102 protein-coding genes, 4 tRNA genes and 1 riboswitch (2 of these 107 cut by a window edge) are annotated in these 112,670 nt (G+C 62.2%); of the genes, 45 read left to right on the top strand and 61 right to left on the bottom strand.

The window, feature by feature from the left end; genetic code table 11:
* The 5 genes from QTJ18_RS24420 to QTJ18_RS24400 form a co-directional block, all read left to right on the top strand.
* Nucleotides 1–660, top strand: the 3' portion of a protein-coding gene (locus tag QTJ18_RS24420; RefSeq protein ID WP_489667231.1) for a FliM/FliN family flagellar motor switch protein. Its footprint begins 273 nt before the window's first position; only the last 660 of its 933 coding nucleotides appear in the window; its start codon lies off the left edge, out of view; its stop codon occupies nt 658–660.
* Between the two features lie 70 nt (nt 661–730).
* Nucleotides 731–1,285, top strand: coding sequence for a flagellar motor switch protein FliN (fliN, locus tag QTJ18_RS24415; protein ID WP_252753758.1), 555 nt, complete (start codon nt 731–733; stop codon nt 1,283–1,285).
* 27 nt (nt 1,286–1,312) lie between these two features.
* Nucleotides 1,313–2,365 (top strand): flagellar motor switch protein FliG, encoded by a 1,053-nt coding sequence (fliG, locus tag QTJ18_RS24410; RefSeq protein WP_252753757.1) that lies wholly within the window; start codon nt 1,313–1,315, stop codon nt 2,363–2,365.
* A 118-nt stretch (nt 2,366–2,483) separates the two neighbouring features.
* A complete protein-coding gene (gene flhB, locus QTJ18_RS24405; protein ID WP_252753756.1) occupies nt 2,484–3,563 on the top strand; it encodes a flagellar biosynthesis protein FlhB in 1,080 nt (359 codons plus the stop codon).
* Between the two features lie 5 nt (nt 3,564–3,568).
* Nucleotides 3,569–4,006 (top strand): hypothetical protein, encoded by a 438-nt coding sequence (locus QTJ18_RS24400; protein WP_252753755.1) that lies wholly within the window; start codon nt 3,569–3,571, stop codon nt 4,004–4,006.
* A gap of 158 nt (nt 4,007–4,164) precedes the next feature.
* On the opposite strand, the gene visR is transcribed toward QTJ18_RS24400, so the two are convergent.
* From visR to QTJ18_RS24335, 13 genes are all read right to left on the bottom strand, one after another.
* On the bottom strand, nt 4,165–4,917 hold the full coding sequence (gene visR / locus QTJ18_RS24395) for a transcriptional regulator VisR (RefSeq protein ID WP_252753754.1): 753 nt from the start codon (nt 4,915–4,917) through the stop codon (nt 4,165–4,167).
* A 9-nt stretch (nt 4,918–4,926) separates the two neighbouring features.
* A complete protein-coding gene (gene visN, locus QTJ18_RS24390; RefSeq protein ID WP_252753753.1) occupies nt 4,927–5,664 on the bottom strand; it encodes a transcriptional regulator VisN in 738 nt (245 codons plus the stop codon).
* Between the two features lie 350 nt (nt 5,665–6,014).
* Complete coding sequence (gene fliF, locus QTJ18_RS24385) at nt 6,015–7,712, bottom strand: flagellar basal-body MS-ring/collar protein FliF (protein ID WP_252753752.1); 1,698 nt, start codon at nt 7,710–7,712, stop codon at nt 6,015–6,017.
* 244 nt (nt 7,713–7,956) lie between these two features.
* On the bottom strand, nt 7,957–8,346 hold the full coding sequence (cheT, locus tag QTJ18_RS24380) for a chemotaxis protein CheT (protein WP_252753751.1): 390 nt from the start codon (nt 8,344–8,346) through the stop codon (nt 7,957–7,959).
* Nucleotides 8,347–8,358: 12 nt separating this feature from the next.
* Entirely contained in the window at nt 8,359–8,913 is a 555-nt protein-coding gene (gene cheD, locus QTJ18_RS24375) for a chemoreceptor glutamine deamidase CheD (RefSeq protein WP_252753750.1), read from the bottom strand.
* The gene (locus tag QTJ18_RS24370; protein WP_210103594.1) at nt 8,910–9,299 is read right to left on the bottom strand and encodes a response regulator; all 390 of its coding nucleotides are present in this window, start codon (nt 9,297–9,299) and stop codon (nt 8,910–8,912) included. The genes cheD and QTJ18_RS24370 overlap by 4 nt, the downstream gene beginning before the upstream one ends.
* A complete protein-coding gene (cheB, locus tag QTJ18_RS24365; protein ID WP_252753749.1) occupies nt 9,300–10,340 on the bottom strand; it encodes a protein-glutamate O-methylesterase CheB in 1,041 nt (346 codons plus the stop codon). It abuts the gene before it with no gap.
* Entirely contained in the window at nt 10,337–11,248 is a 912-nt protein-coding gene (cheR, locus tag QTJ18_RS24360) for a protein-glutamate O-methyltransferase CheR (RefSeq protein WP_252753748.1), read from the bottom strand. Before cheR ends, cheB begins: the two co-directional genes overlap by 4 nt.
* Nucleotides 11,245–11,712 (bottom strand): chemotaxis protein CheW, encoded by a 468-nt coding sequence (locus tag QTJ18_RS24355; RefSeq protein WP_252753747.1) that lies wholly within the window; start codon nt 11,710–11,712, stop codon nt 11,245–11,247. The genes cheR and QTJ18_RS24355 overlap by 4 nt, the downstream gene beginning before the upstream one ends.
* 41 nt (nt 11,713–11,753) lie before the next feature.
* A complete protein-coding gene (locus tag QTJ18_RS24350) occupies nt 11,754–14,060 on the bottom strand; it encodes a chemotaxis protein CheA (protein ID WP_252753746.1) in 2,307 nt (768 codons plus the stop codon).
* Nucleotides 14,061–14,076: 16 nt separating this feature from the next.
* Nucleotides 14,077–14,442, bottom strand: coding sequence for a response regulator (locus tag QTJ18_RS24345; protein ID WP_165215639.1), 366 nt, complete (start codon nt 14,440–14,442; stop codon nt 14,077–14,079).
* Complete coding sequence (locus tag QTJ18_RS24340; protein WP_252753745.1) at nt 14,439–14,738, bottom strand: STAS domain-containing protein; 300 nt, start codon at nt 14,736–14,738, stop codon at nt 14,439–14,441. Before QTJ18_RS24340 ends, QTJ18_RS24345 begins: the two co-directional genes overlap by 4 nt.
* 86 nt (nt 14,739–14,824) lie before the next feature.
* On the bottom strand, nt 14,825–16,447 hold the full coding sequence (locus QTJ18_RS24335; protein ID WP_252753744.1) for a globin-coupled sensor protein: 1,623 nt from the start codon (nt 16,445–16,447) through the stop codon (nt 14,825–14,827).
* A 943-nt stretch (nt 16,448–17,390) separates the two neighbouring features.
* Between QTJ18_RS24335 and mprF the strand changes: the two genes are divergently transcribed.
* The 6 genes from mprF to QTJ18_RS24305 all read left to right on the top strand — a co-directional run bounded on the left by mprF (nt 17,391) and on the right by QTJ18_RS24305 (nt 24,596).
* Entirely contained in the window at nt 17,391–19,991 is a 2,601-nt protein-coding gene (gene mprF / locus QTJ18_RS24330) for a bifunctional lysylphosphatidylglycerol flippase/synthetase MprF (RefSeq protein ID WP_252753743.1), read from the top strand.
* Nucleotides 19,992–20,110: 119 nt separating this feature from the next.
* Nucleotides 20,111–21,481, top strand: coding sequence for a virulence factor family protein (locus QTJ18_RS24325; RefSeq protein ID WP_289852124.1), 1,371 nt, complete (start codon nt 20,111–20,113; stop codon nt 21,479–21,481).
* A gap of 301 nt (nt 21,482–21,782) precedes the next feature.
* A complete protein-coding gene (locus tag QTJ18_RS24320) occupies nt 21,783–22,415 on the top strand; it encodes a TerC family protein (protein ID WP_252753741.1) in 633 nt (210 codons plus the stop codon).
* Between the two features lie 63 nt (nt 22,416–22,478).
* A complete protein-coding gene (locus QTJ18_RS24315; RefSeq protein ID WP_252753740.1) occupies nt 22,479–23,732 on the top strand; it encodes a TIGR03862 family flavoprotein in 1,254 nt (417 codons plus the stop codon).
* A gap of 254 nt (nt 23,733–23,986) precedes the next feature.
* Nucleotides 23,987–24,280, top strand: coding sequence for a HigA family addiction module antitoxin (locus tag QTJ18_RS24310; protein ID WP_252753946.1), 294 nt, complete (start codon nt 23,987–23,989; stop codon nt 24,278–24,280).
* A 148-nt stretch (nt 24,281–24,428) separates the two neighbouring features.
* Nucleotides 24,429–24,596 (top strand): helix-turn-helix domain-containing protein, encoded by a 168-nt coding sequence (locus QTJ18_RS24305; protein WP_252753739.1) that lies wholly within the window; start codon nt 24,429–24,431, stop codon nt 24,594–24,596.
* Between the two features lie 37 nt (nt 24,597–24,633).
* On the opposite strand, the gene QTJ18_RS24300 is transcribed toward QTJ18_RS24305, so the two are convergent.
* Nucleotides 24,634–24,909: a hypothetical protein gene (locus QTJ18_RS24300; protein ID WP_252753738.1), complete on the bottom strand. Its 276-nt coding sequence runs from the start codon at nt 24,907–24,909 to the stop codon at nt 24,634–24,636.
* 82 nt (nt 24,910–24,991) lie between these two features.
* On the opposite strand from QTJ18_RS24300, the gene QTJ18_RS24295 reads away from it, so the two are divergent.
* Complete coding sequence (locus QTJ18_RS24295) at nt 24,992–25,321, top strand: helix-turn-helix domain-containing protein (protein WP_252753737.1); 330 nt, start codon at nt 24,992–24,994, stop codon at nt 25,319–25,321.
* A gap of 348 nt (nt 25,322–25,669) precedes the next feature.
* Here the strand turns inward: QTJ18_RS24295 and QTJ18_RS24290 are convergent.
* From QTJ18_RS24290 to QTJ18_RS24245, 10 genes are all read right to left on the bottom strand, one after another.
* A tRNA-Phe gene (locus QTJ18_RS24290) sits at nt 25,670–25,745 on the bottom strand.
* Nucleotides 25,746–25,962: 217 nt separating this feature from the next.
* A complete protein-coding gene (yacG, locus tag QTJ18_RS24285) occupies nt 25,963–26,169 on the bottom strand; it encodes a DNA gyrase inhibitor YacG (protein ID WP_252753736.1) in 207 nt (68 codons plus the stop codon).
* 4 nt (nt 26,170–26,173) lie between these two features.
* Nucleotides 26,174–26,794 (bottom strand): Maf-like protein, encoded by a 621-nt coding sequence (locus QTJ18_RS24280; RefSeq protein ID WP_252753735.1) that lies wholly within the window; start codon nt 26,792–26,794, stop codon nt 26,174–26,176.
* Between the two features lie 208 nt (nt 26,795–27,002).
* A complete protein-coding gene (infA, locus tag QTJ18_RS24275) occupies nt 27,003–27,221 on the bottom strand; it encodes a translation initiation factor IF-1 (protein WP_004435948.1) in 219 nt (72 codons plus the stop codon).
* 155 nt (nt 27,222–27,376) lie between these two features.
* Nucleotides 27,377–27,859, bottom strand: a complete 483-nt coding sequence (locus QTJ18_RS24270; protein WP_252753734.1) for an arsenate-mycothiol transferase ArsC — start codon at nt 27,857–27,859, stop codon at nt 27,377–27,379.
* A gap of 2 nt (nt 27,860–27,861) precedes the next feature.
* On the bottom strand, nt 27,862–28,335 hold the full coding sequence (locus QTJ18_RS24265) for a UPF0262 family protein (protein WP_252753733.1): 474 nt from the start codon (nt 28,333–28,335) through the stop codon (nt 27,862–27,864).
* A gap of 4 nt (nt 28,336–28,339) precedes the next feature.
* Entirely contained in the window at nt 28,340–29,638 is a 1,299-nt protein-coding gene (gene hisD / locus QTJ18_RS24260; RefSeq protein ID WP_252753732.1) for a histidinol dehydrogenase, read from the bottom strand.
* 209 nt (nt 29,639–29,847) lie between these two features.
* Nucleotides 29,848–30,279 (bottom strand): DUF2948 family protein, encoded by a 432-nt coding sequence (locus tag QTJ18_RS24255; RefSeq protein WP_252753731.1) that lies wholly within the window; start codon nt 30,277–30,279, stop codon nt 29,848–29,850.
* A gap of 100 nt (nt 30,280–30,379) precedes the next feature.
* Nucleotides 30,380–31,672: a UDP-N-acetylglucosamine 1-carboxyvinyltransferase gene (murA, locus tag QTJ18_RS24250; protein WP_252753730.1), complete on the bottom strand. Its 1,293-nt coding sequence runs from the start codon at nt 31,670–31,672 to the stop codon at nt 30,380–30,382.
* Between the two features lie 170 nt (nt 31,673–31,842).
* Nucleotides 31,843–32,049 (bottom strand): hypothetical protein, encoded by a 207-nt coding sequence (locus QTJ18_RS24245; RefSeq protein ID WP_252753729.1) that lies wholly within the window; start codon nt 32,047–32,049, stop codon nt 31,843–31,845.
* 153 nt (nt 32,050–32,202) lie between these two features.
* Between QTJ18_RS24245 and QTJ18_RS24240 the strand changes: the two genes are divergently transcribed.
* Nucleotides 32,203–32,277 (top strand) — tRNA-Thr (locus tag QTJ18_RS24240).
* A gap of 369 nt (nt 32,278–32,646) precedes the next feature.
* Complete coding sequence (locus tag QTJ18_RS24235; RefSeq protein WP_252753728.1) at nt 32,647–33,477, top strand: inositol monophosphatase family protein; 831 nt, start codon at nt 32,647–32,649, stop codon at nt 33,475–33,477.
* Between the two features lie 138 nt (nt 33,478–33,615).
* Here QTJ18_RS24235 and QTJ18_RS24230 read toward each other — a convergent pair whose 3' ends face one another.
* The 4 genes from QTJ18_RS24230 to QTJ18_RS24215 form a co-directional block, all read right to left on the bottom strand.
* Entirely contained in the window at nt 33,616–34,731 is a 1,116-nt protein-coding gene (locus QTJ18_RS24230; protein WP_252753727.1) for an ABC transporter ATP-binding protein, read from the bottom strand.
* Nucleotides 34,732–34,811: 80 nt separating this feature from the next.
* Complete coding sequence (locus tag QTJ18_RS24225) at nt 34,812–35,639, bottom strand: ABC transporter permease (protein WP_252753726.1); 828 nt, start codon at nt 35,637–35,639, stop codon at nt 34,812–34,814.
* A complete protein-coding gene (locus QTJ18_RS24220; RefSeq protein WP_489667239.1) occupies nt 35,636–36,532 on the bottom strand; it encodes an ABC transporter permease in 897 nt (298 codons plus the stop codon). Before QTJ18_RS24220 ends, QTJ18_RS24225 begins: the two co-directional genes overlap by 4 nt.
* Nucleotides 36,532–37,677 carry an extracellular solute-binding protein gene (locus QTJ18_RS24215; RefSeq protein ID WP_252753724.1) on the bottom strand — a complete coding sequence of 382 codons (1,146 nt, stop codon included), beginning with the start codon at nt 37,675–37,677 and terminating at the stop codon, nt 36,532–36,534. The genes QTJ18_RS24220 and QTJ18_RS24215 overlap by 1 nt, the downstream gene beginning before the upstream one ends.
* Before the next feature lie 435 nt (nt 37,678–38,112).
* On the opposite strand from QTJ18_RS24215, the gene QTJ18_RS24210 reads away from it, so the two are divergent.
* Nucleotides 38,113–38,586 carry a chemotaxis protein CheW gene (locus tag QTJ18_RS24210; RefSeq protein WP_252753723.1) on the top strand — a complete coding sequence of 158 codons (474 nt, stop codon included), beginning with the start codon at nt 38,113–38,115 and terminating at the stop codon, nt 38,584–38,586.
* A 144-nt stretch (nt 38,587–38,730) separates the two neighbouring features.
* Here the strand turns inward: QTJ18_RS24210 and galE are convergent, their stop codons facing one another.
* The 3 genes from galE to mscL form a co-directional block, all read right to left on the bottom strand.
* The gene (gene galE / locus QTJ18_RS24205; RefSeq protein WP_252753722.1) at nt 38,731–39,762 is read right to left on the bottom strand and encodes a UDP-glucose 4-epimerase GalE; all 1,032 of its coding nucleotides are present in this window, start codon (nt 39,760–39,762) and stop codon (nt 38,731–38,733) included.
* A 168-nt stretch (nt 39,763–39,930) separates the two neighbouring features.
* The gene (locus tag QTJ18_RS24200) at nt 39,931–41,097 is read right to left on the bottom strand and encodes a pyridoxal phosphate-dependent aminotransferase (protein ID WP_252753721.1); all 1,167 of its coding nucleotides are present in this window, start codon (nt 41,095–41,097) and stop codon (nt 39,931–39,933) included.
* Between the two features lie 193 nt (nt 41,098–41,290).
* A complete protein-coding gene (gene mscL, locus QTJ18_RS24195) occupies nt 41,291–41,713 on the bottom strand; it encodes a large conductance mechanosensitive channel protein MscL (RefSeq protein ID WP_252753945.1) in 423 nt (140 codons plus the stop codon).
* 208 nt (nt 41,714–41,921) lie between these two features.
* Between mscL and QTJ18_RS24190 the strand changes: the two genes are divergently transcribed.
* Together QTJ18_RS24190 and QTJ18_RS24185 are read left to right on the top strand one after the other, a co-directional pair.
* Nucleotides 41,922–45,425: a PAS domain-containing hybrid sensor histidine kinase/response regulator gene (locus tag QTJ18_RS24190; RefSeq protein ID WP_252753720.1), complete on the top strand. Its 3,504-nt coding sequence runs from the start codon at nt 41,922–41,924 to the stop codon at nt 45,423–45,425.
* Nucleotides 45,426–45,607: 182 nt separating this feature from the next.
* Nucleotides 45,608–46,831 carry an OpgC family protein gene (locus tag QTJ18_RS24185; RefSeq protein ID WP_252753719.1) on the top strand — a complete coding sequence of 408 codons (1,224 nt, stop codon included), beginning with the start codon at nt 45,608–45,610 and terminating at the stop codon, nt 46,829–46,831.
* A 91-nt stretch (nt 46,832–46,922) separates the two neighbouring features.
* Here QTJ18_RS24185 and QTJ18_RS24180 read toward each other — a convergent pair whose 3' ends face one another.
* Complete coding sequence (locus QTJ18_RS24180) at nt 46,923–48,053, bottom strand: sensor histidine kinase (RefSeq protein ID WP_252753718.1); 1,131 nt, start codon at nt 48,051–48,053, stop codon at nt 46,923–46,925.
* A gap of 346 nt (nt 48,054–48,399) precedes the next feature.
* Here QTJ18_RS24180 and QTJ18_RS24175 point away from each other — a divergent pair, with 346 nt between their 5' ends.
* Complete coding sequence (locus tag QTJ18_RS24175; protein WP_252753717.1) at nt 48,400–48,768, top strand: CidA/LrgA family protein; 369 nt, start codon at nt 48,400–48,402, stop codon at nt 48,766–48,768.
* On the top strand, nt 48,768–49,490 hold the full coding sequence (locus QTJ18_RS24170) for an LrgB family protein (protein WP_252753716.1): 723 nt from the start codon (nt 48,768–48,770) through the stop codon (nt 49,488–49,490). Before QTJ18_RS24175 ends, QTJ18_RS24170 begins: the two co-directional genes overlap by 1 nt.
* 101 nt (nt 49,491–49,591) lie before the next feature.
* Here QTJ18_RS24170 and QTJ18_RS24165 read toward each other — a convergent pair whose 3' ends face one another.
* From QTJ18_RS24165 to QTJ18_RS24145, 5 genes are all read right to left on the bottom strand, one after another.
* Nucleotides 49,592–51,808 (bottom strand): 3-hydroxyacyl-CoA dehydrogenase NAD-binding domain-containing protein, encoded by a 2,217-nt coding sequence (locus tag QTJ18_RS24165; protein ID WP_252753715.1) that lies wholly within the window; start codon nt 51,806–51,808, stop codon nt 49,592–49,594.
* 187 nt (nt 51,809–51,995) lie between these two features.
* Nucleotides 51,996–53,204, bottom strand: coding sequence for an acetyl-CoA C-acetyltransferase (locus QTJ18_RS24160; RefSeq protein ID WP_252753714.1), 1,209 nt, complete (start codon nt 53,202–53,204; stop codon nt 51,996–51,998).
* A 50-nt stretch (nt 53,205–53,254) separates the two neighbouring features.
* Nucleotides 53,255–53,584: a type II toxin-antitoxin system PemK/MazF family toxin gene (locus QTJ18_RS24155; protein ID WP_252753713.1), complete on the bottom strand. Its 330-nt coding sequence runs from the start codon at nt 53,582–53,584 to the stop codon at nt 53,255–53,257.
* Nucleotides 53,584–53,844, bottom strand: coding sequence for an AbrB/MazE/SpoVT family DNA-binding domain-containing protein (locus tag QTJ18_RS24150; protein WP_252753712.1), 261 nt, complete (start codon nt 53,842–53,844; stop codon nt 53,584–53,586). The genes QTJ18_RS24155 and QTJ18_RS24150 overlap by 1 nt, the downstream gene beginning before the upstream one ends.
* Nucleotides 53,845–53,898: 54 nt before the next feature.
* Nucleotides 53,899–55,692 (bottom strand): acyl-CoA dehydrogenase C-terminal domain-containing protein, encoded by a 1,794-nt coding sequence (locus QTJ18_RS24145; protein ID WP_252753711.1) that lies wholly within the window; start codon nt 55,690–55,692, stop codon nt 53,899–53,901.
* Nucleotides 55,693–56,086: 394 nt separating this feature from the next.
* Between QTJ18_RS24145 and QTJ18_RS24140 the strand changes: the two genes are divergently transcribed.
* From QTJ18_RS24140 to QTJ18_RS24125, 4 genes are all read left to right on the top strand, one after another.
* The gene (locus QTJ18_RS24140) at nt 56,087–59,791 is read left to right on the top strand and encodes a peptidoglycan-binding protein (protein ID WP_252753710.1); all 3,705 of its coding nucleotides are present in this window, start codon (nt 56,087–56,089) and stop codon (nt 59,789–59,791) included.
* Nucleotides 59,792–60,102: 311 nt separating this feature from the next.
* Entirely contained in the window at nt 60,103–61,032 is a 930-nt protein-coding gene (locus QTJ18_RS24135; protein ID WP_252753709.1) for a sulfite exporter TauE/SafE family protein, read from the top strand.
* A complete protein-coding gene (locus QTJ18_RS24130; protein ID WP_252753708.1) occupies nt 61,029–61,844 on the top strand; it encodes a TIGR02186 family protein in 816 nt (271 codons plus the stop codon). The genes QTJ18_RS24135 and QTJ18_RS24130 overlap by 4 nt, the downstream gene beginning before the upstream one ends.
* Before the next feature lie 337 nt (nt 61,845–62,181).
* Nucleotides 62,182–63,543 carry a histidine-type phosphatase gene (locus tag QTJ18_RS24125; protein WP_252753707.1) on the top strand — a complete coding sequence of 454 codons (1,362 nt, stop codon included), beginning with the start codon at nt 62,182–62,184 and terminating at the stop codon, nt 63,541–63,543.
* Between the two features lie 184 nt (nt 63,544–63,727).
* Here QTJ18_RS24125 and pdeM read toward each other — a convergent pair whose 3' ends face one another.
* The 5 genes from pdeM to QTJ18_RS24100 form a co-directional block, all read right to left on the bottom strand.
* On the bottom strand, nt 63,728–64,453 hold the full coding sequence (gene pdeM, locus QTJ18_RS24120; protein WP_252753944.1) for a ligase-associated DNA damage response endonuclease PdeM: 726 nt from the start codon (nt 64,451–64,453) through the stop codon (nt 63,728–63,730).
* 21 nt (nt 64,454–64,474) lie between these two features.
* A complete protein-coding gene (locus QTJ18_RS24115) occupies nt 64,475–66,991 on the bottom strand; it encodes a ligase-associated DNA damage response DEXH box helicase (RefSeq protein WP_252753943.1) in 2,517 nt (838 codons plus the stop codon).
* An 81-nt stretch (nt 66,992–67,072) separates the two neighbouring features.
* A complete protein-coding gene (locus QTJ18_RS24110; RefSeq protein WP_252753706.1) occupies nt 67,073–67,717 on the bottom strand; it encodes a YitT family protein in 645 nt (214 codons plus the stop codon).
* Nucleotides 67,717–68,352 (bottom strand): YitT family protein, encoded by a 636-nt coding sequence (locus tag QTJ18_RS24105; RefSeq protein WP_252753705.1) that lies wholly within the window; start codon nt 68,350–68,352, stop codon nt 67,717–67,719. The genes QTJ18_RS24110 and QTJ18_RS24105 overlap by 1 nt, the downstream gene beginning before the upstream one ends.
* A gap of 81 nt (nt 68,353–68,433) precedes the next feature.
* Nucleotides 68,434–69,411 carry a methyltransferase gene (locus QTJ18_RS24100; protein WP_252753704.1) on the bottom strand — a complete coding sequence of 326 codons (978 nt, stop codon included), beginning with the start codon at nt 69,409–69,411 and terminating at the stop codon, nt 68,434–68,436.
* Nucleotides 69,412–69,573: 162 nt separating this feature from the next.
* Here QTJ18_RS24100 and QTJ18_RS24095 point away from each other — a divergent pair, with 162 nt between their 5' ends.
* From QTJ18_RS24095 to QTJ18_RS24085, 3 genes are all read left to right on the top strand, one after another.
* Complete coding sequence (locus QTJ18_RS24095; RefSeq protein ID WP_252753703.1) at nt 69,574–69,843, top strand: DUF6460 domain-containing protein; 270 nt, start codon at nt 69,574–69,576, stop codon at nt 69,841–69,843.
* Nucleotides 69,840–70,331, top strand: coding sequence for a CAP domain-containing protein (locus tag QTJ18_RS24090; protein WP_252753702.1), 492 nt, complete (start codon nt 69,840–69,842; stop codon nt 70,329–70,331). The genes QTJ18_RS24095 and QTJ18_RS24090 overlap by 4 nt, the downstream gene beginning before the upstream one ends.
* A gap of 227 nt (nt 70,332–70,558) precedes the next feature.
* Complete coding sequence (locus tag QTJ18_RS24085) at nt 70,559–71,821, top strand: MATE family efflux transporter (RefSeq protein ID WP_252753942.1); 1,263 nt, start codon at nt 70,559–70,561, stop codon at nt 71,819–71,821.
* Between the two features lie 80 nt (nt 71,822–71,901).
* Here the strand turns inward: QTJ18_RS24085 and QTJ18_RS24080 are convergent, their stop codons facing one another.
* The 3 genes from QTJ18_RS24080 to QTJ18_RS24070 form a co-directional block, all read right to left on the bottom strand.
* A complete protein-coding gene (locus QTJ18_RS24080; RefSeq protein ID WP_289852123.1) occupies nt 71,902–72,030 on the bottom strand; it encodes a hypothetical protein in 129 nt (42 codons plus the stop codon).
* A gap of 266 nt (nt 72,031–72,296) precedes the next feature.
* Nucleotides 72,297–73,397 carry a quinone-dependent dihydroorotate dehydrogenase gene (locus tag QTJ18_RS24075; RefSeq protein WP_252753701.1) on the bottom strand — a complete coding sequence of 367 codons (1,101 nt, stop codon included), beginning with the start codon at nt 73,395–73,397 and terminating at the stop codon, nt 72,297–72,299.
* On the bottom strand, nt 73,397–73,741 hold the full coding sequence (locus QTJ18_RS24070; protein ID WP_252753700.1) for a DUF952 domain-containing protein: 345 nt from the start codon (nt 73,739–73,741) through the stop codon (nt 73,397–73,399). Before QTJ18_RS24070 ends, QTJ18_RS24075 begins: the two co-directional genes overlap by 1 nt.
* A gap of 118 nt (nt 73,742–73,859) precedes the next feature.
* On the opposite strand from QTJ18_RS24070, the gene QTJ18_RS24065 reads away from it, so the two are divergent.
* The 3 genes from QTJ18_RS24065 to QTJ18_RS24055 all read left to right on the top strand — a co-directional run bounded on the left by QTJ18_RS24065 (nt 73,860) and on the right by QTJ18_RS24055 (nt 75,929).
* A complete protein-coding gene (locus tag QTJ18_RS24065; protein ID WP_252753699.1) occupies nt 73,860–74,291 on the top strand; it encodes a hypothetical protein in 432 nt (143 codons plus the stop codon).
* Nucleotides 74,292–74,391: 100 nt separating this feature from the next.
* Entirely contained in the window at nt 74,392–75,039 is a 648-nt protein-coding gene (locus QTJ18_RS24060) for a response regulator transcription factor (protein WP_252753698.1), read from the top strand.
* Between the two features lie 209 nt (nt 75,040–75,248).
* Entirely contained in the window at nt 75,249–75,929 is a 681-nt protein-coding gene (locus QTJ18_RS24055) for a helix-turn-helix transcriptional regulator (RefSeq protein WP_252753941.1), read from the top strand.
* Between the two features lie 125 nt (nt 75,930–76,054).
* On the opposite strand, the gene QTJ18_RS24050 is transcribed toward QTJ18_RS24055, so the two are convergent.
* Nucleotides 76,055–76,945 (bottom strand): transporter substrate-binding domain-containing protein, encoded by an 891-nt coding sequence (locus tag QTJ18_RS24050; RefSeq protein ID WP_252753697.1) that lies wholly within the window; start codon nt 76,943–76,945, stop codon nt 76,055–76,057.
* Nucleotides 76,946–77,070: 125 nt separating this feature from the next.
* Between QTJ18_RS24050 and QTJ18_RS24045 the strand changes: the two genes are divergently transcribed.
* Both QTJ18_RS24045 and QTJ18_RS24040 read left to right on the top strand, forming a co-directional pair.
* Nucleotides 77,071–79,191, top strand: coding sequence for a glycosyltransferase family 2 protein (locus tag QTJ18_RS24045; RefSeq protein ID WP_252753696.1), 2,121 nt, complete (start codon nt 77,071–77,073; stop codon nt 79,189–79,191).
* Nucleotides 79,192–79,234: 43 nt separating this feature from the next.
* Nucleotides 79,235–81,223, top strand: coding sequence for a methyl-accepting chemotaxis protein (locus QTJ18_RS24040; protein WP_301557798.1), 1,989 nt, complete (start codon nt 79,235–79,237; stop codon nt 81,221–81,223).
* Nucleotides 81,224–81,454: 231 nt separating this feature from the next.
* Here QTJ18_RS24040 and QTJ18_RS24035 read toward each other — a convergent pair.
* Nucleotides 81,455–81,528: transfer RNA gene (locus QTJ18_RS24035), tRNA-Gly, on the bottom strand.
* Between the two features lie 59 nt (nt 81,529–81,587).
* Nucleotides 81,588–82,682, bottom strand: a complete 1,095-nt coding sequence (locus tag QTJ18_RS24030; protein ID WP_252753326.1) for a 2'-deoxycytidine 5'-triphosphate deaminase — start codon at nt 82,680–82,682, stop codon at nt 81,588–81,590.
* A gap of 73 nt (nt 82,683–82,755) precedes the next feature.
* A riboswitch (SAM riboswitch) is annotated at nt 82,756–82,834 on the top strand.
* Nucleotides 82,835–82,878: 44 nt separating this feature from the next.
* Here QTJ18_RS24030 and QTJ18_RS24025 point away from each other — a divergent pair.
* A complete protein-coding gene (locus QTJ18_RS24025; protein ID WP_252753327.1) occupies nt 82,879–84,063 on the top strand; it encodes an O-succinylhomoserine sulfhydrylase in 1,185 nt (394 codons plus the stop codon).
* A 230-nt stretch (nt 84,064–84,293) separates the two neighbouring features.
* Entirely contained in the window at nt 84,294–84,686 is a 393-nt protein-coding gene (gene apaG, locus QTJ18_RS24020) for a Co2+/Mg2+ efflux protein ApaG (protein ID WP_252753328.1), read from the top strand.
* A 112-nt stretch (nt 84,687–84,798) separates the two neighbouring features.
* On the opposite strand, the gene QTJ18_RS24015 is transcribed toward apaG, so the two are convergent.
* From QTJ18_RS24015 to QTJ18_RS24005, 3 genes are all read right to left on the bottom strand, one after another.
* Entirely contained in the window at nt 84,799–85,788 is a 990-nt protein-coding gene (locus QTJ18_RS24015) for an Hsp33 family molecular chaperone (RefSeq protein WP_252753329.1), read from the bottom strand.
* 279 nt (nt 85,789–86,067) lie between these two features.
* Nucleotides 86,068–86,985: an ornithine carbamoyltransferase gene (gene argF / locus QTJ18_RS24010; RefSeq protein WP_252753330.1), complete on the bottom strand. Its 918-nt coding sequence runs from the start codon at nt 86,983–86,985 to the stop codon at nt 86,068–86,070.
* A gap of 54 nt (nt 86,986–87,039) precedes the next feature.
* Complete coding sequence (locus tag QTJ18_RS24005; RefSeq protein WP_252753331.1) at nt 87,040–88,236, bottom strand: aspartate aminotransferase family protein; 1,197 nt, start codon at nt 88,234–88,236, stop codon at nt 87,040–87,042.
* Nucleotides 88,237–88,665: 429 nt separating this feature from the next.
* On the opposite strand from QTJ18_RS24005, the gene QTJ18_RS24000 reads away from it, so the two are divergent.
* The gene (locus QTJ18_RS24000) at nt 88,666–89,220 is read left to right on the top strand and encodes a GcrA family cell cycle regulator (RefSeq protein WP_252753332.1); all 555 of its coding nucleotides are present in this window, start codon (nt 88,666–88,668) and stop codon (nt 89,218–89,220) included.
* 833 nt (nt 89,221–90,053) lie between these two features.
* Here QTJ18_RS24000 and phoB read toward each other — a convergent pair.
* From phoB to phoR, 7 genes are all read right to left on the bottom strand, one after another.
* Entirely contained in the window at nt 90,054–90,737 is a 684-nt protein-coding gene (phoB, locus tag QTJ18_RS23995) for a phosphate regulon transcriptional regulator PhoB (protein WP_165215781.1), read from the bottom strand.
* Between the two features lie 38 nt (nt 90,738–90,775).
* Nucleotides 90,776–91,489 carry a phosphate signaling complex protein PhoU gene (phoU, locus tag QTJ18_RS23990; protein ID WP_252753333.1) on the bottom strand — a complete coding sequence of 238 codons (714 nt, stop codon included), beginning with the start codon at nt 91,487–91,489 and terminating at the stop codon, nt 90,776–90,778.
* Between the two features lie 54 nt (nt 91,490–91,543).
* A complete protein-coding gene (pstB, locus tag QTJ18_RS23985; protein WP_252753669.1) occupies nt 91,544–92,335 on the bottom strand; it encodes a phosphate ABC transporter ATP-binding protein PstB in 792 nt (263 codons plus the stop codon).
* A 35-nt stretch (nt 92,336–92,370) separates the two neighbouring features.
* Nucleotides 92,371–93,729, bottom strand: coding sequence for a phosphate ABC transporter permease PstA (pstA, locus tag QTJ18_RS23980; protein ID WP_252753334.1), 1,359 nt, complete (start codon nt 93,727–93,729; stop codon nt 92,371–92,373).
* Entirely contained in the window at nt 93,726–95,186 is a 1,461-nt protein-coding gene (gene pstC / locus QTJ18_RS23975; protein ID WP_252753335.1) for a phosphate ABC transporter permease subunit PstC, read from the bottom strand. The genes pstA and pstC overlap by 4 nt, the downstream gene beginning before the upstream one ends.
* Before the next feature lie 73 nt (nt 95,187–95,259).
* Entirely contained in the window at nt 95,260–96,300 is a 1,041-nt protein-coding gene (locus QTJ18_RS23970; RefSeq protein ID WP_252753336.1) for a substrate-binding domain-containing protein, read from the bottom strand.
* A 190-nt stretch (nt 96,301–96,490) separates the two neighbouring features.
* Nucleotides 96,491–97,747, bottom strand: a complete 1,257-nt coding sequence (gene phoR, locus QTJ18_RS23965; protein ID WP_252753337.1) for a phosphate regulon sensor histidine kinase PhoR — start codon at nt 97,745–97,747, stop codon at nt 96,491–96,493.
* Between the two features lie 281 nt (nt 97,748–98,028).
* Here phoR and ppk2 point away from each other — a divergent pair, with 281 nt between their 5' ends.
* Nucleotides 98,029–98,916: a polyphosphate kinase 2 gene (gene ppk2, locus QTJ18_RS23960; RefSeq protein ID WP_252753338.1), complete on the top strand. Its 888-nt coding sequence runs from the start codon at nt 98,029–98,031 to the stop codon at nt 98,914–98,916.
* Between the two features lie 83 nt (nt 98,917–98,999).
* Here the strand turns inward: ppk2 and QTJ18_RS23955 are convergent, their stop codons facing one another.
* Nucleotides 99,000–100,307 carry a hypothetical protein gene (locus QTJ18_RS23955; RefSeq protein WP_252753339.1) on the bottom strand — a complete coding sequence of 436 codons (1,308 nt, stop codon included), beginning with the start codon at nt 100,305–100,307 and terminating at the stop codon, nt 99,000–99,002.
* 262 nt (nt 100,308–100,569) lie between these two features.
* On the opposite strand from QTJ18_RS23955, the gene QTJ18_RS23950 reads away from it, so the two are divergent.
* From QTJ18_RS23950 to nadE, 9 genes are all read left to right on the top strand, one after another.
* Nucleotides 100,570–100,645, top strand: a tRNA-Thr gene (locus tag QTJ18_RS23950).
* Between the two features lie 294 nt (nt 100,646–100,939).
* On the top strand, nt 100,940–102,283 hold the full coding sequence (locus QTJ18_RS23945) for an extracellular solute-binding protein (RefSeq protein WP_252753340.1): 1,344 nt from the start codon (nt 100,940–100,942) through the stop codon (nt 102,281–102,283).
* An 86-nt stretch (nt 102,284–102,369) separates the two neighbouring features.
* Nucleotides 102,370–103,260 (top strand): carbohydrate ABC transporter permease, encoded by an 891-nt coding sequence (locus QTJ18_RS23940; RefSeq protein ID WP_252753341.1) that lies wholly within the window; start codon nt 102,370–102,372, stop codon nt 103,258–103,260.
* 7 nt (nt 103,261–103,267) lie between these two features.
* Nucleotides 103,268–104,155, top strand: a complete 888-nt coding sequence (locus QTJ18_RS23935) for an ABC transporter permease subunit (protein ID WP_252753342.1) — start codon at nt 103,268–103,270, stop codon at nt 104,153–104,155.
* 165 nt (nt 104,156–104,320) lie between these two features.
* Nucleotides 104,321–105,457, top strand: coding sequence for a sn-glycerol-3-phosphate import ATP-binding protein UgpC (locus QTJ18_RS23930; RefSeq protein WP_252753343.1), 1,137 nt, complete (start codon nt 104,321–104,323; stop codon nt 105,455–105,457).
* On the top strand, nt 105,454–106,356 hold the full coding sequence (locus tag QTJ18_RS23925; RefSeq protein WP_252753344.1) for a sugar phosphate isomerase/epimerase family protein: 903 nt from the start codon (nt 105,454–105,456) through the stop codon (nt 106,354–106,356). The genes QTJ18_RS23930 and QTJ18_RS23925 overlap by 4 nt, the downstream gene beginning before the upstream one ends.
* A 343-nt stretch (nt 106,357–106,699) precedes the next feature.
* The gene (locus tag QTJ18_RS23920; protein WP_252753345.1) at nt 106,700–106,954 is read left to right on the top strand and encodes an acyl carrier protein; all 255 of its coding nucleotides are present in this window, start codon (nt 106,700–106,702) and stop codon (nt 106,952–106,954) included.
* Entirely contained in the window at nt 106,951–108,600 is a 1,650-nt protein-coding gene (locus tag QTJ18_RS23915; RefSeq protein WP_354669078.1) for a class I adenylate-forming enzyme family protein, read from the top strand. The genes QTJ18_RS23920 and QTJ18_RS23915 overlap by 4 nt, the downstream gene beginning before the upstream one ends.
* Nucleotides 108,601–108,639: 39 nt before the next feature.
* On the top strand, nt 108,640–109,656 hold the full coding sequence (gene nadE / locus QTJ18_RS23910; protein ID WP_252753346.1) for an NAD(+) synthase: 1,017 nt from the start codon (nt 108,640–108,642) through the stop codon (nt 109,654–109,656).
* 14 nt (nt 109,657–109,670) lie between these two features.
* Here the strand turns inward: nadE and QTJ18_RS23905 are convergent, their stop codons facing one another.
* Complete coding sequence (locus QTJ18_RS23905; protein WP_252753347.1) at nt 109,671–110,798, bottom strand: hypothetical protein; 1,128 nt, start codon at nt 110,796–110,798, stop codon at nt 109,671–109,673.
* Between the two features lie 272 nt (nt 110,799–111,070).
* Entirely contained in the window at nt 111,071–111,463 is a 393-nt protein-coding gene (locus tag QTJ18_RS23900) for a PRC-barrel domain-containing protein (RefSeq protein ID WP_252753348.1), read from the bottom strand.
* 343 nt (nt 111,464–111,806) lie between these two features.
* On the opposite strand from QTJ18_RS23900, the gene QTJ18_RS23895 reads away from it, so the two are divergent.
* Nucleotides 111,807–112,670, top strand: the 5' portion of a protein-coding gene (locus QTJ18_RS23895; RefSeq protein WP_252753349.1) for a long-chain-fatty-acid--CoA ligase. 840 nt of this gene lie beyond the right edge of the window; the window shows 864 of its 1,704 coding nt (coding positions 1–864); it begins with the start codon at nt 111,807–111,809; the stop codon falls past the right edge of the window.

Genomic DNA, 112,670 nt, shown 5'->3' with positions numbered 1-112,670 from the left:
GGTTGCGGCAATGGCTTCGTCATCGGCCTGATGGAGCGCATGCTCGGCGCGGAAGCGGATATGGTGCAGCAGCCGCCGGAGCGTGCCCTTTCCGATATCGAGCTCGACCTGGCCGTGATGGTTTTCGAGCGCGTGGCGAATGTGCTGCGATCGGGTGTGAACGCGCAAGGTGGTTTTGAGCCGCTGCTTGAAAGGCCGCACAATGCCAAGGACCGGGCAAAGCCGGACGATGATGTCCAGCCGGAATTCGGCGCCGCCATCCGCATGGCAATCGAAATCGGCAAGGTGACGTCGGAAATCGCCCTCGTCATTCCGCAGAAGGCCTTGTTGAAGACCAGGGTGGTGACGCCGAAATCGAAGGGCCAGCTGGGCAAGCAGAAGCAGGAATGGGCGCAGCGCATTGCCGAACAGGTTCGGCGCTCGCAAGTGACGCTGGAGGCGCGAATCAGGCTGGAAAGCCTGACCCTCAACGCCGTGTCGCGCCTGATGGCGGGCGATGTCATCGCGTTCGAGGACAAGGCCGATGTGCGCGTTCAGGTCAGCGCCAACAGCAAGGATATGTACAGCTGCGAATTTGGCCGCTCGGGAGAGCGCTATACCGTCCGGGTGAAGGACAATATCAGCAGCGAGGACGAACTGATGCGTCACCTGATGGGGTGACGGATGCCAATTTACAGCCGTGCCGGATCATGGGCAGGCTGACGCAAGTTTCGAAAGGGATAATACGTCCATGGCAACCAACAAGAGCCCACTCGACGAAGACGATATTTTTCCGGCGACTGCCAATGATGGCGAGCTGGACCAGGCTATCGACGATCTGCGGGGCGTCCTGAAGGCTGATTCAGAGGGGACCGCACCGGATTTCGGCGCCGAATTCGGCGCTGGCGCAGAAACGGCCGCATCATTCGGCGGCGAGTTCGGCGGTGAATTCGCCGGATCGCCGATGGGCGAGGATTTCGGCGGCAATGATTTCGGCACGACGGGCTTCGGCGGCTCTTCTGCCGCCATGCAGGAGCCGGGAAGTGCCCTGACGTCCAATCTCGACCTGATCATGGATATTCCGATCACCGTCGAGATCGTGCTGGGAACGAGCAAGATGCAGGTCTCTGGCCTGATGGAACTACAGGAAGGCGCCATCATCGCGCTGGACAAGAGAATTGGCGAACCGGTGGAGATCACCGTCAACGGCCGCCGGATTGCCAAGGGCGAAATCACCGTCCTGGAGAATGACGATACCCGCTTCGGCGTGAAGCTGACGGAAGTTTTGAGCACCAAGAAAATCTGATCCCATGAGGGACAGTGAGGGAAGACCATGATGGACTTTGACGATTTCGGAGGCGCAGTATCGACGAAACCGTTGTCCCAAGCTGAAAAGGCTGCGGCAGTGCTCCTTGCCATGGGCAAGGGGGTTGCGGGCAAGTTGTTGAAGTATTTCACGCAGACGGAACTTCAGACAATCATTGCCTCAGCACAGACTTTGCGGGAAATCCCTCCGGACGAGCTGCTGCAGCTGGTCAACGAATTCGAGGACCTCTTCACCGAGGGCGCTGGCCTGATGGACAATGCCCGCGCCATCGAGAGCATTTTGGAAGAGGGACTGACACCGGAAGAAGTCGACGGCCTTCTCGGCCGCCGCACCGCCTTCCAGGCTTACGAGACCTCCATCTGGGATCGCCTGCAGGATGCCGACCCGATCTTCGTCGGCCAGTTCCTCCAGCGCGAGCATCCTCAGACGATCGCCTATATCCTGTCCATGCTGCCTTCCTCCTTCGGCGCCAAGCTGCTTCTGCAGCTGCCCGACGGCCAGCGCGCCGACATCATGAACCGTACGGTCAACATGAAGGATGTCAGCCCCAAGGCGGCGCAGATCATCGAAAACCGCGTCATCGAACTGATCGAGATGATCGAGGCGGAGCGCAATTCGAACGGCTCCAACAAGGTTGCCGAGTTGATGAACGAGCTGGACAAGCCGCAGGTCGACACCTTGCTGACCTCGCTCGAGACGATCAGCAAGGAATCGGTCAAGAAGGTCCGTCCGAAGATCTTCCTGTTCGAAGACCTGCTGGCCATGCCGCAGCGCAGCCGCGTCATGCTGCTCAACGATATTGCCGGCGACATCCTGACGATGGCGCTGCGCGGCGCCACGCCCGAGATCAAGGAATGTGTTCTCTCCTGCATCAGCCCGCGTCAGCGCCGCATGATCGAAGCGGATCTGGGCGGCGGCAACGGCGTCACCAATCCGCGCGAAATCGCCATTGCCCGCCGTGCGGTGGCGCAGGAAGCGATCCGGCTGTCCAATGCCGGCCAGATACAGCTGAAGGAAGTCTCGACCGAATCAGGAGAAACCTCTACGGAAGCAGCATGAGGATGGACGGCGCGATCGCCGTCCGCCCTTGCAGGAAGCCATGACGGCTTCGTGAGAGCGCTTTGGGCGTGATTGGAGCGGAAACCGCGCCAACGCCCTACGGACCAAGGATGAAGCCTTGTCTGACGAAGATAAAGACAGCAAAACAGAAGCTCCATCCCATAAAAAGCTGCAGGATGCCGCTGAGAAGGGCAATGTGCCCTTTTCCAAGGAGGTCACGCTTTTCGCCTCCTCCCTCGCCTTCTATTTCTTCATGATCTTCTTCATGCCCACGAGCGTCAACCGGCTGGGCGAATCGCTGAAGGACATCATCGAAAAACCGGACCAGTGGAAGCTTGAAAATGCGTCCGACGTGGTCTCGCTTGCAAGCTATATCGGCCATGACGCCGCCATGTTCCTGATGCCGGTCATGCTGCTTTTCGCGCTTTTCGGCCTTGGCTCCTCATTCGCCCAGAACATGCCCTCGCTGGTTCTCGAGCGAATCAGGCCGCAGCTTTCCCGCGTCTCGCCGATCAAGGGTTTCGGCCGTATTTTCAGCCTGCCGGGCCTCGTCGAATTTTCCAAATCGATTTTCAAGATCGCCATTGTCGGCATCACCATGTTCTTCGTCATGCGCAGCGATTTCCTGCATACGCTCGACGCTTTGTTTGCCGATCCGATCATCATCCCGGCCATGCTCTTTTCCTCGCTGAAGAAGATGATGATCGTGATCCTGCTGGCCACGGCCGTGCTTGCCGCAGCGGATTTCTTCTGGACCCGCCATCACTGGTACAGCCAGCTGAAGATGACGAAACAGGAGGTGAAGGACGAAAACAAGCAGGCCATGGGCGATCCGCTGGTCAAATCGCGCCAGCGCTCGGTAATGCGCAGCCGTGCACGCCAGCGCATGATGAACAATGTTCCCCGCGCGACGCTCGTCATCGCCAATCCGACGCATTACGCCGTTGCCCTGCGCTATGTGCGCGAGGAAAGCGAGGCGCCGGTGGTGGTTGCCAAGGGAACCGACCTTGTCGCTTTGAAAATTCGCGAACTGGCGGAAGCCAATCAGATCCCCGTTTTCGAGGATGCTCCCCTGGCCCGCTCCATGTTTGCGCAAGTCTCAGTGGATAGTGTCATTCCACCAGCCTTTTACAAGGCCGTGGCTGAGCTGATTCACCGGGTATACGCCGCGCGTGCACCCAAGAGACGGATACGCTGAAGACTATGAAGAAATGCAATCACTCGTTGGAACGCGAAAAAATTCTCGCAAAAGCGATCAGCCCGCTGGCCACCGAACTCCGGCTTATTGACGCGGTAGACCTGATTTCACTCCTCCGGCTCGAATGCCACAGCAGCATTGCCGATCTGGTGTCCTCCGCGGCAGAGCTGTACTTCCATCCCGGCACGATCAGTTTCGGCAGCGGCGGCGACTACCGGCTGGACTGGAATACGGTGCCGGAGGTCATTCTCGACCTGGAGATCAAGCCGCGCGACATCAAGATCTATGCGCGCCTGACGTTGACCGATACGACGGCCGGGGTCGAGATCGACCATATTTCCTTCCTGTTTCCGTCCGACGATCCGGCGGAGAATACCGCCTTCCTGTCGCGCTCGCTGCATGAGGCGCGCTATATCCGCCGGCCGACCGCGCTCGCCAGCTGATGCCGAAGGACAGGCGCCCGCCAGGGCGCCTCCTTTCGGCCCTTTGTGCCTCTATGGGCAAAACCAATATCTCTGGCGAAAACTGACCGCGGGACACCGATTCGATCGGGGCCAGCCACGTCTCTGACGCATGCGGCGATCGTCCGGATCCGCGATCTTTAATGGATATAGCCGAGCCGGATCGCCTTGGCGATCGCCTGGATGCGGTTGACGGCGTCCAGCTTGATGGTGGCCGAACCGAGATAGGCATTGACGGTGTGTACGGAAAGCCCCAGCCGCTCGGCGATCTCTTCGCTGATCTGGCCATCGCCGGCCAGTTGCAGGCAGGCGATCTCGCGCTCGCTCAGCGCCTCGGAGGGAACGGCACGCCGTTCATCCAGCGCCAGAAGATCCATCATCACGTGGCAGCTGCGCACATGCTGCTCGACGACGAGATCGCTCGCAATATTGATCGGGCCACCGGAAAAGGCGACGAAGCCGTTGCCGACCGCCCCCAGGCGGACCGGAAAGGCAATGCCGGAAAAGGGCAGATCCCTGGTTTCCAGTTTGACCACCATTGGCGGCGCCTCGCCGGCCGTTCCCTTCGCCTCGGCTTCCATGCTGCTCCAGGCCATGGGCAGGACCGACACTTCAATGTGATGCAGAAAGGCGTCGCCATAGGCTTCCAGCAGCGCCCGCCCCTGCTCGGCGCCGACACCGCCCCAATTGTCGAGTTCGCAGACCATCTTGCGCTTGTTGGGAAGCCCGGCGCCGGAAATGCGCAGCACGGCGAAATTGCGGGCGTGCAGCGCCTTTTGCATGGCCACCAGGCGCGGGAAGACATCGGATCGGCTTGAGGCGCGCGCGGTGGACCCCTGGTACACACCAGGACCGGCGCCACCGCCTTCGAACACTCCCTGCCAAGACGTCATTTTACGGTCCTAAACCAAATTGTTGCGGACCGCATAGGCGATCGCTTCCGATCGCGTCTTGGTCGCCGTTTTGCGCATCACGCTGGTGATATAATTGTTGATGGTATTGCGCGAAATTCCCAGGATCACGGCAATTTCATCGCTCGTCTTGCCTTCCGCGATCCAGAACAGACATTCGAGCTCGCGATCCGTCAAATCAAAATCGCGATCGACGCGGCCGGCACGGGTCTCGCCCAGGCTCAATGCGTAGCCCGCCAGCAGACCGATTTCCCGCAGGCGCTCCTGGGACAGGATCAGGCCTTCCAAGAAGAGCAGCATCACCGAGTAACGCGTCCGGCCCGCGCAGAAGGTCAGCGCGCAATATTGCCGGCTGATCTCGTCCTGCACCTCGGCCTCGTCCGGCAGAAGCGCAAATTGCGGGGTGAGAACGGCCAGGCATTTCTCGATCTCGGTGGACTTCGCATAGCCGCGCGCCAGGTTTTCGCTCAATTGTCGAACAAGATCAAAGGGCCAGTCGGAGGCGACGATGGAATTGAGGCCCTGTTCCTGGATCAGATCGTAACGGGCCAGGAGGTAGCGGGAGGCGCCGACATAATCGGTCAGAAGCCGCATCACGGCCTGCATATTGCCTGTCGCGCCGCTGATCGACAGACGGCGCAGAAACAAATCACGTGTCCCGGATTTCGGCCCAGCGCTGTCGATGGAGTGCCTGCCCTCAGGCCTTATGTCTGCGCTTTGCAACTCCATCGAGCTTTTTCTCCCTGTAGGAAGTGGCATCATGCCCCTTTCCCCGGTGTCGTTCCAGCCATGGGTCGCGATCACCGTTTGGCGCTCGCCATGCTGATCGAATCATGGCCATTTTAAGAGGCTGCCCAGGAATTGCCATAACCTGGCTACATTTTCCTCAGCGTGCCCTGTGGAGAGGCGAAGACCATCCGCCTGACGGCCCTCCGACTATATTAGCGTTCACTTATAAGCAACTCTGTCCGGGGGCAATCCTGCCGAATGCAGTCTTGCGGGTCTTGGCGCCCGTCTCACGCCGGACAGCAAAAAGGCCGGGAAGACCCGGCCTTTTTTCATGGAGGAGGATGCGGAACTCAGGCGGCGCGTTCGCCGGCCCATTTGCGCAGGATCTTTGCCGCCCGCTCTTCGGAGATCTCGACCATGCGGGCGAGACGCTTTTCCGGGCCCTCCTTGACGCGCCGGTTGAAGCCGCCATTCGGATCGTCTTCGGCCCCGAAGAGGTCGCTGGCACCGTCGAAGCCGAAATCGGCGCCGAAATCCGCTCCAAACCCTTCCGGCAGGGCTGCTGCGCCACCGGCTGCCGGCGAGAAATCGGGCAGTTCGAGACCGGCCGCTTCGCTTGCGATCTCCGAGGAGCCGCTGCCTGTGCCGGCAACCGTGCGAACCACCGGACGCAGGCCGAACCAGATGACCAGGAAGGCGACGAGGATGAAGGCCGCGGAATTGATGATGCCGCCGAGATTGCGGGTGAGGATTTCGCCGACACCCGGGCCCGAGGCGGCTGCATCATCCAGCAGCTGGTTTTCGAGGAAATCCATCGCCGTGACATTGACCACATCGCCGCGCTCGGCATTGACGCCGGCTGCCGTGGCGACGATCTTCTGCATCTCGGCCAGATAGGCATCGACCTTCTGCTGGTCGGCAGGCTCGCCTACCATTTTCTCGATCCGGGCGCGATTGACCACCACGGCGATCGACAGTTTCTCCACCCGGTAGCTGTTGCGGGTCGTCGCCGTCGTCTTCGAGTTGATCTCGTAATTGGTCTGCTCTTCCTTCTTGTCGCTCTGGTCGGAGGATTCCGGACCGGCACCGCCGGCCTCCGGCGCCGCCTGCGGAACATTCTGCTCCACGGTGGCTGCCGTATCGGACGCACGCTGCTGCGACTTCTGCGCTTCCTTGGTGACCTTCACGGAGCGTTCGACGCGCGATTCGGGATCGAAGACGGTTTCCTGGATCTGCTGCGTGTCCAGGTTCAGGACGGCCGTGGCGCTGGAGCGGAAATTGTCCATGCCGAGGAAAGGAGCGAGCGCTTTGTCGATATTGGATTCGACCTCCTGCTGCACCGTCTGCACGGTGGTGAGCGTCCGGCTGAGCGTGCTGTTGCCGTATTCGTCACCCGAGGCGAGCAGCTGGCCGGTGGAATCGAGAATCGTCACATCGTCCACTTCGAGACCGGGAACGGCCGAGGCAACGAGATGGCGGATGGAGGCGGCGGCCTTGCGGCCGGCATCGCTCTGGGCACGGATCATGACGGATGCCGTCGGCTTCTGCCCCGCACGGCGGAAATTGCCGACATCCGGCATGACGATATGGACGCGGGCGGCGGCAATGCCGCTGATCTGCTGGATGGACCTGGAGATTTCCCCTTCCAGCGCGCGCACACGCGTCACTTCCTGCATGAAGGAGGTGAGACCGAGCGAACCGACGTTGTCGAAGAGTTCATAACCCGCATTGCTGCTGTTGGGCAGGCCGCGCTCGGCCAGCATCAGACGGGCCTGGCTGGTGGTGCCCACGGGAACCTGCAGGCTCTTGCCATCCTGGCCGACTTCGAAAGCCATGCCGGCTTCCGCAAGGGCCGCGCTCACCTGATTGAGATCGGAGGTTTCCAGGCCGACATAGAGCGTCTCATAGGCCGGCTTGTTCACATAAAGCGCTGCGGCAATGACGATCGCCATCGAGACGAGACCGACGCCTGCCAGAGTCAGAAGCTTCGTCTGCCCCAGCGAGCCGAGGTTCTTCATGATTTGATTAAATTGAGCTAACAGATTCATTCTGTTCCTGCACCGTCACTGGAGAGAGGCTCTTTGCCCATCGCCAACTTAGAGTGCGAAGCTTGTGCGAGCGTTTCGCCCGCCGCACCCCGGTGCCGGATTGGAGAAAGCGGTTTGCCTGTCCCGTGACGTGCACCGGATCGCGGCAAGCTTTCGGGATCAGTATCGGGGATTTTTGCCTCGGCGCCGTGGTCTCCCTGCCCGCAGGGCGGCGGAAATCCAAGCGCTGAAATCGGCAGATATGCTAGAACAGATCGCAGTCTCCAGCCGCCTTGCTCAGAGGCTGGGAATGGCCGTGGCGCATGCCCTTGCTCAATGCCTTGTGCATATCGGCCAGCTTGACGAGGTTCAGCGCCGTCGAGACATCCACGGTGCAGGCATCGGGAATGGTGGCGGTGATCGTATCGATGAATTCGGCCAGGCCGCGCGTCTTCTGCACGGCGAGATCAATGCCCTGCAGCACCTTCATGCTGTCCGGCGAGTTCAGAACCGAGGCGCCGCCGAGTTCCAGCAATTGCGGCTCCACCCTTTCGATGAGATAGGCCACATCGTAGAGTTCCGAGACGATGCGCATCAGGACGTCCGGCAGCTTTTCTTCGAGGTAAGCCGCCTGCTGCACGTGAAGTTCGGTCATTGCTTCCTCTACTCAAAAAAATTCGATTGAACTTTCGACCGGCTTTGCCGGACGTGCCGGGCGCTGTTCCATGGCAACCGTCGTCTGCGTTTCAGCACCCGTCAGCGGATAGGTCCGCGCGCGGCCGCTGACCGGCCAGTATTCCAGCTTTCGACCATATTCGCCGCCCGTCGAGGCTCCGACGATCCGGATGCCTTCGTCGCGCAGGAAATTGGTTGCGAAGGTCGCATTCTGCTCACCGACATTGGAGAAGCTTGCAATGGTCTTGGCGCCCCCGAAGATCTTGGCTTCCAGCCGATCGCGCCGGCCGCCACGCTTCAGAATGCCGTTGATGAGAAGTTCCATGAGATGGACGCCGTAGCGAGACATGTCACCGCCAGACATGCCCCCCGGCCCGTTGCCCGGCAAGAGGAAGTGGTTCATTCCACCCACCCCCGCGATGGGATCTCTCAGGCACGCAGCCACGCAGGATCCGAGGATCGTCGTGATGACGGCGTCCGGATCATCCGTAACTTTATATTCGCCTTGGATGATGTTCATCCGCTTGGCTGCGGCCAGTTGATTCATTTAAGCGCTCCGAACACTGCCTCGATGGCAGCCTTCATCTTCTCGATCGTGAACGGTTTGGCGAGAACATTGTTGGCACCAAGCTGGGCCGCCTTCTGCACCAGGGCACGATCGCCCTGGGCCGTCAGGATGATGAAGGCGGCCTTCTTGGTGGTCGGATTGGTGCGAACCGCCTGAAGAAGGCCGAGACCGTCCATCTTGGGCATGTTGAAGTCGGAAATCACCAGATGGTGCGGCTGCTCGGCCATGATCTTCATGCCCTGCTCGCCATCGCCGGCAGCGGTGATCTGCTTGAAGCCGAGCTGTGTCAGAGCGTCGCTGAGAAGCAACCGGCTGGTGACCTGATCGTCGACGATCAGTACTTTGATTTTTTCAGCGAGAGACATTTATTCGGTACCTTCTTTCCGGGCGGCGGTTAATTTCAAAATCTCTTCTCCAATGGCACCAAGCGGCAATTGCTGCTCGACGGCACCAATATCCTGCGCGACCCTCGGCATGCCGTAGACCACGCATGTCTTTTCGTTCTGCCCGATGGTGCGTGCGCCCGCACTCCGCATCCTGAGCAATCCCGAGGCTCCGTCACGACCCATGCCGGTCAGGATGACCCCGACGGCATTGCGGCCGGCCAGCTCCGCGACCGAATCGAACAGGACATCCACCGACGGCCTGTGGCCGTTGACGGGATCACGTTCGACAAGCCGGCAGCATGGCGCAGACGGATTGACCACCTGCAGGTGCCTGTCGCCACCCGGCGCGAGATAGATCTTGCCGATCTCCAGCCTCGCCCCGTCTGTCGCTTCCTGCACCACAGGCGCACAGATACGATTAAGGCGTTCAGCAAAACTTTTCGTAAACGTCGGCGGCATGTGCTGCGTTATGACCGTTGGCGGACAATTGCGCGGGAATTTCTGCAGGACCGCGATCAGCGCCTCGACGCCGCCGGTCGATGATCCGATGGCGACGACCTTGCGGCCGACGCGGTATTCGGCAGCCGGAGCGACGGGGGCGGGCGCCGGCAGGCGCTGGCGCCCGAGGTTGGAACGGGCGGCAGCCTTCACTTTCTCCGCCAGATCGCCGAACGGTCTCGCATCGCCCGGGACCGGCTTGCCGACACAGTCGAAGGCGCCGATTTCGAGCGCCGCGAGCGTTGCATTGGCGCCCTGATGCGTCATCGTGGAGACCATGATCACCGGCATGGGCCGCAGACGCATGATCTTTTCAAGGAATTCGAGCCCGTTCATGTTGGGCATTTCAATGTCGAGCGTAACCACATCCGGATTGAGCTGCTTGATCGCCGCGCGCGCTTCATGCGCATCGCTTGCCTGGCCGATGACGCTGACATCCGGATCGGAATTCAGGACAGCCGTGATCAATCCGCGCATCGTCGGGGAATCGTCTACTACAAGAACGCGTGCCGGCACTGTCATGCTCTCCCTCCTGCGCTTTTGCCAGTATAGCGGTAGGTGGTTATTCCTATGTTATCGAAAACATTTTTCGCGTCTCCCGAAACGCGTTCGGAATGGCCGATGTAGAGATGGCCGCCGACAGGAAAGAGCGAGGCGAACCGTGTCCAGATCTTCATCTGCGTCGGCTCGTCGAAATAGATCACGACGTTGCGGCAGAAGATCACGTCGAAATTGCCCTTGAACGGCCATTGGGCCATCAGGTTCAATTCATTATAGGTGATGAGCTTCTTGACCTTGTCGTCGATCTGGAACTTGCGCCGCCCGCCGGCATCGACTTCGCGAAAATATTGCTTGCGCATGACCGGCGTGACGGTTTCAAGCGCGTTCTCGTCGTAAATGCCGGCCCGCGCCTGGGCGAGGATCTTCGGATCGATATCGGTGGCCAGGATGCGGAAATCGTAATCCACCGCATTGGGCAAGAGCGACAGGACCGTCAGCGCGATGGAATAGGGTTCCTGGCCGTCGGAGCAGGCCGCGGACCAGATGCGCACCCTTCCGCCGGCCTTGGCGCGGGCGATCAGGCCGGGAAGAACCTCATCCCGCAAATGGTCGAAATGGTGGTTTTCCCGGAAGAACCTTGTGAAGTTCGTCGTCAGGTGCGACAGCATCTCCCGCCGCGCGGCCGCGCCTTCCGGCGAAGCCACCAGGGTACAGTAGTCGCGGAAACCGCGCAGGCCCAGATTGCGGATATGTTTCGACAGCCGCGAATAGACGAGCGACGCTTTCGTCTCGTTGAGATAGATGCCGGCATCGGCATAGATCATCGCCGCGATTTCGGAGAGGTCACGGCGGGTCAGCGGATATTCGCCGCTGGCCAGGACTTCATCCGCGGCGTTTCTGCTGCCATCCAGTAGGCCAAGAGGCGTCATGCGGCTTCGCTTTCAGTGTCGGGGAAAAGGGCATCGAGGTCGATGAGGCAGATCATGCGCTTGTCAATCGCAAGGATACCCCTCGCATATTGCTTCTCCAGTTCCGAGGACACCTCGGGCACCGGCTGGATATTGTCGTCGGTCACGGTCAGGATGTCGGACACCGCCTCCACCAGCATGCCCACCATGCGGGTCTTGACCTGCGCCACGATGATGACGTGGCGGGGGGAAGGTTCCGCCCGCCGCATGCCCAGCCTTGCCGCCAGATCGACGATGGGCAGGACGGCGCCGCGCAGGTTGATGACGCCCATCATGTAGGAGGGGGCATGCGGCAGGCCGGTTGCCTTCGTCCATCCGCGGATTTCCCGAACCGACATGATGTTGACGCAAAATTCCTGATCGCCAATGCGGAAGGCAATGAGCTCCCGGCTTCCTTGAGCAAGATTTTTGACGGCGTACGACATTGCTCCTGACCCGTTACTTCACTCTTTCACTGCTGCGATTCTCAGCCGGTTGCCGCAAGCGCCAGATCCGACTTCATGCCGCCTTCCTGGCGCAGCGACTGGCCGCGCGAGGCTGCCACGACGGCATCCACATCGAGGATGAGCGCAACGCGTCCATCGCCGAGAATGGTCGCTGCAGCGATGCCCGGAACATGCGTGTAGTTTGCCTCAAGCGACTTGATGACCACCTGGCGCTGGCCCTGGATTGCATCCACCATCAGCGCCCGCTGGCCGCCGCCTTCCGATTCCACCAGAAGCGCCACGCCCTCTACGGGATTGGCCTGGCTTGCCCGGAAGTTCAGGATCCGGCCGACATCCACGAGCGGGCAGAAGGAGTTGCGGATCGAGATCAGCCGCTGGTTGGCGCCGAAGGAATGGATGTTCGACGCTTCCGGCTGCAGGGTTTCGACGATCGCCGTCAGCGGCACGACGAGCGTCTGTCCGGCCACGGTGACCACCATGCCGTCGAGCACGGCAAGCGTGAGCGGCAGGCTCATGGTGAAGGTCGAGCCCTGGCCCGGACGCGAGCTGATCGATATGCGGCCGCCCAGTGCCTGGATGGAGCGCTTGACGACGTCCATGCCGACGCCGCGACCGGAAATGTCGGAGATCTTGTCTGCGGTCGAGAAGCCCGGCATGAAGATCAGGTTGTCGATTTCCTCGTCCGAAAGATTGGCATCGGCGGGAATGAGATCGTTGTCGATCGCCTTCTGCTTGACCTTTTCGCGATTGATGCCGGCGCCGTCGTCGACGAGTTCGATCACGATGCGGCCGGAGCGATGCTTGGCGGTCAGCCGCACCGTGCCTTCCGGATTCTTGCCGGCGGCCTCACGCTTTTCCGGGCTTTCGATGCCGTGGTCGACGGCATTGCGGATCATGTGCGTCAACGGCTCGGCGAGCTTGTCGATGACCGTCTTGTCGACTTCGGTATTTTCGCCTTCCGTCACCAGGCGGATCGACTTCCCGACCATGTCGGCCACTTCGCGCACGATACGCGACATGCGCTGGAAGACCGGCTTGACCGGCTGCGCGCGGATCGCCATCACCGAATCCTGGATCTCGCGGGTGAGCTGCTGCAGCTCCTCGAGACCCATATTGATGGACGAGGTGCCCGTCGTGTCGTTTTCGATGACGCTCTGGGACAACATCGCCTGGTTGATGACCAGTTCGCCGACGAGATTGATGAGGCGATCGACGCGGTCGAGGTCGACGCGGATCGTCTGGCCGGCGCTGCTATTGGCGGCACTGGCGGCATTGGCCGCTGCCGCGGCCGATTGGCTTTCCTTCTTCTCGACGCGCGCGGCGGCGGCCGTCATGGTGCTGACATTGCTGGCGGTTTCGGCCGCCGCAACGGCTGCGGCCGCAGCCTGGCCGGCGCCGTCATCGTCGCCATGGGCCGCATCGTGGTCACCCTCTTCGGCGCCGTCATCCAGGATGCTCAGGTCGAAGGGGACCGGCACCATTGGCAGCTCTTCCTGCACGCCTTCGGCAAGCTTGACGTCGAGATCGCAATCCCATTCGGCAAATTCGAAGACGCTGCGGATATCCTGCTCGGTCTTGCTGGTCTTGACTTCGATGGTCCAGCCGAAATAGGCGCCTTCCGGATCCATCTTGTCGAAGGCCGGCAGCTGCTGGATGTCGCAATTGATGCTCATATCGCCGATGCGGGACAGATCGCGCAGCAGGAGCGCGGCCTCATTGCCCTTGGCATAAAGCTCGCGGCGGGGCCGGAAGGACACTTCGAACCTGGAGGGCTCGATCGTCGGCTCGTCTTCCTCGAACCCGTCGAATGTGAAGGGGATCGGCTGGAAGCCGCTTTCATCGGTCGGCGGCGGTGCGGCGGCTTCGGGCGCTGCCGGCACCGGCTTGGGCGCAGCCGGCTTGGCTGCGGCCGGCTTCGGCGCCTCGGCCGTCGCCGCGGGAAGCTCACCCCTTGCCAGGGCCTCGAGTTCCTTCACCAGCGAACGGCTGCGCGCGGCATCCACACTGCCGCCATCGCGCGATGCCGTGACCAGATCGGCCAGCACGTCGGCGGACTTCAGCATGACCTTGAGCACGTCCTGCGTCGGCTCCAGCTTGTTGGAGCGGACGCAATCCAGCGTCGTCTCGAAGACATGGGCAAACGAAACCAGGTCATCAAGCCCGAATGCGCCGGCACCGCCCTTGATGGAGTGGACCGCACGGAAAACAGCATTGACCGTTTCCGGGTCGCGGTCGCCGTCATTGAGCTTGAGAAGACCAGATTCCAGTTCGGCGAGCTGCTCCTCGCATTCCTGGAAGAAGATCTCTTTGATTTCGTTCATATCCATCGCAGGAATTCCCGGTTCAGGCGGTTACACGCTCGATCGCGTCGATCAGTTTTGCAGGATCGAAAGGCTTGACGATCCAACCCGTCGCACCGGCCTGGCGCGCGCGGTTCTTCTTTTCTGCATCGCTTTCGGTGGTCAGGACGAGGATCGGAACAGCCCGATAGCGGTCGTTGCGGCGCACGCCTTCAATGAAGCCGAAGCCATCGAGGCGCGGCATGTTGATATCGGTGACGATGACGTCCGGATTGCATTCTTCCAGGACTTCGAGCCCTTCCACGCCATCCTCGGCCTGGATCGTCTCGTAGCCGGCATTGTTCAAGGTCACCAGAAGCATGTTCCGGATCGTCCTTGAATCGTCGACGGTCAAAATCTTCTTCTTCACTGCTGATTCTCCTTAGCGATGAAATGATCCAAATTGATGCCAATGAGCTGCAAGGACTTGTCGAACGCATCCGAGACCTTCTCGATGACGAAGCGCTTCTTGTCCTCTTGCCAGGCCGTGGCCGCAGCCATCAGGACCTGAATGCACTGAACCCCGACGCGCTCGACCCGTGACGCATCGATCGAGACGTCGCTGCCGCGCAGATTGCTCAACTGGCCGTGCAGCACGGATGCCTCATTGAGGTCCAGCACCGAAGCCAAGGTTACGCTTCCTGTCCCTGCAGTCGTGCTTGCCATTCCATCAATCCTCGTTGCTCTTGCGGCTGCCGCGCTGTGCATTGCCGGCGCCCATTCCGATAAAGGTCATATCTTGAAAGCCTTGCTCATGCCGACCGCCCCCAGGCCGCCACCGGCTGCTCGAGAAAGGCAATGTCTTCGTCGCCCGGCAGAAGGTCGAGGCGAACTTTATCCGCAGCCTCGCTCTCCTTGCGCACCGGCCATGAAGGCTGGCCCGCACTTTCCCGCGCCACGCGGAATTCGCGGACCGTGCGCCCGAGCTCCAGGATGACGGTGTGCAGGTCCTCGCTGTCGCCGCCGATATCCCTGGCAATCCTCGCGCCGCCCTTCAGCCTTGCGTCCAGGGTCTGGACGCTGCCGGCGATCCGCGTCAGCGACTGCGCCTGTTCATCGGTGGTGCGGGCGATCTCCGCCACCTTCACATTGATGCCGGCAACCTGCGCCACGATGCCGCCGATCGCGTCCTGCGTGCGGTGGACCATCTTCACGCCCGCATCAACCTGCGATTTCGTTCCGGTGACGAGCTGTTTGATCTCCCGCGCCGCATCGGCGGACCGCTGTGCCAGCGCCCGCACTTCCTGGGCGACCACGGCGAAGCCGCGACCGGATTCGCCCGCGCGGGCCGCCTCGATCCCGGCATTGAGGGCCAGGAGGTTGGTCTGGAAGGCGATCTCGTCGATCACGCCGATGATCTGGCCGATCCGCTCTGCCGAAACCTCGATATCCGCCATGGCGCTGATCGCCTTGCCCACGACATCGCCGCTGTCTTCGGCCGAGCGGCGGGCGCCGGCCACGGCCTCTTCGGTCATTCCGGCCTCGCCGGCACTGCGCTGGACCCTGTCTGCCAGCTCGGCGATCTCGGCCGCCGTCTGCGAGACCTCCTGCGAACAGTCATCCAGTTCCTGGCCGAGCCGGCGGCCGGTCTCGGCCAGCCTGACTGCGAGGCTTTCGGCCGAGACAACCTTGGCCGTCGCCGTCTCCATGGCAAGACGCATGGCGTCCAGGGCCTGGTCGAGCAGGCCGGACAATTCACCATAGACGTCCGGACGGTCCTCACCGACCGCAGCAGTCAGATCCTTTGCCGCCAATCGCGCCGCAAGCGGGCCGAACAGATCGTTGGCTTCGGCCTGGTCCCGCTGCCGCTGGGCGGCGAGCGCCCGATGGTGGCGGTTTCTCAGATCGTTGATCCGCAGCGACACGGCGATTTCGAGATCCACCATCACCAGACGGATGACGGATTGGATCGCATCGGCAATTTCACGGTCGCGCCTGCGGCCGGCGGGCAGCAGCGATTTTGCCGCCAGCTGCTCGACAAGGCCGGACACCAGAGTTTCGAGCATGACCGCATGACCGGCAATATGCCAGCGCGGGTCGAGCCCCATGCGGCTCTCTGCATCGGAGAGCACTTTCACCCGCTCGGCATACAGGGCATCGAAGCGGGCATCGGTCAGAACGCTCCAGTGCGAGGCCTGGAGATCGTGCAGGCGGTCGATCTGCAGGTCGCTCTCGAAATGGCGCATGGCGTCCGGCGAGGATTGCAGCCGCTGGAAGAAATCGCGCAGCCCTTCCTTCAGGCGCTCCTCGAGCGCGGGACGGAAGCGGCGCAGGAGATCGCAGCATTCGGCATCCAGGCCCGCGAAGGCAAGCCGGTCGCGCAGGCTGTTTGCCTGTGCCTTTCGTGCCTGATCCGTCGATGCGTCCTGAGCCAAGGCCCGTCCCCAATGATGCGCCGAACCGGATTGGCTCGGCGTGAAACTTCGTTGCCGCTGCGAATGCTGATGTGCTCCGCCGGCGGTCTTTCTCGATGCGTGTCCGGCAGCGCGAGCCCGACGGATGTCTGTCTCCGTCCGGGCAGGGCAACGGCAACAGTCGGGACTCCAGCCTCGGCCGAGCCGCAACGTCACGAAACGGCTAGCCGGCTTGCGGGTTGAACCCAGCCGTCGACACGGGAATGTCATGGAAGATACCGGAGCAGAACCGGTACGACGCAGCGGCCTCATGCCTGGAAGGGGTCAGTGCGGATCACCCCATCTCGCCGTCCTGGATCATTTGTATGGTTAATTCCTTGCCTGAAGGTTAATGGCAGATCAGAGCCGCGGCTTTTCCCACCGGCTTAAATAGCGAGCGCGACGAAAACTTGGGCGCAAGCTCCGTGCAAGATGAAATGGCTACCAAAAATGGGATCAAGCATGATGTTTCGGAGATAAGGACAATGATTGTTCTGCATGTAACGGCAGCTCTTATTGCTGTCGCCATTCTGCTGACCGTTACGGTCAGCGCCCGATCGGACGACCGGCGGCGGCGCAGCCGATGTGTGGTGCTCTAGGATCGAAACCCAATCACGATGGCGACGTGATGCTGTTCGATTTTGGAACAGGCCGGGCAATTTTGCCGACAAATTGAATGATGCCGGAAAGAAATCCGCGCGTCGCCACACTGCCGCGCGAAGGCGTGGGGGCACCTCGGAAGACTATGCGAGGTTCGTTGAATGCCGAGGCCGGTCCGCAAAAGATAAAGGCAATCGGGGTTGCCCGCCTGGAGACTGCGAGTGCGCCGTATTTTTGACCTGATTTGCGCGAGATGGCTTGCTGCCGTCCTGCTCGAATATCTGTCACTGAAGGCGGTTATACCGAAATTCACCTGAGGTGACCCATGCCCAATGAGACGAGCCAGCCTGCGCCCGCACCGGAGAAGACCTCGTTCTTCGTCGGCTTTGCGCGTTATCGGGTCGCCTTTGCCTCGGCCGCCATGCTTGCCGTGTTCGGCATTATGGCATTTGCGGTCTACAAGCTGACCAACGAAGTCCGCTATGACGATGTGATCGCTGCTCTGGCGGAGACTGATCTGAGCTCGATCGGCCTGGCCATCCTGTTCACGGCGCTCAGCTTCGCCTCGCTCATCTATTACGACCTCAACGCGCTTGACTATATCGGCCGCAAATTGCCGAAGATCCCCGTCGCCATCACCGCCTTCAGCGCCTATGCCATCGGCAACACCGCCGGTTTCGGCGCCTTGAGCGGCGGCGCGATCCGCTTTCGCGCCTATAGCCGGCTTGGCCTGTCGCCCGAAGACGTGGCGCGGGTGATCGCTTTCGTCACCTTCGCCTTCGGCCTCGGGCTTCTGGCGGTGAGCGCGATCGCCTCCTTGATCGCCGCGCCGCGCCTGTCGGTGATCGTCGGGATCGACCCCGCCTGGCTGCGCCTCGGCGCGCTGACCATTCTCCTCCTGCTGGCCGGCCTGCTCTATATCGGGCGCGAAGGCCGCTCGTTCCAATTGCTGGGCATTCGCATCCGCCTGCCCGACACGCTGACCTCGTCGCGGCAGTTCCTGATTACCGCCTTCGACATCGCGGTCTCGGCATCGGTTCTCTACGTGCTGCTGCCGCCGGGCACGATCGGCTGGCTCTCCTTTTTCACGATCTTCTCCGCTGCCATCGGGCTCGGCGTGCTCAGCCATGTGCCGGCCGGACTGGGCGTGTTCGAAGCCGTTATGATCGGCGCACTTGGCGACACCGTCGGGCTCGACCGCTTGCTGGGCAGCCTGGTGCTCTACAGATTGATCTATTACGTTCTGCCATTGACGCTGGCGATCGTTTCGGTGGTCGTCTCGGAAGCACGGGCGCTGGCGCGCCATCCGCTGGCGGGCGATATCGGCACCGTTGCGGCGCGCATCTCGCCGCCTCTGCTATCGGCCTTCGCGCTGCTGCTCGGCACGATGCTGATCTTTTCCAGCGTGACGCCGACGCCCGATACAGACCTCAACCTGCTGGCGCGGATCATTCCGCTTCCCGTCGTGGAGGGCGCGCATTTCCTGTCGAGCCTTCTCGGACTTGCGCTTGTCATTTCCTCGCGCGGGCTGGCGCAGCGGCTGGACGGCGCCTGGTGGGCGGCCCTGGTGGCCGCCGGCCTCGCCTTCCTTTTCTCCTTCCTGCGCGCCATTGCGCTGGTGGAAGCGACGTTTCTCGGCGTCTTCATCGCCGCCCTGCTTCTCAACGGCCAGCGGTTTCGCCGCCCCGCCTCGCTCTTCGGCCAGGTGCTCAGCCTGCCCTGGGTCATGGCGATGCTGGTCATCCTGGCGGGCGCGACCGCGATCCTGCTCTTCGTCTACCGTGACGTGGAATACAGCCGCCAGCTGTGGTGGCAATTCGAATTCATCGGTGAGGCGCCGCGCGGGCTGCGCGCGCTTCTGGGGGTTGCCATCTTTGCCATGGCGGCGGCGATTTTCAGCCTGCTGCGCCCGGCCTTTCACCACCCGCCGCCGGTGACGCAGGACGACATAGATCGCGCCATCGCCATATTGAACGGCTGCGACAATGCCGATGCAAACCTGGTGCGCATGGGCGACAAACGGGTGATGTTCTCCGATAGCGGCAGGACCTTCATCATGTATGGCGTGCAGGGGCGCTCCTGGATCGCGCTCGGTGATCCGATCGGCGACCCATCGGAGACCGGCGAACTGATCTGGCGGTTCGTCGAGCAGGCGCGCGGCGCTGGCGGGCGCTCGGTCCTCTACCAGGTCTCGCCGCAGCTTCTGTCCTTCTGCGCCGATGCCGGGCTGAGGGCCTTCAAGCTTGGCGAGATGGCATTCGTGGACCTGACCGCCTTCGAGCTCAAGGGAAGCCGGCTGGCTGCGCTTAGGCAGGCGCTGAGCAAGGGCGTGCGCGAGGGCATGAGCTTTTCCATTCTCGAGCCGGCGGAGGTCCCGCCAATCCTGCCTGAGCTGAAGGCAGTATCGGATGGCTGGCTGGCGCAGCATGATACACGCGAAAAGGGTTTCTCGCTCGGCGCCTTTGACGATGCTTATATTTCGTCCCTGCCGGTCGCCGTGCTGAGGAAGGACGAGCGGATCGTCGCCTTTACCACGGTGCTGGTGACGGAGATGAAATCGGAAGCCAGTGTCGATCTGATGCGCTTTGCCGCCGATGCGCCGAAGGGCGCCATGGATTTCCTCTTCGTGAGCCTGATGGATCATCTGAAGGCGTCCGGCTATAGCAGCTTCAATCTGGGCATGGCGCCGCTCTCGGGCATGTCGAAGCGGGAAGCCGCACCGGTCTGGGACCGGATCGGCAATACGCTTTTCGAACATGGCGAGCGCTTCTACAATTTCCGGGGTCTGCGCGCGTTCAAGTCTAAATTCCACCCACGTTGGCAGCCACGCTATATGGCGGTTGCGGGAGGAACCGGCGTCGTTCTCGCATTGATGGATGTGACGCTGCTGATCAGCGGCGGCGTGCGAGGCGTGGTAGGCAAATGAGACATTTTCTTCATCGGGCGATCTCTCGGTCGCGCAGCATCGCAGCGACATGCAGGCTCATCCCGGCTTCGCCTGTCCGGACGCTTTTCAGGTCGAAATCGGCCATCTCTCCCATCCGCATGCTGTTGATCGGCCTGCTGGCCCTGCCTCTTCCGGGCGTCGCTCGTCCGGCAGGCGCGCAGGTGAAAGACCTCGCCAGCCAGAGTTTCGATCTCGGCATGATCCCCTCGCCACACATCTACAAGCCGGCCGGAAAGCTCCTGGCCAATATCTTCCTTCTCTCCGACGCGGATGGCTGGACGGATGGCGAGGCGAAGGAGGCGGATGCCCTCTCGGCCAAGGGCGCGCTCGTCATCGGCATAGACCTGCCGACCTACCTTGCCAATCTGGACAAGGATCAGGACGACTGCATCTACATGATTTCCGATATCGAATCCCTTGCCCAGCAGGTGCAGCGCGCGCTTGGCGCCGGCAGTTATCGCTCGCCGGTGATCGCCGGCACCGGCGCCGGCGGCGCCCTCGTGCTCGGCATGATGGCGCAAAGTCCGCCGGCAACGATAGGGGAAGCCATTGCGGTGGACCCGCAGGCGAGCCTTCGTTTTTCCAAGCTTCTCTGCACGCCGGCCGAAAAGACGCCGGCCGAGGGCGGCGCCATGCGCTATGGCCTGACCGACGGCCCCCTGCCCGCCCCGATCAGCGTGTTTTTCACCGGCAATGCCGATGCAGACGGCAGGGCGCATGTGAAGGCGCTGGAGGCCAGCCACGATGAGATCGACCTGACCGATGTCCAGGGCTCTTCACGGGAGGCGCTCATCGCGGCGCTGACGGAAAGCCTTGATGCGGCCGGGTCGAGCGATCAGCCTCTCGACCTGCCGCTGACGATCCTGGACACCAAGCCGACGCTGGATACGCTCGCCATCATCTATTCCGGCGATGGCGGTTGGCGCGATATCGACAGCGAAGTGGGTGCCGTGCTGCAGGCCGACGGCGTTCCCGTGGTTGGCGTCGACGCCTTGCGCTATTTCTGGTCCGAGAAGAGCGCCGACGAGACGGCTGCCGATTTGAACCGGATCATCAAGACCTACAGAAAGCAATGGAATGTCCAGCATGTGATGCTGATCGGCTATTCCTTCGGCGCCGATATCCTGCCCTCGACCTTCAACCGCCTGCCGGAGGCGGTTCGCAAGAAGGTCGTCTTCATGAGCCTTCTCGGCCTGTCGCATTCGGCGGAATTCGAGATTTCCGTGACCGGCTGGCTGGGCGGACAGGGAAGCGGCAATGGCGGCGATCCTGCCGTCGATCTCAAATCCATCGATCCGGCCCTGGTGCAATGTATCTACGGCACGGAAGACGATGAAGAAGCCTGCAGCGATCTGAAGAGCCAGGGCATCGAAATTCTCGGCATAGAGGGCGGCCACCATTTCGACGAGGATTACCAGAAGCTCGCCCAGATCATTCTGACGGCTCTAAAAGCCCGGCTGGCGCGCTAAGGCGGCAGGTCCGGCGCATCCGATCCGGCCTTGTGCCCGGAGATTGAGCGGGAGCGGGACGCGGACCGGCAAATTCCGCTTGCCATGCCGATCCATCCGATTATAGCGACGCTATTGCACCCTCGCGCTGTGGCATGCCACCTGCCGGTTCCGGCCGCTGCATGCCACATGCACAGGAGTGCTCGGGGCTCATGCCGATCACTCCCGGCCCTTCTAAGGTTTGGGGCAGAACGGCAGAGGCGGATGACAGGCATGTCCTTGCCGCAGGCGGTCGGCATGGTTCGCGAAAGGCGTCATATTCATGGAAATCTTTACGGCTGCGGGTCTGGCAGCCTTCTTTCAGGTGATCGCGATCGATCTGGTCCTTGCCGGCGATAATGCGATCGTCATCGGTCTGGCGGCAGCGGGCCTGCCGGCGGCACAGCGCCAGAAGGCAATTCTGGTCGGCATCATTGCCGCCACCGTGCTTAGAATAGGCTTTGCGACCATCACCGCCTATCTCCTCGGCATTGTCGGACTGCAACTCATCGGCGGCCTGCTTCTCGGCTGGGTCTGCTGGAAGATGTGGACCGAATTGCGCGCCGCCGGGCATGAGGCCGACGCAGCGCTGAGCGAAGCCGAGCGGGAAATGACGAAGGTCGACAAGACCTTTTTCCAGGCCGCGATGCAGATCGTCATTGCCGATGTCTCGATGTCGCTCGACAATGTGCTGGCGGTTGCCGGCGCTGCCCAGGAGCATACCAGCGTGCTCATCGTCGGGCTCGTCGTCTCCATCGCGCTGATGGGGCTTGCGGCCAATCTGGTTGCCCGCCTGCTGCACCGCCACCGGTGGATCGCCTATGTGGGCCTGGCGGTGATCGTCTATGTCACCTTCAACATGCTGTATCATGGCGGCATGGAAGTCTGGCCCTATGTCCAGCAATGGCTGGCCTGAAGCGCCAAGCTGGGCGATAGCCGGCCTATGGAGGTTTGCCGCGGCGGCCAGGGAGAAAGGCGAATGAAGCGCAGCGTGCTGATCCTTGGCGGCGGGCCGGCCGGGCTCATGGCGGCCGAATGCCTCTCTGCCGCAGGGCTTCGCGTCACCGTCTGCGAGGCAATGCCGACCTTTGCCCGGAAATTCCTGCTGGCGGGAAAATCCGGTCTCAACCTGACGCATTCGGAAGGCTTCGATCAGTTCCGGACCCGGTTTGGCAGGGCGAATGCGCCCCTCGCGCAGGCGCTCGAAGGCTTTCCACCCGATGCGGTGCGGCGCTGGGCGGCCGATCTCGGCAGCTCCACATTCGTCGGCTCCTCCGGCCGCGTCTTTCCCCATGCCATGAAGGCCTCGCCGCTCCTGCGCGCCTGGCTGCGGCGGCTGTCGGACCAGGGTGTGACGCTCCTCACCCGGCATCGCTTCCTCGGATTTGCGGCGCAGGGTGGTGTGCGCATCGGCGAGCCGGAGGGCCAGCCGGAGGGCGAGCGGGTGATGCGCGCCGATGCGGTGCTCTTCGCCTTTGGCGGCGCCAGCTGGCCGCGGCTCGGTTCCGATGCCGCCTGGGTTGCCTCCTTCCGCGCCCGCGGCATCGAGATTGACGACTTCCGGCCGGCCAATTGCGGTTTCGACTGTGCGTGGAGCGATGTGTTTCGCACCCGCTTTGCCGGGGCGCCGGTAAAATCCGTCATCGCGACCTCCCCAGCCGGCAGCCGGCAGGGCGAATTCGTCATCAGCCGGCATGGTATCGAAGGCAGCCTCGTCTACGCCCATGCCAGCGCCCTGCGCGATCGGCTGGAGCAGGAGGGACGGGCGGAGCTGCTGCTCGATCTTGCGCCGGGGCGCGGGGAAGCGGCTCTGGCCGAGCGGATCGCCAGGCTCGCCCCCGGCACCAGCCTTGCCAACCGGCTGCGCAAGGCCGCTAACCTGGACGGCGTGAAGGCCGCCCTGCTGCGCGAATGTTGCGATCCGCAAGCGCTTGGCGACGCGAAGGCCCTGGCCCATGCGATCAAGAACCTGCCGATACCGCTGGTGCGGCCACGCCCGATCGCCGAGGCCATATCGTCAGCCGGCGGCGTGCGGTTCGCGGCGCTCAACGAGCACTTCATGCTGAAAGCCCTTCCCGGCTTCTTTTGCGCCGGGGAGATGATCGATTGGGAAGCGCCGACCGGCGGCTATCTTTTGACCGCCTGCTTTGCCACCGGCAAGGCCGCGGCCGACGGGATTCTTGCTTATCTCGACGGCGAAGAGGCCGCGGGAGATGCGCCCGCTTTCGCCTGATCTTTCCGACACCCGGCAGCCTTGGCAGGCTGTTCAGCTCGCAGGCGAGGCGCAGCGCACCAGATGGCGTCGTGCCGCCGATGAGGACCAGAAAGACTGAGCGAGGAATTTAAGACGAACGAGATCCGGCACATCGCCCAGCCCGTCCATCTCACCGTTCTATAACGCGTTGCGTCATACAACGGAACGCGTTATATTGGCGCATGATCCAAGGTTTTGCCGATCCTGAAACGGAAATCATCTTGTCGATTACCATGACTGCTCTTTTGCCAAACCCCCATCCCGGCGAAATTCTCCTGGAGGATTTCCTGAAGCCGATGGGCGTCAGCCAGAACGCGCTTGCGCGCGCCGTTCATGTGCCGCCACGCCGCATCAATGAAATCGTGCTTGGCAAGCGCTCCATGACCGCAGACACCGATCTGCGCCTCGCACGCTACTTCGGCATGTCGGAAGGCTTCTTCCTGGGCCTGCAGGCGGATTATGACCTGATGCAGCGCCGCCGCCAGATTGAGGGCGACCTGTCAAGCATTGAGCCTAGGGCCGCCTGAACACCTCGTATCGGCGACGCGCTCGAAACCACGGCAGATGTGACCCTCCCAGTCCGCACCAGGAGAGCGAGCAAACAGAAAAAAGCCCCTCCGCCCGGAATACCAGCGTCTCGTCGAACTCCTTGTGGAGACACGCCGCGCGGCTGAAATGACCCAGCAGCAGGTGGCCGACAGGCTTGGCAAGACGCAATCCTATGTGGCCAAGGTTGAAGGGGCGGAACGGCGGATAGACGTGCTGGAGTTTGCGGCGCTGGTGAAGGCCATGGGAAAAGATCCCACGGCGCTGCTCGACAGGTTCCTGTCCGAAATCGGATGATCACCAGAGCGCGGGGGTTTCCCGGCAAGAGGCCCAGTCACCAGCGGTCTCGCCGGGCAAGTGCGGCGCGCACCCGCCGCCATTTGCCCTGCTCGAAGCTCTGCGCATAGCGCCAGGCGCGATCCTCTTCCATGGCGGCAAACTGCTCAGCTTGCTCTCCATAGCGTTCGATCAGGTCATCGGCCAGCTTTTCAATCTCGGCGGGCGGGATGAACAGCGGCCGGATTCGCCTTTGCCATTCGCTGGAAAGAACCACGCCTCCGGCAAACACAGCAATGGCGATGTAAGGGAGATACACTGAAGGGATCGACATAGCCTGACACCACGAAACGAAGGCTTATAAGACGCCATATTGTACATGGACCCGTGGTTCGTGTCAGGAACAATCTGTTCCTATGGAATCATTCGCATTGAACCTCAAGCGACGCGCGCAGCAACTTGGTCTCTCAAATGCCGAGGTGGCACGGCGCGCCGGCCTGACGGAACGCCGCTACGGAAATTATATCACCGGGCGCCGGGAGCCCGATCTGTCAACCCTGGTGAAGATCGCTGCCGTTCTGCAATCAACGCCCGGTGAGCTCTTATCAGCGCCTGTGTCCGAGACGGCGGACAACAGAGTGGCCCTGCTCGATCGCCTCGCCGCCGCTGCCGATATCATGACTGACGGCGACCTGGAGGCAGCCGTCGCACAGGCTGAAGCGGTCATAAACCTGCGCCGAAGGTGAAACCTGCTGAGAGATTTTCTGAAGCCGATAGCCGTTAGTGGGAACGCGCAGGCAGGCTCCGTCTATGCCCAGCCAGACCCCTAAGGCCGTTCTCAAGACACATGCTCTGACCGCTGGCGGAATCCCGCTCACACATCAGTTCGGCACATCGGGAGGCTTCTGTCTCAGCCTGCAGACGGATGACGACCTGATGGATCGGCGCCGCCAGATCGCAGGCGGTCCATTGCCGACCAAGCCTGGGCCACCTAAGAGGCACGGCAAAGATCCGGTTGGCGCGGCTGGACAGGTTGCTGACCGGTCTTCACAAGACAAAGAAGTGCAGAATTTTGCTGAAATCTCTGAAAAAAATGGTGCCCGGAGGCGGATTTGAACCACCGACACGCGGATTTTCAATCCGCTGCTCTACCAACTGAGCTATCCGGGCATCCTGGCTCTGAGAGGAGCCTTGGACCCTCTTTCGAGGATCACCGGGGCTTCAATCCCCGGGAGCGAGCGGGGTTATAACATCTTGCTCGGCCATGGCAAGCGCCTTTCGGCACTTTTTTGACAGTCCGGTGAAATACCCCCTCAACCCCTAGAAATCATTGACGAAAAAGGCGCAAGTCCGGCATTGGCACCGGGCTTTTCCAAGCGCTTAAGGGCTAGTCTTCGCTCCACTCGGCCTTGGCTTCATCATCGGCAACGGGAATGGCATAGCTGCCGTTCAGCCAGCGCGACAGATCGAGCGTGCGGCAGCGATCGGAGCAGAAGGGATAATGGTCGCGCTGTGATGCCTTGCCGCATTCGGGGCATGGCCGGCTCTTGCGAAGCGGCTCCACCTTGGCGCCGGGTGCGATTGGAAGTGCCATCGGATCAACCCTCCGACCAGTGCATTGCGACGTCGAACCCCTCTCCGTTCAAGAGCAGGGCGGTTTCATAAAGCGGCAGGCCGACCACATTGCTGTAGGAGCCCGTCAGCTTCTGCACGAAGCTGCCGGCAATGCCCTGAATGGCATAGGCGCCAGCCTTGCCGCGCCATTGATCGCAGCCGAGATAGGCTTCGATCTCACGCGCGGACAAGCGCTTGAAGCGCACTTTCGTCTCCACCACTTTCTGGCGGAACTGGCCGCCCGGCGTGATAAGGCAGACACCGGTATAGACCCAGTGGCCGCGCCCGGACAAAAGGTGCAGCGCGGCGGAAGCCTCTTCCATGAACTCCGTCTTGGGGAGGATGCGCCGGCCCACCGCCACGACCGTATCGGCCGAGAGAATATAGCTGTTGCGCCAGGCGAGATCGCCATTGATGACCGAGAGCGCGGCCTCGGCCTTTTCCGTCGACAGACGGCGGGCGAGCGAACGCGGATGCTCCGATCTCTTCGGTGTCTCGTCAATGTCCATCGGCATCAGCCGTGCTGGCTTGATCCCAATCTGATTCAGAAGATCAAGGCGCCGCGGCGAGCCGGAGGCCAGGATGAGCTGTTGATCCCGGGACATGAATTTTCCTGAAAAGAGCGCCGGCCAGGCGAGTGAACGAATTTGACATTTGATGCCCGTCTCCTGCGACCTTGAGGATCAAATGTCAAATTCGACGAGTCCACTCGAATCATAAACTGCTCGGGGTCCCGGAGATTTCGACATTTGCTCTTACGGGTGCTGCAAACGGGAGCACATGTCAAAATCAGACCACTCGCGCCGAACTGCCTTACTTGAAGCGATAGGTAATGCGACCCTTGGTCAGGTCGTAGGGGGTCATTTCGACGAGAACCTTGTCACCTGCCAGAACGCGGATGCGGTTCTTGCGCATGCGTCCCGCCGTATGAGCAATGATTTCATGTTCGTTTTCGAGCTTGACTCGGAACGTCGCATTGGGCAGCAATTCGGTTACGACGCCCGGGAATTCAAGGACTTCTTCTTTCGCCATCTAGAGCATGTCTTTCTGTGGTTGATCGATCGGTGTGGCCAGACTGTGGCCTGAACCCTGCAAAATTGCGCGGAAACTACACGTTTGCCGCACGTTTGTGAACCTTCCTTCATACCGATTCTTTTGCCCGGCCCGGCACCGCATTTTCGCCCCGCTCAAACGGTCTGCGGCCCCTGAAGACGGGCCCGGCCGAAGCGGTCTTCAATGCGGCGCCAGAGCTCATCGCGCACGCCGCGATAGGCATCCAGAACCTGTTCCCGCGTGCCCGTCTCGACGGTCGGATCAAAGGTCGGCCAGTAGACCACCTCCACGGCATGGGAGCGGGTCAGTTCCAGCGCCTGGTGATGGGCTTCCGGCGAGAGCGTCACGATGAGATCGAAATAATCATCTTCCAGTTCCTCCAGCGTGCGGGGCTGGTGCTTCTTCGGCGCAGAGAGGCCGATTTCCTGAAGCACAACCTCGACAAAGGGGTCCGGATCACCGGCGCGGACGCCAGCGGACTGGATATATATATCGGGCGGCAGCAGCCGTTTTGCAATAAGCTCGGCCATGGGCGAGCGAATGGAATTCATGCCGCACATGAACAATATGGCGCCGGGCCTTTCATTCCTGCCTCCGGGGACCGGCCCTTCGCTCATGCTCAGCCCCGCCAGTACAGCACGCAGACCAGTGTAAAAAGCCGGCGCGCCGTATCGAAATCCAGCGCGATCTTGCCCTTCAGCCGCTCCTGCAGCGTCTCCGACCCGTCATTGTGAATGCCGCGACGGCCCATGTCGATCGCCTCGATCTGCGAGGGCGTGGAGGAACGGATCGCCTCGTAATAGCTTTCGCAGATCATGAAATAGTCTTTGATGATGCGGCGAAACGGCGTCAGCGAGAGGATATGGGTGGCGACCGGCTGATCCTGATCGGTGGTGATCGAAAAGACCAGCTTCTGCTCCACCAGAGACAGGGTCAGTCTGTAGGGCCCGCCGTCATGGCCGGAGGGCTCGAACCGGTTTTCCTCGATGAGGTCGAAGATGGCGACGGCCCGCTCATGTTCGACATCCGGCGTGGAACGGCCGATGCTGTCATCCAGCACCACGTCGCACAGCCGGAAGTCGCCTTTGGCCATTGGCTCATCGCCCCTTGTTGAGACGGATCGAGACCGAGCGGGCATGGGCATCCAGCCCTTCCGAACGGGCAAGCGTCACGGCGGCGGGGCCGAGTGCGTTCAATTGATCCGGACCAAGCCGCAGAATGGACGTGCGCTTGACGAAATCCAGGACCGACAGGCCGGAGGAAAAGCGTGCCGAACGCGCCGTCGGCAGAACATGGTTGGAGCCGCCGACATAATCGCCGATGACCTCCGGCGTATGGCGCCCGATGAAGATCGCCCCGGCATTGCGAATGCCGGAAAGCAGCGCATCCGGATCGGCAATGGCGAGCTCCAGATGTTCCGCGGCGATGCGATTGGCCAGCGGCACGGCGTTGGAAAGCGTCTCCACCAGGATGATTGCGCCGAAATCGCGCCAGCTGGCTGCCGCCGTTTCGCTGCGCGACAGGGTCTTCAACTGGCGCTCCACCGCCGCCTCGACCGCTTCGGCAAAGGAGCGGTCGGTCGTGATCAGGATGGATTGCGCGCCGGCATCGTGCTCGGCCTGTGCCAGGAGATCGGCCGCCAGCCAATCGGGATCATTCTGCGCATCGGCAATGACCAGCACTTCCGACGGGCCGGCGATCATGTCGATGCCGACCGTACCGAAGACCTGGCGCTTGGCCGCCGCCACATAGGCATTGCCGGGGCCGACGATCTTGTAGACGGGATCGATGCTTGGCGTGCCATAGGCCAGGGCCGCCACCGCCTGCGCTCCGCCGATCCTGTAGATTTCGCCGACGCCCGCTAGCCTGGCGGCGACGAGCACGGCCGGATTGATGGCGCCGCCCGAAGCCGGGCAGACCATGACGACGCGCTCCACGCCCGCAACACGGGCCGGTACGGCATTCATCAGGACCGAACTCGGATAGCTCGCCGTGCCGCCGGGCACATAGAGTCCCACCGCCTCGATCGCCGTCCAGCGCGATCCAAGGCCGACGCCGATCTGGTCCTCGTAGAAGTCATCCTTCGGCATCTGCCGGGCGTGATGGCGCTCGATGCGCTCGGCAGCGAGCGTCAAGGCCGCGATCACCTCGGGCTCGACCGCATCAAAGGCCGCATCGATCTCGGCCTCCGTAACCCTCACGCCCGTTTCTGACAGATCCACCTTGTCGAATCGCAGGGAATAATCGCGCAAGGCGGCATCGCCGCGCTCGCGCACATCGGCAATGATGGATCGCACGACCGCATTGACGTCCTCGGAGACTTCGCGTTTCGTCGTGAGAAAAGCTGCAAAACGATCCTCGAAATCCGCCGATGCCTGTTCAAGCCAGATTGCCACTGAACCCCGTTTCCCTCACTTAGAAGCCGCGTCTTCCGCCCGAAAGGCCGGATGCGCGCGCTTGAACCCCTTCGGTGAGCCATGACCGCCCGACCTGATCATGCCGGTTCGGGATCATGCTCCACACTCACATTCCGGCCACTTGCCAAACCCACATCCGCAAGCAAGCTGCCGGACCGCCATTCGCAAGCCGGCCCCTGGCGCAGCGGTCAATCGTGCTTGGGCCGGAAATCGGTTTCCCAGGCCCCGCCGGTATCGGCCAATTGCGCCTCTATGCATTCAACGTCCAGACTGATTGCCGCTCCGCCTGCCAGCACCAGCTCGACCTGGCCTTCCGGCCCCTCCCCCCTCGGCTGAAAGCGAATGGCCAGGAGGGAATAGACCTCATCGGCACGGCGTCGATCAAGCCCGAGCGTGCGGACCGCCGCAACCCGCTTGAAGGCGAGGACCGCGCGTCTGCGCTCATAGCCCTTGCTGCCGCGATCCGCCTTTTCCCAGACGAACCGGTTGACCACCAGGGAGAACTGCCCCCGCTTCGGCACCCAATCCATATCCCCCGGCTTGAAGACACTGTCCTGCATATGAGCGGACAGGATCTGCAGGTCCTCCGCATCCAGCGCCAACAGCTTCAAATCCGTCATCTGAACCACCTCGTGCTGTCGGCTGCAGCCCTGCTGCAGCCGTCTTTCGCGTCAATCCAAGCAGATAGGATGGGAGAGGCCCGGACGCAACAGGCGATGCTCAGTCGCTGACGCGCTGGACATTGGCGCCACAGCGGTTCAGCTTCTCTTCCAGACGCTCGAAGCCGCGATCCAGGTGATAGACGCGGTTGACGATGGTCTCGCCTTCGGCGGCGAGGCCGGCAATCACCAGCGATACGGAAGCGCGAAGGTCGGTTGCCATGACCGGCGCGCCCTTCAGCCGCGGCACGCCTTCGACCCGTGCCATCTGGCCGGACAGCGAGATGCGCGCGCCAAGGCGTGCCAGTTCCTGCACATGCATGAAGCGGTTCTCGAAAATGGTTTCCGTAATATGGGAAACGCCCCCGGCGCGCGTCATCAGCGCCATGAATTGCGCCTGAAGATCCGTGGGGAAACCGGGAAAGGGTTCGGTCACCACGTCGACGGGCTGGATTCCGTTGCGGTTGCGCACGATGCGAAGGCCGCTTTCGGTCTCCGTGATCTCGGCCCCTGCCTGCCGGAGCGTATCCAGGGCATTGTCCAGAAGCGCGGCATCCGTGCCCTGCAGCGTCACATCGCCACCGGTCATCGCGACGGCCATGGCATAGGTGCCGGTTTCGATGCGATCCGGCAGAACCCGGTGCCGGGCACCCGACAGCGAGGTGACGCCTTCTACGGTGATCACTCTGGTGCCGGCGCCGGAGATCCGCGCACCCATGGCATTCAGGCAATTGGCGAGATCGACCACTTCCGGCTCGCGGGCGGCGTTGTCGATCACCGTCGTTCCCTTGGCCAGCGTTGCCGCCATCATCATCACATGGGTGGCGCCCACCGAGACCTTGGGAAAACTGTAGTGGCTGCCGACGAGGCCGCCCTGCGGCGCCGTGGCGTTCACATAGCCGCCATCGATTTCGATATTGGCGCCAAGCGCTGCCAATCCCTCCAGGAAGAGATCGACCGGCCGGGTTCCAATGGCGCAGCCGCCCGGCAGGGAGACCCGCGCCCGCCCTTCCCGCGCCAGTAGCGGTCCGATCACCCAGAAGCTCGCCCGCATTTTCGAGACGAGTTCGTAAGGGGCGGTGGTGTCGGCAATGGTGCGGCAGGTGAAGTGGATGGTGCGCGAATAGCCATCCTCCTGGCGTTCGCGACGGCCATTGACGGCGATATCCACGCCATGATTGCCGAGAATGCGCATCAGGCCTTCGACATCGGCAAGATGCGGCACATTCTCCAGCGTCAGCGTGTCGCTGGTCAAGAGCGATGCAATCATCAACGGCAGCGCGGCATTCTTGGCGCCGGAGATGGGGATGATGCCGCGCAGCTCGTTACCGCCGGTAATCTTGATGCGATCCATTGCATGACCACGGGCGTTTTCACCCGCCTTTCCTTGTTCAAGCACGAAAGACGGCGTCTTTAGACGATATCCCCGGCCACTTCAATTCAATGCCCGGCGCCTTGCGCGAGCCGGACAGGACAATAAATGCGCCTTTTCGGCTCACGTCGGCGACATGGCGACCGGAAAGATCACGCCGGTGATTCGTCCGCCTTGGCGGCAGGCAGGCCGGAGGTGGGATCCTCCTCGCCTGCGCGGCGGGCCCGCGACTGCTGCTTGCGCCGCATCAGGTTCTCGCGCAGCTTCTGCGCTGCGCGCGCCCGGCGCTGCTGCGCTGCGGCCTCCTGACGCGCCTTGCGCTCAGCCTTTTGCGTGCTCGATTCGTTTGATTCACTCATGTTTTTGTCATAGCCGAAATAGGAGGAAAGCCAAAGAGGCGACGGCAAATCACCATTTCAGCGCAGAACTTCAAATTTGCGGCTTGCGCTCCCGGATAAGCTATGGCAGAAGCCCGCTCACCGCAGCGCGAACAACAAACCAGTCGCGCCAATGCTGCCGTAGCTCAGTGGTAGAGCACTCCCTTGGTAAGGGAGAGGTCGGTGGTTCAATCCCACTCGGCAGCACCATTTCTTCAGAGAAAAAGAGCATCAGGCCAGACGGCTCCGCCCCTTAGGCGACGGCCGAACGAGAATGTGCAAGGCTTTTCGGCTTACGCTGGCCGCTTCCAATCTCACCCTGTACGAGACGAAGATCTTGCGTCCGGCCCCGCGCATCTCCGCCTCAACCGCAGCCTGGATCTACAGCATGGACCCGCAACATGGAGCCACAGCATGGACCCACAGCATGGACCCTCAGGGCGGATCCATGACGTCGATCGTCCGCACGGGTCTGCGGACCGTCACAAGTCTGTCGCACAAATCGGGCAGTGCTGCGGGCCTGTCCTCCCTGACATGTCGTCGATCCGAACAGACATCCTGCCGCAAAGACCTGTGCCCATGCTTTCCCCCGATTCCGCGCTGCGCCTGCCTTCGATTGCCTCCGACCGTCTGATCCTGCTTGCCCGGGCCGCGGTGGATGGCGGGGCTCTGGCCAAGTCCGCCCTCAGGCGCCGCTATGGTGGCGAGCTGGTGGCCAAAGGCCCGCGCGATTTCGTGACGGCGGTCGATGTGGCGGTGGAGGAGCTGATCGTGGCACGATTGCGATCGGATTTTCCAGACCACGCCATCAGCGGCGAGGAGGCCGTCGGCAATCTGGAAGCGGCTGAGGACGCACCCTGCATTCACATCGATCCGATTGACGGCACGACGAATTACGCCTGGGGCATCCCGCATTTCGGCCTGACCATCGCAATTTCGGAGGGCGGCAAGATCACCTGCGGGGTCGTGTTCGACGTCATGCAGGACGAGCTGTTCGTCGCCGAACGCGGAAAGGGCGCCTTTCTCAACGGCGAGAGACTTCTTTGCCGCCCGCTCTCGACGGTGGAGGAAGCGCTGATCGGCGCTGGCCTGCCCATTCCGGGCCAGGTCCGGAGCGTGACGGAAGACCGGTATTTCCACGCCCTCCGGCGCCTGATGGCACAGACAGCCGGCGTGCGGCGATTGGGATCAGCCGCCTTGTCGCTGGCCTATGTCGCGGCCGGCCGGCTGGACGGCTTTTTCGAAGACGGCTTGTCCCTGCACGATTACGGCGCCTCCTGCCTGGTGATCGAGGAAGCGGGCGGAATGGTGACGGGCTTCGGCGGCGGGCCGATCAGCCGGAATGGCGATGTCCTGGCCTCCAATGGCGGCATGCATGCCTGGCTGCTGGAGGGCTTGGCTGGCCCCTGATCAGGTCTGCGTGACCCTCAGGATACGGCGCGCCGCCTTAAGCAGACCTGCATTGGCCGGCCAACGCTTCGTCCGCTTAGCTTACTGTTTGACGCAGGTTCCGGTCGCAAAACCGTGGGACACTTTTCCGGAACCTGCTCAGGCTGGCACCGGCTTCAGGGTTTCTGAACCCGCTTTGCCGCCCGCACCGGTGGTGTCGGCCTTGGTCGCTTCTTCCATGCTGCTTCTGATCAGAAGGGCATTGTTCCGGTAAAGAGCGAAATCGGATGCGACAAGACTGACGTGATCGCCCCTCTGCCAGCGGCTGTCCGGCGCGGTCATCGTCTTGATGCGTGTTTGGTCGGAAAGTTCGACATCGACCATGATATGACTGCCGAAATCGGTCACTCGGGTCACAGTCGCCGCGTCAGGCGACAGCGATCGTGCCAGCCGAAGCGCTTCCGGGCGCAGGGCAAGCACAGCCGGTCCATCCTGCACCGCGACTGGCAGCGGGAAATCCGAATGGTGGAAGCGCCCGGCTTCGACATTGGCGGCGAGGAAATTCATCTGCCCGATGAAGCCTGCGACGAATTGCGTGCGCGGATGGCGGTACAGGAGATCCGGCGCATCGACCTGCTCGCAGCGCCCGTCGCGCAGCACGACGATGCGATCGGCCATGGCAAGCGCTTCATCCTGGCCATGCGTCACGAAGAGGGTGGTGATGCGAAGCCTCTGCTGGATATCGCGCACCTCCTCCCGCAGGCGCTCGCGAAGATGCTGGTCGAGGCTGGCGAAGGGCTCGTCGAGCAGCAGGATTTTGGGCTCCAGCACCAGCGACCGGGCGAGCGCCACGCGCTGCTGCTGCCCGCCGGACAATTGGAAGGTCTGCCGATGGCCATAGCCGCCAAGGCCGACAAGCTCCAGGGCGTGATCGACCTTGCGTCTGATCTCGCTGCGCGGCAGGCCGCGCAGTTTCAGCCCGAAGGCGATATTGTTGAAGACGTTCATGTGGCTCCACAAAGCATGGCTCTGGAATACCATGCCGGTCGGTCGCCGCTCCGGCGGCAGGCGCGTGACCTCCTGCCCGTCAATGCGCACCGTGCCGGATGTCGGCTGTTCGAAGCCGCCGATCATCCGCAGAATGGTCGATTTGCCCGAGCCGGAAGGTCCCAGCAGGCAGACCAGTTCGCCATCCGCCACGTCGAGGGAAAAATCATCGACCGCCGGCGTGCCGGCGAAGGATTTGCGGAGATTATCGACCTTCAGTCTGGCCATTGTCATACCTCTTTTGGAGCCTCTTTCGGGCCTCTCTCAGGACCCCTTTCGGAGCCCCCATTTCAGGGCTGTGCGCCGGATCAGGCGCCGAAGCCCTTGGCAAACGATCCCGTTCCGATGACCCGGCGGGCGAAGACCAGGGCGATGACGGACGGTATCCAGAGGATCACGGACAAAACCGCACCATATTGGATGACGATCTGGTTGTTGATGAAGCTGATCATCAGCACCGGCATGGTACGGATCTGCGGTGCGCCGATCAGCCAGGCACCTTCCGTCTCATAGAATGTCGAGACGAATGTCAGCAGAACGGCGGCGAAAATGGTCGGCCCTGCCTGCGGCAAGGTGATCGACCAGAAGACCCGCAAGGGCCCCGCCCCGACATCGCGGGCCGCCTCTTCCATGCGCCGGTCGACGGCCTGGAAGGCAGCGACCGGGATCCAGATCATCAGCATCAGCGTACCGACCAGCTGGATCAAGACAACGCCCCAGAAGGTGGCGATCAAGTTCAACTGCAGGAAGATCGCGGCAATCGCCACCAGCAGGCCGAACTTCGGGAAGGCATGCGAGGCGAGGAAGGAGAGGAAGAACAGGTCCCGGCCGGGAAAGCGCATGCGCGCAAAGGCATAGGCCGCGGGCAGGCAGATGAGGGCGGACAAGGCGGTGACTGTGGCCGACAGCCTGAGGCTGATGAACAGCGCATCCCAGACATCGGCGCGCGAGAGCGTCTGGTTCCAGAAGCGCAGGCCGAATTTCTGCGGCACCACCGCGGGATAGCGCCAGACCTCGGTGAAGGCCCAGGTGAAGACGACGAGAAGCGGCACTGCAATCACAATCGCCAGGAGGAGGACGAAGGCGAGGCCGGTCCAGTCGAAGCGGCCGGATGTGGAGGAGAAGGTCCGGATCATCGGCTCTGGCTCTTTTGATTGCGCGCGATCGACCAGACGTAGAAAAGGCCGAAGAACAGGCAGAAGACGAAGGAGATGACGGCCTGGGTCTTGGCGTTCAGCGGATCATAGAGATCGGTGAAGGTGCGCAGCATGAAAGGCCCCATCATTTCCGGCGAGGCCGGCCCCAGCACGTAAGGCAGCGTGAAGGCGGAAAATATGCCAAGCACGGTGAAGGAGATGGTGACGAGGATGGAGTTTCCCATGCGCGGCAGGATGATGTGCCAGAAGACCCGCAGCGGCCCGGCGCCGATATCGCGCGCCGCCTCGATCGACGCCGTGCTTATGCCCGATAATCCCGCCGTCAGCATCAGGACGGTGAGCGGAAGATTATCCCAGACAAGGCCGATCACGGGACCCCAGGGGGTCAGATAAGGAGAGGGCAGCTTGGGCAGGCCCAGAGCGTTGAGGAGGATATCGACCGTGCCATTCGGCCCGATTGTCCGGATCAGCGCATAGGACAGGATGACCGAGGGCACGAACATCGGGAAAATGGCAAGGCTCTGCACCAGATCGGCGAAGCGGCTGGTGGAAAAACGCAGATAGAGCGCGATCGGCAGGCCGACGAGCAGCAAGAGGATGGCGCAGATGCCGGTGGTCCAGAGCGTCAGCGCCAGATTGGCGCGGCTATACGGATCGGCAAAGAAGAACCGGTAGGTCGCGGTGCTGAAGGCCAGGCCATCCGGCCCTGCCACGAAGAGGGTCGAGACGATGGCCGACAGGATCGGATAGAGGATCAGCCAGCCCACCAGGAAAACCGGAATGGCAACGAGGAGAAGGCCTCTCAGCCTTCTCCCGGTCGCTGCATCGGATCCGCCGGCCGCGGCGGACAGGATTGCCGTCTCTGCCATGATCAGCCGCGTGCGAGGCCGGTCGCCACATTGCGGTACCAGCCGTCATTGATCGCGGCATTCCAGTCGCCGCCCGGGAAGGTCGGGATGGAGGTCGGCACCACATCCTTGTATGTCTCGCGCAGCTCGGCGGGAATATGGTCCCAGCTCACGCCCGGAAAGCCACCGATTTCGGTGATGACGGCCGATTGCATCTCGCTCGACAGCAGGAAATCGGCAAGCTTCAGGGCCGCGACCTTGTTGGCGCCGTTGGAGAACACGGTCAGTCGCGAGAAGCCGCCGCAAAGCGCCAGGTCCGTCAGCTGGACGAGACCCGTCGTGTCCGGCAGAACCCCCTGCGCCATGGCCTGCAGCACCTGGTCCGACCAGACCGGCACCATGGTCACCACGCCCTGCGAGAGCAGCTGGATCGATTGCGTATTGCCGGATGTGTAGGCGCCCTTTTCGTAGAGGTTGGGCGCCAGGTCCTTCAGCGCCGCCCAGGCCGGCATCAGCGTCTTTTCGGCATAATCGGCGGAAAAGTTGGAAAGGGTGAATTTCGACGGATCGCGACCATTCACCTCGTGGATCGCGCGGCGGACAAAGTTGCCGCCGGAGCCGCCCTTGTCCGGCCGGTTGTAGATGAACTGGCCGGGATTGTTCTGGATCCAGGCCACCAGCTGCACCCAGCTCTTCGGGGCGTCCTTCGGATCCAGCTTGGTCTTGTCATAGGCGAGAAGGACCTGCGAACCGCGATAGGGCAATTGCTGCGGCATGTCGACCGCGGCACGATTGACCTTGCCGTAACTCGGCACATTCTCCGCCGAGAAGGCGACCCAAAGGCCGGCCTCGACGCCGCCTGCCGGCAGTCTTGCGTCGAAACTCTCGAACATGTCGGCCTGCGGATCTGTCTTGCCCTTCAGCGCGGCCAAAGCACGGTCGGCAATCGCGCGAAGCCCGCTATCGTCTCCGGCATCGATCAGCTTCACCGTCAGGTCCGGATGGGCCGTCTTGAAGGCCGGGATGATGGTGTTGTTCCAGAAGTCGATGATATTGTTGTCCGAGCCGCTATAGACCTGGATCGTCTTGTCATCGGCAAAGGCGAAGGAAGGAAGGGCGCTGACGGCGGCAACGGCAGAGCCTACCGCCAAAAATTCGCGTCTGTTCATGGGTCTGTCTCCGGCTGTGGGACGTCCGGCCGCTCCGGGGCCGGCAATAACGGCTGCACCCTAGGCAGGCTGAATGACAGTCGGATGATCGTTCGATGACAGTTCCTTGTAATTTGCACAGCTGTGCGAAGTTTTTTGCCACCGGTATTGCCGGTCCTGGCGGCGCGGCTGAAGCGCCCTGAATGTGACCGGACAAGGGTTGCGTTCCGACAGCTGGCCCTCGCGGAATAAGAGTTCGTTAATCGTCCGAGACTATATTTCAGAAGTCGTCTGCCACTCCCAAAGCGGCATGTCGCCTGATCGGTCCGAGCTGCCCCGCAAGGGGTTTGGCAGGGCTTTGACGGCAGCAATCGGCGGCAAGGCGGAATGCGCGACAGGCGGCGCCGCAATATTGTTCAAGCATGGGCCATCATGGCGTGCGAGGAGGTTTCGACAATGAATGCGGTGCAGATGAGCGGTGACGAGGTTCTGGAAATTATCGCCTTTCGGCTGCACGCCCAGGAATTTTGCGTGCGCACCACCTCGATCCGCGAAATTCGCGGCTGGGCTCCGGTTACGCCGCTGCCGCATGCGCCCTATGATGTGATCGGCGTCATGAACCTGCGCGGGACCGTGATCCCGATCGTCGACCTTGCGGTGAAGCTCGGCATGCAGAGCACGGAAGTCAACGAGCGCTCCGCCATCGTCGTCGCCGACATCAATGGCATGACGGTCGGGCTGCTGGTGGATCGGGTATCCGATATCATGACCATCCCGTCCAGCCGGCTTCAGCCGGTTCCCGCCGCGGCCGGTTCGAGCTCGGCCTTCTCGGATGGGCTGATCGCCCATGACAGCGGCATGATCTGCTTCCTCAACCTGGAACGCATGTTCGGCGCAGGCAGTGCAGACGATTGGGGCATGGTCGCCTAGGGTTCAAACCTCGACTTCGATCTGTCGCGGCAAAGGCCGGCAGAATTCACGACAAGGCGTTGCCCGGACGCCTTGGTCGCTGGAGAGACCGATCCATTTTGACGATCTCCCTGAGACTCCTTTCGCAGCGTGCAATCCCTGCGATCAGAAATTTGCCGCCAGCTTGCGATGAATGGCACGCAGGTCGCCATGCTGGCGAACGCTGAGCGAGCGCTCCCAGGCCAGTGCCGTCGCGGCGATATGATCGAGATCGTCATGCTTCGGCGACCAGCCGAGAAGCCGTCGCGCCAAGGTGGAATCGGCAATGACGGCCGCCGGATCGCCCGGACGGCGCGGACCATATTGGATCCCGAACTCCCGCCCTTCGATCCGCTTCACCGATTGCAGAACCTGCAGCACCGAATAGCCGCGCCCATAGCCACAATTGGCGACCAGAGCCTCGCCGCCGCGGCGCAGGTAGGACAAGGCCTTCAGATGCGCCTCCACCAGATCGCTGACATGAATATAGTCGCGAATTCCGGTACCATCCGGCGTCGGATAATCGGTGCCGTAGACGTCGACCGACTGCCGCCTGCCAAGGGCAGCCTCGCAGGCGATCTTGATCAGATGCGTGGCGCCTTCGGTGGAAAGGCCGGTACGCCCGCGCGGATCGGCCCCGGCAACGTTGAAATAGCGCAGGGCCACATAACGGAACTTGTGAGCCCTGGCGGCATCGCGCAGCATCAGTTCCGACATCAGCTTCGACTGGCCATAGGGGTTCTTGGGCACTGTCGGCGCGTTTTCGCGAACCGGTGCATCATCGGGCTGTTCGCCATAAACCGCAGCCGTCGATGAAAAGACGAAATTCTCCACGCCCGCCTTGATGGCGGCATCGGCGAGGAGCGCGGTCTTCGCCGTGTTGTTCTCGTAATAGTCCAGCGGAGCGGCAACCGATTGCGGAACGACGATCGAGCCGGCAAAATGCAGCACGGCATCGATCTGGTTCTCTAAGAAGATCTTCTCCAGCAGCGTCCGGTCGCCGACATCCCCCAGATAGAAGCGCGCGGCATCCGGGACTGCCCAGCGAAAGCCGGTCGACAAGCGGTCGATGACCACCACATCCTCGCCGGCATCCAGCAGGGCCCACACCATGTGGCTGCCGATATAGCCCGCACCTCCGGTTACGAGAACCGCCATGTTCATGCTCCCTGCCATCTTTGTCCGGCAGAAGCAAAACATGGATCTCCTTCACCAGTGCTTACCGCGAAGCCTCAGGCGAAGATCTTGTTTTCCTTAAAGAAAACGATCCCATAACAGAATATCTCGGATTTTACCGACTTGCGTGCGACAGCCTCGTTTCGCAGGTCACAACCTGCTGATGTAATCGCAAAGGCGCTCCGCTGCCTGGCGCACCTGGGCGGGATCGCGCAGGAAGCAGGCTCTCAGGAAGGGAGAGCCGCCGGGTCCGAAGGCCGTTCCGGGCGCCAGGCCGACCTGCGCCTTTTCGACGATATCAAAGGCCGCCTGGCGCGGATCATCGACACCGTCGATCTTCAAGAAGGCGTAGATCGCACCCTCCGGCTTCAGCGTCTGAACCCGGTTGGTGGCCATCAGCGCATCGCAAAGGATGTCACGGGAGGTGCGGGCGCGCTCGATATTGGAGCGGACGAAATCGTCGCCCTGATCGAGTGCGGCGATTGCGCCCCGCTGCATGAAAGGCGCAAGCCCCGAGCTGGAATACTGGATGAGGTTTTCCAGCACCTGACCGATCTGCGCGGGCGCCACAATCCAGCCGACGCGCCAGCCGGTCATGGACCAGTTCTTGGAAAAGGAATTGGCGAAGATGATCCGGTCATCCGCGTCCTTGATGTCGAGGAAGGACGGCGCCCGAACGCCTTCGTAGAAGTAAAGCGCATAGATCTCGTCGGCGATGATCCAGATCCCGTGTTTGCGGGCAAGCGCAAGAATGGCTTCCAGATCGCTCCGCGTCGCAGTCCAGCCGCTAGGATTGGAGGGCGTGTTGATGAACATGGCCCTGGTCGCAGGGGTGATCGCCGCTTCCAGCCGGCCCACATCGAGCGTCCAGCGGCCATCGGCGAAATCGACCGGCACAGGGACGGCCTTGGCGCCGGACACGCCGATGGCGGCCACGATATTCGGCCAGCTGGGCGTGAGATGGATGACCTCGTCGCCCGGCGAGGCAAGAGCCTGGACGCTCAAGGTGATGGCATGCATGCCGGAACTGGTGGCGAAGAAATGATCGCGCGGCAGGGACACGTCGAAATGCCGCTCATAATAGCGGCCCAGCGCATCGCGCAGTTCCGGCAGGCCGCGCTGCCAGGTGTAGAAGGTTTCGCCCGCATCCAGGGCCTGCTTCGTCGCATCGCTGATGAAGGCGGGCGTCGGCAGATCACCCTCGCCGACCCAGAGTGGAATAAGGCCGGGGCGGCCCCGCGCGTAATTGACCAGTTCGACAATGCCGCTTTGCGGGGCGGCGAGCGCGCGGGCGCTGAGACTTTCCATCAGGGTCATGCCAGGTTCTCCATCTGCCGCTTCCATAGCGCATCCCGCAGACGAAATCTCATGAGATTCGGTGCATGGCCTATCGCAATTGGTGATGGATCGGCCAGGCAAAGCCGGGGGATGATCCGGCAAGGCCTGCCGACATTGGCACTGACATTGGCATTGGCACCGGCGCTGGCACTGGCAAGCGGGCAGCCGGCTCTTAGCGGCTCTTCAGGAGATCGCGGATTTCCGTCAGGAGCTGCACATCGGCGGGCGGCGGCGAAGGCTGGGCGGCAGGCGGCTTCTTCTCTTCCTGGAGCCGGATCCGGTTGACCAGCTTGACCATCATGAAGATGATCCAGGCGAGGATCATGAAATTGAGGACGACGGTGATGAAATTGCCATAGGCGAAGACCGCCCCCTGCTCACGCGCGGCGCCAAGACTGGTGGCGGTGACCTTGTCGTTGAGGGCAATGAAATAATTCGAGAAATCGATCCCGCCAATGATCACGCCCACGACCGGCATGACGATGTCGTTGACCAGCGAGTTGACAATACCGGTGAAGGCCCCGCCGATAATGATACCGACGGCAAGATCCACCACGTTGCCCTTTGCAATGAAAGAGCGAAACTCAGCAATCATAGACATGGGGACCCCTTCTGACGAACACGAGATGTTGATGAGGCGAATATAGCTCCGTAGCCGGGCTTGGAAAGACCCATCTCGCCGCCGGCGCCCGCTTCGTCATCCGCATCCTATTCAACTTATTTCCGAGACCGGCTTCGATTTCCAAGCCTTTCGATTTCGCCTATGATCGGCGCTGATGAGCGTAGCTGGCACGGGAGGGTCTATGCTGCCTGGCTGGATCATACTGCTTGCCGCCTGCGCCTATATCTTGCTGCTGTTTGCGGTGGCGAGCTATGGCGACCGCAGGAGCAAACGGTTCGGCGTGCCCAAAGGCGGACGGCCCATCGTCTATGCCCTGTCGCTGGCAGTCTACTGCACATCCTGGACCTATTTCGGGGGCGTGGGCCTCGCCTCGGAGCGGGGGCTGGAATATCTCGGCATCTATATCGGGCCGATCCTGGCCTTCACGATCGGCCTGCCGCTGATCCGCCGGATCATCCAACTGGCCAAGGCGGAAAAGCTCACCTCTCCGGCGGATTTCATCGGCGCCCGCTACGGCAAGAATTCCGCCGTCGCACTGCTCGTCGCGGTCATTTCGCTGGTCGGCGCCATTCCCTATATCGCGCTGCAGCTGAAGGCGGTCGCCAGTTCGGTCGCGGCCATGGTCGATCCGGCCGATTACGGCATCGGCAGCGGCAATCTCTATTTCCTCGATCTGGCCTTCATCGTGACGGTGATGATGGCCTGTTTCGCCATCATCTTCGGCACCCGCCATACCGACGCCACGGAGCACCAGGACGGACTGATTCTCGCGGTGGCCATGGAATCCATGGTGAAGCTGGTTGCCTTTCTCTCTGCAGGCTTAGCCGTTGTTTTCCTAATGTTCGACGGTCCCTTCGATCTCTGGGAAAAGGCTTCCAACAGTCTTCTGGTAACCTCGGCGCTCAACTACCAGACGCCGATTGCCCGCTGGCTGCTGCTGATCGGCCTGTCGGGCTTTGCCATCATCATGCTGCCGCGGCAATTCCACGTCACGGTGGTGGAAAACCGGACCGAGCAGGAATTGAAGACGGCCGGCATTCTCCTGCCGATCTACCTGATCGTGATCAATCTCTTCGTGCTGCCCGTCGCCGTGGCCGGCCTGATCACCTATGGCGGATCCGGCAATGCGGATCTCTACGTCCTGCAGCTGCCGCTCAGCCACGAAAGGCCCATCCTCTCGCTCTTCACCTTCATCGGCGGCTTTTCCGCCGCCACGGCCATGGTGATCGTCGCCTCCGTGGCGCTGTCGATCATGGTGTCGAACGATATCGTCATGCCGATCTTCCTGCGCCGGAAGCTTCTGACCTCCGGCGGCCAGCGCTCGGACTTCGCCAAGCATCTCCTGCGGATCCGCCGGATCGCGATCTTTGCCGTGCTGATGCTCGGCTATGCCTATTACCGCAGCGCCGACAGCGAATCTGGCCTGGCCTCCATCGGGCTTTTGTCCTTCGCCGCCGTCGCCCAGATCGCGCCGCCGCTGTTTGGCGGGCTCTTCTGGCGCCGGGCCAATGCGCGAGGCGCCCTTGCCGGCATGTCCCTCGGCTTCTTCGCCTGGGCCTACCTCCTCTTCCTGCCAAGCCTCGGAGGCACCGACAATTCCGCCCTTGCGGCGACGGTTCTCGACTTCCTGTTTCCCGGAACCGAGATCTTTTCCGGCCCCGAAGCCGATGGACTTGTCAATGCCGTCCTGCTCAGCCTGATCATCAACAGCGCCGCTTTCGTGATCGGGTCTTTGTCGCGCAATCCGCGTCCGCTCGAACGCATCCAGGCCGGCATCTTCGTCAAGCGCCACCTGCGCTCGCAATTTGCCACGCGCGGCTGGAAGACGCGGGTGAGTGTCGGTGACATGAAGGCGACCATTGCGCGTTATCTCGGCGAGGAGCGCATGCGCCGATCCTTTGCCAATTACGAGCGCAATGCCGGGCGGCGGCTCGTCGATCACGAATCCGCCGACATGGCGCTGATCCACTTCTCCGAGCAATTGCTGGGAAGCGCCATCGGCTCCTCCTCCGCCCGGCTGGTGCTCTCGCTGATCCTGCAAAAGGCGGAAGATGCGAGTTCCGACACGGCCTGGCTGCTGGACCAGGCAAGCGAAGCCCTGCAATACAACCAGGACATTCTGCAAACCGCGCTCTCTCAGATGGACCAGGGTGTTGCGGTCTTCGACAGTTCCGACCGGCTGGCCATCTGGAACCGGCGTCTGCGAAACCTGCTCGATCTGCCCGAGCAGGTCGGCCAGGTGGGCTATCCGCTGAGCGACATCGTCGGCATCCTGACCGATCGCGGCGATCTGGCGGAAGCCGATGGCGAGGCCGTCATCGCCCGCATCAAGACGATGGACAGTCCCTTCTCGCTTGTCCTGCGCGGCGGCGAGCGCATCATCGAAGTGCGGTCTAACACCATGCCCGATGACGGATTCGTCTCCACCTTCACCGATATGACCGAGCGGGTCGCTGCAGCGCGTGCGCTGGAGCAGGCCAATGAGACGCTGGAACAGCGGGTGGAGGAACGGACCGCCGAACTGACGCGGGTCAACCGCGAACTGGCCCTTGCCCGCGCCGCAGCCGATGAAGCCAATCTTGGAAAGACGCGCTTCTTCGCCGCCGCCGGACACGATATCCTCCAGCCGCTCAATGCCGCCCGGCTTTACTCCTCCTCCCTGGTGGAGCGGATGGGCGAAACGGAAAACCGGCAACTGGTGCGCAATATCGATTCGGCGCTGGAATCGGTGGAGAGCATTCTGGGCGCGGTGCTGGATATCTCCCGTCTCGATACCGGCGCGATGAAACCGCGGCTCGTTTCGGTTCCGCTCGGCGAACTGCTGCAGCGGATCGAAACCGATTTCGCACCGATCGCGCGGGAGAAGAACCTGAAGTTCAAGGTGATCCCCACATCGCTTTCGGTGAAGACCGATCCCAATCTGCTGCGCCGTCTGGTGCAGAACCTCGTCTCCAATGCCATCAAATACACGATCAGCGGCAAGGTGCTGGTCGGTGCCCGGCGGCGCGGCGGCGAAGTGGTGATCGATGTGGTGGATTCAGGTATCGGCATCCCCTCCTCCAAGTTCAAGACGGTGTTCAAGGAGTTCGCCCGGCTGGATGAGGGCGCCCGCACGGCCTCCGGCCTCGGGCTTGGCCTGTCCATCGTCGACCGGATTTCCCGCGTGCTGTCGCATCCGGTGGAACTGGCCTCCACGCCTGGGCGCGGAACGATTTTTCGGGTGCGCATGCCGCGCGACATCAAGGCGCCGCGCCTTGCGGTGAAGGATGCCGCCCCCTTGGCAAGCCACACGCCACTGGCCGGCCTGCGCGTCCTGTGTATCGACAATGAGAAGCAGATCCTCGACGGTATGAGCCTGCTGCTGACCGGGTGGGGTTGTCTCGTCGAGACCAGCGAATCCCTCGCCGCGCTCGACAGCCTGCTCGAGCGGGAGGGATGTGCTCCCGAAATTGTGATTGCTGATTATCATCTCGATGACGGCAGCGGGATCGATGCCGTTCTGCGCGTCCGAGCCCGGTGCGGCGGCGCCATGTCCGCCCTGCTGATCACCGCCGATCGCAGCGCGGATGTGCGCATGGAAGCCGAAAAATACGGGCTGGGCATCCAGCACAAGCCCGTTAAGCCTGCTGCCTTGCGGGCCTATCTCACGCAAATGGTCAATGCGCGGCGCGCCGCGGCCGAGTGAGATTTTTTCCTGTTCAGCCAGGATTCATCCCCTTTCGCTGATACATGATCAGCATCTATAGCGATGTGCCCTGCGGGAACCGCCCTGCTTAAGCCGCGTTGAGACGCAATACAACCTGCCCGAGGTGGCAAAACGGACGGAGCGGCGTGAGGCCATCGGTCCGAGCGATGGAGACGTGACCGATGAAACGCTATGATCTGATTGATGGGATGCGGGGCTATTTCCTCGTCTTCATGCTCATCAACCATTTGATCTTTGCAGGCGGTTACTGGCTTGTTCAGATCAATCACAACCAGCTGGCCTTCGTGGAAGACGCGCAGGGCTTCGTGTTTCTGTCCGGCTTGCTGATCGGCATGGTCTATGTCCGCAAGATGGCCAAGAACGGCTACGAGGTCGGCAGAAATGCCATCTATTCCCGCGCCTTCGAACTGTACCGCTATGCCATGGGAATCGTCCTCTGCGTCCTGGCAGCGCAGATGATCCTGCCGGGCGCCTATCATCTCTGGTACAACTGGCTGGGTTACACGACCTTCGACGACCCGCTGCGCCTGGCCGCGATCGCGACCTTTGTCTTCCAGCCGACATTTATGGACATCCTGCCGCAATACATCATCTACATGCTGTTTGCGCCGTTCCTGGTGAAACTGGTGATCGACGGCAAATGGGCGCATGTCATGGCCGGTTCGCTGATCCTCTGGATGGCGGGCCAGCTTGGCCTGCAGAAGCTGGTGACCGATCCGATCCACCAGTTCTTCATGGGCTCCGACGAACAGGGCGTCCGTGTCTCGTTCAACCTTCTCGGCTGGCAGATCGTGTTCTATTCGGGCCTCGTCCTGGGTGCGCTGACATCGCTCAACCGCATCGAATGGGGCCGGATCTTTTCGCCGCAGAACACCTTCATCCCGACCATCAGCGCGCTGATCTGCGCCTTCTTCCTGCCGCTGCGGATCATGACGGCGCATGGCCTGATGCCGGGCGACGTGATCGGCAAATTCGCGACCATGGAAATCCGCGCTGATTTCGGTCCCGTCTATCTGATCAATTTTGTCGCGGCTGCCACGCTGATCACCTGGCTGGTCATTGCCGGACCGCAGCACAAGGCGCTGTGGGTTCGCCGCATCGGCCAGGGCATCATCTGGGTTCTCTCGCTGAAATTCCTGCAGCTGCTCGGCCGGCATTCGCTCTATGTCTATGTCTGGCACGTCGGCATCGTCTATGCCGTCTATTACCTGGACGGCCGCACGCCGGAATTGTCGGAACTGACCAAGACCGCCATCGCCGTTACCTGCGTTGCGCTTCTGGCTGTTCCCGCCCTCTGGAGAGAACGGGACAAGTGGTTCGGCACGGCCACCGTTGCGCCGCGCCGCCCGCAGACGGTCAAGGTTGCCACGCTCAACAAGCGCTGAACCGCAGCCGAAGACGGCAAATCAAACGACGTGCGGCGCCTTACGGCGCCGCTTCTCGTTTTGGCATGTGTGGCTTGATCGGGTTTTGTCCCTAGCCTGCAATCACCAGTTCCGGGCGCATCTGGAAACGTACCACCAGTCCGTCTTGCGCATAATCCAGTGTCGTCGGTCCGCCGAAGCTCGATCCCATGCGGGTGATGAGCTCCGTTCCGAATCCCTGCCGGCTGGGTGCCGCAACGCTCGGCCCGTCCCGCTCATGCCAGACGAGTTCGATCATCGGCTCGTCTAGATCATCATCCGGCGCCAATTCGCGCGCCTGCTGCCGCCACGACACATGGATGCGGCCGCCCTCTCCGGACAGGGCGCCGTATTTCAGCGCATTGGTCCCGAGTTCATGGCAGATCAGGCTCAGCGACATGATGGTGGAGCCATTGAGGTTCAGGTCGGGACCTTCGACGAGCATCCGCTCGCCCTCCGCCAGACCGAGCGGAGCCAGCGCCGTCAGTAGCGTCTCGCGCATCCCCGCGCTTCCCCCGTGCAGGGAGCCTCTCAGCAGATTGATGGAATGCGCCATGGCCTGGATCCGCTGGCGCAATCGGGTACCCAGTTCCTTGGGCGTTTCTGCGTGCCGCTGGGACAGTGCAATCAGCCCGCTGGTCGTGGCCAGAAGGTTCTTCATCCGGTGATCGACCTCTTCGGAAACAAGCTGCTGCATCTGGAGATGTCGCGTCAGGTCCCGCCTTGCGCGCACCTGCTCCGAATAGGCCAGAAGCAGCAATTGCAGAAGGCCGAGATCGATCGCCACGACAAGGAAGAAGAAGCCGAGCGCGGTGACGGACTGCAGAGTGAGGGCGAAACTGCCGATCGGCGCGATGAACCAATACCAGGCCACCAGCGCGGAAATGACGCTGTTGAGCAGCGCCGGATAAATGCCGAAGCAGAAGCCGGTCAAGATCACCGCCGGGAAGAAGGTCAGATAGGGAAAGCCGGTCGGCAGATAGGAATCGATGGCGAAGCGCAGCCAGATCGCAACCAGTTCGATTGTCAGCGATGCCCCATAGGCGAAAATTGTCTCGCGCCGGGTCGGCGCCTGCCAGGTCGAACGAAAGGCCGGCAGCCGCGACAGGCGCGCGACCGTCAGTTCACGGGCGGCGAAACGGGGATCGGTTTCAGACCCGCTGGCCGCGCCTGCGACCGGTGACGCTGACTCCTCGCCGCTCATCGCGAATCCTTTCTTCGTCGTCATCATTTTCGTTGTTTAGCGGAGAATGAATTCGGATGCAGCAGATCATGGCTCCCGGAAAGCCTCGCTTTGTACGATGGCGTCCCAACCGTGACCAAGGAGCCACCATCGGGCGCGAGTTCTGATATGGATTCGTATTTTTGCGGCAGCGGACGAACGGCAAACGCGCATCCGCTTTGGTGATGCTGCGCCGACTGCCTTTTGGGCGTGTGCGATCAGCATTCTGTCGCGCTTGAGATTGCGGCGCGTCACCAAGTATGATCGCGTCCCGTCGCTTCGCCAGGCCTCGATATCCCGCCTGGGCTTTCTCCTTGGAGTTGATCACATGCTGCGTGGCCTTGCCGCCCTCCTTCTCTTCCAGCTGATCGGGGAATGTCTCGTATTCCTCGTCAAGCTGCCCGTTCCCGGTCCCGTCATCGGTCTCATTCTGCTGTTTGTCTTCCTGCGCGCCATGCAGAGCTGGAAAGGCACGTCCTTCCCGCAGATTGAAACGGCCTCCGGAGCGCTGCTTTCCAATCTTGGCCTGCTGTTCGTGCCCGCCGGCGTCGGCGTAGTGTCCCTGTGGGGCGTCGTCCGCACCGAAGCGGGCCCCATTGCAGCTGTCCTCGTCCTGTCGGCGATCGTGACGCTGGTCGCGACGGTGTGGACCTTCATCGCCGCGCGGCGGCTGCTGGCCCGGCATTGGGGAGCCTGATGCGCAGCCCTGTCGACCTCTGGGTCTATCTTTCCACCTCGCCATTGATCTGGCTGACGCTGACGATCTCCACCTGGATCCTTGCGGTGGAACTGTCCCTGCGCCTGAAGCGCCACCCGCTCGCCAATCCGGTCTTGAGCTCGATCGTCCTGCTGACCCTGATGATGACGGTCTTCGATATCCCCTACGAGCAGTTCTTCGAAGGCGCGCAATTCGTCCACTTCCTGCTGGGGCCGGCCACGGTGGCCATAGCGGTTCCGCTTTATCAGCAGTGGCAGGAGGTCAGGAAAGTCGTGGTGCCGATCGCCCTGGCTCTTCTGGTCGGATCCCTGGTGGCGGTTCTTTCGGTGATCCTGCTCGGCTGGCTGTTCGGCCTGTCACGCGAGGTGATGATCTCGTTCCTGCCGAAATCGGCCACAGCCGGCGTGGCCATGGCGGTCTCCTCATCGCTGGGCGGCAATCCGTCGCTGACGGCGGTGCTGGTCATCCTCACCGGCATTACCGGCGCCTTGATCGTGACCCCCATGATGAACCGCATGGGCATTCGCGATTTTGCCGCACGAGGTTTCGCCGCCGGCCTGACCTCGCATGGCATCGGCACGGCCCGCGCCTATGACGTCGATCCGACCGCCGGTCTCTTTGCTGGAATAGCCATGGCCCTGAACGCGATCGCCACCTCGATCATCGTGCCGATCGCGGCACGCCTGCTGCTGGGGGTCTGACAATGCACCCGAAGGCGCCACGGGTCACCCCTGCGACTCCCCCCGCAGGATGATCGAGACCGCTCGCTCGTGAGCGATCCCGCAACGTGCCTAGCCTATGGTCAGGCGGCCTTCTGCTCCGCGCCATACGGATCGAACCGCGTGTAGAAGGTATCGCCTTTGGCCGCCATATCGAGAAGCAGGGGTGTCGGCTTGAAGTGCTCGCCATATCGGCCGGCAAGGTTTTCGCAAAGCTCCACGAAGGTCTTCACGCCCATGCCGTCGATATAGGAGAGGGTTCCGCCGGTATAGGGGGCAAAGCCGAAACCGAGGATCGAGCCGACATCGGCCTCACGCGGATCGGTGACGATGCCCTCCTCCATGGTGCGGGCGGCTTCCAGCGCAATGGTGACGAGAAGGCGCTGCTTCAGCACGTTCACATCCACGTCGGATGCCGGCGTCTGGGGGTAGAGGTCCTTCAGGCCCGGCCACAGGAACTTCTTTGCCGGCTTGGCGGGATACTCATAGAAGCCCTTGCCGTTCTTGCGGCCACGCCGATCGAGATCGTTCACCAGCTTATCGACAAGCGCCATATGCTCCGGCTTGACCGATGCCTCGCCCAGATCGGCGATCGACGCTTTCATGATCTTCTGGCTGAGATCGACGGCGACTTCGTCGTTCAGCGAGAGCGGGCCGACCGGCATGCCGGCCATCTTGGCGGCATTTTCGATCATGATGGCCGGGACGCCCTCGATCAGCATGTCATAGGCTTCGTTGATATAGCGGAAGACGCAGCGGTTGACATAGAAGCCGCGCGTATCGTTGACGACGATCGGCGTCTTCTTGATCTGGGCGACGTAATCCAGCGCGACCGCCAGTGCCTCGTCACCGGTTTCCTCGCCGAGGATCACCTCCGTCAGCATCATCTTCTCAACCGGCGAGAAGAAATGCACGCCGATGAACTGTTTTGGACGCCTGGAGTTCTTCGCGAGGCCGGTGATCGGCAAGGTCGAGGTATTGGAGGCGAAGATAGCCGTTTCCGGCAGCACGGCCTCGACCTTTTCGATCACGTCCTTCTTGACCTGGCGATCCTCGAAAACGGCCTCGACCACGAGGGCGACATCCGACAAGGTCGAATAATCCGCTGTCGGCGTGATGAGCGCGAGCAGCTTCTCGCCTTCTTCCTTGGTCATGCGGCCCTTGCCGACACTGTCGGCCACCAGCTTTTCGGAAACCGCCTTGCCCTTGGCTGCGGCTTCCTCGTCGCGATCGATCAGCGAGACGGCAATTCCGGCCGCGGCCGTGACATAGGCGATCGACGCGCCCATGAAGCCGGCGCCGACCACGCCGATCTTGGAGAGCTTCTTCTTCTCGACGCCGGCCGGACGGCGCGCACCCTTGCCCAGTTCCTGCATGGAAATGAACAGCGAGCGGATCATCGAGAAGGCTTCGGTGGAGCGCAACACCTGGGTGAAATAGCGCTGCTCGATCTTGAGGCCGGTATCGAACGGCACCTGCAGGCCTTCATAGACGCATTTCAGGATGGCGAGGGCGCCCGGATAATTGCCGGCCGTTTCGCGGCGCAAGATGGCGGGGGCTGCCGGCCAGAGCTGTGCGGCGGCAGGCGTCCAGATGCCGCCACCCGGCACCTTGAATCCCTTTTCGTCCCAGGGCGCGACCGGCTTCAGCCCGTCCTTGATCATCTGCCTGGCGGCCGGGATCAGCTGGTCGGGGTCCACGACCTGATGCACGAGGTTCATGGCCTTGGCGCGGGCTGGCGCCAGCGACTGGCCGGTCGTCATCATCTGCAGGGCGTCCTGCGTATTGGCAAGGCGGGCCACACGCTGCGTGCCGCCGGCGCCGGGGAAGATGCCGACCTTGACTTCCGGCAAAGCGAGCTTGACCGATTTGGCATTGGAGACGACGCGGCCATGGCAGGCCAGCGACAGTTCCAGCGCGCCTCCCATGCACACGCCATTGATGGCGGCCACCCACGGCTTGCCGCAGGTCTCGATCTTGCGCCACAGCCAGGTCATGCGGCCGGCGACATCAAACAGCTTCTGCATGGCCGTATCGGGATTGTTTGCCTGTTCCTGATGCAGAAGAGAGAACATGCCGCGGATCATCGTCAGGTCTGCGCCGCCGGAGAACGAGCTCTTGCCGGAGGTGAAGACCACGCCCTTGACCGCCTCGTCCGCCACGGTCTGGTTCAGGATGGCTTCGATCTCGTCCATCACCTCGACGGTGAAGACGTTCATGCTCTTGTCCGGCATGTCCCAGGTCACAAGGGCAATGCCGTCTGCGTCGGTTTCGACGGTGAAATTCTTATAGGCGCTCATATTGGGATTCCTCTTCCCTGAAAATCGCTTTGGCGTTGTTTGCCCCTCATCCGCCTGCCGGCACCTTCTCCCCGCAGGCGGGGAGAAGAAGTATGCCGCGACGCTTTTGGTCCCCCTCGCCCCGTTTACGGGGAGAGGGTGCGCCGAGCGAAGCGGAGGCGGGGTGAGGGGCAGTCATTGAAGAGCCTCAAACCCGCTCGATCACCGTTGCCGTGCCCATGCCGGCGCCGATGCAGAGCGTGACAAGCGCGGTGTTGAGATCGCGCCGCTCCAGCTCGTCCAGAACCGTGCCGAGGATCATGGCGCCGGTGGCGCCCAGCGGATGACCCATGGCAATGGCACCGCCATTGACGTTGATCTTGTCGTGCTCGATCTCGAAGGCCTGGCAGTAGCGCAGCACCACGGCGGCGAAGGCTTCGTTGAGCTCAAAGAGGTCGATGTCCTTCAGCGACATGCCGGTCTTCTTCAGGAGCTTTTCCGTCACATCCACCGGGCCGGTGAGCATCAGGGCCGGATCGGACCCGATATTGGTGAAGGCGCGAATGCGCGCGCGCGGCTTCAGACCCATGGTCTCGCCACCGGCTTTCGACCCAACCAGGACGGCGGCGGCTCCATCGACGATACCGGAGGAATTGCCGGCATGATGGACATAGGTGATACGCTCGACTTCCGGATGCGCCTGAATCCCAACCGCTTCGAAACCGCCCATTTCGCCCGGCATCTGGAACGAGGGGTTGAGCGAGGCCAGCGACTGCATGTTCGTCTCGGGCCGCATATGTTCGTCGCGGTCGAGAATGGTCAGGCCGTTCTGATCCTTCACCGGAATGACGGACTTGCTGAAATAGCCGTTCGCCCAGGCATGCGCCGCCCGCTTCTGGCTTTCCACGGCATAGGCATCCACATCATCGCGGCTGAAGCCGTATTTCGTGGCGATCAGATCGGCCGAAACCCCCTGCGGCATGAAATAGCCGGGGAAGTTGACGGAGGGATCCATGTACCAGGCACCGCCGGACATGCCCATGCCGACGCGAGACATGCTTTCGACACCGCCGGCGATCACGATCTCGTCGGAACCGGCCGCCACCTTGCCGGCGGCGAAATTGACGGCATCGAGCCCCGAGGCGCAGAAGCGCGAGATCTGCATGCCGGGCGCTCTGGTCGAATAACCGGCCTCGAAAGCAGCAGCCTTGGGGATGACGGCACCGGCATCCATGACGGGATCGACGCAGCCCATGATGATGTCGTCGATGGTGGACGTGTCGAGACCGTTGCGGTCCCGGATGGCTTCCAGCGTCTTGGCGGCCAGGCGCACAGACGGCACCTCGTGCAGGGAACCATCCTTCTTGCCGCGACCGCGCGGCGTGCGCACGTGGTCGTAGATATAGACTTCGGTCATGTGTCTCATCTCCCTATCAGCGCCTGCGCGCCCTTAAATTCTTACCGCAGCTAATCCAATAAGGCCGCGACGCGGCCCAGCACTTCCGCCACGATGAAATCGGGCGCCCTTTCGATGAAGCGGCCTTCCCGAGCCTTCAGATCAATCGTCCTGATCTGGTGGCAGAGGATCACGCCCGTCGCCTTGGTTCCCGCACCCGACAGCGAAACCGTGAAGCCTCTCGCTCTTGCAAACTCGCCGCCTGAGGTGATCGGGGCAATCAACTGGACACCCAGTTGATTGAAGCCTCGTTGCGATACGATCATGACGTAGCGCGCCTTGGCCTGCTCACGCCCCCTGGTCGGCTCCAGATCTGCAAACCAGATGTCTCCTCGCTCCATCAGTCGATAATCTCACGGCCGACCGAGGGCGCGTTCATCCATTCGAGTTCGTCTTCAGACCATGGCGCTTCAAGGTCGCATTGAGCCAGAAGCTCCTCCAACGTGTATTTGGTCCGCGTCTGCGGCACAGCAACAACTCTTCCACCCTCCGCCAACACCTCCACCTTTGTGTTGGCAGCAATCCCCAGCTCTTCCAGTACCGCCTTCGGGATCGCCATCATCACCGAGCCGCCGACCGTGCGCAAAGTGGAAAATGCCATTTTTGCCTCCGTAAAAAGTTATACCACCATATAACTTTTTCCGTCGTGTGACAATCAAAACGCCTCCGCCACCAATTCCATCAGCGTGTCGCTGCCCGCCTCGATGCGGGTCTTGCGCAACGCCGTTTCCGGCATGATCTTCTCCATGTAGAAGCGCGCCGTGACGAGCTTGGCAGCCAGGAATTCGGAGCGGTCGTCGCCGGCCTCGATCAGGTCCTGCGCCGATTTCGCCATTTTGGCCCACATATAGCCCAGCATGACCAGACCGAAGAGATGCATGTAATCGGTCGAGCCGGCACCGGCATTGTCGGGCTTGGCCATGGCATTCTGCATGAACCACATGGTGGAGGCCTGGAGGTCGTTCAAGCCCTTCTTCAGCGCCTTGGTATAGGGCGCCATCTTCTCGTCGCCGCGGTTCTCCTCGCAGAAATCGCCGATTTCCTTGAAGGCCGCCATGACTGCCCGGCCGCCATTCAAGGCGAGCTTGCGCCCGACAAGGTCGAGGGCCTGGATCCCGTTCGCGCCCTCATAGATCATGGCGATGCGCGCATCGCGCACATACTGGCTCATGCCCCATTCTTCGATATAGCCGTGACCGCCATAGACCTGCTGGGCCATGACCGCGTGGTCGAAGCCCTTATCGGTCAGCACGCCCTTGAGGATGGGCGTTGCAAGACCGAGAAGGTCATCGGCCGCCTGGCGTTCCGCTTCGTCATTGGACCGATGGGCGATGTCGGACTTCAAGGCCGTCCACAGCATGAAGGCGCGGCCGGCTTCGTTGAAGGCCCGGATCGTCATCAGCGTGCGGCGGATATCCGGATGCACGATGATCGGATCGGCAGCCTTGTCCGGCGCCTTGGGCCCGGAGAGCGAGCGGCCCTGGATCCGGTCCTTGGCATAGGCGACCGCATTCTGATAGGCGATCTCGGAAATGGCCAGGCCCTGCAGCCCCACACCGAGCCGCGCCTCGTTCATCATGACGAACATGGCGTTCAGGCCCTTGTTCTCCGCGCCGATGAGATAGCCGGTCGCTTCGTCGTAATTCATGACGCAGGTGGCATTGCCGTGAATGCCCATCTTATGCTCGATGGCGCCGCAGACGACCTTGTTGCGCTCGCCGGTCGAGCCATCCGCATTGACCATGAATTTCGGCACGATGAACAGCGAAATCCCCTTGGTCCCGGCAGGCGCGCCCTCGATGCGGGCGAGCACCAGATGGACGATATTGTCCGTCATGTCGTGTTCGCCGGCAGAGATGAAGATCTTCTGCCCGGAAATCTTGTAGCTGCCATCGCCGTTCGGCACGGCCTTGGTGCGCAAAAGACCGAGATCGGTGCCGCAATGCGGCTCGGTCAGGTTCATGGTGCCGGACCATTTGCCCTCCACCATTTTCGGCAGATAGGTTTCCTTCTGGTCCTGGCTGCCATGCACGAGGATTGCCGCGATCGCGCCCTGCGTCAGGCCCGGATACATCATCAGCGACATGTTGGCGGCGGACGTATATTCTCCCACCGCAGCATGCAGCGTGTAAGGCAGGCCCTGGCCACCGAACTCCTCCGGCACCGCCAGCCCGATCCAGCCGCCCTCGCAATAGGCATCGTATGCCTGCTTGAAGCCCTTCGGGGTCGTCACCGAGCCGTCGTCGGCGCGCACGCAGCCTTCCTGGTCACCGGAATAATTCACCGGAAACAGAACCTCTTCGGAGAGCCGCGCCGCTTCCGATGCAATGGCTTCGATCATTTCCGGCGTGGCATCGGCAAAGCCGGGAAGATTGTTGTAGCGCTCGATGCCAAGCACATCCTTCAGGACAAACAAAGTATCGGTGACCGGGGCCTTGTAGACGGGCATTCGCGAACTCCTCCAAATCAGCGGCCGGCCAAACCGGCTCTCTTGTCCTACAAAATATTGACGTGCGCGTAAACGTCAATCCGTCAAAACAGCGCGGCCGGTAGATTCTTCGAGAGCGCAATTGCCCGAGAACCCGGCTTTCCGCCCACATCCAAGGCAAAAACCGAGCGCTTCTTAACAGTGTATTAACCACGTTTCGCGAAAGGTAGTGTCCGGGTCGTGGTGCGTCGTGCCGCGGGTCCGGGCAGCAAGTTGTGCCATTGCAGCAGCCTTCCGGCAATATCCGACAGGATCGGGATCGCCAGGCGCTGCGAACCGGCCGAGGGGCATGCCCGTCAATGACAGGACTTTTGGGCCATCCTTAGGGATCCGCGCAGCCGAAGCGAGCAAAAAGATGAATGGATCACGCCTCAACTCCCAGCCCCGCGGTGAACGGTCTTCGCTCGATGCGCTCAACCGCACCATCGAGGGACTGGAAGCCAGGATCGAGGATCTTCTGAAGGCCTCCGGCCGCGACAAGCGCGCGCTCAATGATCGTCCAGGCGAGGCCGTGGCGCGGCATCAGGATGGCGTGATGCATTCGGCGGCACGCACCATTGTCGATGCCGATACCGTTAACGAAATCCGCCAGAGGCAGCGTGCGCTCGACCTGACCCGCCAGAGAGACAGCCAGAGAGACAGCCAGCGGGAGAGCCAGCGCGCGCCGCAGGCCGCGACCGAAGCCCGGGCGGACACCGGCCTGCCATCGGCCGCCGCATCCCGTGCGCCCGCCTATCGGGCGCCGGTCGCGCAGGATCCGGAGCTGCAGGAAATCGCCCAGGCCTTCACGGCGCTCCGCCGCGAATTGAAGGCCGATATTGCCGGCAGTATCGCACAGGAAATGGCGAGCCTGCGCGGCGAGCTGCGCACAATCAGCGATTTCACCAAGCATACGCGCCTGACCGACGAGCTGCGCGACGAACTGATGCGGCTGGCAGAGGGCGTCGACGGGTTGAGCCAGCGCACGCCGTCGGGCGCCGGCGACATCCGCGCCGAACTCGAAGAGCTGCGCCGCCTCATCGACGGCCTGGCTTCGGCCGACAGCCTGCACCGCATGGAAGCGCGCTGGACCGCGCTGGAAGACCGATTCGAGGATCTTGATGCCGCCGGCATCCAGAAGGAGCTGATCGCCCTCGCCTATCGCATCGATGGCGTGAAGGCCGAGCTTGGCACGATGATCGACAATCCTTCGATCCGCGCCCTGGAGGACAAGATCCTGACGCTTGCCGCCATGGTGGAGGATCTTGGCGCCCGTCCGGCACAGGCCGAGGCCCATTTCGTCGATCATTTCTCCCATCTCGACCAGCGTCTTGACGAAATCAGCCGGGCGGTCGCGGTTGGCGCACGTCCGCGTTTCGAAGCGGAGGAACAGGCAGCCATGGGCCGCCTGGAAGAGCGGCTGGCGCTCTTGACCGACAGCATAGACAGCCTGGCACAGATGCAGGACGCCCAGCGGCTGGAAGAGCGGCTTGAGGATCTTGCCTCGGCCATGCATCAGATGCCGCAGGCCGAACTGACGAGCTATCTCAGCGACCTGTCGCGCAAGATCGATGCGCTCGGCTATGAACAGACCAGCCATGGCCTTGCCGGCCGGCTGGACGATCTCAGCCGTCGGCTGGATGAGCTTGGAAGCCCGGCATCCGGCATAGACCGCCCCGCAGGTTTGGGCTTCGAGCGGATCGAGGAGCGGCTGGACGAGATTGCCGCACGTCTCGACGAGGCGGCCAATGATCCGATCGGCGACAATCAGTCGATCGTCAACCTGGAGCGCCAGATCGCCCACCTTTCCTCGCTTCTCAGCGAGCCGCGCGGGCAGGATGCCGCATCGCTTCCCGGCAATCTCGATCAGCGGATCGCGTCGATCGAAAGCTACATGTCGACCAGCGACGAATATATTCTGGAGGCAGCGCGGCACGCGGCGGAGGCCGTGATCGAAAGCTATGCGCATGGCTCTCCGAAGGGCAGTGCCGGACCCGATACAGCGGCACTGGCCGGCCTGGCGCAGGACCTGCGGCACCTGGAAGACCTGGCGCGTTCGTCGGAAGAGCGCACCCAGGCGACCTTTGACGGGCTGCACCGCACGCTGGTCAAGATCGCCGAGCGGCTGGACCGGATGGAAGGCGGCGGCCTCTCCCGTGCCGGCGATATGCCTCCCGCAGCCGAGCTACGCCCGCCCATGGCTGCTGCCGTGACCGCACAGCCTGTGAAGGAAGAGCGGCCGGTGCTGGCACGCGCAAGCGAGGAACTCCTGTCCGAGACGGCCGCCCGGCCCGATCGCCTGCAGGCGTCCGGCGCCGAAAAAGCGGGCCTTCTGTCGGGCCTGACGAAGCGCTTGCGCCCGAAGGCGAAGGCGGTTGCCGTGCAGCCGGTGCGTGCCGATCTCGAGCCGGCGCCGGCGATCGAGCCGGCCGATGCCGTCTCCGACGAACATGACAATGAACTGCTCGAGCCCGGCTCCGGAATGCCGGATGTGCGCAAGATCCTGGAGCGCGTGCGCGCCAGCCAGATGGCCAATCCTGCCACCGCCAATGCCGATGGCGAGCGGGTCGACTATATCGCGGCGGCAAGACGGGCCGCCAAGGCGGCAGCGCAGGAAAGCGATCCCTCGCAGTCTCTCCTGAAGGATGTGCCGGGCCGCGCCAAGGCCTCCTCGAAAAAGCCGGGTGATGCCCCGGCCGCGGCCGGCCGGCAGGGTATTTTCGGCCGCCATCGCCGCCCGATCCTGATGGCGGTTGGCGCCATTCTTCTCGCCCTGATGGCGATGCCGCTCGTCAACACCCTGACCCGCGGCGAAAGATCCGCCTCGCTTCCCGTCACCACCACGTCGCAGCAAAAGCCGGCCGATAGCCGCGCCGCACCTTCGGCACCGGTGGCGGAGCGGGCGAGCGAGACCCAGGGCGCCGCTTTGGACAGGCAAATCGGCAGCGACCAGACCGCTTCTGCGTTTGCGCCGCCAGCGCAAGATGACGATGTCTCGGCTGCGGCCGAGCCAGCCGGCACACAGCCTCCGGCCGGCGCCGGAGCGCCTGACCAGGCGCTCGCCGGCGAGGCGTCACCAGCGCCGGGTCCTGGCGCGGCACCCGCTGGAGGACAGGCATCCGCCGCGGCCGAGACCGCCGCCGAAGATGCGCCCGCAGTCGATGGCGCGCCCGCAGTCGAGGCCGCGCAGGCTGCGACAGCGGCGACCGCCATTGTGATTCCCGAGACGATCGGCCCGAAATCGCTTGCCGATGCGGCCGCCAAGGGCGATCCGCAGGCCCTGTTCGAGATCGGCGCCCGCTACACCGAGGGCCGCGCCGGTCTTGCCACCGATGCCAAGGAAGCGGCCCGCTGGTACCAGCTGGCAGCCGATCAGGGTTTTGCGCCGGCGCAATACCGCCTGGGCAGCCTCTACGAGAAGGGCACAGGCGTTGCGCGGGATATTGCCAAGGCCATGGATCTCTACCGGCAGGCAGCCGGGGCCGGCAATGCCAGCTCCATGCACAATCTGGCCGTGCTTTACGCGTCGGGCGCGGCGGGAACGGCGGATTTCAAATCGGCCGTCGAATGGTTCGAAAAGGCTGCCGATCACGGCATTACCGACAGCCAGTTCAACCTTGCCATCCTCTACGCCCGCGGCAATGGCACTGCGCAGAACCTGGAGGAATCGTACAAATGGTTCGCCATTGCCGCCCGCAACGGCGACAAGGATGCCGCCCAGAAGCGGGACGAAGTGGCCAATGCCCTGAAGCCCGAGCAGTTGCAGAGCGCCAAGGCCAAGGCCGATACCTGGAAGCCGCAGCCGCTCCAGGACCGCGCCAATGGCGTCAATCTGCCGGATGAATGGGTGGGCAAGGGACAGACGACCGCCAGCATCGACATGGAAAAGGCCGTCCGCAACATCCAGGCCATCCTGAACAAGAAGGGCTATGATGCCGGCCAGCCGGACGGGCGGATGGGCAAGAAGACGGTTGCCGCCATCAAGGCCTTCCAGAAGAAGAACGGCCTGCCGGAAGACGGCACGATTACCGAGCCGATGGTGCGCAAATTGCTTGAAGGCAACGAGACCAAGGGCGCCTGACCCGGAGAAGCGTAAAAACCCCTCGGCGACGCCGCTTTTTAGCGTTGACGTCGGAGGCTGTGCATCGCATGACAAAGGTCTCGGCCACGGCTCTTCGCAAGCCCTGGAGCGTTGGGAAGAAACGGATAATCCCGTCTGCCGGCAATTTTGCCGTGCGGGTCCGACGCGCCAGGACGAAAAGCCGGATCATCGCGCGGTTCCTTGCCGTCGCCTCATGATCCAGGCCGCAGACCGATTTCATGTGCCGCACAGGCTCTCTGCGCCTCTTGCAGTGTGCTGACGGCAAAGCTCCTGCTGATCGTGAGGCGCCCGTGACTGTCTATCTGCCGATTGCAGAGCTATCGGTGAACATATTCATCATTCTCGGCATGGGCGCAGCCGTCGGGTTCCTGTCCGGCATGTTCGGTGTGGGGGGCGGTTTCCTCATCACGCCGCTTCTCATCTTCTACAATATTCCGCCGGTGGTCGCCGTTGCGACCGGTGCCAACCAGGTGGTGGCCTCCTCCGTGTCCGGCGCGATCAGCCATTTCCGGCGCGGCACGCTGGACATGAAGCTCGGCAGCGTGCTGCTGATCGGCGGTCTGGCGGGTGCGACGCTTGGCGTCTGGATCTTTTCCTGGCTCAGACGGCTCGGCCAGCTCGACCTGATCATCTCGCTGCTCTACGTCGCCTTCCTCGGCACGATCGGCAGCCTGATGCTGGCCGAAAGCGTCCGCGCCATGCGGCGGGCGGCCCGCAACCAGCCCCTCCCCCTGAAGCGGCCCGGCCAGCACAATTGGGTGCATCGCCTGCCGCTCAAGATGCGCTTCAAGAAATCGAGGATCTATCTCTCCGCCATACCGGTGGTGGCGCTCGGCTTCGGCATCGGCATCCTGACCTCGGTGATGGGCGTCGGCGGCGGCTTCATCATGGTGCCGGCCATGATCTATCTTTTGCGCATTCCCACGAATGTGGTTGTCGGCACATCGCTGTTCCAGATCATCTTCGTCACCGCCTATACGACCATGGTGCAGGCGGCGACCAACTATTCCGTCGATATCGTGCTGGCCACGATCCTGATGGTAGCCGGCGTCATCGGCGCCCAATACGGCGTGCGCGTCGGCCAGAAACTGCGCGGCGAGCAATTGCGGGCACTGCTGGGCCTGCTGGTCCTCGCCGTCGGCCTGCGCCTTGCCGTCGACCTGGTCCTGGCACCGGCCGACATTTATTCGCTGTCGATCGGGGGGTTCGCGCCGCGATGAGACACCGCCTCGCCTGCCTGATGATCGCCTGGCTGACGGGCACGCTCCTCGCCAGCAGCCTGCCCGCGGCCGGCCAATTGCTCAATCCGGACGTGCCGACCGTGCGCGAGGGACTGGAAATCGGCACATCGACCAGCGAAATCGCCATTACCTCGGATTTTCGCGGAGCCGACCTCACCGTCTTCGGCGCCTTGACCAATGCCGATGAGCTCTTTTTGGCCATCGGCCAATATGATGTCGTCGTGACGCTCGAAGGTCCGCGGGATTCGGCCACCGTGCGCCGCAAGGAACGGGTTTTCGGCATCTGGATGAACACCGCATCGGTCACCTTCGACGGCGTGCCGGAATCCTATTCGGTCGCGAGCACGCGCATCCTGGAGGATATTCAGGGCGAGGCGCTGCTGAACCGGATCGGCGTCGGCATCGATCACCTGGACCTGTCGCCCGTCGATTACGTCGGCGATGCTTTGAATGTCGCCTCCTTCCGCGAGGCCTATCGCCGGCTCAAGCTCTCCAACGGCCTCTACCAGCGCGATCCGGCCGGCGTCCGCTTCGTCAGCCCGAGCCTGTTCAGGGCAACGGTGAAACTGCCCGCCAATGTGCCGGACGGCGTTCACCTCGTCCATGCCTACCTGTTCAAGAGCGGCGAGTTGATCATGCAGAAGGATCTGCCGCTGCGGGTGGTCAAGACCGGCCTGGAACAAGCCATTACCGATGCGGCCAGGGAAAAACCGGTGGCATATGGCCTGTTCTGCGTTCTCATTGCCGTCATGACCGGCTGGGGCGCCAGCATCGTCTTCCGCAAGGGTTAGGCAACAAGGCTGCGCGCGTCGCATGGACCGCGCCAGTCAAGAAAACGCCCCCATTCCGAAAAGCGCACCCGTCCAGAGAAGCGTTCCAGTCCGGATCAGCGTGCCCATCCAGACGAGTGTGCGGTCCGGATCGTTGCGACAATTGCGAAAATCGCCCGGCACTCCTCGCACCGTCTCATGCCTGTCATGGGAGGGCGCTAGTTTTCGCGCAAGCCCGCCGCTTTGGACGGTCGCTTGGCATCTCTCTCGGGATGCGTCTGCCCTGTTCCTGCATTCAGTATCATATTGCTTGCCATCTTTCACCCCAAAGCCCTTTCTCCGCCGAGCCGAACCTACCATGTCGAAACCGCTTTTCTCCCTCACCGGGCTTTTCCTCCTTGCCGCATCCGCTGTCGCGCCCGCCAATGACGGGCTCATCGTCGACAAGCACATCGCCATCATGCGGCACGGCGTGCGGCCACAGACCAACAGCAAGAAGCTCGAAGCCTATCCGCAGACGGCCTGGCCGAAATGGGATGTCGCCGACGGCATGCTGACCGCCCATGGTGCCGCGGCGGCGCGACGCCTTGCCGAGTTCGAAGTCACCATGCTGCGGGAGGAAGGTCTGGTTCCCGCCAGCGGCTGCCCAGCTCCCGGCACTGTCTTCGGTTGGGCCAATGGCGCTGTCCGGCGCACGATCGATACCGGCAACGTGCTCTTGGAGAGCATGTTTCCCGGCTGCGGCCTGTCGGTGGGTCACAACCAGGTCACGGCGGTGGATCCACTCTATGCCGCCTCCGATGTCGCTCTCGGCGCCATTGATCCGGATACCGCCAAAGCCGCGATCCTGGCGGCTGCCGGCGGCGGTTTCGACGCCCTGCAGGCGAAGGCGGCGCCGCTGATGCGGGAACTGGAGGCCATGCTCGGCTGCGAGGGGAAGGACAGCCCCTGCTCTATGACCAACCGGCCCTGGAAGATCAAGGTGCAGCCCGCCGATGCCGACCATCCGGCCGAAGTCTCGGTCAAGGGACCCATTGATGAAGCGGGAACGCTGGTTCAGGTGTTTCTGCTGCAATATGCCAATGGCTTTCCCTTGGACCAGGTGGCGTTCGGTACGGTGAAGGGCGCCGAGGACATTATCCGCCTCTCGGCCCTGCGGCAGATCAAATATGACATCGGCAATCGCGTGCCCTATCTCGCCCGGCGCGACGCGTCCAATTTCCTCAATCAGATCCTGCTCTCGCTTGCAGCCGAGCCGGCCGGCGCCGCCACCGAAGCGGGGGCGGCCAAGGACGGAGCTCGATCCACCAAGGGCAGTGATGACCCGGTCCCAGCAGAGAATGGGCCCGGCAAGGCCCACTTTGCCCTGTTCATGGCCAGTGACACGCAACAGGCGGAGGTGGCTACCATGCTTGGCCTCCACTGGCATATCCCGCCCTATCTGGACGACGAGACGCCACCCACCGGCGCGCTGACTTTCGAGCGCCTTCACAACGAAAAGGGCAAGGCCTATGTCCGGCTCGGCTTCATCGCGCCGACGCTCGACCAGATCCGGGAGGCGAGCGTGCTCGACCGGGCGCATCCGCCGCTGATGGCCCGGATCGACATCACAGGCTGCGAAGCCGAAAGCCAGGACGGCGCCTGCCCTCTCGAGCGTTTCATGACCATCGCCCGGGCGACGCTCGATCCAACCGCCATCGCCCCCCAGCTCTACCATTAGGCATCTACCATCAGGCCCGGCTCAGTTGCTCGATCCAGGTGCCGCGGTTGAGTTTCCGGGTTCAGTTGCGGGGTCCGGTTGCGGGTTAGTTGCCGGGTGCAGGGGTCCGTTCAGTAGACGGGCGCAGGGGTCCGTTAGTGGCCGGGTCCAGGTGGTCCGTTAGTAGCCGGGCTCAGGGCCCGGTTCAGCCGATCAGGCTCGTGAAGCGGACCGAATAGATACGGTCACGGCCAAGCAGATGCGCGATCAGGTCCGGCCGGTTGAACAGGCCCTGCATGGCCTTGTGCTTCAGATCGAGACCGCCGGACAGGACGCCGAAAGCGGGCATGACAAGGCGGGCGCCATCCGTGGCAAAGCAGGGGCGGCGGACATATTTGCCGCGCCGGCAGACAGTGGCGGACGGGTGCAGGTGACCGGCGACCTCTCCCCGACCGGTTCTGAGGCTCGGTTCATGACGGAAGACCAGGCCATCCAGCACGAACTCATCCGCCGAGCGGCCCGGCAGGTCGACCGTTCCGTCGGGATCGTGATTGCCATTGATCCAGATCCAGTCTCGCCCGCGGGACAGCGCGCGGATCTGGTCGCGGAAGATCTCCGGCAGCAGGGCGGAGCCCCGCCGGTCGTGAAAATTATCGCCCAGCGAAATCACCAGCCGCGGATCGTAGCGGAGAATGACGGCGGAGAGCAGATTGAGCGTCGCAAGCGTATCATAAGGCGGCAACATCATGCCGCGCCGCGCGAAGGCCGCACCTTTTTCCAGATGCAGGTCGGAGACCACAAGGCAATCCTGTGCCGGCAGGTAGAGCGCGCCGCGCGGGTCGCAGACCGCCGTCATGCCATTGACGATGATCTCTGCCCCCGCAGCCATTTCTGTCGTCTTTGCGGCGGCGAGCGCCAGTCTGTCTGTCATCATCTCGTCTATATACGAGGATCACGCCTCGCCCATCGCTTCGGCGATCAATTCGTCCGCCGCTTCTTCCAGCACATCATCCTGGGCCTCGCCGGCCACCGGTTCGCGTCCGATTTCCAGCATGACCGGCACGGCCAGCGGCGACACGCGCTCCAGCGCGCGATGCACCACATGCCCCTTGATTCGCGCCAGCATAGCGCCAAGCCGGCCAAGATCCAAAAGTCCGGCTGCGGCATCGCGACGCGTCGCCTCCAGCAGGATGTGATCGGGCTCATGGCTGCGCAAGACGTCGTAAATAAGGTCGGTCGAAACCGTGACCTGCCGACCCGTCTTTTCCTTTCCAGGATGCCGGCGTTCGATGAGGCCGGAGATCACGGCGCAATTGCGGAAGGTCCGCTTCAACATGAAACTCTCGGCCAGCCAGGCCTCCAGGTCATCGCCCAGCATGTCTTCGTCGAAGAGATCGGCAAGCGACAGGCGCCGGCCATCGATCATCTGCCCCATATCGTTCAGCGACCAGATGGCAAGCGCATAATCATTGGCGACGAAGCCGAGCGGTCTTGCACCGGCACGCTCAAGCCGCCGCGTCAGCAGCATGCCGAGCGTCTGATGCGCCAGCCGGCCTTCGAAGCAGTAGGCGACCATGAAGAAGCGATTGCCCCGCGGAAAGGTCTCGATCAGCAATTCGTCGCGGGCCGGCAGCAGGGATCTGTCCTTCTGAATGGCCAGCCAATCCCGCACCTGATCGGGCAGCACATGCCATTTGGACGGATCGGCCAGCATGGCGCGGACCTGATCGGCCAGATAGGTGGAGAGCGGGAACTTGCCCCCGGCATAGGCGGGGATCTTCGGATCCAGAGAAAAGGCATTGGTGACAAGGCATTCATTCTCGCGAATGCCCTCGAAACGCAGCACTTTGCCACTGAACAGGAACGTGTCTCCCGCCACCAGCTGCTCGAGGAAATACTCCTCCACCTTTCCCAGTGACAGGCCGCCACGCCCAACGGCGCCAAGGCGGCCGCGCTTGACCAGCCGGACATTCAATTCCGCCGCCTCGACGATGGTGCCGAGATTCATGCGATATTGCTGGGCAACCTGCGGATTGGCGACCCGCCACCGTCCATCCTTGGTCTTGCGGATCTTGGCGTAGCGCTCATAGGTCCGCAGGGCGTAGCCGCCGGTCGCGACGAAATCCACCACCCGCTCGAAGGTTTCCCAGCTGAGGCCCGCATAGGGCAGAGCGCTTATGATCTCCTCGTAAAAGGCAAGAGGGTCGAAGGGTTCGGCGCAAGCCATTCCAAGAACGTGCTGGGCCAGCACATCCAGCGCGCCTTCGCCCACCGGAGGCGTATCCTGGGCGCCAAGATAATTGGCATCCAGCGCCGCCTGGCATTCCATGACCTCGAAGCGATTGGCCGGCACGAGAATGGCCTTGGACGGTTCATCCATCCGGTGGTTGGAGCGGCCGATCCTCTGGGCAAGGCGCGAGGCGCCCTTCGGAGCACCGACATGGACCACCAGATCGACATCCCCCCAGTCCAGGCCCATATCGAGCGTGGAGGTTGCCACGACGGCGCGCAGCCTGTTGGCGTTCATCGCTGCCTCCACCCTGCGACGCTGGTTCACATCCAGCGAGCCGTGATGCAGGGCGATGGGCAGATTATCCTCATTGATCGTCCAGAGTTCCTGGAACAGCAATTCCGCCTGGAAGCGGGTATTGACGAAAATCAATGTCGTCTTGTGCTTGCGGATCTCGTCATAGACAGCCGGAATGGCATAGGTGGCGACATGGCCGGACCAGGGGATGCGCTCCTCGCTGGTCATGATGGTGATATCGGGCGCCGCGCCGCCTGCCACATGCACGAGGCCGGCGGGCTCGGCCGGCGCCTCGCCCTGCGCCACGAGCCAACGCTGGAGATCGAGCGGCTCCGAAACGGTGGCGGAGAGACCGATGGTGCGCAGGCTCGGCGCGTGCTGGCGCAGACGTGCAAGCCCAAGCGACAGGAGATGTCCCCGCTTCGAGGTGACGAGCGAATGCAGTTCGTCCAAAATCACGTAGCGAAGGTCCTTGAAGAAGCGCTCCGCCTCGCCATTGGCCAAAAGCAGGGCCAGTTGCTCCGGCGTTGTCAGCAGAATATCCGGCGGGTTGAGCTTCTGCCTTTGCCGCTTGGCCTGCGGCGTATCGCCGGTGCGGTTCTCGATCGAGACGGGCAGGCCCATTTCGGCCACGGGCTTTGTGAGATTGCGCTCGATATCGACGGCAAGCGCCTTCAAAGGGGAAATGTAAAGCGTATGCACACCGGTGAAGGGCGCTCCCGGCGGCAGCCTGCCGCGGCGTGTCAGATCGGTCAGCGTCGGCAGGAAGCCGGCCAGCGTCTTACCGGCCCCGGTAGGCGCAATCAGCAGCATGCTTTCGCCGGCATTTGCCCGCGTCAGAAGTTCAAGCTGATGTGCACGCGGCTGCCATCCCTTTTCCGCGAACCATTTGACGAATGGCTGCGGCAAGAGATCCTGCACGGGGTTGGGCGCATCGGCGATCTTCGTATCCACGGGGCAGAAGGTAATGGCTTGCGGCGGAAAAAGAAGGGGCCTTGGCCAGGCGGCGATCCCTTGCTGAGGTCAGCGCACGATATAACGGTCCGTGCGGTGATTGATGGCCAGAGTCAGGTTCAGCGTCAGCGCCGCAAGGATCGAGCACAGAATGACGAAGGGTGTTGCAACGAACAGCGAAATGGCGAGCACGACGCCATCGAGCGCCAATTGCACGAAGCCCGCGCGCCAGTTGAGCTTGTCCTGCAGGTAAAGCGCCAATATGCCGAAGCCGCCAAGGCTGGCGCGATGACGGAAAAGCGCCAGCATGCCCGTGCCGATCAACAGGCCGCCGAACAGTGCCGCAATGACCGGATGAATGGCGCCGATGGGAATGAGGCCCGGAAGGATCTCGGTCAGGAAGGATGTCAGGGCGACGGCGGCAAAGGTCTTCAGCGTGAAGGCAAGGCCAAGCCTGCGATAGGCCAGCCAATAGAATGGCAGGTTCAGCAGGAAGAAGACCAGGCCGAAGCTCAGCCCGGTGGAATAGCGCAGCAGAAAGCCGAGACCGGCCGTCCCGCCGATCAGAAGGTGAGCCGATGCCAGCAGAGTGACGCCAAGCGCTGCCAGCATGCTGCCGGCCAGCACGCCCTGGATATCCTCGATCAGCGAATGGCGGTGCGAGGAGGAGGACCATAGTCCCAGCGGCAGGCGGCTTGTCTTCACATCGGCCATCAGCGCACCACGATGTAACGGTCCGAACGATGATTGATCGCCAGGAACAGGTTGAGAATGACCGCCCCCAGGATCGACCAGGCAACGACCACCGGATCGAGCAAGAGGAAGGCGCACAGCATGACGCAACTATCGAAGGCCAGCTGTATCAATCCCGCCTGAATGCCGAACCGCTCCTGGATATAGATCGCCAGAATGCCGATCCCGCCCAGGCTCGCCCGGTGCCGATAGAGTGCCAAGAGACCATAGCCCAGGAGCAGCCCTCCCATCAATGCGCCCCAGAAGGGATGCAGGTAATCGATCACCAGATATCGATGCTCCACTTCCGTTCCGATGGAGACAAGGCCGATGGCCAGGAATGTCTTCGCCGAAAAGGCAAGGCCGAGCCTTCGGAAGGACAGGTAATAAAAGGGCAGGTTGACGAGGAAGAACAGCAGGCCGAAGGGGATCTTCCACGCGTAATGGATGAGAAATGCGACGCCGGCCGTACCGCCCGTCAGCAGCCCGACGCGACCGAGCAGATAAAAGCCTAAGGCTGAGACAAGCGCGCCCGTCAGGATGCCCTGACCATCCTCCATCACCGTATGGTGGGAGGGGTCGACGCTATAGAAGCCCAGCGATTTGGATTGCGCCATCGGTCTCGTCCCTCTGCTGCGGATGCCCTATTGTGCACTGCGGGAGCGACAAAAGCAAGATAAGACAGTAAGGCTGACCCATTAACCCGCAGCGGTCTTCCGCTTCCGGGCAAGGAACAGGATGCCTTGGACATTGCGGCCGGCATCCATGCGGATATCCGTTTCCAGGAAATCAAGAAGATCGAAGCCGGCATTGGCCAGAAGGTCGAGAACATATGATTTCGAATGGGCATAGCGCAGGGAAGGCTGCAGGACGAAGCTTTCGGCGCTCTCGCTTTGGGCATTCTCGCGCGCATCCTCGATGGAAAAGGCAAACAAGCCTTGGGGCTTCAAAAGCTCGGCGGCCAGGGCGAAGGTGACGTCCAGATTGCCAAGATACATCAGGACATCGGCGGCAGAAACGAGATCCGCCCGCTCTGCGCCGCGCTCCGCCGACAGGATCTGCAGGGTCGCAGAGGGATCCGCCAGGTCGGCCTGGCCGAGAACGGCATAAATGCCTTTCTCCTGCGCCTTCGCCAGCATGTTGGCCGAGAGATCGTACCCTTCGAGACGGCGGCTGCAATGCGCCACCTGCGCCCCGAAGAGCCCGGTGCCACAGCCAAGATCCACCGTCAGATCGAAGGGTGCATGGCTCGCCACCATGGCGAACAGCTTTTCGGGAACGCTATAGTTCAGCTTCTCCATCAGCGCCGTCTCGAAACGGTCCGCATAATCATCGAACAGGCCTTCGACATAGGCGGTCGGCGGTGTTTCCGGCATCGGGCCCGCCCCCAGCACGGCAAGCTTCAATTCAGCGCCGAAAATGCCTGTTTCGTCCAGCCGCGCGACCCTTTCAAAGGCGGCGATTGCCTTGCCCCGCATTTCAGGATGTGTGTCTGCCGCCTTTTCGCAATACTCGCCGAGCAGAAACCAGCCCGCCGCCCACAGCGGCGCGCGTTCCAGGGCCTGTTCGAGCAGATCGACGGCGGCCGGGGCGTCTCCCGCCTCCTGCAGCATGCGGGCATAATCGGCACGGCGGTCGGCGATCACATCGCCGGACGAGAACTGGATGGGTGTCATGGACTTTGACGCGTTGAGGCTGCGCGCTTCTGAACGAAGCCATAAAAAAACACAAGTTCTATCGCAAGCGGCACCGCAGAATGCTTGTGACTGTGGTTCTGCGATCCTATGTCTCGGATGATTGGCCGAAGAAACGGCGATTGGAATGAGGAAAGATATGACATGTCGAACCAGATGAACAGGCTTCTCGGCGATACGCCCGGGCGCACCATCGTCAAGCTGCTCGTCGTGTCGCTGATCGTCGGCTTTGTCATGGCCGTCTTCGATCTGCGTCCCTTCGACATTTTCTACGGTCTGCGGGACTTCATCCTCGATCTGTGGCATCGCGGCTTCGACGCACTCGGTGCCGTCGGCGATTATCTCCTGGCGGGCGCCATCATCGTCATTCCCGCCTTTATCCTGCTAAGGCTGTTCAGTTTTCGACGCTCATGATCAACCATACCCTTTATGCCCGCCGCGGTTTCCTGATCCTTGCCGGCGGCGCTGTTGCAGGCCTGGCCGGCTGCTCGACGTTTCGGGGCTCCGTCTCCGTCGATGGCGCGACCGATGACACAAGAGCCGCCCTGCCGTTGGTGAATGCCTTGCGCGCCAAGAACTCGCTCGGCCCCCTCTCGCCCTCGGGACCGACGGGCCGGGGCGCTGCCGAACAGGCGGTGCGGATGGCGCGGGCCGATCAGATGACGCATCTGATCGGGCTCGGCGATGATTTCGGTTCGCGCATGAAACGCAGCAGCGTGCCCCTGCCGGCGGCGGAAAACATTGCAAGCGGGCAGCAGGATGTCCAGGGTGCCGTGCAGGCCTGGATCGATTCCAAGAAGCATCTGGAGAATATGCTGGGATCCTACACCCATGTCGGCGTCGCCGTGGCACGCTCCCCGTCGACCAAGCGTCCCTATTGGGCCATGGTCCTCTCCGCCTGAGCCGAGGACAAGGCCGAGGCCGAATAATGGCTCCGGTGGATTGACAAGACCGCCTTCCGCGCGAATGAAAATCCTCGCCGCATACAGCGGCCGGCCTCCCGCATTCTGCAGGGGGCCCGGTTTGTCGCGTCCAGCCGAGGATAATGCCCGTGACCAGTCCGGATCTTCGCAGCGACCCGCCCGGCTTTGAGGTCACGCATCGCCTGGTCCTTTCCATCGCCATTCCGATGACCATGGGTTATTTGACGACCCCGCTTCTCGGACTGACCGATACCGCGGTGGTCGGGCAATTGGGCGATCCGGCCGCGCTTGCCGGGCTTGCCATCGGTGCCATTCTGTTCGACCTCCTCTATGGCAGCCTCAGCTTTCTCAGAACGGCGACAACCGGACTTGTGGCGCAGGCATTCGGCCGGAACGATCCGCGGGAGCAGCAGGCAGTCTTCCAGCGCGCCCTGCTGGGGTCCGTGGGACTTGGCGCGGCCATGCTCCTGCTCGCGCCCCTGATCTGGCTCTACGCCCCCGGCCTGATGGCGCAGGATCCTGCCGTGATCGCCGCTACCCGCAGCTATTTTGCCGTTCGGGTTCTCACCAGCCCGGCAACCTTCGTCAATTTCGCCGTACTCGGCTATGTGCTCGGCCGCGGCCAGGGCGTTCTCGGGCTGAAGCTGCAAATCCTGCTGAACGGCACCAATATCGTTCTAACCCTGGTCTTCGGCCTTTATCTCGGCCTGGGGATCACCGGCGTGGCGCTCGGCACCGCCTGCGCGGAACTCCTCGCCATGATTGTCGGCCTCATCCTCGTCTTCGGCCAATTCGAGGCCGCCGACCGACCCAGCCGGGCGGAGGTCTTCGACCGCGCGAAGCTGTCGGCGCTTTTCCGGCTCAACGGCGATATCCTGGTCCGCACGCTCGTGCTGAATGCCGCCTTCGCCCTGATGACCCGCATCGGCTCGGCCCAGGGTGCCGTCGTCCTGGCGGCCAATGCCGTTCTCATGAACATTTTTCTGCTCTCGTCCTTCTTCCTCGACGGGCTGGCCGGCGCGTCCGAGCAATTGGCAGGGCGTTCCGTGGGCGCGAGGGACCGATCCGCCTTCCGGCGCGCGCTGCGTCTGACGGGCGGCTGGTCCATCGGCATGGGACTCGTGCTGATGTGCGTCTTCCTGATCATCGGCGCTCCGCTGATTTCGCTGCTCAGCACTTCCGGCGATGTGCGCCAGACCGCGCAGATCTACCTGCCATTGGCGGCCCTGACCGGAGCAACCGGGGCGCTCGCCTTTCACATGGATGGCATTTTCATCGGTGCGACATGGTCGCGCGATATGCGCAACATGATGCTGGCATCGCTGATCGTCTACGCCGCCTGCCTGGCCATCGCCGTGCCGGCTTTGTCGAATACCGGGCTCTGGATCGCCCTCAACCTGTTCCTGCTGGCGCGCGGCTTGTTGCTCGCCCTGCTTCTGCCCCGCAAATTGCGCGAGACGTTTCCCTGAGGCCAAGACGCCGCCGGTCTGGCAGGCAGCCGGACCCTTCGCGGGCAAAAGCGGCCGCCGCCTTTCTCATTCACGCCGCGTCAGATCCCGGGTGGCAGGATCCAGATGGCTGCGCGCAGCACTAGGACGGCAAGAAGCAGCGCGGCGATGGTTGCAACCGGCGTGACGCCGGCAAGATTGGCCTTCGGCAGTGGCACATGGATCTGCATTGCGTGGCACCCCCATCGTGTTGAACCGGGACGCGGATGACTCCCGTCCCGTTGTTACACTATGAAATATAGAGTGATGAGTGTGGACAAAAGGTCAAGGATTCTGGCCACATTTGCGTGACTGGGAGAAATTTTCGCGACCGGTGACCGGAAAGCGCGGCCCCTGAAGCCCACGCCACCTTAATGCTCATGCTCATGCTCATGCTCATGCTCATGCTCATGCGTCGCGATCTCGCTCGCAAATTATCAGATTTCTGAAAGGACCGTTATAAAGTCTCTGCCGCCCATTTCTCCACATCACTATCGCGCAGTGACGCCAAAGAGGGCGCCTGGAGCCGATCGAGTGCCATCGAGAGGCCGCGACGGATATCTGCCGCGATCGTCGGGCCGTGATAGACCATGCCGGAATAGAGTTGCACCAGATCGGCACCGGCGCGGATCTTGTCCAGCGCCGTCTCGGCAGAACTCACCCCGCCCACGCCGATGATCGGCATATGTGGTCCGAGCCGCTTGCGCATGCGTGCCAGAACCGCAGTGGACCGGCGAAAGAGCGGAGCACCGGACAATCCGCCTGCCTCCTGCGCCTGACCCTTATCCTTCAGACCTTCGCGGGAGAGCGTCGTGTTGGAGATGATGAGGCCATCCAGCGCATGGGCCAGCACTTCCTCGGCAATATCGTCCATGCCTTCCTCGGTCAGATCCGGCGCGATCTTGAGGAAGACCGGGACGAGGCGGCCGGAACGTTCATGATGCTCCTCGCGTGCCGCCAGAACCGCCTTCAGCAGGGCGGACAGGCTCTCGCGCGCCTGCAGATCGCGAAGGCCGGGCGTGTTGGGGGACGAAATATTGACGGTGAAATAGTGAGCGAGATCGTAGAACCGGTGAATGCCGGACACGTAATCGGCAATCCGGTCTTCGGCATCCTTGTTGGCGCCGATATTGACGCCCAGGAGCCCCGAGGAGTGAAGGCCACCGCCTGCCTTCAGGGCGGACAAGCGGGCAAAGGCGGCATCATGCCCTTCATTGTTGAAACCGAGGCGATTGATCACGCCGCGATCGGCCACCAGACGAAACATCCGCGGTTTCGGATTGCCCGCCTGCGCCCGTGGCGTCAGCGTGCCGACCTCTGTGAAGCCGAAGCCCAGCCGCAGGATGGCTTGCGGCACTTCGGCATTCTTGTCGTAGCCGGCGGCCAGTCCGATCGGATTGGGAAAATCCAGGCCGGCGAGCCTGACCGCAAGCCGCGGATCGGCCCGCATCGAACAGGGCGGAACGAGGCCCGTTTTCAAGCCGGCGACGGAGGCCCCATGGGCGGCTTCCGGATCGAGCAGGAACAGCGCCCGGCGGGCAAAATCATAGATCGGCATCAATCAAGCTCCGGAAAGACATGCTGGCCATCGGCTCCGAGCGGCAACGGCTTTTCCCACAGGACCGCCGAAAGCGGCAGTGGCGCGAAGAGATGCGGAAACAGATCGCCGCCGCGAGAGACTTCGAACCGAAGGGCATCGCCCAGGCGCTCCTGCGCAACCGCCACCAGAAGCAGGCCATCCTGGCCGGCGAAGTGACGTCTGGCGGTCTCGGCAAGCTGGGCCGCGGTGGAGAAATGAATGAAGCCGTCGCTGACATCCACCGGCGCACCGTAGAAAATGCCGGCCTGCCGCGCCGGCTGCCATAAATCCTCCGGGACGATCTTATAAAGGACTATACTCATCGGCGGCATCCGTCTTCATGCTCTGTCCAGCAGGCTTTGCCGCAAAGCGGGTGGATTGTCCATGCCGCGCCCCTCAACGACAGGGCTGAATTCACCTAGAGATCCGGAGGACAAGCGCATGAACCTAGGAATTTATCCAGCCATACTGGCCCTTCTGCTGGCGGGCACGGCAGCGGCCCAGTCTCCCGGCGGCGATGCGGCATCCCCCTCCGACCGCGATGGCAACCGCTATCATCTGGAGAAAACGGAGAGCGGCTTCATCCGGCTCGACCAGAAAACCGGCGCCATCACCTATTGCAAGGAGGAACGCGGCAATCTCGTCTGCCGCATGACGGCGGACGAGCGCACGGCCTTCGAACAGGAACTCGACGGGCTGGAACGCCGCGTCGAGGCTCTGGAGCAGAGATTGGCCGCCGGAGCCAAGGGAAACCTTCCCAGCGAGGAGGAGATCGAGCAATCCCTGTCGATCATGGAGCGCTTCATGCGCCGCTTCATGGGACTGATCGAGGAGTTCCGCTCGCAGGAAGAGCTTAGTCCTGATCGGCTTTAACCGGTTCACCCGGAAAACTTCATCTTGTTTGAAAAGCCCGGCGGTATTATTAGTGGTATCGGCAGGGAAGCGGACTATGCTCTTGGGAGGGGGCGTGGACATGCATTCAATCAAGATCATCATCGCAGACGACCATCCGCTCTTTCGAGGCGCACTGCGCCAGATCTTGGGCGATATTGCCGGACATGCGGACATTGTCGAAGCTGGCACATTCGAAGCTGCGCAGGCGGCGGCGAGCGAGCATCCGGATGCCGACCTGATGCTTCTCGACCTGTCGATGCCGGGCGTCAGCGGATTTTCCGGGCTGATGTCCATGCGCACCACCTTTCCGCACCTGCCTATCACCATCGTATCCGCCACCGATGACGGAGCCACGGTGCGGCGCGTGCTGGAGCTTGGCGCCTCCGGCTTCATTTCCAAATCCGCCGGTCTGGACGAAATCCGCCAGGCGATCGAAACGGTGCTTGAGGGCGGCATTTGGACCCCGCACGGTGTGGAGCACGACATAGAGGAAGATCCCGCCGTCACCGAATTGATGGAGCGGCTGAAGACGCTGACACCGCAGCAGAGCCGGGTTCTCTCCATGCTGGCGGAGGGCCTGCTCAACAAGCAGATCGCCTATGAGCTTGGCGTGTCGGAAGCCACCATCAAGGCGCATGTGTCGGCCATTCTGCTGAAGCTCAACGTCGACAGCCGAACCCAGGCGGTCATCAAGCTCGGCAAGATCAACATGGCTCTGGTGGCTTGATCGGCTCAAAAGGATTTTATTCCTTTTTCTGCTTTACTCGACCTGTTCCTTCGATTAATGTGGCTGACAGGTGGCGGCGAAGGGTTTTCGCCGTCTGAAACCAGAGTTCGGAGCCGCCTTTGTCTGTATCTGAAGATGCGGCGCGTAACCCCGTACCGGCTCGACGTTCCAATCTTGACGCCGGCCAACTGCCGGAGAGCGAGCCGACAATGCTGTCGCATGAGACGATCTGGAAAGCCATCGACACCCTGGCCGAGCGGCACCATCTGACCGCCTCGGGGCTGGCGCGGCGCGCCGGGCTGGACCCGACATCTTTCAACAAGTCCAAGCGGCAGGGTCCGGACGGACGCATGCGCTGGCCATCGACCGAGTCGATCTCCAAGGTGCTGGACGCCACGGGAGCCACGATCGAGCAATTCCTGTCTTATCTGCCGCAGGCAAAGCTCAAGGACGAGCTGGCGAAGAATGACCTGCCGGATGGAGCCTTCCCGCCGCAGGCCGGCTCCATTCCCCTTCTGGGCTTTGCCCAGGCCGGTGCCGGCGGCTTCTTCGACGACGGCGGCTTCCCTGCCGGCCAGGGATGGGATGTGGTGGATTTTCCCGTTGCCGCGTCGCGCCGGCCTGGCGTCTATGCCCTGGAAGTGCAGGGCGATTCCATGATGCCTCTGTATCGCGACGGCGACCGGCTGATCGTCGAGCCTGGTGCACAGGTGCGCCGGGGCGATCGGGTGGTGGTCAAGACGCGGGAGGGCGAGGTCATGGCCAAGGTGCTGGTGCGCCAAAGCGCCCGCACCATCGAACTCATGTCATTGAACCCGCAACACCCCAATCGCAGCTTCGATACCACCGATATCGAATGGGTAGCGCGGATCATCTGGGCCAGCCAGTAAGAGGGGCTGACAGCATCGGGCGACAAAGCGGAATCGGCTATGTCGCAGAGCCGATGCGTCACGCAAAGCCGCCAGGCCCAACGCTTCGGCTCTGCCTTCCGCGCAGGCGCCTCACTTGACTGTTGTCAAAGGCCGTTCGGGAAATAGCGCAGGAAGATTTCCTGCAGCTTGCCCGTCTCCGCCAGCCGCACAAGCGCGTAGTTGACCGCCTGCGTGAGTTGTGCGGGCTTCTGTCTGAGCATCAGCGACAGGCCCTCCCCGAGAAAATGCTCCGAAAGATAGGGTCCGTCGAACAGGATGCAGCAGGCTTCGGAATCCGGGCTGGCAATCCAGAAGGGCAGGCTGAGCCCATCGCCGAAGACCGCATCCACCTTTCTCTCCTTCAGCGCCGTCAGCATGTCGCCACGGCTGGCGAAAGAGACAGGCTTCACACGGGGGAAAAAGCTCTTCAGCATCTCCTCATGCACCGTTGCCTGGATGACACCGACAGGCCGGTCGACAAGCGCGAGCGCCGCGGAACCGGAGAGAGCAGCCGCCTTGCTGGCCGCAAAGCGGGCGGGAATGGTGAGATAGGGTCTCGAGAAGTCGAAGCTCTGCCGCAGCTCCGCATCGACCGAGATTCCCGCAGCCACGGCCTCCCCCTGCCCCTCTTCCAGCGCCTTCTTCAGGTCGGCGAAGGGCATGACCTGCAGCTGGCACTTGGCTTCGATATCAAGCTCGCGGCAGATCTCGCGCACCAGATCAATGTTGAAACCGGACAGGCGATCGGTCTGATCGACAAAGCTGAATGGCGGAAAATCCACTGTGGTGAGAACGCGAAACCGCGGCAGCGCCGTGAGGTCCGGCTTTGCCAGGCGCTCAGCGGGATCGATGAGAAGTGGAATTTCCACCGTCTGGACCGCCTGATCCGGCTTCGGCGCATTCTGGGCAAGGCCTGTGCCGGCAGCAGAGCAGGCCAGCAAAAATCCCAGACCTAAAGAGAGGGTGCGGCATCTCCAATACGTCAGATCTGTCAATTGAAAGCCCTTCTGCGCACACCTACGGTTACCGAGATCCGGCTGGGCGCGGCGCTCGCACTCCATATGAGCGCCAGTGAAAGCGCGCTAGCATCATAGCCGGCTGCAGACGGGGGTTTATCAGCTTGACGGATGCAGGGGAATATCCGCTCGACATCGAAGGCATCCGCCTTTCCGCGCCTGTGGATCCTCCGGTGCGGCTTCCTCAGCCGCATCCGCCACGTCAAGACCTGGAGACCCTCGCGCAGCCCGGACAGGATTCGACGGATGTCCTTCCCATCATCGACGTGCAGAGCGAAGAGGCCGCACTCCTGTCGCTCGGCTTTGCCAGGCCGCTCATCCTCGCCATGCGAGACCGGGCCCGGATGCATGGCACGACGATCGAGCGGGAATTGCTGCATTCAGGCTCCGTTTCGGAAGATGCCTATTACGGCGCCATTGCGCGTGCCATGCGTCTTCCCTTCATCGATGAGATTGCGGCGGCGGCGGTTCAGGACATCGACTTTCTCGACAGCCAGCTGGTCACGCCGCGGCAGGTTCGCATCAACCATCCGGATCGCGCACCGCAGATCGCATTGGTCCCGGAAGCGGCGCTTCTGGCGGATTTCTCCGCCCGCCTCCTGCAAGGGCCGCAGCTTGCGCAGCAGCTGGTGATCACGACGCCTTCGGCGATCCGCAACGCCGTCTGGGCCGCCGGGGCGCAGAGGCGGGTCAAGCACACGGTGGCGCATCTCTTCGACCGCCAACCGCACCATTCCGCCCGCATCGTCGCCACCGGATGGCAGGGCTGGATGGGCGGATGCGCCGTCACCGGCCTGATTGCCCTCCTCCTCGTCTATCCTGCCGGGGCTCTGCAAAGCCTGCATGCGGGCCTCTCGCTGGTCTACCTCTCCGCCCTCATCATGCGCCTCTGGGCAGTGGGTCAGAAGCGGCCGGCCGTTCATGCAGTCGATATGCCCGTCTCACCGCCGCTTCCGGTCTATACCATCATGGTTGCGCTCTACCGCGAGGCCGGCATGGTGGCGCAGCTGGTGGCCAATCTCGAGCGGCTGGATTGGCCCCGGTCCCTCCTGGACATCAAGCTTGCCTGCGAAGCCGACGACCGCGAGACGATCGACGCGCTGAAGGCCATGGCGCTGCCACCCTATTTCGACATCGTCGAAGTTCCTGCCTGCCATCCGCGCACGAAACCAAAGGCCCTTACCTATGCGCTGGCCGGCGCACGCGGCGAGTTTCTGACCATTTACGACGCGGAAGACAGGCCGCATCCACAGCAATTGCGGGAAGCCTATGCGCGTTTCCGCTGCTGCGATGAAAACGTGGCCTGCCTGCAGGCGCCGCTGATCATCGCCAATCTTGATGCCAACAGCATCAGCACCATGTTCGCGCTGGAATATGCAGCGCTGTTTCGCGCCATGCTGCCCATGCTCGCCAATCATCGTTTGCCGCTGCCGCTTGGCGGCACTTCGAACCACTTCCGCACGCAGGTGCTGCGGGATGTCGGGGGTTGGGATCCGTTCAACGTGACCGAGGATGCCGATCTCGGCCTTCGCCTCTACCGGCTCAATTACCGCGCGCAGACGCTGCGCTGCCAGACGCTGGAGGATGCCCCGCTTGTCTGGCGCGTCTGGATCGGCCAGCGCACGCGATGGTTCAAGGGATGGCTGCAGACCTGGCTGGTCATGACGAGGGCACCGGTGCTCTGCGCGCGCCAGATGGGCCTGCGCGCCGCCTTGAGCTTCCACCTGCTGATCGGCGGCATGCTGGCCTCCGCCCTGCTCCATCCCCTGATCATCGCCTTTGTCATAGAAGCCGGTTACCGGGCAACAGTCCTCGGTCTGGGGTCCCTGCCATTCGACAGCCTCGTTCTTCTCTGCGTCGATGCCGCCAATGTTTCCGGCAGCTACCTGATCTTCCTCAAGCTCGGGATCGGCGCCATGATTGCAAGGGAGAGGCAAATGCTGGGCTGGCGCTGGATCAGCGTGCCCGTGCACTGGTTCATGAGCTCCTATGCCGCCTGGCGGGCACTGAACGAACTGCGGACGGACCCGTTTTTCTGGAAGAAGACGCCGCATCTCCCAACCAATGGGGTCATGGGAGACGCCATCAGCAAGAGCCAGAGGGATTGCGCCGCAAATACCGCCGCATCTGGTTCAAAACCGATGGATGTCAAGAAAACTATAAGTTCTGACAGGGGAATTCTTGGGAGACGCTTACTTAAGTTTGAACTAATCTTTAAGCGCTGACCGGTAAGGCTGAGGTGGTAATCAATCGAAAAGGCACCTCTCCATGAGCATTCGCAGCAAGATCTTCGCCGTCGTCGCGGCGATGGCGTTCGTTGCAGTTTCCATCGGCGCAATCTGTACCTACACCCTGGCCGCCTATGATGGCCATGTCACCGAGTATGAGCTTGCAGCGAAGCGTGCGCAGTATGGCGAGCACCTGAACCGCATCGTGACGGCGGTCGTCATGGAATTGCGCGGGGCCTACAATGCCGAAAACGCCGAGGTGGCCAAGCCTTTCGCCGCCGGCGCGGTAAAGCAGCTGGCCGAGCTGAATACGCTCGTCTCCGACTGGTCGAAGATTGTCGCTGCCGATCAGAAGACCGATTTTGACGAGCTGGCGCAGACCGCCGCCTCCTTCACCGTCTTCAGGACCGAGACGGCGAGGCTCGCGACCGAGGTTGGACCCGAGGCTGCCAATGCTCATGGCAATACCGATGACAACCGCGCCAACCGCAAAGCCTTCCAGAAGGAAATCGACGATGTCGTGAATGCCGACAAGGCAAAGCTGGCCGGCTTGTCGCAATCCATGGATGAGTTCCAGGCGACGGCATTGCTGATCATCATCCTGGCAACCGTCGTGGGCGTGGTCGGTGGTGCGGGCGCGGCAATCTATGTCGCGACCTTCAAGATCAGCCGGCCCATCGTTCAGGTCACCAAGGTCATGGGCACGCTTGCCGATGGCGACTACAGTGTTGAGGTTCCCTTCACCGGCCGGTCGGACGAGATCGGTGCCATGGCGGCGGCTGTCAATGTGTTCAAGCAGAACGGCCTGGACGTTCAAAGGATGAACGCCCAGGAAACGGCCATGAGAGTGAAGAACCAGGAGCTGCAATCGGGGCTGGCGACCGTCGTCTCTTCGGCTGCCGACGGCGATTTCTCCAAGCGGATCACCAAGGACTATGGCGACGAAAACCTCAACCAGTTCGCGCGCAACGTCAATCAGCTGGTGGCCTCGGTCGAGATCGGCGTGACAGAAACCAGCCGGGTGATGAAACTTCTCTCCGGAGGTGACCTGACCCAGTCCATGCAGGGCGAGTTCCGGGGCGTGTTCGACGAGCTGAAGAAGAACGTGAATGGCACCGTCGCTCATCTGGAGCGGACGATCCAGGACATCCGCTTTGCAAGCGACAGCCTGAACGCCAACAGTGCGGAACTGCGCAATTCCTCCGACAGTCTTTCCAAGCGGACGGAACAGCAGGCCGCGGCCCTGGAAGAATCCTCTGCCGCGCTGGACGAGATCACCGCCGTGGTGCGCAATTCGACAGATCGTGCTCAGGAAGCAAACAAGATGGTCGGTGAGGCCAAGGCGCGCACCGAACAGTCCTCCCGCATTGTGACGGACGCCATCAAGGCCATGGCAGACATCGAAAACGCCTCGCGCGAGATCACCCAGATCATCAATGTCATTGACGAGATCGCCTTCCAGACGAACCTGCTCGCGCTCAATGCCGGCGTTGAAGCCGCCCGTGCCGGCGAGGCGGGCAAGGGCTTCGCGGTGGTGGCCCAGGAGGTGCGGGAACTGGCCCAGCGCTCGGCTACCGCTGCCAAGGACATCAAGAACCTGATCACCAAATCGGGAGAGAGCGTGCAGGTGGGCGTGGCTCTGGTCGAGCAGACGGGCAGCTCCCTCACGGATATCGAACGCTACGTGTTGCAGATCAACGAGCGCATCCATTCGATTGCCAATGCATCGCAGGAACAGTCGACAGGGCTGCACGAGGTCAACACCGCCGTCAACCAGATGGACCAGGTGACGCAGCAGAACGCCGCCATGGTGGAGGAGACGGCCGCCGCGACGCACAAGCTGTCTGCCGAGGCGGACAGCCTTGGCCGGCTGGTCGCGCAGTTCAAGATCCGCCAGCAGTCCGTCTTGCGCGCCGTCGATGGCCGCGACCGGCAATCCTCGGCGCCGGCCGTGCATCGCATGACGAGCGCGGTGGCAAGAGCCATGGGCGGAGCGGCTGCCGAACGCCAGGAATGGGCGGAGTTCTGAGCCGCTTCCACGGCGAAAGCAGGTCGCGCGACACCGCGCGGCTTGCGGCGGCGACAGGCGATGCCAAGTGAGGGCAAGGCTGAACGCGTGACGCAGCTATGCGAACGATCCCGTCACGCTACGGACGAACCGCGATAGCAGGCCCGGCCGGCGACATCCGCCTGTCGGGCCATTTCATGAGCTGCGTGGGATCGGAAAGAAAGCCGCCATTCGGCGGGACAAGAATGCCGCTGGAGCGGGTGAAGGGAATCGAACCCTCGTCGTTAGCTTGGGAAGCTACTGCTCTACCATTGAGCTACACCCGCCTGCGAGGCTGAGAACTAGCACCTGGCCTTGGCCCCTTCAAGGGAAAAAACAGATGCGATCAGCCTCGGAAATGCTTGGAGAGCTTCAGGCCCTGCGCCTGGTAATTCGATCCTAATCCGGAGCCGTAAAGCGCCTGGGGACGCTCGAGCATGTGCTCGAACACCAGGCGGCCGACGATCTGGCCGTGCTCCAGGATGAAGGGCACTTCGTGGCTGCGCACCTCCAGCACAGCGCGGCTTCCGGTACCGCCGACGGAGGCATGACCGAAACCGGGATCGAAGAAACCGGCATAATGCACCCGGAACTCTCCCACCAGGGGATCATAGGGCGTCATTTCCGCGGCATACAGCGGCGGAACATGCACCGCTTCGCGCGATACCAGGATATAGAACTCATCCGGATCGAGGATCAATTCGTCGCGGCCGCGGCTGTAGAGCGGTTCCCAGAAATCCAGCACGTCCAGCGCCGCCTTGCGATCGACGTCGATGACGGATGTATGATGCTTGCCGCGATAGCCCACGAGCCCGTCCGGACCTGTTCCCTGGAGATCGATGGACAAGGCAATGCCCGCTCCCGACACATTCGGCGTGTCGCTGGCCACCAGCATCTCATCTTTATGCAGCGCGAGAACCTCTGACTCGGAAAGCAGAGCGTGACCGGTGCGGAAGCGGATCTGCGACAGGCGCGAGCCGCGGCGGACGATGACCGGAAAGGTGCGCGGCGAGATCTCCAGGTAAAGCTGACCCTGGTAACCTGCGGGTATCTTGTCGAATTCCTGAGCGCGATCCACCATCACGCGGGTGAAAATATCCAGTCGTCCGGTCGAGCTCTTGGGATTGGTGGAGGCCGAGAGATCGGCCGGCAGATCGAGGCTCTCCATCAGCGGCACGATATAGACGCAGCCGGTCTCCAGAACCGCCCCCTGCTCCAGGTCGATCTCGTGCAGCGTCAGCCGCTCGAGCTTGTCGACCACCGTATGGTTCGGCCCCGGCATGAAGCTCGCCCGCACCCGCAGGGCTTTGGAACCCAGGCGCAGATCCAGGCTTGCCGGCTGGACCTGGTCCTTGTCCAGCGGCATTTCGCTCTTCAGCCTGCCTTCGTCGAATAATGCGCCGATGGCGCGATCTGCCAGAATGCCCGCGTTGCGTTTCATTGACCCGTTCCTTTGACCGCGCGACAAAAGCAAAAGCGGGGAATTGACGCAAGCGCCGCGGGGGCGTATGGCAGGATTATCCCGTGGTGATTTGGCCGGTCGGCTTGCAGCCACGTTAAACAAGTGGCTAAAAGGACCGGGTGCGAAACCGGTCCGCTTTGCGACCGGTTTTTTTGTTTCGAGGTGGAAACACGCAATGAGCAAGACTTGGCGCCCGGCAACACAACTCGTCCATGGTGGAACGCTGCGCTCGCAATATGGCGAGACGTCCGAAGCCATCTACCTGACCCAGGGTTTCGTCTACGAGAATTCTGAGGCAGCAGAGGCTCGCTTCAAAGGCGAGACGGATGGCTTCATCTATGCCCGTTACGGCAGCCCCACCAATGACATGTTCGAAAAGCGCATGATTGCGCTTGAAGGCGCCGAAGATGCCCGCGCCACCGCATCCGGGATGGCCGCCGTATCGGCCGCAATTCTCTGCCAGGTGAAGGCCGGCGATCACATCGTGGCCGCCCGGGCGCTTTTCGGCTCCTGCCGCTATGTGGTGGAAACGCTGGCGCCCCGCTACGGCGTGGAATGCACATTGGTGGACGGTCGCGATCTTGCCAATTGGGAGGCGGCCATCCGCCCGAACACCAAGGTGTTCTTCCTTGAAAGCCCCACAAATCCGACGCTGGAAGTGGTGGATATCGAGGGCGTTGCCAAGCTCGCCAACCAGATCGGTGCGAAGCTTGTGGTGGACAATGTGTTTGCGACGCCGCTCTTCCAGAAGCCGCTTGAGCTCGGCGCCCATGTGGTCGTCTATTCCGCCACCAAGCATATCGACGGCCAGGGCCGCTGCCTCGGCGGGGTGATCCTGTCCGACAAGGCATGGATCGACGAGAACCTGCACGACTATTTCCGCCATACCGGTCCGGCCATGTCGCCGTTCAATGCCTGGACGCTGCTGAAGGGTCTGGAGACCCTGCCCCTGCGCGTGCGTCAGCAGACGGAAAGCGCTGCGAAGGTCGCCGACGTGCTGGCAGACAGTTCCAAGGTCGCTCGCGTGATCTATCCGGGCCGCAAGGACCATCCGCAGGCGGATATCATTGCTAGGCAGATGAGCGGCGGCTCAACCCTCGTCTGCTTCGAATTGAAGGGCGGGAAGGATGCCGCCTTTGCGCTTCAGGATGCACTGGAGGTGATCAAGATCTCCAACAATCTCGGCGATGCCAAGAGCCTGATCACCCATCCGGCCACAACGACGCACAAGAACCTGACGGATGAGGCACGTGCCGAACTGGGCATTTCCGCCGGAACGCTTCGGCTGTCCTGCGGTATCGAGGATGCCGATGACCTGATCGAAGATCTGGAAGCCGCGCTGTCGCGCATTTCCGCCTGAGACCGGACGGCCTGTCGTCCAGCCCGCGCAATGGCCAGGCTTGAAGGGAAGAGCCGGGGAGCAGACATCTCGTCATTCCCGGCTGGAGACAGCCGGCCTTGCGCCGGCACCGAATGCTTTCGCTCAATCCGCCACCGCCCTGCCCTCTCCGGCGCCAGGCAGGCGTTGCATTTCTTGACCTTGCGGCCAAGGTATATGATATGCCTTATGGATTAGATGAAGGTATCGGCATGTATCGTGCGCTAACCAGAGATATCGAGGTCGTCGTCGAACCTTACTATCTTGCGGACCAGTCGGATCCGGAAGAGAGCCGCTATGTCTGGGGCTATCGCATCGTCATTTCCAATCATTCCTCGATGACCGTACGGCTCGTGCATCGCTATTGGCACATCACCGATCAGAACGGCATTGTGGACGAGGTGGAAGGCCCGGGCGTGGTCGGCGAACAGCCCAGGCTGAACCCCGGCGACACCTATGAATATTCGTCCGGCTGCCCGCTGGACACGCCCTCCGGCATGATGTTCGGCCATTATCAGATGGAAAATGATGAGGGCGAGACCTTCATCGTGACCATTCCGGCCTTTTCGCTCGATTCACCCGGACTGGCACGGGTTCTCAACTGACGGCTGGATGTTGCCCGATCAGGCTCTCCCGGCCGCAGGAATCGTTCATGACCTGCGCTATCGGGCAGGATCATGAACGATCTGTTGCGACCGGCGAATGCGTATCGGCGGTTCAGGCGGTCTGAAACTCCGTCACATCATAGCGATAGGTGGTGGAGCAGAATTCGCATGTCACGGCGATCGCTCCCTCTTCCTGGCTGGCTTCGATATCTTCGGCGGAGAAACCTTCCAGCACACCCTTGATCTTCTCGCGCGAACAGCTGCAGCGGTCCGCCACGCTCTGCGGCTCGTAGATCCGCACGCCGCGCTCGTGGAACAGCCGATACAACAGTCGCTCGATCGCCACCTGCGGATCCGTCAACTCGTCCGTATCGACGGTTTCGATCAGCATGCGCGCTTCCGACCAGCTGTCATCCTCGGAGTGATGATGCTCGCCTTCATCGCCGTCCCCGCCATGCAGGTCCGGCTGACGCATGCGTTCAGGTGCCTGCGGCAGGAACTGTGCGAGAACGCCACCGGCGCGCCAGTTGTGACGCGGCCGTCCCTCTTCGTCACGATCGAAGAGTTCGGCAACGCCCAGCCGCACCTTTGTCGGGATCTGCTCCGACTGGCGGAAATAGACGCCGGCGATCTCCTCCAGCGACGAGCCGTCCAGCGGCACGATGCCCTGATAAGGCTGCATGCCATGGCCCTGATCAATGGTGAAGGCCAGAACGCCCTGACCGAGAAGCTCCGGCGGCTCCGTCTTGCCGAGCGCAACGGCATTGGCAAGCGCCTCCTCGTCGAAACGGGCATAGGCGCGCATGCTTTCCGGGCTGCTGAAATCCGCCACCAGCAGATCCACCGGTCCATCGCCCTTCGTCTGGACGGTGAACCGGCCCTCGAATTTCAGCGAGGTGCCAATCAGTGCCGTCAGCACGATGGCTTCGGCCAGAAGCCGCGCAACCGGCGCCGGATAGCTGTGCCGGCCGAGGATGGAGTTCAGAAGCGGACCCAGTTGCACGGCACGGCCGCGCACATCCAGCCCTTCGATCTGAAAGGGAACGACATGGTCATCACCCGCCAGGGTGAGATCGCTGATGTCAACAATGGCCTCTGCCATGATGTGCTCCTTCGCGCCGTATAAACCCTTTTCGCACACGCAAAAACCAAGCGGAACCGCTAAGCCGCGCAAACAAAGCCGACGCTGTCTGGTTAAAGCCTCCAAACCCATACGGGCCGGATGCCAAGGATTGAAAGACCGACAGATGGTGACGCGCGCGGGCCAAATCAAGACGCCGGCCCGGTCCCAGGTCAGCCCTTAGGTCAAGCCCCAGATCAGCCCTCAGATCGACCCCCATCCGTCGCTTCCCGAAGCCTTGCCGGGTCCCACCTCACGCGTTCAGACGACGCCGAAGCACCAGGCCAGCACAGACTTCTGCGCATGCAGGCGGTTTTCCGCCTCATCGAAGACCACGGATTGCGCGCCGTCGATCACTTCGTCGGTCACCTCCTCGCCGCGGTGGGCGGGCAGGCAATGCATGAACAGCGCGTCCGCTTTCGCCCTCTTCATCAGTTCGGTATTGACCTGGAAAGGCTGGAAGATGTTGTGGCCGCGCGCCTTGTGCTCCTGGTTCATCGAGACCCAGGTATCGGTCACCACCATGTCGACATCGCTGACGGCGCGTTCGGCATCATGGCAGAGCATGATGTCGCCGCCATTGTTGCGCGCCCAGTTGAGATATTTGTCGAGCGGCTCGGACCCAAGCGGCACGGCCATGTTCATGCGGTACCCGAAGCGGGCCGCACCTTCGATGAAGGAATGCAGCACATTATTGCCATCACCCGTCCAGGCGAAGGTCTTGCCGGTGACAGGGCCGCGATGCTCCTCGAAGGTCAGGAGGTCGGCCATGATCTGGCAGGGATGGGTCTCGTCCGTCAGACCGTTGATGACAGGCACGGTGGCATGTTCGGCCAGTTCGAGCAGACGGCGGTGATCGGTAGTGCGGATCATGATCGCATCGACGTAGCGCGACAGCACCTTGGCGGTATCACCGATCGTCTCCGCGCGTCCCAGCTGCATTTCCGTGCCGGACAGGAAAAGCGTCTCGCCGCCCAGCTGGCGCATGCCCACATCGAAGGATACGCGCGTGCGGGTGGAGGGCTTCTCGAAGATCATCGCCAGCATCTTGCCGGCCAGCGGCTTGTCCGCCGTTCCGGCCTTCAATGCGCGTTTGCGGGTTTGCGCATCGTTGAGAATGGTGCGCAGGTCCTCTGACGAAACGGTCGAGAGGTCGAGAAAATGCTTGGGTGATGCCATGATCTTTTCCATCCGGGGCGCCGTCCGGCGGCCCGCTTCTCCTAGAGGCGGCGGTCAGGCCGTTTTCTTCAACTGTTCGCTTTGGAGCTTGGCCGCGGCACGCTCGATACGCGAAAGCCCCTCGCGCGCCTCGTCGGCAGTTACCACCAGCGGCGGCAGCAGACGTATGACATTGTCGCCCGCCGGCACGCCCAGAATGTGCTCGTCACGCATGGCGGCCGCAAGATCGGCAGCCGGCACGCGCGCCTTGATGCCGAGCATCAGGCCTTCGCCGCGGATATCCTCGATGACATCGGGGAAGCGGTCCTTCAGCGCCGCAAGACCCTGGCGGAAGACCAGCGCCACGTCATTGACGTTTTGCAGGAAACCCTCTGCCAGGACAATGTCCAGCACGGCATTGCCCACGGCCATGGCCAGCGGATTGCCGCCATAAGTGGTGCCGTGGACGCCGGGCTTCATGCCGGATGCAGCCTCGGCTGTCGCCAGGCAGGCGCCGAAGGGAAAGCCGCCGCCAATGCCCTTGGCCACGGCCATGATATCGGGCGTGACGCCGGACCATTCATAGGCGAAGAACCGGCCGGTCCGGCCGACGCCTGTCTGGACCTCGTCGAAGATCAGCAGGATGCCATGTTCGGCGCAGAGGGCCCGCATTTCCCGCAGGAATTCCTTGGACACGACGCGAATGCCGCCTTCACCCTGGATGGGTTCGATCAGCAGCGCTGCCGTGTGATCCGAGATTGCCGCCTTCAGGGCAGCCATGTCGCCGAAGGGAATTTGGTCGAAGCCGGGCGCCTTGGGGCCGAAGCCTTCCAGATACTTCTCCTGCCCGCCTGCGGCGATCGTCGCAATCGTGCGGCCATGAAAGGCGCCTTCGAAGGTGATGATCTGATACCGGTCCGGCTGGCCCTTGGCATAATGATAGCGGCGCGCGGTCTTGATCGCGCATTCCAGCGCTTCCGCACCGGAATTGGTGAAGAAGACCTTGTCGGCGAACGTCGCCTCGACCAGACGACGCGCCAGCCGCTCCTGCTCCGGAATTTCATACAGATTGGACAGGTGCCAGACTTTTTCGGCCTGATCCTTCAGCGCGCTGACCAGATGCGGATTGGAGTGACCGCAGGAGGTCACGGCCACGCCGGCACCAAAATCCAGATATCGCTCGCCCGTTTCCGTCACGAGCCATACTCCCTCACCGCGCTCGAAGCGCAGGGGAGCCCTTGCAAACGTGTCGAAAAGCGCAGCTTCAGCCATGACGACGCACTCCTTCAGGCGATCTCTCAGGAACCTGGCGACCAGGACCGCCAGAAATCAAAAATGCCGCCTCAGCGGGCGGCCGGCGCACTATCCGCATTTCGGCGGGACCTGTCAACAAATGCGGCACATTCCAGCGGCTTTCAGGCCTTTGGCGCGACCGCTGCCCGATTGGCGGACAGCGCCATTGGTATGTGACAAAAAAGACTCTATCGGGAAGCAAGTTGGGGAAAACCCGAAAATCGATTCGCGCTGATTCGAGCGACTCTTGTCAGCGAGTCCACCGCCCATTAGGTTAAAGATCAATTACTAGACTGCATGCGGCGGAACTAGTCACCAACAGTATAGATGTAGTATGCGCGGCGAAGCCCCTTCGCCGTAACGGTGAGAGATTCTGTCTTGCTGGTATGCTCATGGCGGAGAGACAGCATGAACTGGAATGACGAACGCGTCGAGAGATTGAAGCGGCTGTGGGCGGAAGGCCTGAGCGCGAGCCAGATTGCCGCGCAATTGGGCGGCGTTAGCCGCAATGCCGTAATCGGCAAGGTGCACCGGCTGAACCTGCCCGGCCGCGTGAAGGCGGGTGGCAACACGGCCCAGCCGCGAACTCAGAAGCGCCCGACGGCTTCCCCTCGCCCTTCCACCTTCAATGCGCGTTCGACCGCCGCTCCGCAGAGCGCCGCCGCCCGCCCAATCACCCGCGCGGCGGGATCTGCGGCGTCTCGAGACGAGATCGAGATCGGCCTGGTGGAAACCGTGGCCGCTCCGACGAGCGGTGTGGTTCCCATGGCGCGCCGTCTTGCGCTGACCGAACTTACCGAACGCACATGCAAATGGCCCGTGGGCGATCCGCTGAAGGAAGATTTTCATTTCTGCGGCGCGGAATGCGGCGACAGCTCGCCCTATTGCAAATATCACGCACGGCTCGCCTATCAGCCCGTGACGGAGCGGCGCAAGGCTGCCAATTCGGTCGCTCGCGCCTGATATCCGGCCTCGGCTTGCTGCGCGATGGCTGGTCCTTGCGCATGACCCAGGCTCAGCGCAACGTCTGGTCTGAGAGGCGAGGCATCCGGCTCCGGGCGATGTCCGGCCAAATGCTGATGTCCTGCGGACGGTGGTCCGCAAGACCCCTGACGGCCGGCCCCGGGCAGTGCGATCGGCTGCCAGGACCTGGCGGAGGGGATGAAAGGCGCATTGCATGCTCGCGCCGGAAGCATGAGCGCGCATTTGATATTCCGGAAATGCCGCCGCTTCGCGATGAGAGGCCGAGCCCCCACCACGGCGCAGGTATCTGGATGCGACAGCATCCCGGGCACGCAATCTCCATCCCTGATCTTTTGCTTACACGAAGCGCGATCATGCCTTAGTCGAGCATTCGCATTTTCAGCAATCACAGGTCCAGCAACCACATATCGAGCATCCGAGCTGAGATCCGACAGAAGCGGACCTATGAGGCTCGGTCGTGCAGGGCTCGGTCATGCAGAACCAGTCACGCAGGCTTGGTGGGGTTGGCCCGGTCATGCAGGCTTTGTCAGGCAGGCTTGCTCATGCAGGCCCAGTCACGCAGGCTTAGCCAGGTTGACTTGGTGAGGTAGGCCCGGCCAAGTCGATCAGAGAGGCCAGGTCATTGCAGATCCCGCCTGTGACAGCCGTTTGCCCATGATCCCGACATGAAAGCCGCTAATGGCCGCGACGGATCACCGCGCCGACACCGGTGACGACCGTGACGACCGTGACGACGCCATTGGCCGATCGGCAGGGCACTGTCATCCTCTCTGCCCTTCACCGCCGCGATCCCAACCGGATCGAGAGCCGGCTCAGGCTTCCATGGAATAGCCTGCGCCGCGCACGGTGCGGATGACATCCTGCATATTGGAGAAGTTGAGCGCCTTGCGCAGACGTCCGACATGCACATCGACCGTGCGTTCGTCCACGTAGATATCGTGGCCCCAGACTCCGTCCAGCAGTTGCGACCGGGAAAACACCCGGCCTGGCGAGGCCATCAGGAATTCCAGAAGCCGGAATTCGGTCGGCCCCAGGCGCACTTCGCGGCTCTTGCGATGCACACGATGCGTTTCGCGATCAAGCTCGATATCGCCGCAACGCAGGACGGAGGAGAGCACTTCCGGGCGCGCCCGGCGCAGCATGGCCTTCACCCGCGCCATCAGCTCCGGCGTCGAGAAAGGCTTAACCACGTAATCATCGGCGCCGGTCGCCAAGCCTCGCACCCGCTCGCTCTCTTCGCCGCGCGCCGTCAGCATGATGATCGGCAGGCGCTCCGTTTCCGGACGCATCCGGAGCCGGCGGCACAGCTCGATGCCGGAGACGCCCGGCAGCATCCAGTCCAGGATCAGAAGATCCGGCAGGCGCTCCTGAAGCCGGATTTCCGCTTCATCACCCCGCAGGATCGTCTCCACCTCATAACCTTCGGCCTCAAGGTTGTAACGCAGGAGCACGCTCAGCGCTTCCTCATCCTCAACAACCGCAATCTTCGGCAGCATGTCTTACACATCCTTCACATTGGCAGCCGATCGCAGCCTTATTCGGCAACGGCACCCAGCATGTTCGACGTGTCATCCTTCGGGCGCTCGCCCTCCGGCGCCGCACCGGTGGCGATGTAATAAATGGTCTCGGCAATGTTCGTGGCATGGTCGCCGATGCGCTCTATGTTCTTGGCGCAGAACAGGAGATGCGTGCAGGTGGTGATGTTGCGGGGATCTTCCATCATATAGGTCAGGAGTTCGCGGAACAGCGAGGTGTACATCGCATCGATTTCCTCGTCGCGCTGGCGGATCGCCTCGGCCTTCTCCACCGAACGGCTGGAAAAGACGTCCAGCACTTCCTTCAGCTGTACCAGCGCCAGATCCGAGAGATGCTCCAGCCCCCGCGCCAGCTTGCGCGGCACGCCCGTGCCCTGAACTGCAATCACCCGCTTGGCAGTGTTCTTGCCCAGATCACCGACCCGCTCCAGATCCGAAGCAATGCGCAGGATGCCGACGATCTCGCGCAGATCGCCCGCCATGGGCTGGCGGCGGGCGATCGTCACGATCGACTTTTCCTGGATCTCGCGCTCGGCATGATCGAGAATCACATCGTCCGAGATCACCTTCTGAGCCAGGGCGCTGTCAGAATTCACCAGCGCACGCACCGCATCGGAGCACATCTGCTCCGCAAGCCCGCCCATTTCCGATATGCGGCGGTTCAGATATTTCAGGTCCTCGTCAAAGGCCGAGAGGATATGGGTGGGGGACATGATGCTTCCTCGGGAATAGAGTTGATCGGCAGGCTTCAGGCGAAGCGAAAGGCCTCAGCCGAAACGGCCCATGATGTAATCCTGTGTGCGCTGATCGTCTGGATTGGTGAACATCTTGTCGGTGTCGTTCTCCTCGACCAGCAGGCCCAGATGGAACATGGCGGTGCGCTGGGAGACGCGCGCCGCCTGCTGCATGGAATGGGTGACGATCACGATGGTGAAATTCGTCCGCAACTCGTGGATCAGCTCCTCCACCTTGGCCGTGGCGATCGGATCGAGAGCCGAGCAAGGCTCGTCCATCAGGATGATTTCCGGCGATACGGCAACCGCGCGGGCAATGCACAGACGCTGCTGCTGGCCGCCGGACAGACCGGTGCCCGATTCATGCAGGCGATCCTTCACTTCATTCCAAAGCCCCGCCTTCTGCAGGGAGGATGCGACGATCTCGTCGAGGTCTGACTTCTTGCGCGCAAGGCCATGAATGCGCGGGCCATAGGCCACGTTCTCATAGATGGATTTCGGAAACGGATTGGGCTTCTGGAAGACCATGCCGACCTTCGCCCGCAGCTGCACCGGATCCACCTTGGGATCATAGATGTTCTCGCCGTCGATGAGGATATTGCCTTCCACCCGGCAGCTGTCGATCGTGTCGTTCATCCGGTTGATGCAGCGCAGGAAGGTCGACTTGCCGCAACCCGACGGACCGATGAAGGCCGTGACCGAGCGCGGCCGGATTTCGATATTCACATCGCGGATCGCTTGCTTCTCGCCATAAAAGACCTGGACGTTGCGCGCGGAAATCTTGGAGTCGATCATGACTGCTGCCTTCGTAGTCGTCGTATTCATCGTTGATATATTGTTCATCATCAGGAATTCTCCCTCTACCAACGACGCTCGTAGCGGCGACGCAAGATGATTGCGGACAAATTCATCAAAATCAGGAAGACCAGCAAGACGATGATGGCACCGGAGGCACGTTCGATGAAGGCCGGGTCGCCACGCTGGGTCCAGTTATAGACCTGGACCGGCAAAGCCGAGGCCGGGTCGAAGAAGCCTTCCGGCGGTCCGGCCGGATAATCGCGGACAAAGGCCACCATGCCGATCAGCAGCAGCGGCGCTGTCTCTCCCAGCGCCCGGGCGAGACCGATGATCGTGCCGGTCAGGATGCCGGGCATGGCCAGCGGCAGGACGTGATGGAAGATCGCCTGCATCTTGGAGGCGCCGACGCCCAGCGCCGCATCGCGGATCGACGGCGGCACGGATTTGAACGCCGCGCGCGTGGCGATGATGATGGTCGGCAGGGTCATCAGCGTCAGCACCAGACCGCCGACGATCGGCGCCGATTGCGGCAGGCCGGCGAAATTGATGAAGGCGGCCAGGCCCAGAATGCCGAACACCACGGAGGGAACGGCCGCCAGATTGGCGATATTGACCTCGATAATATCCGTCAGGCGGTTCTGCGGCGCAAATTCCTCCAGATAGATGGAGGTCGCGACCCCGAGCGGCAGCGACAGGACCAGGACGATCAGCATCATGTAGATCGAGCCGACAATGGCGACGCCGAGGCCGGCGGCTTCCGGACGCGTATCGGAGGCATCCGCCGCGGTGAAGAAGCCCCAGTTGAAGTGATTGGTCAGGATGCCGGCAGATTTCAGCTTGTCTGCCAGGATCAGCTGGTCGGGCGAGATGTTGCGGTCGAGCTGAGCGCTCTCCATCGTCACGCGGCCCTTGTAATAGCCGTCGATGCGGCCCGATGCCAGGAGATCGAAGGAGACGGTGGTGCCGATGACCGAGGGATCGGCCAGCACGAAATTGCGCAGCGTTGCCGGCGCTTCCTTGGAGATCAGGTCGCCGGCCGCCTTGACGCTCACGCCCTCTCCCTCGATGCCCTTCTCCTTCATCGCCGCGGCCAGGGCGGCGTTGATCAGCGGCGCATAGCCGAAGGTCGTGACCTTGGCGATCTCGGCCGGGTCACGCGTGCCGGCCTTGTCGAGCTTGGCGGGATCCAGGAAGACATCCAGCCGGATATAGGTCTGGCTGAAGGAGGAGACGCCGTTCGACAGGATCGACCCGAGGAGGAAGAGCAGAGCGAGGATGCCGATCGTCACCCCGGTCAGGCCCATCATGCGGAACCTTACCTCGGATGCATTGCGGCGGCGGGTCCGATCATCCAGCGTCAGAAGCGATTTGGGGGTGGAGGCCGGCAGGGCGGCGGTGTTGGAAACGGAGAGATCGGTCATTCGTACTGCTCCCGGTATTTGCGTACGATGTAAAGGGCGAGCACGTTCAGCCCGAGCGTAAAGGTGAAAAGCGTGAGACCCAGCGCGAAGGCCACCAGCGTTTCCGGGCTGGAAAATTCGGAGTCGCCGGTCAGCTGGCTCACGATCTTCACGGTCACGGTCGTCATGGCCTCGAAAGGGTTGATGTCGAGCTTGGCGGCGGCACCGGCGCCGAGCACGACGATCATGGTTTCGCCGATGGCACGGCTGGCGGCAAGCAGAATGGCGCCGACAATGCCCGGCAGCGCCGCCGGCATGACCACCTTCTTGATGGTTTCCGATTGCGTTGCACCGAGGCCGTAGGAGCCATCGCGCAGCGCCTGCGGCACCGCATTGATGATGTCATCCGACAGCGAGGAGACGAAGGGGATAATCATGATACCCATGACCAGGCCGGCCGTCAGAACCGAGGAGGACGAGGAGCCGAGGCCGAGCGGCTGGGCAAAATAATCGCGCAGGAAAGGCCCGATCGTGACCAGCGCGAAGAGACCGTAGACAATGGTCGGGATGCCCGCCAGCATTTCGATGGCCGGCTTCGCAATGCTGCGCAGCGACCGGCTGGCATATTCGGAAAGATAGACGGCGATCATCAGACCGATGGGAACGGCCACCAGAAGCGCGATGAACGAGACGTAGAATGTACCCCATAGCAAGGGCAGGATGCCGAGCTCCGAACCGCCGCGAAATTGCGGGTTCCAGACCGTGGAGAAGAAGAAGTCCTTGGCGGGATAGATCTTGAAGAAGGAAATGGTTTCGAAGACCAGCGAGAAGACGATGCCGATCGTCGTCAGGATGGCGATCATCGACGAGCCGATCAGGAGCGACTTGATGAAGCTTTCGCTGACATTGCGGGCCCGCATCAGCGGCTGGATGCGCCGGTAGGCGAGCGCACCGAGTACCAGCGATACGCCGAGCACCACCACCATCATCAGGAACGTGCCCGTCTTGCTGCTGGCGCGGTAGCTGCGCGCCGCCTCGAAGACCACCGGCGGCACATCGCCCGCAAGCGCGATCCCGACTTCGGCAAGCCGGCCGCGCACATTGTCGCCATCCGCGGCAATCCGGTCCAGCCCCTCTTCGCCAAGCCCGCCACGCGTCAGGACGGCATCGAGGCCATCGGCAATGCGGCGCACATCCGACATGACCAGGCTGCGGGCCCCGCCATCCGGAATGACGCTGTCGGGGATCATGCCGCTCACGTGGTTCTCGATCACCACGGGCTGAACGAGCACCCAGATAATGAGGACGAGGAAGGCAGGAACCGCGGTGAAGAGCGCCACCATCTGGCCGTAATAGCCGGGAAGCGAATGAAGCTTGACGCCACTTTGCGCAGAGACAGACAGGGCCTTTCGCCTGCCGAAACCGTATCCCAGCGCGGCGAGCGCCAGGAGAACGAGAAGAATGACGCCAACGCCCATATGCCCCTACCTTCTCCAAAAATCCTAAAAAAACCGACGGCGCGTTCGCCGCGCCGTCTGCTGTGTCAAATGATCAGTTCAGGGCGCCCATCGGCTTGCGAGCCTTGACGGCTTCCTGGGTCTTCTTCAGTTCCGGATCGGAAACCAGACCGTAGGCGGCGAGCGGACCGTCTGGGCCGGCCATCTCGTCGGAGACGAAGAACTCGACATAATCCTGCAGGCCCGGAATGACGTCCAGATGCGCGTTCTTCACGTAGAAGTAGAGCGGACGCGATACCGGATACTTGCCGGCAGCAATGGTTTCGACGCTCGGCTCAATGCCGGCCATGGTCGCGACCTGGAGCTTGTCGGTGTTGTTCTGGTAGAAGGACAGGCCGAAAACGCCGATGCCGTTCTTGTTGGCATCCACACGGGCCAGGGTTTCGGTGTAGTCACCGTCGATATCCACCGATACGCCGTCCGTCCGCAGGGCCGCGCAGGACTTGGTCGCTGCCGCCTTGTCGCCGCCATTGGCCGCCATCAGGGCTTCATAGGTGCCGTTTTCCTTGCAGCCATCGACGATCACCTTCTCATCGAAGACTTCGCGCGTGCCGTGCTTGGTGCCGGGAATGAAGGCCAGGATCGGCTGCTCCGGCAGATCGGCGCGTACGTCCTTCCAGGTCTTGTTCGGATTGTCGATGACCTTGCCGTCCTTGAGGATCTTGGCGGCCAGGGCCTGGTGCCAGTCAGCCTGGGTGAAGGCGAATTTCGCGCCCTTGATGTCCGAGGCAAAGACGATGCCGTCGTAACCGATGCGGACTTCCTGGATCTCGTTCACGCCGTTCTTGGCGCAGAGTTCGATATCGGACTTGGTGATGCGCGACGAAGAATTGGCAATATCGATGGTGTTTTCGCCCACGCCTTCGCACAGCTTCTTACGGCCGGCGCCGGAACCGCCGGATTCCACGACCGGGGTCGGGTTCTTGCTGTTCTCGCCGAAGGCTTCGGCGACGATGGAGGCATAGGGCAGAACCGTCGAGGAGCCAGCAATCTGGATCTGATCGCGTGCAACGGCAGCTCCGGCGAAAGCGACGGACGCCACGAGGGCTGCCGCGGAAAGTTTCACGATGTTCATTGTATTCTCCCGGTAGGGCTTGTGTGAATTCTGCTGCACCAGCTCTCGCTCTCGCCGGTGCTCGGCCCGCTTCTCTTAGCCGTCCTAGCCACACCCTTTTATGTCAGTTCAATGAAACATTTGTGACAGCTTAAATAGTTGAAACCGATCGGTATTCTGGAATGCGTTTGCGCGTGATCCTGGCTTAGTGTCAGAAACGCACGGTGAAGTCGGTGCCCTTGCCGATTTCCGATTTCACGATCAGCCTCGCGCGGTGGCGGGTGAGGATGTGCTTGACGATGGCAAGGCCGAGGCCGGTGCCCTTTTTGGAGCGGCTATCGGCGACGCTGACCCGGTAGAAGCGCTCCGTCAGGCGCGGAACATGCTCTGCCGGGATTCCCGGGCCGCGATCCACCACGCTCAGTTCCACGGGCCGTCCCGGTTGGTCGTGGCGCAGGTGGATCTCCACCACCTTGCCGTCCTGCCCGTATTTGCAGGCATTTTCCACGAGGTTCTCGATGACCTGCACCAGTTCGTCGCGGTCCCCGATCACCTCCACCTTGCCTTCTGGCAGATGCATGCGGATATCGACGCCCAGATCGTCGGCAAGCGGCTGCAGCGCATCCCGCACATGGCCAATCAAAGGCACCAGATCCACCCTCTGGCTCGGCGCAATATGGGCTTTGAGCTCCAGTCGCGACAGCGACAAAAGATCATCGACGAGGCGGCTCATCCGCGTTGCCTGGTCGAGCATGATGGCGAGGAAACGTTCATGCGCGCCGGGATCGCCCTTGGCCGGGCCCTGCAGGGTCTCGATAAAGCCCCGCAGCGAGGCAAGCGGCGTGCGCAATTCGTGGCTGGCATTGGCCACGAAATCGGATCGCATCCGGTCGATCCTGCGCAATTCCGAAATATCCTTGGCGGTCAGGGCGAAAAGCCGGCCCGCGCCATCCTGCCGCGGGTTTTGCGAGGCAATCGGCGCAACCCGGAGAATATAGACGCGCTCGGAGGGATGACGCTCGGAATGCTCGATCTGATTGGCCTGTCCGGTGGCGATGGTTTCGCGAACCATATCGAGAATGCCCGGCGAACGCAGGCGTGCCGAGAGATGCGAGCCCGGCTCCATGGCCTCGAAGGCACGCTCGGCCGCACTGTTCTGGAACAGGACCTGTCCTTCCTCCCCCAGAAGGATGACCGGAAGGTCGAGCGCCGCATAGGCGTCGCTGACATCCGACAGCGGATCGCGGTCCGGCAGCGGCGGCGGCGGGAGCGTATTCTTGTCCTGCTCCATCGGCATGGCGGGCGATAGAAGCTGGCAGATCATGATGAGCAGCCAGCCGGCCGCCACGAAAAGCGGATTGATCTCGGCAGCCAGGGCCAGCGCCGCCAGAAGCGTGGCCGCGGCCACGACCAGCCAGCCGCGCCACAGCGTCTGGCGAATGCTTTCCTTCTCACGGCCCAATGCCATTGCAGATCCTCCACGGCCACAGCGCCCGCCAGCTTCACGGCCCGGCCCCTTGCCCGATCGGGCGGCCCGGTTTCACGGCAAGGCTTGACGGGCGGTGATATAACCGCTGCATGACAGATATACATCGCCAGCAGTGAATATGAGACGAAATTTGGCGCCTGGGTGTTTTTCTCGACAGCCGGAAAATATTCGGCGCATTCTTTCTTGGAATGCGGATCGGCGATCCCAGTTTGGTAAAGGCAGAGAAACGGCCAGGGTCGCACCAAAGAGGAGTGGAATGCATGGGCAAAGTGGAAGCGAAGGCCGATCGGACGATCGAGCTGGAGATCGGCGGCACCAAGCGCGCCTTCGATATCGACGATCCCAAACTCCCGGATTGGGTGGCGGATGCGGCGCTTTCCTCCGGTGGCTATCCCTACCCGAAGAAGCTGGATGGCGACACGTATGATGCGCAGTTGAAGGCGCTGCAGATTGAGCTGGTCAAGGCGCAGACCTCTTTTCAGGCAAGCGGCCGGAGGCTGATGGCCCTGTTCGAGGGGCGCGATGCCGCCGGCAAGGGCGGCTCCATCTTCGCCATCCGCGCCTATCTCAATCCCCGTTCGGCCCGCGTGGTCGCCTTGACGAAGCCAACGGAGACCGAGGCCGGCCAATGGTATTTCCAGCGCTACGTATCGCATTTCCCGACGCGCGGCGAAATCGTCCTCTTCGATCGCTCCTGGTACAACCGGGCCGGCGTGGAGCCGGTCATGGGCTTCTGCACGCCGGAGCAGCACCAGGTCTTCCTGAGGGAAGCGCCAGTCTTCGAACGGCTTCTCGTGGATGACGGCATCCATGTCTTCAAATTCTACCTGAACATCGGCCGGGAAATGCAGCTGAAGCGCTTTCACGATCGCCGTCACGACCCGCTGAAGGTGTGGAAACTGTCGCCCATGGATATTGCCGCGCTGGGCAAATGGGCCGATTACAGCCGCTATCGCGACGAGATGCTGGAACAGACGCATACGCCGGACGCGCCCTGGACCGTGGTGCGGGCAAACGACAAGCGGCGGGCGCGCATCAACATCATCCGGCACCTGCTTTTGTCCATCGACTATGAGGGCAAGGACACCTCCGTCATCGGCGAGATCGACCGCAAGATCCTCGGCTTCGGACCCGACGGCTTCGCCTGACGGACAAGCCCTTCCGGCGGCCTTCCGGCTTTGCCGCCCGCACGACAAAGGACTGTGCGGCCAAGGCAGCCCTGGACAAACGGTTACTGGCCGGGCAGGACGCGGATCGAATAGAGCAGGATAGGCTTGCTGCCGCCCAGAATATCGCTGTTGACGTAAAGGCGGCCGGGCTGGGTCGGCGCCAGCGACCGGTCGAAGGTGACGCGGAACAGGCTGTCGGCACGTTCCTGCATCGACATCACGCGGTGGCGGCTGCAGGTTCCGAGGCTTGAGAAATCGCAGCGCACCGCCAGTTGCACGGCCGTATCCCCCACCGCCTGCAGCGTTAGCGCGATCGTGGAGGTCTTGCCGGATAGTTCCCGCAGCACATCCACCGAGACCGGAATGGCCACATCGCCGGTCTCGCCCGGCGAGCGGGATGTTATCCGCAATGCCGGCCCGTCCGCCATTGCGACGATTTCCGTGCTCGCATCCTGTCCGGGCCTCACTTCAACCTTGCCATCCGGCGCATAGACCTCGATCCAATCGGCCGAGAAGCCCTGTTGCGGATTGAAGACCTCTCCCGCATGGCCGGAGAAATCCTCCTCCTGGACGGATGGCGGTGGATTGGGCACGCTGGTATCGCGCTGGGCATCGGTCAGGAACAATCCGCTGGTGAAGGCCCACCAGGAGGCCAAAGCAAGGAAAGACAGGAGCGTGACCGAGATGAAGAGACGGGAAATCAGGCCGCGCCGCCGGCGCTTTCGCTTTTCGCCGGGCACCTGCGGGGCATGATCCGAATTGGCGGGACCTGCAGCCCGATCGTCTCGCCGTGCCTTGCGGGACCAGCGCCTGCGCGCGGGCCCGGCAGCAGAGGATTTGTCGGACCGGGCATCGCCTGGGGCGACCAGCCGGTCCGAGGCAGCGTCGGCGCGCATTCCGCCAAGCGCCCCGCTTAGCGCCGAAGGATCGACGCCGGCATTGCCGCCTCCCTGTGAGTCGCGCGTCTGTCCGCCGAGGCGGCCCGTCTCATCGGCACCGGCCGACAGAGTGGACGCCACCGGCGGAGCAATATCCGCCCGCAAATGGCCATCGTCGAATCTGCCCTGCCCCGCAAGATCCTGCGCATCGGCCCGCCCGTCACTCCGCCCGTCAGAACGGCCGGCCGGCACGGCCGCCAGGGCTGCCTTCTGCTCGGCGGCGCGCTGACGCTCCTCCAGCTCGATCTCGCGGATCTTGTCCTCCAGCCGGCGCTGCTGGCTGTCGACGATCTGCGGATCGGTGATATCCTGTTTCTGCAGGCCGGCCTTGAGCGCCTGGCGGGCGGACTGATAGATGCGGGCGCGCACCTGCGGATCGTCCCGCTCCGAGCGTTCCAGCGCATTTCTGATTGCCGTTTCCAAACCGCTCACGAAGCTTCCTTTTCCTGGCTGCGGTGCCGTATCTCGTCCGTCTTGTCTCGTTCGTTTTGTCTCTTGCGTCCTGCTCTGGGTTAACCTCTGGCGGGCAGAACTGCAAGCATATGACTTTAAGGGTCTTTCGGCCGGGAAAAGAGCGCCATGATGGCGGCGGCGCCACAGATTTCTCAAGGCCTTGGCAAATGCGGGCTTGAAATCCCATCTCATTATGTGTATCAGCCGCCTCACACTGCTGGACCGCAAGGGTTCGGCACGGGCCGCTTTAGCTCAGTCGGTAGAGCACATCATTCGTAATGATGGGGTCAGGTGTTCGAGTCACCTAAGCGGCACCATTTTTCCTTCTGATTTCCCTTCAAGACAAGCTGATCGGCTCCGTTCGCGGTCGCTCTCTATAGCATGCGACTGCTCCGGATATGCGACTGCTCCGGCCGAGCCCGCTTTGCGTCCGGCACCGCTTCCACGCGAATTGCTGCCCGGGCAATCGCCCCTGTCATCGAACAGGAGGAAAAACTTCATCCCGCCATCACAGATCCGTGGCCGATCCATCACAATCGGCCGCTAGAAAGCCCTCGATTTCCGTGCGTCCTGGCGCGGAACGCAATCATCGTGAAGACGAGGGATCCGTCATGAAGCGCATTGTTGTGAAGACCCTGCTGGCCGGGCTGCTGGCGGCAACCGCCCTGGGTGCCAGCCCGGCACTCGCCGACAAGACCCGGTTCGAATTCTGGTACGGCTTTACCGGCGATCTGAGCGACCGCCTGCAGGACGCGTGCAAGAAGTTCAATGAGCACCAGACGGATTTCGAAATCGCCTGCATCTCGCAGAACAGCTATGAAGAGACGCTGCAGAACACGATCGCCGCCTACCGCGCCAAGAAGCAGCCGGCAATCGCCCAGATCTATGATGCCGGTACACTCGACATGATGCTGTCGAAGGCCTTCATCCCGGCCAAGGCCCTGATGGCCGATAACGGCTATACGATCGACTGGGGCAACTACTTCCCCGGCATCGCCAATTACTATGCAACCGCCGCCGGCGAATTGCAGTCCTTCCCCTTCAATTCCTCCACGGCGATGTTCTATTACAATATCGACGCTTTCCAGAAGGCCGGCATCACCTTCAAGCCGGACACCTGGGAAAAGGTGGAAGAGGCGGGCCTGAAGCTCAAGGCCGCCGGCTATGAATGCCCCTTCGGCTTCAACTTCGACCCCTGGCAGATGCTGGAGCAGTTCTCGGCCGTCCACGACCAGCCGATCGCAACGCCGGCCAATGGCTACAAGGGCCTCGATGCCGAACTCGTCTTCAACAAGACCAAATTCGTCGACATGGTCAAATTCATCAAGAAGATGCAGGATGAGAAGGTAGCCGTGACCAAGACCAAGCAGCTCGGCATGGACATCGACACGGCCTTCTCCTCCCAGACCTGCCAGATGATCATGACCTCGATTGCCGGCCATGGGACGATCGGCAAGACCATCGCCCCCGGCACGCATTGGGATGTGGCCATGCTGCCGGTCTTCGAGGGCACCGAACGTCACAAATCGCTGGTTGGCGGAGCCTCGCTATGGGTCATGGCCGGTCGTCCGGCCGCCGAGTACAAGGGCGCCGCTGCCTTCCTGAATTTCATCGCCCAGCCGGACATGGCGCAATGGTGGTCGACGGTGACCGGCTATATCCCGGTCACCAAGACCGGCTTCGAGGCCATGAAGAAGAACGGGTTCTACGACAAGGCGCCCTATAAGGGCCGCGAACGCGCCATCGAAAGCCTCACCTTCACGCCGCCTTCCGACAATACCCGCGGCATCCGGCTGGGAAGCTATACCCAGATCCGCAAGGAGGTCTCGACCGCGCTGGAAGCGATCTTCATGCAGAATGCCGATGTGCAGACGCAACTGGATCAGGCGGCCGAACGCGGCAATGCCATTCTGCGCCGCTTTGAGAAGACCTATGCCGGCCAGACGCTGAACTGAGACCGCCTGCCGATCCCCCTGGCCGTGCGGCAGAGGCCGTAAAGGCCAGGGGCCACGCCTCCTCTTACCTGCAATCCGGTTCCGCCATGGAAAAACGTGCCGTCTTCCGAAGCGGATGGGTCCCGCTGGCTTTCGCCCTGCCGCAATTGGTCCTGATCCTGCTGTTCTTCTACTGGCCCGTTGCGGCTGTGGTCGATTGGGCCTTTACCCTGGAACCGCCCTTCGGCGGTCCGGCCGCCTTTGTCGGCTTCGCCAATTTCCGGGATGCCTTCGCCGATCCCTTTTACTGGGATTCGGTTCTCGTCAGTCTTGTCTTTGCGACGGTCGGGGCCCTGTCGGCGATCCTGATCGGCCTCGTGCTGGCCCTTGCGGTCGACCGGCACCTGCCCGGCACCGGCCTTTTCCGCGTCATCTATATCCTCCCTTTCGCCGTGGCCGGTCCGGCAGCGGGCATGGCCTTCCGCTTCATTCTCGCGCCGGAGCGGGGTCTGGCCGCGTCGTTGAACGCCCTCTGGCCGGACGTCTGGAACCCGGCCAAATATGGCGACCACGCCCTGGTGCTGATCATCATCATCTTTGTCTGGAAATGGTCCGGCTATACCTTCATCTTCCTGCTGGCCGGCTTGCAATCGGTGCCGCGCAGCCTTAGCGAAGCCGCAGCCATGGATGGCGCGGGCCCGTTCCGGCGGGCGGTCGATGTGCAGATCCCGCTTCTCGCCCCGACGCTCTTCTTCCTTCTGGTCACGATGATGACCGAGGGTTTCGTCGGTTCCGACACTTTCGGCATCGTCCATGCAGTCACCGCAGGCGGACCGAACCGGGCCACCGAACTCATGGTCTTCCGGATCGTCGACGAGGCCTTCCACGGTCTGAATTACTCCGGCGCCTCGGCACAGAGCATCATCCTGATCGGCCTGATCATGATCTTTACCTTCATCCAGTTCCGCTTCATCGAGAAGCGGGTGCACTACAAGTGAGCCCGAGATGATCCAGCGCACGCCCCTGGCCGATGCCGTCACCTATGCCATCCTCATGGCCGGCTTTCTTTTGCTCATCGGACCCTTCCTGATGATCATCGCCGGCGCCAGCCAGAGCTTGCAGCAAGTCAACAGCATTCCCTTCAGCTTCCTCCCGCAGGACCAGTTCCTGGTCAATGTCCAGGAGGCCTGGCGCCGCGGCGATCTCGGCACGGCCATGACCAACAGTCTGGTGATGGCGATCATCGTCGTCCTCGGCAAGATCGCCCTCTCGGCGATGACGGCCTTCGCCATCGTCTTCTTCCGCTCGCCGGCCAGGCACCTCTTCTTCTGGAGTGTCTTCATCACCCTGATGCTGCCGCTCGAAGTGCGTGTCGTCCCGACCTATGCCGTGGCGGCGGATCTGCTGGCGCCGGTGAAATCGCTCCTGTCGCTGGTCAGCAGCGTGCAGATCTCGGTCGAATGGAATCTCCTGAACTCCTATGCGGGCCTGACGCTTCCTCTGGTCGCGACGGCCACCGGCACCTTCCTCTACCGGCAATTCTTCATGACGCTTCCGGACGAACTGGCGGAGGCGGCGCGCATGGACGGATCCGGTCCGGTGCGCTTCTTCTTCGACATGCTGCTGCCGCTCTCGCGCACAAACATGCTGGCGCTGGCCGCAATCATGTTCGTCTATGCCTGGAACCAGTATCTCTGGCCGCTCCTCATGGTCACCGAGCCACCCTACAAGACGGCGATGATGTCGCTGCGCTCGCTGCTGCCGAGGGAGGACGCGACGCCGGACTGGAATGTCACGCTTGCCGGCTCGCTGCTGATCATGATCCCGCCGCTCATCGTGGTGGGCATCCTGCAGCGCTGGTTCGTGCGCGGGCTGGTGTCTTCCGACAAATGATCTTTCTTCCTCGGCAGGCACAGCCAACGCAACCAGAAGCAAGCGAGCAGACACAGGCAAGCAGAGACTGAAGACCCAGTGACTAAAACCAGCGACTAAAACAAGTGACTAAACCAGCGACTGGCGATCAGAAACAGGACATCAGGGACAGGGTATCCAAAGACAATGGCAGACATCGATATCCGCGCCGTGCGCAAGACCTATGGCAAGACTGCGGTTCTTGAAAGCGTCGACCTCTCCTTTGCCTCGGGCGAGTTCGTCGTCATTCTCGGGCCGTCGGGCTGCGGCAAATCCACGCTTTTGCGCATGATCGCCGGGCTTGAGGAGATCACCGGCGGCGAGATCGCCATCGACGGACGGGTCGTCAACCGGCTGGAGCCGCGCGAGCGGGGCTGTGCCATGGTGTTCCAGAACTATGCGCTTTATCCGCATATGTCGGTTGCGGACAATATCGGCTATGCTTTGAAAGTGGCCGGGGTCTCGAGAACCGAACGCGAGCGGCGCATTGCAGAAACGGCGAAGATCGTGAGCCTTCAGGATTTCCTCGCACGCAAGCCCGCCGCCCTGTCCGGCGGGCAGAGGCAGCGCGTCGCCATGGCCCGCGCCATCATCCGCGAGCCCAAGGTCTTCCTGTTCGACGAGCCGCTCTCCAATCTCGATGCCAAACTGCGCGTATCCATGCGCGCCGAAATACGCAAGCTGCATCAACGCCTTTCGGCCACCTCGGTCTTCGTGACGCATGATCAGGTGGAAGCCATGACGCTGGCAGACAGGCTCGTGGTCATGAACCGGGGCAAGGTCGAACAGGTCGGCCATCCTCTGGAAATCTATCACCGTCCGGCCAGCACCTTCGTCGCCTCCTTCATCGGCGCACCGGCGATGAACCTGTTTCGCGCCCGCGTCGAGGTGGAAAGTGCAAATCTTCATTATGCAGGCGTCCAGATCGCGATGAACCCGGATCTCGCCGCCGCATTGCGCGGCCGTGACGTCACCGTCGGCATCCGCCCCGAACATTGCCGGTTCGGATCGGGCGAAGCGGGTATCAAGGTTCGCGCCGAATTGCTTGAGGAGCTTGGTGCCGGCCGGGTCGTCTACTGCGAAAGCTCAGAGGGCGATTTTGCCGTCTCCCTCGGCGAGCAGAGCCGAATCGCCGCCGGCGACACCCTCCGTCTCGAGCTGCCAAGCGAGCATCTGCACCTGTTCGACAGCGACACCGGACGCCGCCTGGACCCCGTCGGGCAGGAATCGCTGCCGCTCGCCACTCCCTTACCGTCAACTGATATTGCGAGAGCCACATCATGAACGACATCATTTCCGCCATCGGGTTTTGCAACCGCACAGGCCGGGGCGACCTGTCCCTGTTGGACGAATCCCTGCGCGAGATTGCCGATACCGGCGCAACTGCCTGTGAGATCGGTGTTTACGGCGAAGAAATCATTGCCGGAGGACGGATCATCGCGGATCGGACGCAACGTCTCGAACAGATCGTCCGGGCCTATGATTTCAAGAAACTCTCGCTGCACGGCCAGATCGTTTCCAACTTCATGGACCGCCAGCACCTGCCGCTGCAGAAGAAGGTGGTTCGCGCCATGCTGGAATTGTGCGACAGGCTCGGCGCCGGCATTCTCGTGCATCATTGCGGCTCTGCCCAATTGGCGGAGGGAGAAAGCGGCGCAGATCTCGACCAGATGGAACGGGATGCTCTGTCAGAAATGGCCGATATCGCCAAATCATACGGCGTCCGCATTGCTCTGGAAAATATCTTCACCACGGAGCGCGGCCAGTATCGGCAGACGCCAAGCCAGGTGGCCGCTACCGTTCGTGCCATCGGCCACGATAATCTCGTGGCGCTGATCGATTTCAGTCACGCCTATATCGAGGCCACCTACAAGCAGCTCGATTTCCGTCAGGAGTTGCGGGCAATGGCGCCGGTGACAGGCCATCTTCACGTGCATGACAGTTTTGGCCTTCCCTATACGATGGAGCGCTTCTTCCATCCGGCCGAGGCAACGGCGCTTGGCATTGGCGATCTTCATCTGCCGATCGGCTGGGGCGATATCGCCTGGGACGAGATTTTCGCGGAGCTGACCTTCCTGCCCGATACGACGCTGATCATGGAGATCGGCGCCGAACGCTTCAAGGATCAGCAGCCGGCCTGCCTGGCCGAGGCGCGGCGGCTCGCCGGCCTGGTGTCAGGGTGAGACCTTCGCGCGATAAGCCATCGGTCCGGTCACGCATGGCGCGACAAGCTCCTGGCCTCATAGGTTCCGGGGGCCCGGGGTCCGGGCCTCTTGGGCTCTTGGGCTCTTGGGCTCTTGGGCTCTTGGGCTCTTGGGCTCTTGGGCGCTGGTCCCTGCCCCGTCCGCCCATTGCAAGCCGCATGCTTGCGGCATGGCGTATCCCGCAGTCCTTGTCGCGTATTAACCATTCAACCCTCGCTGAGACGGTTTATTAGCAAAAACTTCAGACGTTCTGGGGCAGGCTCATCTCCATTGGGATCATCCCGCCGGCCCTTCGTGGCACGGCAGGTCTGGGGAAATTGCCGTGTCCACCACGCATCACGCCGCTCTGCGCGGTTTCATCGCCGAAAACTTCCTGTTCCGCAGCGATGCGGATATCGATGATTCACAATCGCTGCTGGATAGCGGCGTGATGGATTCCACCGGCGTTCTGGAGCTCATCGCCTTTCTTGAGGCCGAATACGGGATTGCGGTTGCCGACCACGAGATCGTGCCGGACAATCTCGATAGCGTGCAGCGGATCGCCACCTATCTCTCGGGCAAGCTGGAAGCCGCTTGATCGGCCAAAAGAGCGAGCGGGTGATGCGGATCGAATCCTGCCTCTCTGTCAGTGCCCGGCAATGGCCCGACAAACTCGCGCTTGTCACCGGCGAAACGCGCTTGACCTATGGAATGCTTCTGGATCAGGTCCGGCGGCTGTCGGCAGGCCTCGCCTCGCTCGGGATCGGCCGGGGGGATCGCCTGCTCTTCGTGCTGGAAAACGGCGCGGAGGCCGTCATCGCCCTCTTTGCCAGCTGGACCCTTGGCGCCGTCGCCTGTCCCCTGCACCCGACGATCAAGGCCGAAAAGCTCGCCGACATCCTGTCCAGCACCAGAGCAGCCGCCATTATCACGCAGACGAAAACCGCGGATATTGCCGAGGCGGCCTTGGCGAAGGTGGGACTGGCCAGGACACAGCGTGAGCCCCACCTGATCGTGACGGATCTTCCGGCAGACACGGCGAACGGTTCCTCCTCTGCCGCTCCGGTCATTAGCCCGCCGGATCGCCTGCCCTTTCGGCGCCAGTCACTGACGAAGCTGATGCAGATGCCGGGGCTCGCTCAGCCTGAACCGGACCTGCGGGACGATGAGCTGGCGCTTCTCATTCACACATCGGGTTCGACAGGCAGGCCAAAGGGCGTGATGCTCACCCATGCCAATCTCCATTTCGCCGGCCATGCCATTGTTGATTACCTGCGCCTGAACAAGGATGACGTGGTGATGAGCGTCCTGCCCCTGTCCTTCGGCTACGGCCTGACGCAGATGCTGACCGCTTTCCTGTCCGGCGCAACGCTGGTGCTGGAGCGCAGCTTTGCCTTCCCCCGCATCATTCTGGATCTGGCGCGGCGCGAAAGGGCGAGTGTCATGCCTCTGGTCCCGGCCATGGCCGGCATGATCACGGCCATGCGGGATCTCGAACCAGGCGCGCTGCCGCACCTGCGGCTGCTGACCAGCGCTGCGGCCGCCATGCCGCCGGCAACGGGGGAGGCTCTCCAACACCTCTTCCCTCAGGCCGAGATCGTGCTGATGTATGGCCAGACGGAATGCATCCGCACGGCCTATCTCCCGCCGGATCTGCGCCGCGCGCATCCGCTCTCCGTCGGCAGGCCGCTCAGCGGCACGCAGATCCTGATTGTCGACGACAATCTGTGCGCCGTGCCGACTGGCAAAACCGGCGAGCTTCTGGTTCGCGGCCCGCATGTCATGGCCGGCTATTGGGAAGATGCGGTCGCCACGGCCAAGGCGATTGTCGAGCGGGATGGCGTAGAATGGCTGCGGACCGGCGATCTCTTTCGCCTCGATGAATCCGGCCTGCTCTATTTCATTTCCCGCAAGGACGACATCATCAAGACGCGGGGTGAAAAAGTCAGCCCGCAGGAAGTCGAGCGCGTTCTCTATGCCATTCCGGGCATAGTGGAAGCGGCCGTCGAAGGGTCGCCGGACCCACTGCTGGGCCAGGTCGTGAAGGCGCATGTCGTGGCTGCGCCCGGTGTCGGCCTGACCGAACGCCAGATCCGCCGGCACTGCGCCGAAAGCCTTGAGGATTTCATGGTGCCGAAACTGGTGGAATTCCACGAGAGCCTGCCCCGGACGGAGAGCGGCAAGATCCGCCTTTCGCACGGCAAGCCTGCAGCAAACCCCGCATGGACACCTTCAGAGAACTGACCGTTCAGAGAATTGACCTCTTCAGAAAGGACTGATGGCATGAACCTCATCAAAGCTGCCGCGACGCCTGCGGCATCGCGCTTCGGTCCCGATGCGCTGATCCTTGACGCCGAAGCGGAGATCGAGCGGATCTGCGAATGGCTGCGCCAGACGGTAGGGCGGGATCTGCGAAAGCGCGGCGCCGTCCTCGGCCTTTCCGGCGGCATTGATTCCAGCGTCACGGCGGCTTTGTGCGCGCGTGCGCTCGGGCCGTCCAAGACGGTCGGCATCTTCATGCCGGAGCAGGATTCCGATCCGGACAGCCTGCGCCTTGGCCGTGCGCTTGCCGAGCGCCTGCAGATCGAGACCGTGCTCGAGGATATCGCTCCCAGCCTTTCGGCCGCCGGCTGCTATCGGCGCCGCGACGATTTCATCCGGCAGATCGTGCCGGACTTCGCAGAGGGTTGGGGATGCAAGGTGGTCCTGGAGGATGCGCTGGCCGGACGCGGCTACAATATTTCCTGGCTGGTGGTCGCCGATCGGCAAGGGGAACAGAGCCGCCACCGCATGCCGCTCGAGGTCTATCTCGGCATGATCGCTGCAGCCAATATGAAGCAGCGGACGCGCAAGCAGATTGAATATTACCATGCGGACCGGCTGAATTACGCCGTTGCCGGCACGCCCAACCGCCTCGAATATGATCAGGGCTTCTTCGTCAAGAACGGCGACGGCGCGGCCGACTTCAAGCCGATCGCGCATCTCTACAAGAGCCAGGTCTATCAGCTGGCAGAGGCACTTGGCGTTCCCGAGGAAATCTGCCGCCGGCCGCCGACGACGGATACCTGGTCCCTGCCGCAAGGCCAGGATGAGTATTACTTCTCGCTGCCCTATCGGGAAATGGATCTGTGCCTTTACGCGCTCGATCATTCCGTCGCCGCCGAGGAGGCGGCCGAGGCGACCGGGCTTACGCCGGCTCAGGTCGAGGCGGTCTGGAAGAATATCCATGCCAAGCGCAAGGTCGCGCATTACCTGCACGCCGCTCCGGCCACCCTCCTGCAGGATCAGCCCACGGTCTGATCCTGTGCCGGATGTCAGTCTTCGAAGCGATCGCCGATCAACCGCATCCATCCCTCGCCCGCAAGGCCGCTGGCGAGCGCCGAGGCATTTGAAAACGGCGCCAGCAGTGCCTTGTCCCTGGCATGGACGATGTAGAAGGTCCGCGACAGGAAGATGACGCCGCGGCTCATCAAGGCATTGTTCAGCCAGGGCTGCGCGCCGCCGCGAAGGCCGGCGCAGCCAAACGCATCCGCATTGCTGAACAGGTCATCGATCAAGCGGCTGGAGAGAGCCGCAGGCGACACGGCCTGCATGACCCAGCCGATGGCACCTTCGCGGCGGAAATAGGCATAGGCGGCAAGCGGCTTTCCATCCGCGCCGCTTGCCACGCGATAGCACGGCTCGCCATACATCCGCTTCTGCGCCGCCTGCCGCGCCACCCAGTCGAGCGTAGCGGGATCCCAGTCCGGCCGCAGAGGATAGAGATGCGACAGGTCCAGAAGTGCGGCCTGGAAGCTCTGTCGGTCGACATCGGCAAAAGCGGGGCCGCGCGTGACGCGGGCCAGGTCGGGCCGCCAGATCTCCGGCGCCATGCGCAGGAGGATCGGATCGGCGATCTTGGCAAGCGGGGATAGAATACGTGCCGCGGGCAGCCGCCAGGCGAGCGTCGCGAGGCCCGCGGCCATGGGCCTGAAGACCCGCAGCCAGGTCAGGCTGTAATCCGTCGTGTGGGAATGCCCCATGTTCTGCCACATCCGCAGCGCCGTGGCATTGGCAGTCTGGCTGATCGAAAGATCCTGCGGTCCCTTCGCGAAACTGCGCAGCAGTCGTGCCCCCGCCAACGGATAGCGCTCGGGATCATCGACGGCGAAGGAGCCGGAAAAGGCCGCGGTGATCTGGCGCTCACCATGGATCATCGGCTGAACGTGCACGCCGATGAAGCCGCGAATGTCACCCGCCTCGTCGACGAAAACCTTGGAGGAAATGGCCGGATCATACCAGGGATAATCAAGATAGCTGTCGCTAAGGACCCGCAGGAGATCGTCCGTGCTTGGCGTGTTCCTTCGGCGGAAGGCCTGGGTGAAAAGCCGGGCGACGGCAGGCAAGTCCTGCGGAACGAGTGACCGTACCGCGGTAGCGCTGTCTGAAGACCCCTCCGTCATGTCCATCCTGTCTGACCCTAAGCAGGTTCCGGAAAGTGTCCTACGTTTTCCGACCAGAACCTGCGTCAAAACAATCAACTCAGCGGACGAGCTTTGGCAGGCCAATGCAAGTCTGCTTAGGCGGGCGACAGTGTCATATGTGATTGAAGATTACCTTAAGAAAAGCGCCATGTTCAAGGTGCACGACCGCTTTGAAATTCCTGTTCCGCCCACGAAAAAAGGCCCCCGCGCATGCCTGCGCCGGAGCCCTCTGTTTCAGCCTTCAGCCACTATTACATCCAATAGGGCGGAACACCGTAATAGTCGTAGATCGTCCTGTCATTGTTGCGATGCCAGCTGTCGTCGTCGAGAGACTGGTAGCGCGGAGCGGCCGTGATCTGCTCCTTGGTCATGTCGATGCGGTAGCCGTCAAGCTCCTCATCATAGGTCAGCTTTTCCCACGGCAGCGGATAGTAATCGTCGCCGATCCCGAGGAAGCCGCCGAAACTCAGAACGGCATAGGCGACCTTGCCGCCACGCTTCTCCAGAAGGATACGCTCGATGCTACCGATCCGCTTGCCGTCAGCACCATAGACGCTGGTGCCTTCGACCTTGTCGCTTGCGATCAGAGCGTAATTGTCCTTGACGTAGGGATCCTGTCCCTGGCGCGGTTCTTGATGCAACATGTGACATCTCCTTCTTCTTCAGCCCTGCCAATCGGCAAAGCTTCTGAGAGAGTGCCCTGCGCCCGGTCTGGACACAAAAGTGACACTCCAAGTCCGTATCTCCGTGACCCATATTCTTCGAACATCCGTATTGATCTTCGATACGAGGCACTGGACTTGGAAAACGCCGGGACGCCGTCGAGGTTCCAAATTTTGACCTCCGGGCCTCTGCATCCGATTGACGTTTACGTCAAAGTTATTTAGCGTGAAGGGGTTAGGGGTCTATCTTGACCAGGATCAATAGTGTCTGCGCAGTGGGAGTGGAGGCCTGTCGCGCATGGCACAATCAGGAGGAGCTGCCGCGATGAACGATGTTTCCAAAGCACAGACACAGCCGGCGGCGACGAAGGTATGGCTGAACGCCTATCCGCCCTCGGTTCCAGCGGAATTACCCCCGCTCGCGCACCGGTCGATCGGCCAGCTCTTCGAGGATTGCTGCAGCCGCTTTGCGAGCCGGCCGGCCTTCACCAGCATGGGCAAGACGATCACTTTCAGCGAATTGGAAGAGGCCACCCGGCGCATCGCCGCCTGGCTGCAATCGCTCGGCCTTGCCAAGGGCGACCGTGTGGCCGTCATGATGCCGAACATCCTGCAGAATCCGGTAGCCGTCTACGGCATTTTGCGGGCGGGCCTGGTGGTGGTCAACGTCAACCCCCTCTACACACCGCGCGAGCTGGAGCATCAGCTGAACGATTCGGGCGCCCGGGCAATCTTCGTTCTGGAAAATTTCGCCCATACCGTGGAGCAGGTAGTTGGCCGCACCGATGTGAAACATGTGGTCATTACCAGCATGGGCGACATGCTGGGCCTCAAGGGCCATATCGTGAATTTCATCGTGCGCCGGGTCAAGAAGCTCGTGCCCGCCTTCTCCATTCCGACCGCCTTGAGCTTCAAGAGCGTCTTCGAGGCCGGGCGCGGCAAGCAGCTGACGGCTCTGGACAGCGACCTCGATGATATCGCATTCCTGCAATATACGGGCGGGACGACAGGCATTTCCAAGGGCGCCATGCTCACCCATCGCAATCTCCTGTCCAACAAGGAGCAGATGGCCCTGTGGCTGGAAAGCGCCTTCCTGTCGCGCAATCGCCCGGACGTGCTGACCTTCCTGTGCGCGCTCCCGCTCTATCATATCTTTGCGCTGACGGTGAATTCGCTGATGGGCGTAACG

Source organism: Rhizobium sp. SSA_523, assembly GCF_030435705.1.
Lineage (GTDB): Bacteria > Pseudomonadota > Alphaproteobacteria > Rhizobiales > Rhizobiaceae > Neorhizobium.
Note: the sequence above shows the minus strand (reverse complement) of the source record. Positions and strands in the feature narration are given on the sequence as shown.

What these genes read in the sequence shown, in the direction of transcription:
- pstC (WP_252753335.1), bottom strand. Translation starts at nt 95,186, where the DNA reads ATGGGCGTTGGCGTCATTCTTCTCGTTCTCCTGGCGCTCGCCGCGCTG.
- QTJ18_RS24370 (WP_210103594.1), bottom strand. Translation starts at nt 9,299, where the DNA reads ATGTCTCTCGCTGAAAAAATCAAAGTACTGATCGTCGACGATCAGGTC.
- pstB (WP_252753669.1), bottom strand. Translation starts at nt 92,335, where the DNA reads ATGAATACGACGACTACGAAGGCAGCAGTCATGATCGACTCCAAGATT.
- QTJ18_RS24110 (WP_252753706.1), bottom strand. Translation starts at nt 67,717, where the DNA reads ATGGCCGATGTGAAGACAAGCCGCCTGCCGCTGGGACTATGGTCCTCC.
- QTJ18_RS24320 (WP_252753741.1), top strand. Translation starts at nt 21,783, where the DNA reads ATGGAAATCTTTACGGCTGCGGGTCTGGCAGCCTTCTTTCAGGTGATC.
- QTJ18_RS24155 (WP_252753713.1), bottom strand. Translation starts at nt 53,584, where the DNA reads ATGGAGCGAGGAGACATCTGGTTTGCAGATCTGGAGCCGACCAGGGGG.
- QTJ18_RS24400 (WP_252753755.1), top strand. Translation starts at nt 3,569, where the DNA reads ATGAAGAAATGCAATCACTCGTTGGAACGCGAAAAAATTCTCGCAAAA.
- QTJ18_RS24270 (WP_252753734.1), bottom strand. Translation starts at nt 27,859, where the DNA reads ATGAGCGAAGGGCCGGTCCCCGGAGGCAGGAATGAAAGGCCCGGCGCC.
- mprF (WP_252753743.1), top strand. Translation starts at nt 17,391, where the DNA reads ATGCCCAATGAGACGAGCCAGCCTGCGCCCGCACCGGAGAAGACCTCG.
- yacG (WP_252753736.1), bottom strand. Translation starts at nt 26,169, where the DNA reads ATGGCACTTCCAATCGCACCCGGCGCCAAGGTGGAGCCGCTTCGCAAG.
- QTJ18_RS24170 (WP_252753716.1), top strand. Translation starts at nt 48,768, where the DNA reads ATGCGCAGCCCTGTCGACCTCTGGGTCTATCTTTCCACCTCGCCATTG.
- QTJ18_RS24295 (WP_252753737.1), top strand. Translation starts at nt 24,992, where the DNA reads ATGGAATCATTCGCATTGAACCTCAAGCGACGCGCGCAGCAACTTGGT.
- QTJ18_RS24105 (WP_252753705.1), bottom strand. Translation starts at nt 68,352, where the DNA reads ATGGCGCAATCCAAATCGCTGGGCTTCTATAGCGTCGACCCCTCCCAC.
- fliF (WP_252753752.1), bottom strand. Translation starts at nt 7,712, where the DNA reads ATGAATCTGTTAGCTCAATTTAATCAAATCATGAAGAACCTCGGCTCG.
- visR (WP_252753754.1), bottom strand. Translation starts at nt 4,917, where the DNA reads ATGACGTCTTGGCAGGGAGTGTTCGAAGGCGGTGGCGCCGGTCCTGGT.
- QTJ18_RS24095 (WP_252753703.1), top strand. Translation starts at nt 69,574, where the DNA reads ATGTCGAACCAGATGAACAGGCTTCTCGGCGATACGCCCGGGCGCACC.
- QTJ18_RS24185 (WP_252753719.1), top strand. Translation starts at nt 45,608, where the DNA reads ATGAAACGCTATGATCTGATTGATGGGATGCGGGGCTATTTCCTCGTC.
- QTJ18_RS24040 (WP_301557798.1), top strand. Translation starts at nt 79,235, where the DNA reads ATGAGCATTCGCAGCAAGATCTTCGCCGTCGTCGCGGCGATGGCGTTC.
- cheR (WP_252753748.1), bottom strand. Translation starts at nt 11,248, where the DNA reads ATGACGCCTCTTGGCCTACTGGATGGCAGCAGAAACGCCGCGGATGAA.
- QTJ18_RS24085 (WP_252753942.1), top strand. Translation starts at nt 70,559, where the DNA reads ATGACCATGGGTTATTTGACGACCCCGCTTCTCGGACTGACCGATACC.
- QTJ18_RS23945 (WP_252753340.1), top strand. Translation starts at nt 100,940, where the DNA reads ATGAAGCGCATTGTTGTGAAGACCCTGCTGGCCGGGCTGCTGGCGGCA.
- QTJ18_RS24310 (WP_252753946.1), top strand. Translation starts at nt 23,987, where the DNA reads ATGACTGCTCTTTTGCCAAACCCCCATCCCGGCGAAATTCTCCTGGAG.
- QTJ18_RS24350 (WP_252753746.1), bottom strand. Translation starts at nt 14,060, where the DNA reads ATGGATATGAACGAAATCAAAGAGATCTTCTTCCAGGAATGCGAGGAG.
- QTJ18_RS24355 (WP_252753747.1), bottom strand. Translation starts at nt 11,712, where the DNA reads ATGTCGTACGCCGTCAAAAATCTTGCTCAAGGAAGCCGGGAGCTCATT.
- QTJ18_RS23940 (WP_252753341.1), top strand. Translation starts at nt 102,370, where the DNA reads ATGGAAAAACGTGCCGTCTTCCGAAGCGGATGGGTCCCGCTGGCTTTC.
- QTJ18_RS23900 (WP_252753348.1), bottom strand. Translation starts at nt 111,463, where the DNA reads ATGTTGCATCAAGAACCGCGCCAGGGACAGGATCCCTACGTCAAGGAC.
- QTJ18_RS24090 (WP_252753702.1), top strand. Translation starts at nt 69,840, where the DNA reads ATGATCAACCATACCCTTTATGCCCGCCGCGGTTTCCTGATCCTTGCC.
- QTJ18_RS24180 (WP_252753718.1), bottom strand. Translation starts at nt 48,053, where the DNA reads ATGAGCGGCGAGGAGTCAGCGTCACCGGTCGCAGGCGCGGCCAGCGGG.
- QTJ18_RS24160 (WP_252753714.1), bottom strand. Translation starts at nt 53,204, where the DNA reads ATGACCGAAGTCTATATCTACGACCACGTGCGCACGCCGCGCGGTCGC.
- fliG (WP_252753757.1), top strand. Translation starts at nt 1,313, where the DNA reads ATGATGGACTTTGACGATTTCGGAGGCGCAGTATCGACGAAACCGTTG.
- QTJ18_RS24060 (WP_252753698.1), top strand. Translation starts at nt 74,392, where the DNA reads ATGCATTCAATCAAGATCATCATCGCAGACGACCATCCGCTCTTTCGA.
- visN (WP_252753753.1), bottom strand. Translation starts at nt 5,664, where the DNA reads ATGGAGTTGCAAAGCGCAGACATAAGGCCTGAGGGCAGGCACTCCATC.
- galE (WP_252753722.1), bottom strand. Translation starts at nt 39,762, where the DNA reads ATGGCGGTTCTCGTAACCGGAGGTGCGGGCTATATCGGCAGCCACATG.
- QTJ18_RS24030 (WP_252753326.1), bottom strand. Translation starts at nt 82,682, where the DNA reads ATGAAACGCAACGCGGGCATTCTGGCAGATCGCGCCATCGGCGCATTA.
- QTJ18_RS24005 (WP_252753331.1), bottom strand. Translation starts at nt 88,236, where the DNA reads ATGGCTGAAGCTGCGCTTTTCGACACGTTTGCAAGGGCTCCCCTGCGC.
- QTJ18_RS24215 (WP_252753724.1), bottom strand. Translation starts at nt 37,677, where the DNA reads ATGAACAGACGCGAATTTTTGGCGGTAGGCTCTGCCGTTGCCGCCGTC.
- fliN (WP_252753758.1), top strand. Translation starts at nt 731, where the DNA reads ATGGCAACCAACAAGAGCCCACTCGACGAAGACGATATTTTTCCGGCG.
- QTJ18_RS24175 (WP_252753717.1), top strand. Translation starts at nt 48,400, where the DNA reads ATGCTGCGTGGCCTTGCCGCCCTCCTTCTCTTCCAGCTGATCGGGGAA.
- QTJ18_RS24070 (WP_252753700.1), bottom strand. Translation starts at nt 73,741, where the DNA reads ATGAGTATAGTCCTTTATAAGATCGTCCCGGAGGATTTATGGCAGCCG.
- QTJ18_RS24055 (WP_252753941.1), top strand. Translation starts at nt 75,249, where the DNA reads ATGCTGTCGCATGAGACGATCTGGAAAGCCATCGACACCCTGGCCGAG.
- QTJ18_RS24125 (WP_252753707.1), top strand. Translation starts at nt 62,182, where the DNA reads ATGTCGAAACCGCTTTTCTCCCTCACCGGGCTTTTCCTCCTTGCCGCA.
- apaG (WP_252753328.1), top strand. Translation starts at nt 84,294, where the DNA reads ATGTATCGTGCGCTAACCAGAGATATCGAGGTCGTCGTCGAACCTTAC.
- QTJ18_RS24255 (WP_252753731.1), bottom strand. Translation starts at nt 30,279, where the DNA reads ATGACGGATTTGAAGCTGTTGGCGCTGGATGCGGAGGACCTGCAGATC.
- QTJ18_RS24075 (WP_252753701.1), bottom strand. Translation starts at nt 73,397, where the DNA reads ATGCCGATCTATGATTTTGCCCGCCGGGCGCTGTTCCTGCTCGATCCG.
- QTJ18_RS24235 (WP_252753728.1), top strand. Translation starts at nt 32,647, where the DNA reads ATGCTTTCCCCCGATTCCGCGCTGCGCCTGCCTTCGATTGCCTCCGAC.
- cheB (WP_252753749.1), bottom strand. Translation starts at nt 10,340, where the DNA reads ATGACAGTGCCGGCACGCGTTCTTGTAGTAGACGATTCCCCGACGATG.
- QTJ18_RS24305 (WP_252753739.1), top strand. Translation starts at nt 24,429, where the DNA reads ATGACCCAGCAGCAGGTGGCCGACAGGCTTGGCAAGACGCAATCCTAT.
- QTJ18_RS24100 (WP_252753704.1), bottom strand. Translation starts at nt 69,411, where the DNA reads ATGACACCCATCCAGTTCTCGTCCGGCGATGTGATCGCCGACCGCCGT.
- QTJ18_RS24315 (WP_252753740.1), top strand. Translation starts at nt 22,479, where the DNA reads ATGAAGCGCAGCGTGCTGATCCTTGGCGGCGGGCCGGCCGGGCTCATG.
- QTJ18_RS23935 (WP_252753342.1), top strand. Translation starts at nt 103,268, where the DNA reads ATGATCCAGCGCACGCCCCTGGCCGATGCCGTCACCTATGCCATCCTC.
- QTJ18_RS23905 (WP_252753347.1), bottom strand. Translation starts at nt 110,798, where the DNA reads ATGACGGAGGGGTCTTCAGACAGCGCTACCGCGGTACGGTCACTCGTT.
- cheD (WP_252753750.1), bottom strand. Translation starts at nt 8,913, where the DNA reads ATGAATCAACTGGCCGCAGCCAAGCGGATGAACATCATCCAAGGCGAA.
- QTJ18_RS24080 (WP_289852123.1), bottom strand. Translation starts at nt 72,030, where the DNA reads ATGCAGATCCATGTGCCACTGCCGAAGGCCAATCTTGCCGGCGTCACG.
- QTJ18_RS24325 (WP_289852124.1), top strand. Translation starts at nt 20,111, where the DNA reads ATGCTGTTGATCGGCCTGCTGGCCCTGCCTCTTCCGGGCGTCGCTCGT.
- cheT (WP_252753751.1), bottom strand. Translation starts at nt 8,346, where the DNA reads ATGACCGAACTTCACGTGCAGCAGGCGGCTTACCTCGAAGAAAAGCTG.
- QTJ18_RS24150 (WP_252753712.1), bottom strand. Translation starts at nt 53,844, where the DNA reads ATGGCATTTTCCACTTTGCGCACGGTCGGCGGCTCGGTGATGATGGCG.
- QTJ18_RS24190 (WP_252753720.1), top strand. Translation starts at nt 41,922, where the DNA reads ATGCTGCCTGGCTGGATCATACTGCTTGCCGCCTGCGCCTATATCTTG.
- QTJ18_RS24245 (WP_252753729.1), bottom strand. Translation starts at nt 32,049, where the DNA reads ATGAGTGAATCAAACGAATCGAGCACGCAAAAGGCTGAGCGCAAGGCG.
- argF (WP_252753330.1), bottom strand. Translation starts at nt 86,985, where the DNA reads ATGGCATCACCCAAGCATTTTCTCGACCTCTCGACCGTTTCGTCAGAG.
- nadE (WP_252753346.1), top strand. Translation starts at nt 108,640, where the DNA reads ATGAACCTCATCAAAGCTGCCGCGACGCCTGCGGCATCGCGCTTCGGT.
- QTJ18_RS24140 (WP_252753710.1), top strand. Translation starts at nt 56,087, where the DNA reads ATGAATGGATCACGCCTCAACTCCCAGCCCCGCGGTGAACGGTCTTCG.
- QTJ18_RS24340 (WP_252753745.1), bottom strand. Translation starts at nt 14,738, where the DNA reads ATGGCAAGCACGACTGCAGGGACAGGAAGCGTAACCTTGGCTTCGGTG.
- QTJ18_RS24280 (WP_252753735.1), bottom strand. Translation starts at nt 26,794, where the DNA reads ATGTCCCGGGATCAACAGCTCATCCTGGCCTCCGGCTCGCCGCGGCGC.
- QTJ18_RS24200 (WP_252753721.1), bottom strand. Translation starts at nt 41,097, where the DNA reads ATGACCCTGATGGAAAGTCTCAGCGCCCGCGCGCTCGCCGCCCCGCAA.
- QTJ18_RS24225 (WP_252753726.1), bottom strand. Translation starts at nt 35,639, where the DNA reads ATGATCCGGACCTTCTCCTCCACATCCGGCCGCTTCGACTGGACCGGC.
- QTJ18_RS24065 (WP_252753699.1), top strand. Translation starts at nt 73,860, where the DNA reads ATGAACCTAGGAATTTATCCAGCCATACTGGCCCTTCTGCTGGCGGGC.
- QTJ18_RS24165 (WP_252753715.1), bottom strand. Translation starts at nt 51,808, where the DNA reads ATGAGCGCCTATAAGAATTTCACCGTCGAAACCGACGCAGACGGCATT.
- QTJ18_RS24015 (WP_252753329.1), bottom strand. Translation starts at nt 85,788, where the DNA reads ATGGCAGAGGCCATTGTTGACATCAGCGATCTCACCCTGGCGGGTGAT.
- QTJ18_RS24000 (WP_252753332.1), top strand. Translation starts at nt 88,666, where the DNA reads ATGAACTGGAATGACGAACGCGTCGAGAGATTGAAGCGGCTGTGGGCG.
- phoR (WP_252753337.1), bottom strand. Translation starts at nt 97,747, where the DNA reads ATGGCATTGGGCCGTGAGAAGGAAAGCATTCGCCAGACGCTGTGGCGC.
- QTJ18_RS24130 (WP_252753708.1), top strand. Translation starts at nt 61,029, where the DNA reads ATGAGACACCGCCTCGCCTGCCTGATGATCGCCTGGCTGACGGGCACG.
- QTJ18_RS23925 (WP_252753344.1), top strand. Translation starts at nt 105,454, where the DNA reads ATGAACGACATCATTTCCGCCATCGGGTTTTGCAACCGCACAGGCCGG.
- QTJ18_RS24145 (WP_252753711.1), bottom strand. Translation starts at nt 55,692, where the DNA reads ATGCCCGTCTACAAGGCCCCGGTCACCGATACTTTGTTTGTCCTGAAG.
- QTJ18_RS24230 (WP_252753727.1), bottom strand. Translation starts at nt 34,731, where the DNA reads ATGGCCAGACTGAAGGTCGATAATCTCCGCAAATCCTTCGCCGGCACG.
- QTJ18_RS24300 (WP_252753738.1), bottom strand. Translation starts at nt 24,909, where the DNA reads ATGTCGATCCCTTCAGTGTATCTCCCTTACATCGCCATTGCTGTGTTT.
- pstA (WP_252753334.1), bottom strand. Translation starts at nt 93,729, where the DNA reads ATGACCGATCTCTCCGTTTCCAACACCGCCGCCCTGCCGGCCTCCACC.
- phoU (WP_252753333.1), bottom strand. Translation starts at nt 91,489, where the DNA reads ATGTCCCCCACCCATATCCTCTCGGCCTTTGACGAGGACCTGAAATAT.
- pdeM (WP_252753944.1), bottom strand. Translation starts at nt 64,453, where the DNA reads ATGACAGACAGACTGGCGCTCGCCGCCGCAAAGACGACAGAAATGGCT.
- QTJ18_RS24265 (WP_252753733.1), bottom strand. Translation starts at nt 28,335, where the DNA reads ATGGCCAAAGGCGACTTCCGGCTGTGCGACGTGGTGCTGGATGACAGC.
- mscL (WP_252753945.1), bottom strand. Translation starts at nt 41,713, where the DNA reads ATGATTGCTGAGTTTCGCTCTTTCATTGCAAAGGGCAACGTGGTGGAT.
- QTJ18_RS24025 (WP_252753327.1), top strand. Translation starts at nt 82,879, where the DNA reads ATGAGCAAGACTTGGCGCCCGGCAACACAACTCGTCCATGGTGGAACG.
- ppk2 (WP_252753338.1), top strand. Translation starts at nt 98,029, where the DNA reads ATGGGCAAAGTGGAAGCGAAGGCCGATCGGACGATCGAGCTGGAGATC.
- QTJ18_RS23930 (WP_252753343.1), top strand. Translation starts at nt 104,321, where the DNA reads ATGGCAGACATCGATATCCGCGCCGTGCGCAAGACCTATGGCAAGACT.
- phoB (WP_165215781.1), bottom strand. Translation starts at nt 90,737, where the DNA reads ATGCTGCCGAAGATTGCGGTTGTTGAGGATGAGGAAGCGCTGAGCGTG.
- murA (WP_252753730.1), bottom strand. Translation starts at nt 31,672, where the DNA reads ATGGATCGCATCAAGATTACCGGCGGTAACGAGCTGCGCGGCATCATC.
- QTJ18_RS23970 (WP_252753336.1), bottom strand. Translation starts at nt 96,300, where the DNA reads ATGAACATCGTGAAACTTTCCGCGGCAGCCCTCGTGGCGTCCGTCGCT.
- infA (WP_004435948.1), bottom strand. Translation starts at nt 27,221, where the DNA reads ATGGCGAAAGAAGAAGTCCTTGAATTCCCGGGCGTCGTAACCGAATTG.
- QTJ18_RS24210 (WP_252753723.1), top strand. Translation starts at nt 38,113, where the DNA reads ATGAATGCGGTGCAGATGAGCGGTGACGAGGTTCTGGAAATTATCGCC.